This is a genomic window from Longispora fulva, assembly GCF_015751905.1.
Lineage (GTDB): Bacteria > Actinomycetota > Actinomycetes > Mycobacteriales > Micromonosporaceae > Longispora > Longispora fulva.
Genome location: NZ_JADOUF010000001.1, coordinates 3835475 through 3949180 on the forward strand (window position 1 = coordinate 3835475; position 113706 = coordinate 3949180).

Here is a 113706-nt window from a genome sequence, read left to right on the forward strand (position 1 = left end):
ATGGTGATCCCGACGCTGATCAGCGTGTAGACGATCACGACCGGGCGGACGGCGCGCCCCCACTCCGGCGCCATGCCGTACGCGGGCAGGTAACGGGGCACGATGTTGATCAGGCCGGCCATCGCCGAGGCGCCGGCGAACCACAGGATCAGGATGCTGCTGATGTCGTAGATCGTGCCGAAGGCATTGCCGAGCAGCTCGTGCGCCAGGTAGGCCAGGGCGCGACCGCTGGCCTTGCCGCCCTCCTTGAACTCGTCGGCCGGGATCAGGACCGTGGTGAGGAAGCTCGTCACGATCAGGTACACGCTCATGATCAGGGCGGCGACCGTCAGCAGCTTGCGGGTGTTGCGGATCCGCGACGCGCTCCGCTGCTCCGGGGTCTTCCCGTCGGCGGCGACCAGCGGCATCATGCTCACCCCGGTCTCGAAGCCCGACAGGCCCAGCACGAGCAGCGGGAACGCGATCACGGCCGGCCCGATCAGGCCACCGAACCCGCCCCGGCCGGCGGTGAGCGCGTCGGTCCACGCGGAGAACGTGTGCGGATGCCCGATCATCTCGACCACACCGGCGACGGCGACGGCGGCGTTGAGCAGCAGGTACACCCCGACGAGCGGGATGGCGACCGCGACGGCCTCGTTGAAGCCGAGCAGGAACACCCCGCCGAGGATCAGGAGCAACACGACCGTGATCAGCACGGCGTGCCCGTGCAGGAAGCCCGGCAGATAGGGATTTTCCAGCATGTGCACGGACGCGTCCGCCGAGGACAGCGTGATCGTGATGATCCACGAGGTCGCGACGAAGCCGAGCAGCACGAGGACGAACACCTTGCCCCGCCAGAACGGCAGCAGGTTCTCCAGCATCGCCACCGAACCCTGGCCGTGCGGGCTCTCCTGGGCCACCCTGCGGTACATCGGCAGCATGCCCAGCAGGGTCAGCGCCACGATCAGCAGCGTCGCGAGCGGGGACAGCGCGCCGGCGGCGAGCGCGGCGATGCCGGGCAGGTAGGACAGGGTCGAGAAGTAGTCCACCCCCGTCAGGCACATCACCTTCCACCACGCCTGGGGCGGGGTGTGCGCCTCGCCGGACTCCGGTCCGACCGGGTGCACCCGGTTGCGGAGCAGCCAGCGGACCAGACCGTTCGCCGGCTCGGCCGGTCGCACGGGACTGGGAACGCGCGCCGGGACGGCGTACTCGGTGCTCATGTGCCTCTTCCTCTTCGGGATCTGCGGGACGCAGTGAATCAGGATGCACGATCTGTCCCCGCGACGGGGCCCGGACCACAGTCTTCCGCGTCACACCGTTTCCGGCGGGCGGGTCTAGGCTGGACCCCATGATCATCAGGTCGGTGTCCCCCGAGGAGCGGCCGGCCGTGTCGCTGCCGCTCCAGCAGTACGCGTTCACGGCCAGCCCCGGTCCCGGGTTCCCCTTCGATCCGCGCTACCACCACGAGAACGCCGTGCTGGCCGCCTTCGACGGCGAACGGGCGCTGGCCTGCGCCACCCGGATCCCGATGACCCAGAACGTCCGGGGCCGGGTGCTGGCGATGGCCGGCGTCGCCGGGGTGGCCGCAGCGCCCGACGCCCGCCGGGGCGGCCATGTGCGCGCCCTGGTGGACCGGCACCTCGCCGACGCCGTGGCGGAGGGCTTCGCCGTCAGCGCGCTGTACCCGTTCCGCACCTCGTTCTACGAGCGGTTCGGCTACGTCAGCCTCCCCGAGCCGGCCCGGGTCACCATCGACCCGGCGAGCCTGACCCCGCTGCTGCGCGCCGACCTGCCGGGCGAGGTCACCTGGCACCCGGTCGCCGACGCGTACGACGACGTGCGCGACCTGCACACCCGGCTACAGCGGACCACCCACGGGGTGGCGATGCGGCCGGCCGGCAACGCGGCGTGGGTCCGCGAAGCCAACGAGTCGTGGGCGGCCGTCGCCCGGGTGGCCGGCGAGGTGGTCGGCGCGCTCGTCTACAAGATCACGGGGCATCACGGGGAACTGGCCGGCGGCCCACTGCTCGCCGTCGACCCGCACGCCCGGGCTCTCCTGCTCGGCTTCGCCGCCCGGCACGTCGACCAGATCGACACGGTGACCCTCACCCCGCACCCGGCCGACCGGCCCGAGCTGTGGTCGACCGACATCGCCGTGACCGCCGCCGTCCGGTCCACCCCGACCGACGTGTTCGCCCCGATGGCCCGGGTGCTGTCGGTTCCGGGGCTCGCCGGGATCGACGTGGGGACCGGCGAGGTCACGGTGGCCGTGGACGACCCCTTGACCGGGGGTACCTGGCGGCTGCGCTCCGACGGGGGCACCCTGGCCGTGGCGGCGTCCGACGCCGAACCCGAGGCGGTGCTGACCGGGCACGGGCTGTCCGCGCTGGTCTACGGCGTGCTCGACCCGGCGGAGCTGCCGGTGCGGCGCTTCGCGCCGACGCTGCCGGCCCCGGTCGCCGACCGGTTGCGGGCGCTGTTCCCGCCGGTGACGCCGTGGCTGGTGGAGCCGTTCTGAGCTGACGGGCGGGCGGCGGGTCGGCGTCGGCGTGGCAGTTCCGGCCCGGCGTGGGCCGGCGCGCCGGGTCGGCGGGTGGGGTGCTGGCGCGGACAGGGCACACTTGTTCCCGTGGACTGGAACCTGCGCTCCTGTGGCCGTAAGGGCCACGAGACCTATGCCCCCGACGAGCCCGAGCTGCGCGCCCGGCTGCACGTCGAGACGCCCGTCGGCGAGGCGTGGCGGTGCCTGCGGTGCGGTGACTTCGTGCCGGGCGGGCCGCGCCGCTCCGGGCCGGCCGAGGACGCCCCGATCGTGATGCGCGGCCGGGCGCTGCGCGACGCCGTGGTGCTGCGGCTGCTCGCCGTGGAGAGGTTCCTCAAGGGCCTCCTGGTCCTCGCGGGGGCGTACGGGGTGTGGCGGTTCCGGGCGGACCGGGACGCGCTGCAGCGGGCGTACCACGAGAATCTGCCCCTGCTCGAGCCACTCGCGGAGAAGTTCCACTGGGGGCTGAAGGACTCCTCGATCGTGCACACCATCGAGAAGGTGTTCGCGTTCGGCGGCACGACGCTGCTGTGGATCGCCGCCGGCCTGGTGCTCTACGGCTCCCTGCAGCTCATCGAGGGCGTGGGCCTGTGGCTCCTGAAGCGCTGGGGTGAGTATTTCGCGGTGGTCGCCACCTCCCTGTTCATCCCGATCGAGATCTACGAGCTCGCCGAGCGGGTCACCTGGGTGCGGATCGGCGCGCTGGTCGTCAACATCGCCGCGGTGCTGTACATCCTGCTCAGCAAGCGGTTGTTCGGGCTGCGCGGCGGCGCGGCGGCGCACGAGGCCGAGCGGCACGAGACGAGCCTGCTGGAGGTCGAGGACGCCAGCACCGCCCGAGACGTGGCGCACCCGGCGCGACCGGCGACCCACGGATAGCCCCATCGCCGGTCGGCGGTAAACCGGTACCGCCGCGCCCCGGCTCGTGGCTAGCCTGCGGTCACCGACCGTGGAGGAGCACCGTGGACCTGGCCCTGCGCCCGTACCGCCATCCCGAGGACCTAGCCGCCGTCGAGGCGGTGCGGGCCGCCGTCACCGCCGTCGAGGGCGACGTGTCGCTGCCGGGCCCCGGTGACGGGGACCCCACGGACAACCTGCCCCATTGTGTGCTGGCGGAGATCGACGGCCGGGTCGTCGGGTACACGTGGATGACCTGGTGGTCGGAGGCCGACGGCACCCGGCTCTACCTGGTGACGGGTGCGGTGGCCCCCGACAGCCGGGGCCGGGGCGTCGGCCGGCGGCTGCTCGCCTGGCAGGAGGCCCGGGCCGCGGAGGTCGCCGCCGTCGAGGGCGCGCGGCGGCCGGTGCTGGGCGGTAACGCCGACGAGTCCCAGCCGACGGTGCGGGCGCTGTTGCTCCGTGCCGGTTTCCGGCTCGCGTTCACGAAGGTGCACATGGAGGCCGCCACCGGTCGGCACGACGTCGCGCTGCCGGCCGGCCTCGCACTGCGTCCGGTCACCGCCGACCAGCATCCGGTGCTGCACGGGGCGATCGAGGAGTGCTTCGCGGACTCCTCCAACGGGCACGTGGCGCGCACGTTCGAGGAGTACCTCGACGAGGTGGCCGAGGAGCAGTCCGACCTGGGCCTGTGGCTGGCGGCCTGGGACGGGGACGAACTCGCCGGCGTCGTGGTCAACACGATCGGGGCCGACGGCACCGGCGAGACTCCGTGGGTGGCCGTCCTGCCGCGTTGGCGGCGGCGCGGCCTGGCCCGGGCGCTGATGCACCGCAGTCTGGACCTGCTCGCCGCGCGCGGGGTGACCAGCGCGGCCCTGTACACCGTGCTGGAGAACGAGAACGACAGCGTCGGCCTGTATGAGAGCGTCGGCTACCGGGTGGTGGCCCGCCGACCCCGCTACCGCAAGCCCTTGGGGGCCTGAAGCACCGCATACCTCAGGTGGGTGACCTGCGGGGACTCCAGGATCCGGGTGCGCTCCAGCTCGACGCGCACCCCGGCCAGCCCGTCGAACAGCCGGACCCCCGCCCCGAGCAGCACCGGCACGAGCTGGACGTGGATCTCGTCCACGAGCCCGGCGAGCAGGAACTGCCGGGACACGTCCCCGCCCATCAGGGTGACGTCCCGGTCCCCGGCCGCGGCCCGGGCCCGGCGCAGCGCCTCGTCGACGCCGCCGGTCACGAACGCGAACGCCGCGCTGCGCATCGGCAGGTCCGGGCGGGCCTCGTGGGTGAGGACGAAACTCGGCACCGGGTAAGGCGTGTCCTCCCAGGCCTCGACGCCCACGTCGAACGTGCGCCTGCCCAGCACGACCGCCCCGGTGTCGGCGAACACCTCGCCGACGACGGCGGCGTCGACCTCGTGTGCGGGGCGACGGAACATCCACTCGTGCAGCGGCATCCCGCCGACGCCCATCGGTTGCTCGGGGCTCACGCCCGGGCCGGCCATGAAACCGTCCAGCGACAGCGTGGCGTGCACGAGAACCTTGCCCATCGCGTCCCTCCCCAGTGGTCTGTCGCGCACCACTGTATTACCGGTGGGCGGTCGCACGCTGGTTCAGGGCCGGCGCATGTACCACTCGGTGAACTCCGCGCACCGGCCCTGGTCGTCGAGCCGGATCAACCACAGATTGTGGTACTCGCGCGGCGGCTCCCGGTACACCGTGCGGCCCGTGATCACCGACACCGGCCCGCCGACGGCCACCGGCTCCCAGCGGAAGGTGGCGTCGCCGGGCGCGTCGGCGTGCGCGAGCCACTGTCGGACGATCTCCTCGCGGCCCCGCCACGGTTCGGCGAACGGCTCCGTGTGGTAGCGGGCATCGTCGGTGAACAGCGCGCCGATGTCGTCGGGCCGGTTGGACTCCCAGGCCGCGACGTACCCCTCGATCCACGCGGCGAGCAGGTCTGCCATGACCTCCACCCTAGTCGCCGGGCTACCGGGTCCCGGCCGGTTCGACCGGTCGCCCTGTGCGCTCGGTCACCGCCCGACATCGTGTGGGGGCTTTCTTATCCTCCGTTCGGCCGATAGTGTGTACTCCACGCGACGGTGTTCCGCCGGGGTCTAGACCAGGCTCCGCGCGCTTTCCGTCCCTTCGACGGCTCTGCCGTTTCCGCGGTGCTCGAGCAACGGGCCCGCTGGCGCTCTCCCCATTCCGCGCCACGAGTGCGCGCATCTGCGGTGTCTTCCGCCGCTGGAGGTCTGGTCAACCATGTCCGTCATCACCCTGCCTGTCCGTACCGCCGTCCGGCCCGTGATCGGCACTCTCGCCGCCGTCGTGCCGCTGTTCGACGGGCGCGAGTCGCTCAACGACACCCTCCGGGTCCCGCTCGCCACACTGGCGACAATGCCCACTGGGCCGGCCAGGAACCGGCTGCGGGCCGATGTGATCGAGACGGCGCTGCCGCTCGCCGCCCGACTGGCCCGGCGGTTCGCCAACCGGGGCGAGCACCTCGACGACCTCGTCCAGGTCGCCCGGCTCGCCCTGGTCAAGGCCGTCGACGGCTTCGACGTGGACAACGGCAACGACTTCACCAGCTACGCGACCCCGACGATCCTCGGCGAGGTCAAGCGGCACTTCCGGGACAAGGGCTGGACGGTGCGGGTGCCGCGTTCCACCCAGGAGATCCACCTGCGGATCAAGCATGCCACCGGCGAGCTGACCCACACCCTCCGCCGGACGCCCACGGTCGCCGACCTCGCCGCGCACCTGAAGGTCGGGGAGGCCGAGATCCGCGACGGGCTGCGGTGCGCCGGAGCGTACACGCCGGCGTCGCTGGACGCGCCCGTGGACGCGGCGGGAACCGGCGGCGGGATCGCCGACCTGCTCGGCGACACCGATCCGGGGTACGACGTCGTGGAGGCCCGGGCCCTCCTCGCCCCGCTGTGGGAGACGCTGCCGGTGCGGGAGCGGCGGATGCTGGCGATGCGGTTCGCCGAGGAGCTGACCCAGTCACAGATCGCCGAACGGCTCGGGGTGTCCCAGATGCACGTGTCCCGACTGCTGACCCAGACCCTGGCCCGGCTCCGGGCCACGCTGCGGGCCGAGGAGCTGCGGACCATGGCGGCCTGACCATCCGGCTCCGCCCCGGTGCGCGCCGGGGCGGAGCCCCCAGATCAACCCCGTCATCCGGATACGGGACTCCCGCGTCGGCGGGCCGCGCCCTAGGCTCGGTCCATGATCGAACAGCGCAGCGCTCCCCGGGTCGTCCTGTTCGGCCTCGGCGGCACGATCGCCATGGCCCCGGTCGAGGGCGGCGGCATCGCCCCGGCCCTGTCCCCGGCGCAGCTCCTCGCCGCGGTGCCCGGCCTGGCCGAATCCGGGATCGCCGTGGATGTCGTGGACTTCCGCCGGCTGCCCGGCGCGTCGCTGGGCTTCGCCGACGTGCACGCCCTGTCCGTGGCGGTCGACGCGGCCCTCGCCGACGGGGCGGACGGCGTGGTGGTCGCCCAGGGCACCGACACGGTCGAGGAGACCGCGTACCTGCTCGACCTGTGGCACCGGGGGCCCCGGCCGGTCGTGGTCACCGGCGCGATGCGCAACCCGACCGTCGCCGGGCACGACGGGCCGGCCAACCTGCTCGCCGCGATCCGGGCCGCGGCGTCCCCGGAGGTGCGCGACCTGGGTGTCGTGGTCGTCCTCGCCGACGAGATCCACGCCGCCCGCCGGGTCCGCAAGACCCACTCCACCAGCGTGGGCGCGTTCACGTCCCCGAACGGCGGGCCGCTCGGCCACCTGGTCGCCGGCCGGCCGTGCGTGCTGAACCAGCCGCGCGGCCGGTTCGTCGTGCCCCGGCCGGCCGGGCCGCCCGGGGCCCGGGTCTGCGTGGTCACCGCGACCCTCGGGGACCGGGGCGAGCTGCTGCACGGCGTCGAGGACCGGCTCGACGGGCTCGTCGTCGCCGGCATGGGGGTCGGGCACGTGCCCGAGGCGCTGGTGGCACGGCTGCACGAGATCGGCGGCCGGATCCCGGTGGTCCTCGCGTCGCGGACCGGGGCCGGCCCGGTGCTCACGGACACCTACGCGTTCCCCGGCTCCGAACGCGACCTGCTCGCCCGGGGCCTGGTCCCGGCCGGGTTCGTCGACCCGGTGCGCGCCCGGCTGCTGCTGTGCGCGGCGCTCGCGGCGGGGGCGGACCGCGACACCCTCGCGGCGGCGTTCTCCTCGGCCGGCGGCTACACGGCACCGGGCACGTGGCCCTGGCCATAGACAGGGTTCCCGCCGGGGAGCTGCCGGCCGTCCGGCCACGAGTCGCCGGCGCGTGCCGGGTCGGGCTCCTCCGTACCCGGAAAAAGGGTTTTCAGGGGTTGAGGCGGACCGGGAGGGCCACCAGGCCGCGGACCCGGATCGTCGGGCGGCGGCGCAGGTCGCCGGCCGGCACGGTCAGGGCCACCTCGGGGAAGCGGGCGAACAGCGCCCCGAGGGCCACCTCGGCCTCCAGCCGGGCCAGCGGCGCGCCCAGGCAGTAGTGCACGCCGTGCCCGAACCCCAGGTGTCCCTGGTCCGGGCGGGCGGGGTCGAGGGCGTCCGGGGTCCGGTAGCGGGCCGGGTCGCGGTGGGCGGCGCCCAGGGCCAGCAGCACCGGGTCGCCGGCCGGGATCGTGGTGTCACCGACCGTCAGGTCCTCCGTGGGGAACCGGCGCACCGCCAGGCCGACCGGCCCGTCGTGCCGGAGGAGCTCCTCCACCAGGCCGGGCGCGCCGCGCAGCGCGGGCTCCCGGATCAGGGCGAGCGCCCCGGAGCCGATCAGCTGCACCGACGTCTCGTGCCCGGCGAACAGCAGCAGGAACGCCATCGACAGCAGCTCGTCCCCGCTGAGCCGGCCGCCGTCGCCGTCGCGGGCGGCGACCAGGTCCGAGAGCAGGTCGTCGGCCGGGTGCGCGCGTTTCGTGGCGATCAGCAGGGTCAGGAACGCCAGCAACTCGCCCAGCGCCGAGCGGGCGTCCACCCGCTCGCCGGCCTCGGCGGCGAGCATCGTGTCCGTCCAGCCCTTGAAGTCGGCCCGGTCGCCGGGGGCGACGCCCAGCAGGTCGCCGATGACGGCGACGGGCAGCGGCACGGCGTAGTCGGCGACCAGGTCGGCCGTGCCGCGCCCGACCATCGCGTCGAGCAGGGCCGCGGCCGTGGCCTCGATGCCGGGGCGCAGACCGGCCACCCGGCGCGGGGTGAACGCGCCGGTGACGAGGCGGCGCAGCCGGGCGTGGTCGGGGCCGTCGAGGTTGAGCAGGTTGGCGTCCAGGGCTGGCGGGAGCTGCAGGCCCTGCCAACCGCCGGGGTTCGCGTGCCGCTTGTCGACGGTCAGCCGCGGGTCGGCGAGGGCCGCGCGCACCTCGTGGTGGCCGACGACGAGCCAGACCCCGCGGCCGTCGGGCAGGACCGCCCGGTGCACCGGGCCGGTCGCGCGGAGCCGCTCGTAGATCGGGTACGGATCGCGGACGAACGCCGCGTCGAGGACTACGGGGACGGTCTGCACGCCGCCAGGGTACCCACCGCGACTCCCCGCCCGCGATCTCGCGACGGCCGCGCCGGCCTACACCCGGGGGTGGAGACGACGGTTCCACCCCCGCGTCGATGCGGGGACAGTGCCCGGATTCGTAGCGTCATACCCATGACGACCATCGCGTTCTGGACCGTATACGGCCTGCTCATCCTGGCTCTGATCACCTTCGTCATCCGCAGGCAGGTGAAGGAGGGCCCCTTCAAGGTCCGCCGGGCCGCGCTCCTCCCCGCGGCCATGCTCGCCGCCGGACTGTTCGCCGACCACGGCATGTGGCAGCGGCTGTCCACCCCGGCCGCGATCGGCATGCTGGCCGTCGGACTCCTGGTCGCCGCGGCCACCGGCGTGATCCGGGCCCGCACGATGACCGTGTGGCGGACCGCGTCGGGCGTGATCACCCGGGGTGACCGCCGTACCGTGGTCTGGTGGATCGCGTCCTTCGCGCTCCGGATCACGATCATGGTGGCCGCCGGCGCGCTCGGGGCCACGGAGGGCTTCGGGGAGGCCATGTTGTTCGCCGGTGTGACGTTCGGGGTGCAGGGCCTGGTGATCGCCCGCAGGGCCGGCATGCTCGGCGGGCGGCCGTTGCCGGTGCTCCCCGACCACGACCGGATCGCGGCGTGACGACCGACGCGGTGACGCGGCGACCGGGGCTGTCGACGATCCTGCGCGGCCTCGGTCTGCTCGCGTTCCCGCTGTTCTGCGTCACGATCACCTGGCCGGCGCCTCGGTGGCCGGTCGTCCTGGTGCTGTCGGTGCTGGTGCCGGGCGGACTGCTCTACGCCCGGTTCCGGGGCGGCGTCGCCATGTCCAAGATGGCCTGGCGGGACGTGGCCGGGATGGCCGACCCCGACCGGGAGTGGCACGCGATCGCCGGCCTGGCGGTCAGCGTGGCCGCCGGCGACCTGCTGCTGCTCGTGGACCGCGAGGCGCCGGGATTCGCGGCGACCATGGCGGTGCTGCCCTGGGCCCTGGCCCGGCTGAGCTGGCCGAAGGCCCCGATCTTCTGTGTACTGGCCGCCCTGCCCCTGGCCACGATCACCTGGTGGTACGCGGGCCCGTGGCCGGCGTTCGGCCTGTCCACCGGGATGGCCGGCTCGGCGATGATCGGCCTGCTGATGCGCGACGCCCGGCAGAAGGTCGCCGCGGCCCAGCAGCTGCTCGCCTCCGAACGCGACGCCCAGGCCGCCAACCGGCGCGCCGAGGCCCTCGCCGAACGCCAGCGGCTCGCCCGCGAGATCCACGACATCCTCGCGCACACCCTGACCGCGCAGGTCGTCCAGCTGGAGGGCGCGCGGATGCTGCTGAACCGGGGCTCGGACCCGGCCGAGGTGCTGCGCCGGGTCGAGCAGGCCCAGCGGCTCGCCCGCGACGGCCTCGACGAGACCCGCCGCGCCCTGGAGTCACTGCGCGGCGACGCGCGGCCGCTGCCGGACCTGCTGCGGGCCCTCGCCGGCCAGTCCGACGCGGTGTTCCTGGTGGACGGACCGGAGACCCCGCTGGCGCCCGAGGCCGCCCTGGCCCTCGAACGGGCCAGCCGCGAGGCGCTGACCAACGCCCGCAAACACGCGCCCGGGGCCCGTACCACGGTCACGTTGACCTATCGTGGGGACGCGGTCGAGGTGGAGATCCTCGACGACGGGACGGCGGCGCCGCACCCCGAGCTGGGCGAGACCGGCGGCGGCTACGGCCTGGCCGGCATGCGGGAGCGCGCGGAACTGCTCGGCGGCGCCCTGGAGGCCGGACCGCGCGCGGACGGAAAGGGATACCGGGTGTGGCTGCGGGTACCGAACTGAGGGTCGTCATCGCCGACGACCAGCGCGTCATCCGCGACGGCCTCGAACTGCTCCTCGGGCTGGTCGAGGGCGTGACGGTGGTCGCGACGGCCGCCGACGGCCTCGAAGCCGTGGCAGCGGTCGCCGAGCACGCCCCCGACGTCGTGCTGATGGACCTGCGGATGCCCCGGTGCGACGGGGTGCAGGCCACCCGGCGGGTGCGGGCGGAGTATCCGGGGACCCAGGTCGTGGTGCTGACCACGTACGCCGACGACGCCGACATCCTGGCCGCGCTGCGGGCCGGGGCGCGCGGCTACCTGACCAAGGACGCCGGGGTCGAGGAGATCACCCGGGCGCTGCGCCGGGTGGCCGACGGGCAGGCCGACCTCGACCCGGACGTGCAGCGCAAGTTGTTGGAGCTGATCCCGGGCGAGAACCTCCGCGCCCCGGCACACGACCTCACCGAGCGGGAGGTGGAGGTGCTGCGGCTCGTCGCGCAGGGGTTGTCCAACACGGACATCGCCGGCCGGCTGTTCATCTCCGAGGCCACGGTGAAGACGCACATCAACCACATCTTCGCGAAGGCCGAGGTGCGCGACCGGGCGCAGGCGGTGGCGTACGCGTACCGGCAGGGGCTTGTCTGAGCTGCGCATTCGCCAGGAACCGTCCGGCGACCGGCGCGAGCATACTGGAGTGGTGAAGGGCGACCGGGTAGAGGTAGTCATCGATGCCGGTAGTGGATCGCGGACCTATGAGGTCGTCGCGACCCGGGCGGGCCGGCGGGTCGAGGTCTCGGTGGGCCGCGGCGTGGTCGAGGTGTCCGAGGTGACCAGGGGCGGCACGACGGTGCGGACGGCCCGGTTCATGGCCAGCAGGATCCTGGCCCTGGTGGAGCATCCGGCCCAGCGGGCGGCCGAACCGGACGATGCATAGCTTTTCGGGCATTCCCCCTGGAGGCGACGAGGGCGGGGAAACGAAGGCCATCATTACATGAAGCTATTTCACGATCTTGGCTCCGACGGTACGGTGACCACAGTCACTTCACAAAGGAGCCGGCATGCGTACCCCTCCCCGCGCGGCGCTCGTGGCCCTGGCCCTGGTCGCCGCGCTGGCGGTGCCCTCCCCCGCCGCCGCCACGCCCACCGCCTCGACCTTCGCCGCCAACGACTACTGCCTCGGCCAGTGCGGGGACATCCTGCCGCCCGGTGAGAACGGCAACGCCACCCTCGCCGACATCCTGGCCAACCGGGCGTTCGGCACCCGGCCGAAGCACACCGACGACCAGCTCGGGAAGTACGCGGCGCTGGTCAACTCCTACACCGGGCTGAGCAACGCCGCGCTCGGCCAGTTCTTCAACGACGCCTCCTTCGGGGTGCCGGCCGACCAGGTGGAGAGCACGGTGTCGCCGCGCTCGGACGTCACGATCGTCCGGGACAAGGCGACCGGCGTCCCGCACGTCTACGGCACCACCCGCTCCGGCACCGAGTTCGGCGCCGGCTACGTGGCCGCCCAGGACCGGCTGTGGCTGATGGACCTGTTCCGGCACGTCGGCCGGGGCGCGCTGAGCGGCTTCGCCGGCGGGGCCGCGGCCAACCGGCAGCTGGAGCAGACGTTCTGGCAGGCCGCGCCGTACACGGAGGCCGAGCTCCGGGCGCAGCTCGACGCGGCCGTCGCGCGCGGCGGGGCCCGGGGCCAGCAGGCGCTGCGGGACGCCACCGACTACGTCGCCGGGATCAACCTCTACATCGACCAGTCCTACGGCGGGCGGTACTTCCCCGGCGAGTACGTGCTGACCGGGCACGTGGACGCGGTCACCAACGCCGGGAGCATCGACCACTTCCAGCTCACCGACCTGGTGGCCCTCGCTTCGGTGGTGGGCGCCCTGTTCGGGGCCGGTGGGGGTGGCGAGGTGCAGTCCGCGCTGGTCAAGCTCGCGGCGGACCAGAGGTACGGCCAGGTCGAGGGCGACCGGGTGTGGAACGCGTTCCGGGAGCAGAACGACCCGGAGGCGGTGCTGACCCTGCACGACGGGCAGACGTTCCCGTACGCCGGCAGCCCGGCGAACCCGCAGGGCGTCGCGCTCCCCGACCCGGGCAGCGTCACCCCGGCCCAGCTGATCTACGACCCGACCGGCTCGGCGAACACGGCGACCACCGCCGCGGCCGGCGTGCTGCCGGGCGACCTGCTGTCGGCGAAGCACGGCATGTCCAACGCGCTCGTCGTGTCCGGCGCGCACACCGACTCCGGGCACCCGGTGGCCGTGTTCGGCCCGCAGACCGGCTACTTCGCCCCGCAGCTGCTGATGCTGGAGGAGCTGCACGGCCCCGGGATCGACGCGCGCGGCGTGGCGTTCGCCGGCTCCAGCTTCTACGTGCAGCTCGGCCGGGGCGTCGACTACTCGTGGAGCGCGACGTCGGCTGGCCAGGACATCACCGACACGTACGCGGCGACGCTGTGCAACCTGGACGGCTCGGCCCCGACGAAGGACTCCGTGGCCTACGACTACCACGGCACGTGCACCGCGATGGACCGCCTGGAGCGGTTCGACTCCTGGAGCCCGACGACCGCGGACGGCACGCCGGCCGGCTCCTACAAGCTGGTGGTCTACCGGACGAGGTACGGCCTGGTCACCCACCGGGGCACGGTCGCCGGCCGGCCGGTGGCGTTCGCCAGCCTGCGGTCGACCTACATGCACGAGGTGGACTCGATCATCGGGTTCCAGCTGTTCAACGACCCGGCGGCGATCACATCGGCGGCGGACTTCCAGCAGGCCGCGTCCCAGATCGGCTACACGTTCAACTGGTTCTACGCCGACGCCCAGCACACCGCCTACTACAACTCGGGCGCGAACCCGGCCCGGCCGGCGAACGTCGACCCGAGCCTGCCGATCGCGGCGACGGCGGCCAACGAGTGGACCGGCTACACCCCGTTCGGCGAGCACCCGAACTCGATCGACCAGGACTACTACGTGTCCTGGAACAACAAGCAGGCCAGGCAGTACTGCTCGGCCGGGTTCGGCGAGGCCAGCGTGCACCGGGCCAACCTGCTCGACGACCGGGTGAAGGCCCTGGTCACCAGTGGTACGAAGGTCAGCCGGGCGTCGCTGACGTCGGCGATGGCGGATGCCGCCGTGACCGACCTGCGCGCCGAGGACGTGCTGCCGAAGCTGCTGCGGGTGCTGACCAGCCAGCCGGTCACCGACCCCGCGCTCAACGCGGCCGTCACCGAGCTGAAGGCCTGGCAGCAGCACGGCGGCAAGCGGGTCGAGACCGCCCCCGGCAGCCACGTGTACAAGGACGCGCACGCGATCGCCGTGTTCGACGCGTGGTGGCCGCTGCTCGTGCAGGCCGAGTTCAAGCCCGGCATGGGCGACGGGCTGTTCGGGGCACTGGCCGGCGCGTTGCAGCTCAACGAGTCGCCGTCCGGCGGCCAGAACGGGCCCTACGCCGGTTCGGGCGGGGCGGACGCCGCGGTCGGGCACCGGGGTTCGGCGTTCCAGCACGGCTGGTGGTCCTATGTCGACAAGGATCTGCGCGCCGTCCTCGGCGACCCGGTCTCCGGCGGTCTGACCCGCACCTGGTGCGGTGACCTGGCCGGCTGCCGGGCGGCACTGCTGGGCGCGCTGGGCGGGGCGCTGTCCCAGAGCACCGCACAGGTGTACCCGACGGACGCGCACTGTTCCGCCGGCGACCAGTGGTGCGCGGACGCGATCGTGCAGAACCCGCTCGGCGGCGTCACCGACCCGATGGTCAGCTGGCAGAACCGGCCGACGTACCAGCAGGTGGTGCAGTTCGCGGCGCACCGCGGCGACTCGGTGGCCAACCTGGCCGCCGGCCGGCCGGTGTCGGCGACGAGCTATCAGCACGGCTGGTTCGACCCGTACTGCCCGCCCGGGTACGCCGTCGACGGCGACCCCGGCAGCCGGTGGGCCAGCGACTGGTCGGACAACCAGTCGATCACGGTGGACCTGGGGTCCGCCCGCACGGTGAGCCGCGCGGTCCTGCGCTGGGAGTCGGCGTACGCGGCGAGCTACCGGCTCCAGGTGTCCACGGACGGCGCCACCTGGCGCGACGCGCTCGCGGTGACCGCCGGGGCGGGCGGCCTGGAGAACGACGCGTTCGCCCCTGTCACGGCGCGCTACGTCCGGATGCAGGGCGTCCGCCGCGGCACCGGCTACGGCTACTCTCTGTACGAGTTCGAGGTCTACGAGCACTGACGCGCGCCGGGTCGGGTCCCACCGTAACCATGAAAGGGTTGTGGGTGGGACCCGCCGCCGGCGGTGTTTCCGCACCCGACGCGGCGTGAGAGGAATCTCCATGGACCACGAGGAACTCCGGCGACGGTTCGCCACCCTGACCACGGCCCACATCGCGGACGCGTGCCTGCGCGCCGGCGTCCCGGTGCGGTGCGCCCCCACCGGGGTGCGGGCCATGACCCCCGGCACCCGGGTCGCCGGCCGGGTCGCCCCCGCCCGGCACGTCGGCAGCGTCGACCTGTTCCTGGAGGCCTTCGAGGACGCCGCGCCCGGCGACGTGCTCGTCGTCGACAACGGCGGCCGGGTCGACGAGAGCTGCGTCGGCGACCTGGTGGCCCTGGAGGCGCAGGCCGCCGGGCTGGCCGGGATCGTGATCTGGGGCCTGCACCGCGACACGGCCGACCTGCGGGTGATCGGGCTGCCGCTGTTCAGCGCCGGCACGCTGTCCACCGGCCCGCTCCGGCTCGACGAGCGGCCCAAGGACGCCCTGGAGGCCGCCATGGTCGGCGACTGGACCGTGGGGCGGGCCGACCTGGTGCTCGGCGACGCCGACGGGGTGCTGTTCGTGCCGGCGGACCGGGCCGGGGAGCTGTTCACCCTCGCCGAGGGGATCCGGGACACCGAGCGCCGGCAGGCGGAGCGGATCCGGGCCGGAGAGTCGCTGCGCGCGCAGGTCCGGTTCGACGTCTATCTCGCCCGGCGGCGCGAGGAGCCGACATGGACGTTCCGCGAGCACCTGCGGGCCGTGGGCGGAGCGATCGAGGAATAGGAAAGGGGCCGCACCGTTGTCGGTGCGGCCCCCTTTCTTCGGGTACTACGGCTGCGGGGTCGCCAGCCGGATCACCTGCGGGTCGTGGTCGGACGCCTGGTCCGCGAACTCGCTGTTGATGTGCACGATGTCGTAGTCCTCGCCGGCCAGGTACAGCGGCTTGGACAGCAGGATGTGGTCGAGCACCTGCGAGTTGCCGTCGTAGACGTAGGTGTAGCTCTGCCGCGCGGTGACCTTCTGCGGCAGGTCCACGAGGAACCCGTCGCCGACCAGGATGTTCGCCGTGTCGGAGAACTGGAAGTCGTTGAGGTCACCGAGGACGACGACGTTCGCCTTGGCGTCGAGCGCGCGCACGCTGTCGACGAACGACCGCACGGCCGTGGCCTGGCCGTGCCGCTTGGTCTCCGAGGAGCGGGTCGGCGGCTGGAACCGGCCCATCATCGGGTCGTCGCCACCCTTGGAGTTGAAGTGATTGGCCACCACGAAGTACGTCCGGCCCCGGTAGGCGAACTCGCCGGCCAGGGGCTTGCGGGAGTCCTCCCACACGGCGTTCGCCGGGTCGATCCGGCCCGGGGACAGGGTCAGCGCCGCCCCGCCCGTGGCACCGGCGGTCACGCCGACCGGGGTGGTCGCGTCGCCGCCCGGCCGGTCCACGAAGGACAGGCCCTTGTCGGTGCGGAACAGGAAGCCGGTGCGGATGTTGCCGCCCGGCTGGCCGCCGTCGGAGTCGTTCACCGGGTCGATCGACCGGTAGCTGTAGTGCGCGCCGCCGGCCGCGACGATCGCGTCGATCAGCTTCTGCCAGGTGACGGTCGCCGACACCGTGCCGTCGTTGGCCGAGCCGGAGTTGTCCTGGATCTCCTCGATGGCCAGGATGTCCGGGCCGGCGAGGTTGTCGACGATGCCGTGCGCCAGGCGGTCGTACTTCGCCTGCGGGTCCGACGGGGCCAGGTTCTCCACGTTGTACGTGGCGATCGCCAGCTCGTCGGAGGTGGCCGCGCGGGTCACCTCGCGCTGCAGGGTACCGGCCAGCACCTCGGGGGTGGCGGTCGCCAGCAGCTTGTAGTTGCCGAACGAGTAGTCCAGGACGCCGTCGATGTTGCCCTTGAGCGTGTCGCACACGTTCACGGCCGGCATCGGGGCGAGCAGGTCGTCGAGGATGACCCGGTCGGTGTTCGAGACAGCGTACGAGTCGTACCGCACGCCGTTGCGCTCGGTACGCGGGTCGTCGGCGCCGACGGCCTCGACCGCGATCTCGCCGTTGGACGTCGTCGGACCGACGGCCTTCGGGCTGACCAGCCGCAGCCGCATGCCCTCGAGGGCCTCGTAGAAGTCCAGCGCGTTGGTGGTCGGGTCGAACGTGGCCGAGGCCTCGACGTCGCCCGGCAGGTCCGCGCGGACCGGGGTGGGCGCGAGGATGCCGCCCCGGCCGATCAGCACCGGCTCGGGCAGGGCCACGCCCTGCGCCGTGACCGTGATCTTCGGGCTGGTCAGCTCGGTGGTGCTCAGGTTCGTGGCTACGTTGCCGGGCCGGAACTCCGACACCTTGCCGGTGATGTCCACACAGTCGCCCACGACGACCGTGGGCACGCCGCCGGTGAAGACGAAGACGCCCTCGCTGGTGGCCGGGTCCGCGTCCGGGGCGGTGTCCTGGATCCAGAACCCGTTCTTCGCCACGGCCGTCACGACGCCGGAGGTGATGACGGACTTGCCGACCAGCGGCGACCGGTGGCCCCGGCCCTGGATCTCGTGCACGCGCGCGGCCGTGGGCGGCGGCACGGGCGGGATGCCGCCGCTGCCCGGGGTGGGCGCGCCGGCGACGAAGTCCACGCCGTTGTTGTCGGTGTCCACGCCCTGGCGGAGCGCGGCGGTCGTGCTGGACAGGGCCGGCGTGGCGGCCGAGCCCTCGAAGTCGTTCGCGGTGCCGTACCCGACGAAGTCGCGCACGCCGACAGCCGCGTGGCAGACCGCGCCGCACGTCAGCGCCGTGCCGTTCGTGACGAGGGCGACCTTGCCGGCCGTGGCGCTCAACGCGATGGTGCCGGTCACGTTCGGATTGGGCAGCGGGGTGGTGCCGCCGGCGCCCTGGGCCTCGGCGACCAGGAAGCTCGCGCCCGGGGCGATGCTGCCGGTGAGCAGGGTGCGCGCCCAGGTCGTGCCGGCGGCCGAGGCGTACTGCACGCTCCAGCCGTCCACGCTCACCGCGGCGGTGCCCCGGTTGGTCAGCTCGATGTAGTCGTTCGTGTACGTGGCGCCGGAGTTGCCGCCGCCGCCGTACACCTGGCTGATCACGACGTCCGGCGACGCGGCGAGGGCCGGGTCGGCGGTCAGGGCCGTGGCGACGACGGCGGTGGCCGCCACGCCGGCCAGAATGCGGCCATAGGAAATAGTCACCGGCACTGTCTACCAAACAACAAGACCTGCGTCACCTCGCAGTAGGTGACGCAGAAACGACTGTGCGGTGGACACTCAGGAATTTCCCATGAACTTTGTCCACTTTGCATATACATATCCGCGCCGGACGGGGGCTTGACGGACTCGCCGGTAACCGCGGGATCTTCCATTGCATGCATTGCATACAATCGCTAGGATGGGGCCATGCAGGCCGACGCCGCGCACCGCAGACTCCGCGAACTCATCCTCGCCGGCGACTACGCCCCAGGGCAGCGCCTCACCGAGATGGAGGTCTCCGCGACCCTCGCGATGAGCAGGACCCCGGTCCGCGAGGCGTTCCGCGCACTGGTCAGCGACGGGCTGGTCGCGCCGGACGGGCGGGGGGTCGCGGTGGTGGCGCTGGGGGCGGGGGCGCTGCGGGACGCGTACCAGGTGCGGGCCGCGCTGGAGGCGATGACCGCCGACCTGGCCGCGCGGCGGCAGGCCGCCGGGGAGATCGCGCCGGCGGCCCTCGCGGCCCTGCGCCGGGAGGCGGACGCGGCCGACGAGGCGACCCGGGCGGCGCACGGAGCCACCGACGCCGCCGCCCGGGCCGGACATCTGGCGCGCGGCGTCGCGCACAACCGACGCTTCCACCAGCGGATCGCCGCCCTGGCCGGCAACCCGGTGGCCACGGGGATCCTCGACCGGCTCTGGGACCAGATCGTCGTCTCCACCCGCGACTCGCTGGCCTCCCCCGCCCGGCCGGCGCATGTCGCCCACCAGCACGACACGCTGCTCGCCGCCATCACCGAGGGCAGGGCGGCGGACGCCTGGGCTGCGGCGCACGCGCACGTGCTCGACACCCACACGGCCGGCACCCACGACCCGGAGGAGCAGTCATGACCGCCACCCACACATACGACGTCACCGTCACCTGGACCGGCGACCGGGGCACCGGCACCAGCGGCTACCGGGCCTACGACCGGGCGCACGACGTCGACGCGCCCGGCCGGCCGACGATCCCGGGCAGCTCCGACCCGACGTTCCGGGGCGACCCGGCCCGGTGGAACCCGGAACAGCTGCTCGTCGCGTCGCTGTCGCAGTGCCACCTGCTGTGGTACCTGCACGTGTGCGCCGCGGCCGGCGTCGTCGTGACGTCCTACGCCGACGACGCGGTCGGCACGATGGCCGAGACGGCCGACGGCGGCGGACACTTCACGGCGGTGCTGCTGCGGCCCCGGGTGACGGTCGCCGAGCCCGGGATGGTGGAGGCGGCGGTGGCGCTGCACGCTGCGGCACACGAGAAGTGCTTCATCGCGAACTCGGTGAACTTCCCGGTCCACCACGCGCCGACGGTGGTCCCGGCCTGAGCCGCTGCCCCCGCGTCCGCACGCCCCGGGGCCTCCCGGGCCTCCGGAGTGGACCCCTGCTGATGCCTTTCCGGGCACCCCGGGAAAGCTACAGTAAAACGACACAAGGGGCGTGGAGGACGGTATGGGTGAGATTCTTGTCGTCGGGGCCGGGCCCACCGGGCTGACCATGGCCGCCGAGCTCGCCCGGCACGGCGCCGCCGTCCGGATCGTCGACCGCGCGACCGCCCCCGCCACCACGTCCCGGGCCCTCGTCGTGCAGCCCCGCACCCTCGAACTCTTCGACGACCTCGGCGTCGTCGACGCCGCGCTGGCCGCCGGCACCCGGGCGGACAGCGTCAACCTCGTCTTCGACCGGGAGCGCCGCGCCCGGATCGACGTGTCGGGGCTGCTGACGGAGCCGGAGACGCACACGGAGTACCCGTGGCTGTTCAGCCTGTCGCAGCACGAGACCGAGCGGGTGCTCACCGACCACCTGGCCTCGCTGGGGGTCGGCGTCGAGCGCGGCGTGACATTGACCGGGCTGACCCAGGACCCCGACGGCGTCACGGCGCTCCTCGACGGCCGCGCCGTCCGGTTCGACTGGGTCGTCGGCTGCGACGGGGCCCGCAGCGCGGTGCGGACCGCGATCGGCATGCCGTTCGAGGGGGCGACGTACGCGGAGGAGTTCATCATGGCCGACGCGCGGCTCGACTGGGAACTGCCCGACGGCGACCTGTACGTGTTCCCGTCCCGCTCCGGCTTCCTCGCCGCGTTCGCGATGCCCGGCGCGGGCCGGTTCCGGATCTTCGGCAACGTCGGCGCGCACGGCTCCCCCGACTACTCGGAGCCCACCCACGAGGAGTTCCAGACCATGCTGGACGAGCGGCTGCCGTTGCCGGCGCGGGTGGTCGAGGAATACTGGGTCAGCAGGTACCGGCTGCACCGGCGCGGCGTGCCCCGGTACCGCGACGGGCGGGTCTTCCTGGTCGGGGACGCGGCGCACGTGCACAGCCCCGCCGGAGCCCAGGGCATGAACACCGGTATCCAGGACGCGTACAACCTGGCGTGGAAGCTGGCCCGCGCGTGCCGTGGGCCCGCTTCGGATTCGCTGCTGGACAGTTACCACGCCGAGCGGCACCCGGTCGGCCAGCGGCTGCTGCGCACCACCGACCGGATGTTCTCCGTCATCTCCGGGCAGGGCGCGGTGGCCCGGTTCGCGCGCGGCCACGTCGGGCCGGTGCTCGCCAGGCGGGTGCTCGGCCGGGAGTCGGTGCGCCGGTGGCTGATCGGCACCTTCGCGCAGCTACGGATCTCCTACCCGGACAGTCCGCTGAACGCGCGCGACGGCGGATGGCGGGACGGGCCGGCGCCGGGTGACCGGGCCCGGGAGGCCTCGTTGGGGACTGGGCGGGTGTACGACGTGTTGCGCGGTACCCATCACACGGTGTTGTTGTTCGGAGAGTGGACGGGGCTGGCGGCCCGGATCGAGGAGACCTATCGGGGGCGGGTGGTGGCCCGGGTGGTCGGGGCGGACGAGACCGCCGCGCGGGTGGCCTACGGGGTGAGCGGGTCGGGCGGGTTCGTGATCCGGCCGGACAAGTACATCGCCTACCGTGCGGACCCGTTGGACCCCGAACACCTCCTGGCGGACCTGGCGGCGCGGTTGTAGCTTCATGCCCCCGGCGGCCGGGGCTACCGAGGGGACGTGGCGTCAGCGTGCCTGGAATGACGCCGTGGCCAGCAGTTCCCGCACCGTGCGGCCCAGGGCGGCCACCTCCACCGGTCCCCCGGTGTCCACCCGGACTACCGGCGTCAGCGCGAGAGGAGCGGCCTCGGCCGCCCAGCGGGGCCAGTCCGTGGCGAGGCGGTGGCCGTCGCCGTGCACCGGATGCCGCGCGCGCCCGGCGACCCGGGCACGGACCACCTCGACCGGGGCCTCGCACCACACCTCGACGGCCGCGCGGGCCCCGGTGCGGGCGATGCCCTCGCGGGCGTGGTCGAGGTCGCGGGGCCGGAACCACCAGGAGTCGACGACGACTGTGCCCGAATGGCTCGCCGCCAGGGACCAGACAGCGGCCATCGCGACCCCGCCCAGGGCCCCGGCCAGCGCGGGGTCCACGGCGTCCGCCAGGGCCTCCTTGATCTGGTCCTTGGACAGCGCGAGGGCGTCGAGTTCGACGGCCAGCGCCGGTGCGAGGGTGGACTTGCCGGCGCCGGGGAGGCCGTTGACGAGGACCAGTGCGCGTGCCATGCCCGGCACGGTGCCACACGATTCCGCCTACTGTCGCGTCTCCCGCTCGATGCGCTCGAAGATATCCGCGTCCGTCTCCTGCTGCCACGTCGGCAGCTCGTCCCAATCGGCGACGTAGGCGGGCTTCGGGTCCGGGAAGTGTTTGAAGATGTGCCCGATCCAGCACAGTGCCACGAATCGACTCTTCTGGTCCCGGGTGAGCTTGGCCGCCTTCCCGTCCGTCGCCTCGATGAAGGCGCTCACCTGGTCGTAGACGGCCGATGCGCTCTCGCGCTCCCACTCCGGGGTTTCCTCCCACGGCGTGACATAGCCCGACTTGGGCTCGCCGGGATAGTACTTCCTCACACCGGCGATCCACGCTTCGCGGAAGACTCGTCCTCGTTCGACCGGCAACGTCATGCTCCTCGTACTCGTCAGGCGGATGTTCCTGTAACAGTGGTGAGCTCGTGGTCAAGCTGACGGAAATGGCGGCTGGCAAGCAGCGGCGTGAGTTGCGTCTGGAGTCCTCGAAGCTTGCGGCCGATCACGCCCGAGCTGGTCTGCTGCGCGAGGTCGATGGCGGCTCTGGCGTGACCGACAACCTGGTCGACGTCGCCGCGCTGGAGACCCAGCGTTGCCAGGTCGGTGAGCACGCTGGCGCGCCGCCGTGCCGACAGGTCCATGCCGAGAGCTTCGGTCAGCGACCGCTCCGCCAGGTCGGGACGCCGGAGCGCCACGTAACAGGTTCCACGCTCTTCTGGCAGGCGAGATCCGTCGAAGCGAAGCCAACCGCCCGTGTGGACGTGTCCGGTGAGCTGATGGACCTGTTCGGCGTCGTCCAGAGCTCGCTGGCATGCCTTCAGGTCACCCAGACCCGCAAAGGTCTGCGCCCGCACGACGCTCACCCAATGGCGCGTCGAGAGAGCCTGGTCGCCCAGCCTCGCCAGGCCAGCAGCGAGTTCGAGCATCGGTCCGGCCTTGGCGAACTGCTCCTCGTACACGCCGATGAACGCGTGGCGGGTCAGCGCGCACACCCACAGATCGAACACACCGCCTTCTCTACTCGCCGTAGCAGCCAGGCTGTAGCAGTGGGCCGCATCGGTGTAGCGGTTGCCGTCGAACATGATCTCGCCCGCGAGCTGGAAGAGGTCGGCCACGAGCGCGCAAAGACCGCGGTGTACCGCCTCGCTGTGCGAGCGTTGGAGGGCGCCGACGAGGACACCGAGCTGTTCGCGGACGAGCGGGTAGGTGTGCTGCTTCGACGTGGACAAGACGAACACGCGCCACAGGTGACTGTTGAGCGTGGCGTACTCATCAAGGACAGCGGGGTCGAGTCGGTGCGGGCCCTCCGCGAAGTGGTTGAGCCGCTCCCAGTCCAGGTCGTCAATTCCGGACACTGCGACCAGCGTGCCGGCCATGCTCAACAGTCGGAGCAGTTCGCGGCGGTCCATGTCGTCAGTCTCCGGGGTCTCCTGGCCTGGCGACGTGCCCTCCCCCCGGCTGGTGGGCGCTGCGGCACCAGACCTCCATGATACGGAAGCCACAGGTCGAGATGACACCTCCAGCAGCTCGCTGAGCTGCTCCAGCGATACCCGCAACACCTCTGCCAGGCGGAGCCTCACCCACGGCTGAGGACTCGTCACGCCACGCTCCCAGCGCACGACGGTTGATCGATCCACGGCGACCGCCTCGGCCAACGCCTCTTGACTCAGGCCAACCGCCTTGCGTCGCCCGGCCAGCCGACGCCTTCCACCGCTCATGACCGACTTCCTTCCGGTCGACATCACCCATTAATACAGGCCAAGGCATGTAACGCAACGTGGATGCGCCTTTACTGCGCCATTCCCGCAATGTTGATCAAAACCCGTCTCCGGTTGAGTGGACGTATGGCCCGGGGCGGGTGCTGGGCAACGAGCTGGTCAGTCCCTTCCCTACTGATCTGACCGACCCCGCCCGTCCCAGGTCCCTCACGTCGATCACAGGAGGTAGCCGAGATGAGCGCTCAGCCCGTGAACGGTCCCGTGAGCGGGTCTCCTGTGTACATGGCTGAACCCGCGAACTGGAGGCTCGCCGCCCCGCCAGCCTGGGGCGAGCGGCCCACCGTGGTGGTCGTGCAACGCAGCCTCGCCCAGCAGCACCACGTCTTCATGGTGGACCTTGAGAGGCGTTACCTGCTCATGAGCGAGACCGAAGGTTGGGCGTTGTGGGCGGTGCTGACCGAGGCGATGTACTCGATCGGAGACCCGCCGGCCTGGGAGCTGGAGACCGTACCCGGCAACCAGGTTGTTAGCGGACTCGTCCCGTCGATACCGTGACGACGGGCGTTCTTTCCCTACTTGATCAGGAAAGGATAGTTTTGCCAACCCCCAGGAGAACCGTCGCACTGCGCTGGGTGGCCGCGACACTCACTGTCGTGGTTCCAGCGCTGCTGATCTCCAACCAGCATGCCTCCGCCGCCGAGCCGGTCCCCTATGGCATGACGGCAAGCACCTATGCCGCAATGCTCGCTCAGCGCGCCGACGCCCCGGTCGCCGACACGCTGCAAGCCGCGATCGACTCCGGCGACGCCACCGGGTTCACCTCTCTCGCCTACGGGCCCAGAGGCGGGCTCGCCCTGTACTGGAAAGGCGACCTGCCGCCGGCCGTCGCCACTGCCGTGACCGTCGCCCGCACACGCTCCAAGGTCGACGTGCTGCCCGCCGCGTGGTCCAGGCGGGAACAGAAGGCCGCCGCGCTCACCGTGTACCAGCACCTCAAACCCACGACCTCGAGCCCGACCCAGGTCCTGTGGAGCGGAGAGGGCAAGGGACTCACTATCCGGAGCGCCGACCCGGCCGCCCACGCGCTGACCTCTGCGGCCCTCGGCGGCGTGCCCGTGGTCTGGGAAGCGCCCCGGGGCATCGTGCCCACCAGAAACCGGCAGTACGACAACTCGCCCTGGTGGGGCGGTAGCCGGATGATGGTTCACAACGTCAAAGGGCAGTACACGTGCACCACCGGATTCGCCGTGTGGCGCAACGGGTCCCCCTACATGCTGACCGCCGGGCACTGCGCCACCGCTCCCGACAGCGTGTTCGACGGCCTGGGTGACTACATGGGGTGGACGCCCGGCCCCGAGAACTGGCCGCACGACGTGATCCTCCTGTCGCTCGACGGCGGCAACTACGGCGGACGCGTCTACGACGGTGGCGCCTACTCCGACTGGGGCAAGTCCGTCTCCGGTTGGGACTACGCCCGCCCCGGGCAATGGGTGTGTGACTCTGGCGCCCAGTCCGGCGTGCACTGCTCGATTCAGCTCACCAACCAGTTCTCAGCGAGCCTCTACGTTCCGCAGGATCACCCTGACTCCGACGGTGACGGAAACTACTGGATCACCGATCTGATCGTCGCCAACAAGACCGACGGTGGAGCGGCGGCGATCAGTGGCGACTCAGGCGGACCGATCTTCTGGCTCGACGGCAACCGCGTCCGTGTCATCGGAACCATCTCCGGCGGTAATGGCGACAGCGGCGGATCCACGCTGGTGTTCCAAGACTTCTACACCGCCGCCAACGACCTCGGCCTGTCCGGCGTCGTCACCGCCCCGTAACGACCCACCCGCAAGGAGGCACACCATGGTTCGGCTCCGCTGGATCGTCGCCGCCGCTGGCGCACTCGTTCTCGTCGCCGGCGCGATCGCCGTGGCCAGCGGAGCCCGACCGTGGCGTTCACATGCCCCGCACGTGTCCTACCCCGCCGAACAGGCCGACACCCCGCCCCCGGCCGGGTCGTTCGACGTGGCCACGCTGACCCGTCCGGCATGCCCCGTCGCGCACCCCGACCGTCGGGACGGCCATGACGAGGACGGGACCGACAAGCTCGTCGAGTGGGGAGCGGTGCGCCTGATCGTCTGCACATACCGGACCGGTGAACCACTCACCACCATGACCGAGACGACCCGGCCAGCCGCGGTCACCTCCGCGACGGGCCTCATGCGCCGAATGATCAGCCCCCGGCAGTCCCGCGAGTACTTCGGCACCGGCGACGACAGCGGCCTCACCATCGCGGGCGGGGTCCCCTCGGCCCGGTTCCTGTTCCAGTTTCCCGACGGCCACGTCACCGAGGTCACCCACAACGGTGCCTACTACCGGGGCGAGGTCGTCCGCCTTCCGTTCAGCAGGCGCGGCGCGGACCTCAACGGGCTGTACCCAACGGTTGAGCACACCTGCCTCGGCCAGCTCGTCACGGTCGACCAGTCCACGCCCCGATGTGTGGTCACCGGCAGCACGGCCGCGATTCCGTAGCCGTCCGACCGGCTCCAGTGGGGTGCCCTGGCCAGGGCTGGGACGGCGGGCGGCCGGTGGAGACCGGGTCGGGCCCCACCGTAATAAATGATGGTCTTTAGAGGGTTGTGACCTTGCCGGACTCGACCTGGATGCGGCGGTTGACCTCGACGGCCTCCAGCATCCGCCGGTCGTGCGTGACCAGCAGCAACGTCCCCGGGTAGTTCGCCAGCGCCGACTCCAGCTGCTCGATCGCCGGCAGGTCCAGGTGGTTCGTCGGCTCGTCGAGGACGAGGAGGTTGACCCCCGAGGCCTGGAGCAGGGCCAGGGCGGCGCGGGTGCGTTCCCCTGGCGAGAGGGTCGCCGCCGGGCGGGTGACGTGCGCGGCCTTCAGGCCGAACTTCGCCAGGAGGGTACGGATGTCCGCCGGCGCCAGGTCCGGCACCACGGCCCCGAAGGCGTCGATCAGTGGCTCGTCGCCGAGGAACAGCCCGCGCGCCTGGTCGACCTCGCCGACCACGACGCCGGGGCCGAGCGCGGCCGAGCCGGCGTCGAGGGACAGGCGGCCGAGGAGGGCCGCGAGGAGGGTGGACTTGCCGGAGCCGTTCGCGCCGGTGATCGCGACCCGGTCGGCCCAGTCGATCTGCAGGTCCACCGGGCCGAGGGTGAAGTCGCCCCGGTGCGCGACCGCGCCGCGCAGGGTGGCCACGACCGCGCCCGAGCGGGGGGCGGCGGCGATCTCCATCCGCAGTTCCCATTCCTTGCGGGGCTCCTCGACGACGTCGAGGCGTTCGATGGCGCGTTGGGTCTGGCGGGCCTTGGCGGCCTGCTTCTCGGAGGACTCGGCGCGCAGCTTCCGGCCGATCTTGTCGTTGTCGTTGGACTTGCGGCGGGCGTTGCGGACGCCCTGGTCCATCCAGTTGCGCTGCATCTGGGCCCGGCCCTGCAGACCTTCGAGCTTGTCGGCGTACTCCTCGAACTCCTCGCGGGCGTGCCGGCGGGCCACCTCGCGCTCCTCGAGGTACGCGGCGTAGCCACCGCCGTACTGGCGGATCTCCTGCTGGGCCAGGTCGAGTTCGAGGACCCGGGTCACGGTGCGGGAGAGGAACTCGCGGTCGTGGCTGACGAGGACGGTGCCGGCCCGCAGGCCGGTGACGAAGCGTTCGAGGCGGTCGAGGCCGTCGAGGTCCAGGTCGTTGGTGGGCTCGTCGAGGAGGAAGACGTCGTACCGGCTGAGCAGCAGCGACGCCAGCCCCGCCCGGGCTGCCTGCCCGCCGGACAGGCTGGTCATCGCCTGGTCGAGGTCGACGGCCAGCCCCAGGTCGGCGGCCACCTCGTCGGCGCGCTCGTCGAGGTCGGCACCGCCGAGGGCGAGCCAGCGCTCCAGGGCGTCGGCGTACTCGTCGTCCGCGCCCGGGGCGCCGTCGCCCAGCGCCTCGGCCGCGGTGTCCATCGCCTCCTGGGCCGCCGAGACGCCGGTCCGCCGGGCCAGGAACGCCCGGACGCTCTCGCCCTCGCGGCGCTCCGGCTCCTGCGGCAGGTGGCCGACGAGCGCGCTGGCCGGGCTGAGCCGGATCGTGCCGCCCTCCGGGGTGTCCAGGCCGGCGAGGAGGCGGAGCAGGGTGGACTTGCCTGCGCCGTTCACGCCGACGAGGCCCACGACGTCACCGGGGGCGACGACGAGTTCCAGGCCGGAGAACAGCAGGCGGTCGCCGTGGCCGGCGGACAGGTCCTGGGCGATCAGAGTGGCGCTCACGGTCACCGACCCTACCGGGCGGCCTTTTCGGCGATCAGCTCGAACGACCGGGCCCGGTCCTCCAGGTCGTAGACCATGGTCGTCAGCATCAGCTCGTCGGCCCCCGTCCGGGCGACCAGGTCGGTGAGCTGCCGCTCGACGGTCTCCGGCGAGCCCAGCCCCTGTCCGACCCGCCGGTCGGCGACGAACTGCCGCTCCTCGGTCGTGTACGGGTACGCCGCAGCCTCCTCCGGGGACACCAGCGGCTCGGGCCGGCCCTGGCGCAGCTTGAGGAACGCCAGGGACGCGGGCCCGGCCAGCCACTCGGCGCGCTCGTCGGTGTCGGCGCAGATCGCGCTGACGGCCACCATCGCGTACGGCCGCTCCAGCCACCGCGAGGGCTGGAAGTGTCTGCGGTACAGCTCCATGGCCGGCTCGGTGTTGCGCGCGCTGAAGTGGTGCGCGAACGAGAACGGCAGGCCGAGCATGCCGGCGAGCCGCGCGCTGAAGCCGCTGGAGCCGAGCAGCCAGATCGCCGGCATGTCCCCGCGGCCGGGGGTGGCGACGATGCGCTCCTCGCCGGTGAAGTACCCGATCAGGGAGGCGAGTTCCTCCGGGAACGCCTCCGCCGACAGGCCCTCGACGGTCCGGCGCAGGGCGAGGGCCGTGCCCTGGTCGGTGCCGGGGGCGCGGCCGATGCCGAGGTCGACCCGGCCCGGGTGCAGGGCCTCGAGGGTGCCGAACTGTTCGGCGACGACGAGCGGCGCGTGGTTGGGCAGCATGACGCCGCCGGAGCCGATCCGGATGGTGGTGGTGTGCGCGGCGAGGTGCGCGAGGAGCACCGCCGGGGAGGAGCTGGCGATGGCCGGCATGTTGTGGTGCTCGGCGACCCAGAAGCGCTGGTAGCCGAGAGCCTCGGTGCGGCGGGCGAGCTCGGTGGTGGCGCGCAGGGCGTCGCCGACGGTGGTGCCGGCGGCGACGGGGGCGAGGTCGAGAACAGCCAGGGGTACGTCGATCACATCTTCCGGCAACTCCCCCGACGCCCGCTTTGTTCCGGTCGAGTGGGCCACGCCACACCCGGGGATCCGACAGCTCACCGTGGTGCGGTTCCGCGGAACCCCGGGCACACTGGGGCGATGCTGCGCGTCGCACTCGCCGGCCTGCGCGCGCACACCGCGCGGCTGCTGCTCACCGCCTGCGCGATCATGGTCGGCGTCAGTTTCCTGGCCGGCTCGCTGGTCTACGGCGACACCGCCCGCGCGGCGTTCTACGACGACCTGGCCCGCTCGGCCCGCAACGTCGACCTGGTCATCCGGCCCACGACCGGGCTGCTCGACCCTTCGGTCACGGAGCGGGTGCGCGCCGTGCCGGGGGTCCGGGCGGTCGATCCGCGGGTCGTCGGGGCGCTCGGCGTGCTGGACGCCGGCGGCCGGCTGCTGACCCGCGACGGGCACGTCGGCTACGGCCTGTCGTTGCCGGGCGCGCCGGCCCTGAGCAGGTTCGACGTGGCCCGGGGCAGACTGCCGGCCGCCCCGGGCGAGGTGGCGCTGGACCGTAAGACGGTCGAAGACCAGAAGTTCGGGATCAACACCCCTCTGCGGGTACTGGACCGCCAGGGCGCCCCGCACGACCTCACCCTCGTCGGGGTCCTCGACCTCGGGGTGAACCGCCAGTTCAACGGCTCGGCCGTGGCTGCACTGACCACGGGAGACCTGACGGCGCTGACCGGCACGTCGCGGTACACGGAGATCGCGGTCTCGGTGGCCCCGGGGACCGATCCGGAGCGGGTGCGCGCGGCGGTGCCCGACGCCCGGGTGCTCCCCGCCGCGCAGGTGCGCGCCGAGCTGGCCTGGCGGGCCGGGAAGTACGTGGACGGGTTCCTCCGGGTGCTGATCGCCTTCGGGCTGGTCGCGCTGACCGTGTCGGGGTTCGTCATCTACAACACGTTCGCGATGCTGGCGGCCCAGCGCGGCCGGGAACTGGCGCTGCTGCGGTGCGTGGGCGCGTCCCGGCTGCAGGTGTTCGGCGCGGTGCTCACCGAGGCGGCCGGGCTGGGCGTCGTGGCGTCGCTCGGCGGGCTGGCCCTGAGCCTGCTGGTCGGCTGGGGACTGCTGGTGTCCCGGGAGTTCGTCGGCGCGCGGATCCCGGCCCACGCGCTGGTCGTGGGCGGGCCGACCGTGGCCGTGGCCGTCGGGTTCGGCACGCTGCTGGCCCTGGCCGGGGCCGTGGTGCCGGCGTTCGGGGCGAGCCGGGTGCCACCCCTGACGGCCCTGCGGCACGCGGCCGCCCTGGAGGCGCGCGGCCGGCCCCGGGCGGTCCGGCTCGGGGTCGCCGGCACCCTGGCCGCGGTCGGGGCCGGGTGCGGGGCGGTGGGGACGGCGGGCGGCTTCGGCGGGCTGCCCCTGGTCCTCGGCGGCGCGATGCTGGTCTTCCTCGGGTTCGCCGCCGCGGCCCCGCTCGTCGTCGGTCGGCTCGTCGCCCTGGTCGGCTGGGTCCCCGGCCGGCTGCTGGGCGCCCCGGTGCGGCTGGCGGCCGTCAACGCCCGGCGCAACCCGCGCCGCACGGCGGCGACCACGACGGCGCTGATGATCGGCGTGACCCTGATGTCGCTGTTCAGCGTGCTGCTGGCCACGGCCAGGACCCAGTCCGGGGTGGAGCTGCGGGAGAACTTCCGGGTGGACTTCCGGGTGGCCCCGGCGGCCCCGGTCGGCGCGGTGTCGGAGCGGACCAGGGTCCGGGCCGTGGTGCCCCGGGAGGTGATGACGGCCCTGCGCACACACCCGGAGTTCGACGTCGTCGCCCCGGTGCGCACGGCGGCGCTGGGCGGTGGCCGGACGGTGTGGTCGGTGGCCCCGGAGGGGTTGCGCGGCCCGATCCGCCCCGAGGTGACCGCCGGCGACCTCGGGGCGCTGGGCCCGGGCACCGTGGCCCTGCACCGCGACCCCGGCCGGCGCCTCGGCGACCAGGTCGCCCTGGGCCCGCTGGGCACCCTGACCGTCGTCGCGCTGTACGACGACGCCCCGGTCGACGGCGGGGTGCTGGTGTCCTGGGACCAGTTCGACCGGACCTACGGCGCCGGTGACGCGCACCTGGTGCTTGTGACGGCCACCGGCACGCCGGTCGAGGCGCGGCAGGTCCTCGACGAGGTGGTCAGGGCGTACCCGCTGCTCCAGGTCACCGGGGAGGCCGACCAGGCCGAAGCGCTCGCCGGATCGTTGGACCAGTTGCTGGGCATCTTCGCCGCGCTGCTGGGCATGTCGGTGCTGATCGCGGTGTTCGGGATCGGCAACACCCTGGCGCTGTCGGTGCTGGAGCGCACGGCGGAGTCGGCGACCCTGCGCGCCCTGGGCCTGTCCCGCCGCCAACTGCGGGGCATGCTGCTGGCAGAGGCGGGGCTGATGGGCGCGGTGGGGGCCGGGTCGGGGGCGGTGTTCGGCGGGGCGGTCGGCTGGGCGGCGGCGCTGGGCCTGATCAACGCGTACGGTCACGGGTCACCGACCGTGCCGTGGGGTCAGTTGGCGCTGTTCGCGACGGTCGCCACGGTCGCGGCGATGACGGCGGCGGTGCTGCCGGCGCGGCACGCGGCCCGGGCGTCGATCGTGACGGCGGTGTCCCAACCGTGACCTGACGGCCGATGGCAATCGGGGACCCGTGACTTAGGGTAACCTAAGATATCGCAGACTCAGGGGGCGCACACGCATGGCAGAACGCACAAGACCACAGCCCAGGCGCGCGACCGTGCTGCGCACCGAGCGGATCACCCCGCACATGATCCGGGTGACGCTCGGCGGCGAGGGCCTCGCGGACTTCGGGGCCGGGGCGTACACGGACCACTACGTGAAGATCCTCTTCGCGGCGGACGGCGGAGCGCTGCCGGAACCGTTCGACCTGGAGGCGATCCGGCGCGACCAGCCGCGCGAGGAGTGGCCGCGCACCCGGACGTACACGGTGCGTAGTTGGAATCCGACGGCGCTGGAGCTCGTGATCGACTTCGTGCACCACGGCGACGAGGGCCTGGCCGGCCCGTGGGCGGCCCGCGCGGTGCCCGGGGACGTGCTGTACTTCTCCGGTCCCGGCGGCGGCTACACCCCGGACCCGACGGCGGACTGGCACCTGCTGGTCGGCGACGAGAGCGCCCTGCCGGCCATCGCCGCCGGCGTGGAGCGGCTGCCCGCCGGCGCCCCGGCGCACGTGTTCGTCGAGGTCGCCGACGCCGAGGAGGAGCAGAAGCTCGACACCTACGGCGCGGCGGAGATCCGCTGGGTGCACCGGGGCGACCGGGCCATCGGCGAGGCGCTGGTCGAGGCCGTGCGGGCATGTGAGTTCCCCGCCGGGCGGGTGCACGCGTTCGTGCACGGCGAGGCGACGTTCGTGAAGGACATGCGCCGCGAGCTGTTCATCGAGCGCGGCGTGCCCCGCGCGGGCCAGTCCATCTCCGGGTACTGGCGGCGGGGCGCCGACGAGGACGGCTGGCAGTCGTCGAAGTCGGAGTGGAACAAGCAGGTCGAAGAGGAGGAGGCCCGCGCGGCGACCTCCTAGACGACTCCCGGCCGGCCCCTCGCGGGCCGGCCCGCGCTGACCATCCCCGCCCCGGGCCGTGACCACTCCGGCACCGGGGCTTTCGCGTCCGCCCGGCGCCGTGGGCCCGGCTCCGGCCCCGAACGCCGGCCTGCGACGCGACCCCCCACCCGCGCGACGAACACCAGGTACCCCCGAATAGGGCTTGACGTTCTGACACCTGTCAGCAATAGTTGACACATGACAGACGGGGATGCGCCTGTGGGTCAGGGCGACCGGCTGCTGGCGACCCTGGCGGCGCTGGCCAATCCGCACCGGCTGCGCATCATCGGGGCACTGGCCACCGGTGGACGCAGCTACGTCAGCGAGCTCGCCAGGGAGCTCGGCATCGGCCGCCCGCTCCTGCACCTGCACCTGAAGAAGCTGCGCGACGCGGGGCTGGTCGTCAGCGAGCTGGAGCTGACCGCCGACGGCAAGGCCCGCAACTACTTCGAGGTCAGCGCGTTCGCCCTGCATCTCGACCCCGCCGTCATCGCCGAGGCGGCCAGCACCATCACGACCGAGAAGTGAGGGACCACCATGTCAGCACCCGTGTACTTCGCGACCATCGGCCTGTTCCTCGGCACGATCCTGGCGATCTTCGCGATGCGGTACCGCGCGGTCACCAGTAGCGCGAGAGCCGCCCAGGCCGCCAGCCTCGACGTCGCCGCCGTGCAGGCGAGCCTCGACGACATCGCCGCCCGCCTGGGCACCATCGAGAAGACCCTCAAGGAGATCGAGTAATGACGACCGCGACGACCACCCCCGTCCGCCCGGCCCCGCCGGCGCCCACGCTGTCGGTGCTGCGGCTCAACATCATGCGGATCGGGTACCTGCTGATGAGCGTCGGGCTCGCGATCGTGAAGTGGCCCGCGCTGCTGCACGCCGAGCGCTGGACCCTGTTCGGGGGCGTGGTCAACTGCATCCTGGTGGCGATGTCGATCCTGGCGTTCTTCGGGCTGCGGTACCCGCGACAGCTGCTGCCCCTGCTGCTGTTCGAGTCGATCTGGAAGGTGCTCTGGCTCGGCCTGGTCGCCATTCCGCTGTGGACCGACGGACGGCTGGCAGGGGACACCGCCGACGTGGCCAGCGACTGCCTGTATGTCGTCATCATCCTGGCGGTGATCCCCTGGGACCACGTGTACAGGCAGTACCTCGCCCAGCCCGGTGACCCGTGGTGGCGCCGCCGCGCGTCCTAGCCGTCGCGTTGCACCAGCCCGGGATGGCCGGCGAGGAAGGCCTCCAGCCCGTCCTCCCGGACCGCCTGGAACATCGCCCCCGACACCGGGTCCAGCGCCTCGCCGAGGTACTGGCCCCGGGCGTCGTTCACCGACCTCCCCGACGTGCGCACCAGCGTGATCCGCTCGGCCGGGATCCGGCCCAGGGTGAACAGCATCTCCGGCAGCCCCACCGGACCGGTGGTCACGGTCAACGAGTTGCCGGCGGCGCGCACCACCCGGTCGAGCTTCACCGGGTCGCGGACCAGGTCCTGGCGGCGCGCCTCGGTGACCAGCGCCTTGACGAACTGCTGCTGGTGGCGCTGGCGGGCGTAGTCCCCGGTGGCGATGGTCTTGCGCTGCCGGACGTAGTCGAGGGCCGAGGGGGCGTCCATCCGGCCGCAGCCCTTGCGGTACACGACGCCGGTGGCGATGGAGGTGGTGTCGACGTCCACGCACAGGTCGACGCCGCCCATCACCCTGACGACCTCCATGAAGCCGTAGAAGTCGACGAGGGCCGCGCCGTCGAAGCCGGCCACCCCGGTGAGGTCGCGGACCGTCTCGGCGAGCAGCCGGCCGCCCCGCGCGCGGTCCTGCTCGGCGCCCGCGCCGTAGGCGAACGCCGCGTTGAGCCGGTCGCGCCCGCCGGGGAAACCCGGGGTGGCCGGGATGTCCACGAGCGTGTCGCGGGGCAGGGAGACGACGTACGCGCGGTCCATCGTGGCCGGCACGTGCAGGACCATGACCGTGTCGGCCCGGATCAGCCCGCCCTGACCCTTGCGCCAGTCGACCCCCACCAACAGGATGTTCAACGGCCCGCGCAGTTCCCACGTCCCGGCGGGCGCCCCGTGCCAGGTGGCGGTGGCCCCGAGGAGGTCGGCGTGCCCGATCGCGTCCTCGTACCGCTGAGCCAGCACCTGGCCGGCGATCAGGCCCGACCCGCTGACCCCCATCAGCACGACCCCACCCCACACGCACAGCCGGGCCCACAGCGGTCCCTTGCGCCGGTCGCGCCGGGCCCGCTGCGCGATCATCTGGGTACGCACCGTGGTCAACGCCGCCGCGTGCCCGGCCCGGGCCGGCTGGTGCCAGCGCAGGGTCGCCCCGACGAGCGCCGTGATCGCCGACTGGATGACGACGAGGTAGATGAGCTGGCGGTACACGACCTGTTGCAGGAGCAGGGTCCACAGTGGGCCGGCGTCCTCGCGGTCGAGCCGGAACGCGTACGCCGCGACGGCGAACTGGGCGGCGTGCAGGGTGGCCCACAGCACCACCGTCCAGGTGACCGGCTGGAACAGCAGGGTGTAGAGCAGGTACACGTCGACCAGGGGCGCGAGGATCGGCTGCGCGATCTGGAACAGCAGCAGGTAGCTCAGGCCCCGGCGGCCCAGCTTGCCGGCAGCCCCGGACTCGCGGAACGCCGCCCGGTGCTTCCACATCGCCTGCATCGTGCCGTAGCACCAGCGGTACCGTTGCCGCCACAGGCTCTGCCAGCTGCTCGGGGCCTCGGTCCAGGCGCAGGCCGCGTCCTCGTAGACGACCTTCCACCCGGCCCGGCACACGGCCATCGTCAGATCGGTGTCCTCGGCCAGGGTCGCGACGCTGAGCCCACCGGCGGCGGTCAGGGCCGTCCGGCGGAACGCGCCCAGGGCGCCGGGAACCGTGGGCATGCATGAGGCGACCTCGAACACCCGGCGGTCCAGGTTGAACGCGATCACGTACTCCAGGTGCTGCCACCGACCGAGCAGCCCGCCCCGGTTGGCGACCTTCGCGTTGCCGGCCACCGCGCCGACCATGGTGTCCCGGAACGGCCGGACCATCAGGTGCAGGGTCTCCGGTTCGAGGATGGTGTCCCCGTCGACGAGGACGACCAGGTCGTGCCGGGCGGCGTCGATGCCGGCCTGCAACGCCGACGCCTTGCCGGCGTTGGCCTGCCGGATCACCCGCACGCCCGGCAGCCCGAGCCGCTCGACGATGTCGGCGGTGTCGTCCGTGGAGCCGTCGTCGACGACGATGACCTCCAGGTCCGGGTACGCCGTCGCGACCAGGGACTCGATCACCGCGGCGATGTTGGCGGCCTCGTTGTGCGCTGGCACGATCACCGACACGGCCGGGGTGTGGCCGACGTCCTCGATCGCCTTGCGCCGCCGGCGGGAGTGCTGCCAGGCGCACGCCGCCTGGATCGCCATCCGGGTCAGCGCCAGGACGGTGGCCGTGACGAGCAGGACGAAGAGCAGGTCCGCCACCAGGGTCGAGCCGGACTGGACCACGGCCAGCGCCGCTCCCCTGGCCCGCGCCCCGCTCCCCGCCTCGCGCACGGGGATCGGCTCGCCCAGCCCCTCGGAGACGGTCACCACCCGCAGCTCGCGCCGGTGCAGCGTGGGCAGCAGGGTGTCCAGCGCCCTGAGGGTCTGACTCCGGTCCCCGCCGCCGTCGTGCAGGCCGACGATGGCGCCGTTGTCGCCCAGGGGCGCGCCGGCCACGGCGATCGCCGGCACGCCCGGCTGCTGCCAGTCGCGGGTGTCGAGGTCGCTGAGCACGGTGCGGTAGCCCCACCGGCCCGCGGCGGCGATCAGGGCCATGGTCCGAGCGTCGACCTGCGCCGGGGTGGACGAGTAGGCGGGCCGGAACAGCCGGATGTCGCGGCCGGTGGCCCGGGCCACCGCGTCGCGGGTCAGGTCCAGTTCGCGGCGGACCTGCCACTCGGGCAGCGCCGTGAGGTCACGGTGGGTGAACCCGTGCAGGCCCAGTTCGTGGCCCTCGGCGAGGATCCGGCGGACGAGCTCCGGGTGCTCGTCGACCCGCGCGCCGACCACGAAGAACGTGGCGTGCGCGTGGTGGCGGGCCAGCGCGTCGAGGATCCGGGGCGTCCACTCCGGGTCCGGTCCGTCCTCGAAGGTCAGCGCGACCGTCCGGTCCGGCAGGCCCCGGCCGGGGCCCGCGCCGTCGAGCACCGGCCCGCGCACGACCTGGCCCTGCCCGCCGATCCCGAACTGCCCGGGCCGCTGCGTGCCCACCCCGATCGACCCGGTCAACCCGGCCACGACCAGCGCGGACATCACCACCGCCCCGCCGAGCAGGAGGAGGATCCAGTGGGCCCGGGGTTGCTCGCGGCTAGACAACGGCGAGGCCGGCGCCCACGAGGGCCAGCCAACCGAGGAACACCAACGTCACCAGCACCCCGGCACCCGTGACCAGCCGGCGGCGGACGCCCCGGCGGTCGACGAAGACGGCTTCCTCCGGCCCGCGCTTGTCGCGCATCGCCTTCACTCTTGCCCCCGAAATGTCCCCAGAAAACTGGGGAATCCTAACCGTCCCCGGTGGACGGTGACTATGGGTTACCGGTGAGACGGGCGTCACCCAAGGACCGGTAGGTCGCGGCGAGGGTGGCGCGTCGGGCAGGATGGGCGAGTACGTCCACATTGTCGACCCACTGGCCGATCGCGCCGAGCCCGGTGGGCAGGACCGACAGCACCGGGTCGGTGAGCCCGGCGAGGAGGTCGGCGGTCACGGCCGGGTCGATCATCCGGTACGGCCGGTCCCAGAACGTCGACACGCCCACCTCCGGGGTGGGCAGTCCGCGGGCCCGCTGCTTGTCGAGGAGCAGCTCGACGGCGGCGACCAGGCCGTCCTCCCTGCCGTGCCAGTCTCCGGCGTCGAGGGCCCGGTCCAGCGGGCCGGCGAGCTCGTCCGCCCAGGGTAGGGCGCGTTGCGTCCACTTCTCATACGGCGCCCACCGCCGGGCCAGCAGGAACGCCAACTGGGTGAGGTCGGCGACCAGCTCCGCGGCCAGCAGCCGGGACTGCCGCTCCTGGCCGGTCTGCGCCGTCCGGCCGACGAACGGCAGCCGCTGGCCGAGCCGGCCCCAACCGGCGGCGACGACGTACCGGTCGACCTCCGGCGGATACCAGGCGAGCGCGGAGCGCACCGGCCCCAACTCCGTCGTCGTGTCGGCGAACACCGCCCCGCCGGTGACCTCCAGGACGCCCTGGCCGGTGACGAGCAGCCAGTCGGTCGTGCTCAGGCCCGGCACCGGGTCGACCCCGAGCCGGCTGGTCGCGAAGTCCCCGACCGTGGCGACCTCGACCTCGTGCGTCGGCTCCGGCGACCACGTGGTCGGAAACCTGACAGGCCGGCCCTGGTACGTCTCGGGCAGCTCCCTGGTGAGCATCGCGTGCACGGGGCCCACCGCCGCCCGGTCAGCCCCGTCCACGAGGACGGTCAGCCGGCAGCCCCAGTCGTGGTCGCGGCTGCGCGCGTCGTCGAATCCGAGCACGTCGGAGCCGGAACCGAGCCGGCCGGCGGCGTACCGCAGGCCCGGGTGGGCGGTCGCGATCAGGGGGCCCACGATGTCGCGATGGAAGGCGTCGGCGAGATCAACTCCGGTGGTCACCGGTCGATTGTGCTGCGGGGCGTCGACTGGACAAAGCGAGTTACCGTGGAGCGCGTGGCCGGGGCCAGCGCGATCGCCCCACCGGCGTCCGAGCGGGCGCCCGTTGAGCTCCCACGCACCGCGGCACGGCTGAGGGGACGGGCCGTGGTGCGTGGGTCGACGGACCACGGCCCGCCAGCTGAGGAGGCGGCGGGCCGTGGCGCGTGGAACGGGTCCTTCGGTGGGAGGCCAGGAACCCGTTCCTGTCCAGCGGGGCCGCACGGCGGCCCGGGGTGATACAGCCAGGCGGGCCTGGGTCCTACAGCCCGGCGAGGCCCGGGGTCCTACTGCCGGGCGGTCCCGGGGTTGCTACAGCCCGGCGGCCAGGGCCGTCAGGAGCGGCGTGAGCTGGTCGGCGCCTGGGAGGGGCAGACCGTTCGGCACCGTGTTCGGCAGGCCCTCGACGACCGGGACACCACGGAGCTTCGCGCTCGCCGAGAACGCCACCCCGTCCGCCCGGACGAGGCGCACGACGCCCCCCGCCTCGGTGGGCACGGTGTTCACGTCCGGCGCGCCCGGGGAAGCCACCACGGTGACGGTCGCCTCGGCGGAGCCGGCCTTGGCGAGCACCCCGGTCACGGTGAGCTTGTCGGCGTCGCAGGCGGCCGTGACCTGGGCGCCGGGGAACCGGTCCTTGAGCGCCGCTGTGGCCTTCTCCGCCGCGGCCCCGCAGTTCCAGGTCTTCGGCAGGCCGGTCGGCAGCGGCGGGACACCGGTCGGGACGGCCGTGGGCAGCACCGTCGGCAGGGCGGTGGGGAGGGCGGTGGGGAGGGGCAGGTCCGGGGTGCTCGGCAGCGCGGTGGGGACCGGGACCTTGGCGGAGGTGGGCACGATGTCCATGGCGTGCGCGGTCACGGCGACCCCACCGGCCAGCGCCACAGCCACGGCTCCCATGAGGACCCCGCGCGTCAGCCAGCCCCGACCTGCGACCTTGTCGTTGTTCACAGCGTTCCCTTCGTCTACGTGTCGACCCTTTCACCACATAGGTGCGAGGTGACCGCGTCAGGGGTTGCCCGGCGTCGCGATATTTCCAGACTTTTTTGGATACCGGCCGCAACTTCCTCACAACATCGTCGTTACCAGCACTTTCCGGGCGGCCCGGGCTCCGGCTCCGGCTCCGGCTCCGGGGATCAGACCTTGCCCGCCAGGGCCAGCGCGACGCCCCGCAACTGCTCCGGGGACGACATCGGCACCGGCCCGCTCCACAACCCCTCGACCTGGGTGGACACGGAGATGATCGTGCCGTCCGCCCGGCCCAGCCGTACCTCGGACATCGCCACGCCCCACACCCCGAGCGGGCCGAGCGGGGTGTCCTCGCAGCGCACTGACTGGCCGGGCGCGCACACCGAGCCCGCCGCGCCCCGGCTCACCTCGACCGTCGTCGTCACCTTCGTCGGTCCGCTGCGCCCCGTCGTGACCAGCACCTTCAGGGTTCCGCCGGCACACGTGACCACGGCGTCCGCACCGCCCTGCTGGGCGAGGAACGCCGTCACCGCCGTTCCGGCCGCGGCACAGTCCCAGGCGCGCGCGCTGGGCGACCGCGACGGGGCCGGCTTCGAGGCCGTGGGGCCGGTCGGGCGGGCGGTGGGCGGCGCGCTGGTCCGCGGCACGCTGGACCACGGGGCGGCGATCGCCGGGCTGGGCGGCGGCGGGTCGGGGGCGAACCCGCCGCTCAGGGCGTACGCCGTGGCGCCGGCCCCGCCGACGGCCACCGTGGCGGCGAGCCCGGCAAGCAGGGCACGCAGGCCGAGGCGTCGGCGGGCGTGTCGCCGGCCGGCGGCGTACAGCGCTGCGGCGTCCAGCCGGGACGGCGGCGCGGGGGTCGAGCCGACCTCGTTGAGCAGCCTCTCCACGTCCATCAGATCGCCTCCCACGTCGGTCGGGTGTCCACCAGGTCACGGACGCCGCCGAGGGCGACCCGCAGCGCGGCGAGCCCCTTGGCGGTCTGCGACTTCACCGTGCCCTGCGAGACCCGGAGCACCTCGGCCGTCTCGGCGACGTCGAGGCCCTCGTAGTACCGGCAGACCAGGACGGCGCGCTGCCTTCTGGGCACGCTGCGTAATGCTTCCACCACGGCCACCCGGGTGGCCACGGCGTCCCCGCCGTCGTCCACCGGCGGGGGCTCGGGCGGCGCGGCGGCCGTCAGTTCCCGCCTTCGCCAGGCCCGACCGGTGTCCGCGATGTACGCCCGCACCAGGCAGGTGCGCACGAACGCGTCCAGCGCCTGCCGGTCGCGCACCGTGTGCCAGCCGGCCGCCAGCCGCACGAACGCCGCCTGGGCCAGGTCGTCCGCCCGGTGCCAGTCGCCGCACAGCACGTAGGCCGTGCGGCGCACGACGTCGCGGCGCGCCGTGAAGTACGCGGTGAAGCCTTCCAGTCCGTCGCTGTCCGCCAGCGCCCTCACCTCCCCCACCGGTGTAGGTGCCGGACGGTTACCCGATCGGTTGCCCGGGTGTCGGATATTTTTCACCCCGCCCTAGGCGGGTCGATCTGGTCCGGAAGGATAGCCTTTGGGCGCAACCGAGACCCGAGGAGACGCCCTACATGATCATGGTCGAGCTCGTCGACGAGGCCGGCACCCCCACGGGCGAGGCGGAGAAGCTCGCCGCGCACGTCGCCCCGGGGCGGCTGCACCGCGCGTTCTCCGTCTTCCTGTTCGACGCCGAGGGGCGGATGCTGCTGCAACGCCGCGCGGACGGCAAGTACCACTCTCCGGGGGTGCTCTCCAACGCGTGCTGCGGGCACCCGCTCGTCGGCGAGGACCCCGCGGTGTCCGCCGCCCGGCGCACGGTCGAGGAGCTGGGGGTCGAGCCGCCGGAGCTGACCCCGGCCGGCACGGTGACCTACCACCTGGAGCTGGCCGACGCGATGACCGAGCGGGAGTACAACCACCTGTTCGTCGGGCGGCTGACCGGCGCGTGCCGACCGGACCCGGCGGAGGTGTCGGAGGTGCGGTTCGTGACCCGCCCGGAGCTGGAGGCGCTCGGCGCGGACGCGCTGTCGCGGTGGTTCCCGGTGGTGTGGGCTGCGGCGAGCGCCGCGCTGCCGGCGGACCTGGCTACCTGGCGCCCGGCCCCCTGAGCCCACGCCCGACCTCTCCCGCGACGACCCGGGTCTTCCCGCGCCCGGGCGGCCACCGCTGCCCGGGCGCAGGCAGATCACGCGCGATCAGCGGCACCGGCCGCGCCGGCTAGAACGCGATCAGCTCGAACGGGCACGCCGGCACGCCGCCGAACCGCTCCGCCGTCCGCGCCGCCATCCCGCGCAGGAATCCGTCGGCGTCCCCCAACGGCGAGTCCCCGAGCCCGCGCAGGTACGCGTCGTGCGCCCGCAGCGACGCCACCGACACGTCCAGGGTCGCGCCGATGTCCACGGCGTGCCCGGCCTCCGGCGAGCCGCTGACCAGGACCATCCGCACCCCGCCCCACGCGGGGCCGGCCTCCGGGAAGATCCACTCGTTGCCGGCGTCGCCGACGGCGTCCAGCACGGCCTCGCCGACGTTGCGGTGGTCGGGCGTGTTGCGGTTCCCGAACGGCCAGGTCGTGCGGTGGTTCAACGTGATCAGCACGTCCGGCCGGTGCCGGCGGATCGCCGCCGTGATGTCGCGGCGCAGCGGCACCCCGTACTCGATGACGCCGTCGGGGTGGTCCAGGAACTCGACGGTGTCCACGCCGACGAGGCGCGCGGAGGCGACCTGCTCGGTGGTGCGCAGCGGCGCGCACTCCGCCGGGGGCAGCCCGGCGATCCCGGCCTCGCCCCGGCTGGCCATGACGTAGCCGACCCACTTGCCCTGGGCGGTCCAGCGGGCGACGGCCCCGGACGCGCCGTACTCCAGGTCATCGGGGTGCGCCACGACGGCGAGCGCCCGGCCCCAGTCCTCGGGAACGATCTCGTAGTCGGCCACTGGTACTCCCCCGCTCGCTCGACGACTCCCCAGGAAGCATAGGCGCCGGCTTCGGGGAGGACGGGGCACTTTCCCGGGTCTGGCGCCGTCGGGCCCGGCGTACCCGTCGGGCCCTTGATCCGGAGAGCTACCCTTTCGGCCAGCTACGGGGAAAGGGACCGTCCATGTCCGACAGTGTCGTCACGCGCGCGGACCGGGTGCGCGGGTTCGTCCGGCTCGCCCGACTCAAGTTCCTGCTCTACAACGTGCTCCCGGTCGGCCTGGGCGCCGCGGTCGCCGTGGGCGCCGGCCACCGCCTGGACCTGCGGTGGTACGCGGTCGCCCAGGTCTTCGCCTGGCTGGTGCACCTGATGACGCACTACTGCAACGAGTACTTCGACCTGGAGGCCGACCGGGCCAACGTCTACTTCACACCGTGGACGGGCGGCAGCCGGGCCCTGGTCGACGGCCTGGTGGACCCGGTGACCTCGTTGGGCGCGTCGTTCCTGCTGTGCGCGGCGGCCGCCGGGCTCGTGGTGGCGATGCCGACCTGGCAGGCCCGGGTCCTTGGCGCGACCACTGTGGCGCTGGCCTGGTTCTACACCGCCCCGCCGCTGCGGTTCAACTACCGGGCCCTGGGCGAGGCGACGGTCGCGGTGATCCTCAACGGACTGTGGCCATCGGTGGCCGCTGTCCTGATCGCCGGCGCCGTGCCGTGGACCCTGCTGGCGATCCTCGCCCCGACGGCCCTGCTGCAGGCGGTGCGGATGATGGTGATGAACCTGGGCGACCGGGTGTCCGACGCCGCGGTGGGCAAGCGGACGATCCCCGTCATCATCGGGCACGACCGGTCGGTGGCCGTGATCTGCGGGGCGCAGGTCGTGGCGTACGCCGGGCTGACGGCCCTGGCCATGGCCGGTCGGGTGCCGTGGCTGGTCTGGCTCGCGATGGTCGGCACCGCGCCGCTGTCCGTGCTGCTGGTCCGCCGGCTGCTGCGGGGCGACATGCGCGAGGTCGTGGCGGCCCGGATGACGCCGGTGGTGTTCCTGGCCTCCAACCACGTGTCGCTGGTGGTGGGAGCCGCGCTGGCCGGCGTCCTCGTCGACATCGCGGTCCGCGACGGCTTCGGCCGCGACGTCGCGGTCCTCACCGGTGTCCTCGCCGCCTACGCGGCCCTGTTCGCCCACCGCCTGTGGCTGGCCGCCCGGGCCAGGTCCGCACAATCAAGATCCGCATAGGGTTACGGAGGGGCCCGACCCTGTCCTGTCGGCAGTCCGGGGCCCCGGGCGACGCTGGCCCCACGTTCCGGGGGCGGTTCCCGGTGGGTGGCGGAGCAGGACGCCGGACCGATCAGGATTCGAGAAGCGCCGGTCACCTGGGTCACCTAGAGTGACTGCTGAGATCGACACATCCCGCCGGGTCGAGGTGACCCACGATGTGAGGAGTGACCATGACCGGTTCTTCCACCCAGGGAATCAGGACCGTGCTGCACCCGGTGACCGACCTGGCGGCGGCCAAGGCGGTGTACACCGCCCTGCTCGGCGTCGAGCCCCAGGCCGACGGGCCCTACTACGTCGGCTACGACGTCGAGGGCCAGCACATCGGGCTCGTGCCGGCCGGCGGGCCGCAGGGCATGACCTCGCCGGTCGCCTACTGGCACGTACCGGACATCGAGGCGAAACTCGCCGAGGTGACCGCCGCTGGCGCCACGGTGAAGGAGGCCGCCCGCGACGTCGGCGGCGGCCGCCTCGTGGCCACCTTCACGGATCCGGACGGCAACGTCCTCGGCCTCCTCCAGGACCCCTGAATCCCCCCACAGATGGAGACAGAATGAGCAAGGCCGCGAAGGCGGGTTCACAGTCACCGGCGCAGCACCATGCCGACAGCCACGATCTGATCCGCGTGCAGGGCGCGCGGGTGAACAACCTCAAGGACGTCAGCGTCGAGCTGCCCAAGCGCCGGCTGACGGTGTTCACCGGCGTCTCCGGCTCCGGCAAGAGTTCGCTGGTGTTCAGCACGATCGCCGCGGAGTCCCAGCGGATGATCAACGAGACCTACAGCGCCTTCGTGCAGGGCTTCATGCCGACGCTGGCCCGCCCGGAGGTCGACGTCCTCGAGGGACTGACGACCGCGATCATCGTCGACCAGCAGCGGATGGGCGTCGACCCCCGCTCCACGGTCGGCACCGCCACCGACGCCAACGCGATGCTGCGGATCCTGTTCAGCCGGCTCGGGCAGCCGCACATCGGCTCGGCCCAGGCGTTCTCCTTCAACGTCGCCTCGGTCAGCGGGGCCGGCGCCATCACGCTCGAACGCGGCGGGCAGACCGTGAAGGAGCGGCGCAGCTTCACCGTCACCGGCGGCATGTGTCCGCGCTGCGAGGGCCGGGGCACGGTCACCGACTTCGACCTGACAGCGCTGTACGACGACAGCCTGTCGCTCAACGAGGGCGCGCTCACGATCCCCGGCTACAGCGTCGACGGCTGGTACGGCCGCATCTTCAGCGGCTGCGGCTTCTTCGACCCGGACAAGCCGATCCGCGGGTTCACGAAGAAGGAGCTGCACGACCTCCTCCACAAGGAGCCGACCAAGATCAAGGTCGACAACATCAACCTGACGTACGAGGGCCTGATCCCGAAGATCCAGAAGTCGATGCTCTCCAAGGACAGGGAGGCGTTGCAGCCGCACATCCGGGCGTTCGTGGACCGGGCGATGACGTTCTCCGCGTGTCCCGACTGCGGCGGCACCCGGCTCAGCGAGGCCGCCCGGTCGTCGAAGATCGGCGGGATCAGCATCGCCGACGCCTGCGCGATGCAGATCAGCGACCTGGCGGAGTGGGTACGCGGCCTGGACGAGCCGTCCGTCGCCCCGCTGCTGGCGACGTTGGGGGCGACCCTCGACTCGTTCGTGGAGATCGGGCTGGGCTACCTCTCGCTCGACCGCCCGTCGGGCACGTTGTCGGGCGGCGAGTCCCAGCGCACCAAGATGATCCGGCACCTCGGGTCAGCGCTCACCGACGTCACCTACGTCTTCGACGAGCCGACGATCGGGCTGCACCCGCACGACATCCAGCGGATGAACACCCTGCTGCTGCGGCTGCGCGACAAGGGCAACACCGTGCTCGTCGTGGAGCACAAGCCGGAGACCATCGCGATCGCCGACCACGTCGTCGACCTCGGCCCCGGTGCCGGCGTGGCCGGCGGCGAGGTGGTGTTCGAGGGCGGTGTCGCCGGACTGCGGGCCAGCGGCACCCTCACCGGTCGCCACCTCGACGACCGGGCCGCCCTCAGACCGACGGTCCGCACGCCCACCGGCACGTGGGAGATCCGGGGCGCGACGGCGAACAACCTGCACGACGTCGACGTCGACATTCCGCTCGGCGTGCTCGTGGTCGTGACCGGCGTGGCGGGGTCGGGGAAGAGCTCGCTGATCCACGGCTCGGTGTCCGGCCGGGACGGGGTGGTGTCGGTCGACCAGGCCCCGATCAGGGGCTCGCGGCGCAGCAACCCGGCGACGTACACCGGGCTGCTCGACCCGATCCGCAAGGCGTTCGCGAAGGCCAACGACGTGAAGCCGGCACTGTTCAGCGCCAACTCCGAGGGCGCCTGCCCCACCTGCAACGGGGCCGGCGTCATCTTCACCGACCTGGCGATGATGGCCGGGGTCGCGACCACCTGCGAGGAGTGCGAGGGCAAGCGGTTCCAGGCCGACGTCCTGGAGTACACGTTCGGCGGCCGCGACATCAGCGAGGTGCTCGCGATGTCCGTCACCGAGGCGGAGGCGTTCTTCGGGGCCGGCGAGGCGAAGACCCCGGCGGCGCACCGGATCCTCGACCGGCTCGCCGACGTCGGCCTCGGCTACCTCACCCTCGGCCAGCCGCTCACCACCCTGTCCGGCGGCGAACGCCAGCGGGTCAAACTGGCCACCCACATGACGGAGAAGGGCGGCGTCTACGTCCTCGACGAGCCGACCGCCGGCCTGCACCTCGCCGACGTCGAGCAACTCCTCGGCCTGCTCGACCGGCTCGTCGACTCCGGCAAGTCGGTCATCGTCATCGAGCACCACCAGGCGGTCATGGCGCACGCGGACTGGATCGTCGACCTCGGCCCGGGCGCCGGTCACGACGGGGGCCGGGTCGTCTTCGAGGGCCCGCCCGCCGACCTGGTCGCGGCGCGTTCCACTCTCACGGGCGAGCACCTCGCGGCGTACGTCGGCGGCTGACCGCCTCCGTCGTCGCCCGCCCCGTTCCGGCTCACCGGGGCGGGGCGGGTCCGCCCTCGCACGGCCGGCCGCCGACTACCATCCGGGAGGTGGCGGCAGTGGCAGCGGGAACGTTTCGTCGGACACCGATCGAGCGATCGGACCAGCTGGTCTCCTGGGAGCGGGCGGACCAGGCCTTCTTCGCGTCCGGAGCGTGTCACATCCTCGCCTGGGTCTGCCGGGACCTCCACACCGACCAGCCGATCGAGGTGGCGTCGATGCGCTTCGCCGGCGAACGGCCGCTCCTGCACACGTACGCGGTCTGGGGCGACTGGGCCTTCGACCACTCGGGCTGGAATCCCGAGCGGCGACTACTGGCGGCCAACGCCGACTTCGAGGGCCGCCCGCTCGAACGGGTCCTCATCACGGTCGGACTCGACGAGTTCTGCGCGCGGCACCACCACCGGCTGCCGGACCAGTACTGGAGCGACCCGCGCCCGCGCGCCCTGGAGTACGCGGGTCGCCATGTCCCACCCTGGCGGACGGGCGTCAGCCCCAGAAGTGGCGAGGGGCCGTGGTCTGGGTGACCGTCCAGGCCGTGGTCGTGACCAGGTAGAGGCTCGCGGCCAGGGGCAGGAAGAGCGCGGTGACCACTGACGCGTACGGCATCACCCGGGACAGGGCGCCGACCACGCCGGTCGGCCGGGGCCCCGCCGGGCGCAGCAGGCGCGACGACGCGAACCCGACGGCGACCAGCAGGGCGATCAGCGCCGCGAACACGAGGACGTGGGGGCCGGTGGCCGTGGTGAGGTGCGTGCCGAGCGGTACCCCGAAAAGGGTCTTCTCCAGCAGGGTGTTGGGGTGCCCGCCGACCCTCGGGGACACGAACAGCTGGTAGAGGCCCATGAACACCGGGATCTGGACGAGCATCGGCAGGCAGCCGCGCAGTAGGCCGCCGCCCTCGGCGCGGGCCAGTTCCCCGACGGCGGCGCGGTCCTCGCGCACCTCGGCGAGCTTGGCGAACACGCTGATCCGCCGCAGGTCCGCACGGTGCTGGGCGAACGCGACCGGCAGGAGACACAGCCGGACGGCGAGCGTGCCGAGGACGATCGCCGCGGCGGTGGCCGCGGTGCCGAACGGGGTGGCCGCCCAGGTGGCGAGGGTGCTGATCAGGTCGAACGCGATGCTGGACGGGGACATGACGGTACCTCCGGAGTCGATGGGGGACCCGCCGGGCGCGGGGCCGGCGGGGACAGGTGTGGCGGGCGTGGGTGGGCTCAGCGTGCCGCCATCCGGCAGCCGACCCCGCGCGGGCACGCGGACGGGCAGGCTTCCGTGCGCGGAAGGCCACGCATGGCGGGCCGCAGGCGGGAACCGGGAACGGGCGAGGTTGTGGGCGGCGTCAGGCCGCTGACGGGGCCCTGGGCCTGGGCCGACCGGCCGTGCCGGGATCGCCCTGCCGGACGAACTCCACCGGCCGGGCCCGGTGTCGCCCCGCCCCGGCCAGCGCGGACGCGGCGACGGGGGCGACGGCGAACCGGCTCGCGAGGAGCGCCACGCACAGGGCCGCCACGGTCAGCGCGACCGTGGCGGCGAGTCCGACATGTCCGCCGACCAGCGCCTCGGCCAGCAGCACGAGGCCGAGCGACGGGATCACGGAACGCGGCACGCCGACAAGTGTACCCATCGCCACCACCTTGACATTTGCCCGTTTCGTCACCCTCCACTGTCGGGGGTCGGTCACCGGAGGGCTGGCGGAGTGGGGGTACCGTGGCACCGGCTGACACCGGGGAGGGTGACATGACGCAGGATCGGGCCGCGCGGATCGTGGACGTGATGACCGCGGAGTTCGGCGAGCTGATGGCCGCCGACCCGGCGGCGTTCCGGCGCAAGTTCCGCAAGATGGCGGCGTCCCCGTTCGCGTTCTACCGGGGCACCGCCTGCCTGCTGTACGCGGACCTGGCCGACGACGACCCCTCCGCGAAGTTCCTCGACCCGCGCACCAGTCGGGTGTGGATCCACGGCGACCTGCACGCGGAGAACTTCGGCTCGTACATGAACGCGCACGGCGTGCTCGTGTTCAACGTCAACGACTTCGACGAGGCGTATGTCGGCCCGTTCTCCTGGGACGTGCTGCGGTTCTCGGCGAGCGTGGCCCTGATCGGGTACGCCAAGGCACTCTCCGACGACGTGATCAGCCGCCTCGTGACGGCGTACGCGCGCAGTTACCTCACCGAGCTGCGCGCCCTGGCCGCCGGCGGGGACGACGCGATCGGCTCGCTCACCCTGGACAACACCGAGGGCCCGCTGCGCGACGTGCTGCAGAAGGCCCGGCTGAACACCCGGGTGGCGCTCCTCGACGAGCAGACCGCCATCGTCGACTACGAGCGCCGCTTCGCGATGCGCGACGGGGTGTACGAGGTGGACGCCGCCACGCGCGCCCGGGTCGAGGAGGCCTTCGGTGCGTACCTGGCGACGCTGCCGCCCGGGCGGTTGGAGCGGCCGGCGGAGTACCGCATCAAGGACATCGTGCTGCGCAAGGGCGTGGGGATCGGGTCGGCCGGGCTGCCGTCGTACAACCTGTTGTTGGAGGGGCACACCCAGGCCCTCGAGAACGACGTCGTCATCTACATGAAGCAGGGCCAGGTGCCCGCCGTCAGCCGGGTGATCGAGGACCCGCGGGTCCGGGCGTACTTCACGGATCAGGGCCACCGCACCGCCGAGTCGCAGCGGGCACTGCAGGCGCACGCCGACCAGTGGCTCGGGCACACCCAGCTCGGCGGCGTCGGCCAGCTGGTCGCCGAGGTGTCGCCGTACGCGGCGGATCTCGACTGGGCCGAGATCAGCGAGCCGGAGGACCTGGCGCAGGTGATCACGTACCTGGGGCGGGCCACCGCGCGGATGCACTCCGTCGCCGACGACGAGTCGAGCCACGACCTGGTGGACTTCTCGACGGAGGAGGCGATCGTGGCGCAGGTGGACAACGATCCGGAGGGGTTCGTGGCGATGTTGGTGGACTTCGCGCACTCCTACGGGGCCCGGGTCCGCGCCGATCACCAGATCTTCGTCGACCTGTTCCGCAACGGCCGCCTCCCGGGGATCTAGCCGCCCCTCGGGGCCCTGCCGGCGCCCCGCAGGGGTCTGCCGCCGGGCCCTCGTCGAGGTCGCGCGGATCCGACGTCCCGCCGCGTCTGGGCCCTACTCGCCGCGGTCGCGGCGGCTCTTCTTGATGTCCGCTCGCGCCTTCTTGTTCCGCAGCCGGGCCTGGATCGCCCCCCGGGGGATCTTCGTCGGCCGACGGGGAGCCGCCGGCGGGGCCAGCGCGTCGGCCAGGAGGTTGACGAGCCGCGCCTCGGCCGCGCGCCGGTTCTGCAGTTGGCTGCGCTGCTCGGAGGCGACGATGACCAGCGAGCCCTCGATCAGCCGGTCGCCGAGGCGGTCGAGGGCCCGGGCCTTGAGGTAGTCCGGGATGGCTGTGGAGTTGACCAGGTCGAAGCGCAGTTCGGCCTTGGAGTCGGCGGTGTTCACCGACTGGCCGCCCGGGCCGCCGGACCGGCTGAACTTCCATTGGAGTTCGGCCCGGGGCAGCGCCACCGTGCCCGTCACCCGCAGTCGATCTTCCACGCGAGCATGATGTCAGGTCCGGCGGCCCTGGCCCAGGGCGGGCCGGAAGCCGGGCCCCGACACCGTCGAGGACCACGGTCGCGTGCCGGGGCAGAGTGGCCCCGGCCCGGGTCGCACACCGGGCGCCGACGCCGCGAGGGCCAGCCTCGCGTTCCCGGGGCAGGGCCGCGACCCGTGGCCGCGGCCCCTGAGCTGGCTAGGCCGACCCGGACCTGCGGCGGCCGAGGGCGAGGCCGCCGCCGAGGACGACGAGGACGGCCAGGCCGACCAGCACCCAGACCCAGGCAGGGGTGCCCTCGTCCTTCTTGTCCGAGCCGGTCGGGGCCGCCTGGGTGGCGGGGGGCGCGACCGAGGCCTGCGGGTCCTTCACCGGGGACGTGGTCGCCGGAGCGGCGGTCGGCTTGTTGCCGGCGGTCGCGGTGAACGTGAAGCTGTCGGTGACCGGGTCACCGTCGTCGCTGACCAGCTTGTACGTCACCGTGTACTTGCCCGGCGCGCCCGGCCGGACCTTGACGACCACGGACATGCCGTCGATGGAGGACGGGTCACTGGCAGGGGCGCCGTCGGGGCCGGTCACGGTGACCGTGGTGGTCGCCGGGTCCAGCTTCTCCTCGAAGGTCAGCGTCACGGAATCCGGCGGGGTCGGCAGCGTGGCGTTGGCCGCCGGGGTGCTGGACTTGAGCGTGTTGTGCGCTGAGGCGGGGCCGGCGAGGGCTCCGACACCGACCAGCGCCGCGATGGTGATCACGGCGGCACGACGAAGCCACACGGGCGTTCTCCTCTGGTACCAAGGGAAGGGTTTCCGGGGTTATAGTCGCCCGCGGACCCGCCCTGGTTCCCGGCGGGGGCTACTTGACGTAGCTCACGAGGTCCGCGACAGAGTCGACGACCTTGGATGGCCGGTACGGGAAGCGCTCGATCTCGTCGGGCTGGGTGACCCCGGTGAGCACCAGGAACGTGCGCAGGCCTGCCTCGATGCCGCACAGCACGTCGGTGTCCATCCGGTCACCGATCATGGCCGTGGTCTCCGAGTGCGCCTCGATCTTGTTCAGCGCCTCGCGCATCATCAGCGGGTTCGGCTTGCCGACGAAGTACGGGTCGACGCCGGTCGCCTTCGTGATCAGGGCCGCGACGGAGCCGCAGGCCGGCAGCGCGCCCTCGGGGGCCGGGCCGGTGACGTCCGGGTTGGTGGCGATGAACCGGGAACCGTCGTTGATCAGGCGGATCGCCCGGGTGATGGCCTCGAACGAGTAGTTGCGGGTCTCGCCGAGCACCACGTAATCGGGTTCGGTCTCGGTGAGGACGTAGCCGGCCTCGTGCAGGGCGGTGGTCAGGCCGGCCTCGCCGATCACGTACGCCGACCCGTTGGGCCGCTGGGCGTCGAGGAACTGGGCCGTGGCCAGCGCGGACGTCCAGATCGACTCCTCGGGCAGGTCGATGCCCGTGGACAGCAGCTTGGCCCGCAGGTCGCGCGGGGTGTAGATGCTGTTGTTGGTCAGGACCAGGAACCGGCGGCCGGACTCGCGCAGCGCGGCGATGAACAGGTCCGCCCCGGGGACCATGTTGCCCTCGCGGATCAGGACGCCGTCCATGTCCGTCATCCAGGTCTCGATCGGCTTGCGCTCCGTCATGACGATCATGCTAGCGGTAGGTGACCCCTCGGGCGCGGATCGCTCCCGGCTGGTGGGATCGCGGCGACGCAGGTCACGGCGGGGTCAGCCCCTGGGCATGATGTCCACGCCCCGGTGCTCGGCGTGCACGACGATCGCCCGGTACAGGTCGGCGAAGACCAGGGGGTGGCACTGCTCGGGCACCCCTTCGATCAGCTCGGGGGCGTGTCGACGGGCGTCGGTGAGCACCATGAGTTCCAGCACGCTGGCGACCGTCCCGCCGGGACAGCAGCCGGCCGCGCAGTGGTACACCCGGGTCAGGGTGCCGGGGCGGACGTCGGCGTCCATCGCCGCGGAGCACGCGCCACAGAAGACCAGGCCGCGCAGGGTCCACAGGTCGGTGCGGGCCGCGGCCGCCGTGGTCACGACATCCCTCCCGCCACCCGGAGGGACGCGGCCGGCGCGCTGGGGGGAGCCGCCGGCCGCATCCCACCCCGGGCCCGATGGGCGGTCACGGGAGGCGGGGACGACAGCTTCTCCTCGGGGGTACGCCTGTCCGCCCGACTGCAGATGATCACGGAGATCCTCCTGGCTGCATGTCCCACTGGATGCTTCTGCGTTTTGGAACTGTTCCCCAGACTGCAACGTGGGAGTCCAAGGTCACAAGTAGCGCCGCCGGGAACACGCTCAGCGATCATCGAAGTTGGCACACAGGGCCGGCACCCCGAGGGGTACCGGCCCTGTGGACGGTCGGGAATCAGACCGGGAACGCGCCACTCTGGACGCGTCCCACGAAGGTGGCCCACTCGTCGACCGTGAACTCCAGGAGCGGACCGGTCCGGTCCTTGGTATCCCGGACCCCGACCGCGCCGTCGTGGCCGAACGCCACCTCCACGCAGTCCGGGGTCGCGCTACCGCTCTTCGTCGACTTCCGCCAGTTGTCGTACCTGTCCATCACGCCCACGCGCCTTCCTGCTCCGGCGGCTCACGCGCCGGCCTTCGCGAGACTGGCGATGTGCGCCGCGCTTCTCGATGGGGACAGTGCCCCCTCGGTGAGCCGCTCGAACAGTTGGGCATAGGGGGCCACCTCGTCAGCATCCCCTGACACGACGTCCGCCGTCAGGTTATCCGCTAACAGGACAACTGGGTCATTCGGGTCGGAAAAGGAGAACAGATTGTAGGGGCCGCGGGGCACGTACACGGAGATCACATCGATCTCGATCGGCAGCACCCTGATCGTGACCTGCGGGTGTTCGCACATCCGGGCCAGGTGTCCCAACTGCTCGCCCATCGTGGCCGGCGGGACGGCCAGGCGGCGCAGCGACTGCTCCTCCAGGATCACGTCCAGGGTCGGGCCGCCCGGCCGGAACACCTCCTGCTGCCGGCGGAGCCGCCCGTTGGCCGTGGCCACCGGGTCGAACGCGTGCCCGTCGGTGGCGGCCATCGTCTCGTTGCGGGCCCGGATGAAGCCCTCGGTCTGCAGGACGCCGGGGACGGCCGCCGGCTCGTACATCCGGATCGACGTCGCCCCGGCCTCCAGATCCGCCCACAGTGCCTGGCGGGGGCCCATTCCCGTGAACGCCGGCCGCTCCCACCAGCCCCGCTCCGCGCCGTCCCTGGCGACCTTGACGAGATCCATCCACCGGTCGGAGCCGGCCTCGACGCCCAGCGCCTCCAGCACCTTCATCACGTCGCCGATGTCGGGTTTGCGGGCACTGGTCTCCAGCCGGGAGATCTTCAGCCGCGAACCGCCCACGATGAGCCGGGCGAGAGCCTCGGACGTGAGGCCGGCGGCTTTGCGCAGCTCGCGGATCTCGGTGGCCAGCCGCAACCTGCGGACGTAGGGACTGGGCACGTTTCCGGCTCCGTTCTCAGGTTCGGAACTGTTCCGAAGTGGAACTCGACACGCTCCGCGAGCATACGCCGCCGGGCGTGTCGCGTCGACAACCGCGCACCATGCGAGACTCGCGAGGTGAACCCGCCGCCCTCCCCCGGGCCGGCCTCGGCCCCGTCGCCGGGCCGGAATCCCGAGCCGACATCCGCCTCCGGGCCGGAACCGGTCCCCGCGACGGCGGCGGAGGTGGTGGCCGCCCTGGCCGGTGCCGGCCGGCACAACGCGTACTTCCTGGTGGAGACCGCCGACGACGGCGCGGACGACTGGCTGCCGGTGACCGGCCTGTTCGGCGACGGCCTCGACGCCCTGCTGGCCGCCGTCGCCGACCGGCTCGGGCACGACGATCCCCGGGTCGCGGCCTCGATCGCGTTCCAGGGCTACGCCGCGAAGATCTGGTCCCCGGTCCTGGCCTCGGTCACCGAGTCCGGGGTGCTGCCGGACCTGGCCCCGGAGTCGCTGCGCTGGCGCTACCGGACCGGCGAGCCCGTGAGCCTGCTGCTGGCCCCGGCCGCGGGATGGAAGACCACAGACCCATCCGACGTGTACGAGCTGGCGGTCGACCGCCACCTCGGCCCCCTGCTGGCGGCCTTCCGGGCCCGGGTCCCCATCTCCGAACGGCTGCTGTGGGGCAACGCGGCCGCCGCGCTGGCCGGGGCGTCCCGGGTGCTCGGGCCGGCCTCGGCACCGCTGCGGTCGGCGCTGCTCGGGTCGGGTCGGCTCGCCGGGACCGTGGACGAGGGCACCGGTCTGCGGCGCACCTGTTGCCTGTTCTACCGGATCCCGGGCGGCGGCACGTGCGGGGACTGCGTGCTGCGCGGCCGGAGCCGGGCGGCGTCCACCGGGCGGTGACCGGGCTGGCCGGCCGGGTCGCGTCGCCGGAAGGCGTCCGCTGGCGGGTGGGAGATGGCGGCGCCTCCGGGCGGTGAAAAATGCGGGGGCCTGTCCCCCATGCCCGCGTCCGCGCCCTGGTGGCAGGATCTGGACCGTGACTCCCGACTGGTGGGCCCGCGGCCTGACGCTGGCCGAGCGGCTCGACCTGCCCGACGCCCCGGGCGTCGCCGGCCCGGACCGTCGACGGTTCGACCTGTGGCTGCGCGACCACCCGACGGCCGGGGAGTTCGCGGCCCGGCTCTCCGCCCTGGGCCTCGACCAGGACGGGCTGGCCGCGCTCCTGGACGAGGACCCGGTCCGGCTGGCCGGACGCTCCGAGCGTCCACAGTGGGCCGCCCTGGTCGAGGAGATCCTGGCCGGGGTCCCCGACAGTCCGCTCCTTCCGGCCGCCGGGACCGCTGCCGAGGAGGACCAGGAGTTGACCTGGGCCGAGGGGTTCGGGGCCGTGGTCGCGCCGTTCACCCGGTGGGCGTCCGCGCGGGTGGCCGCCGATCCCGCGCTGCTGGCCGCGTTCGAGGTCCGGCTGGGGCGGACCCTGATCAAGCTCGCCGCCCGGTGTCTGGTGCTCGAACTCAACGTCGCGCGGGTGTCCGGCCGGCTCACCGCCGACACCCCGGCGCGGCGGTTCGCGGAGTTCATCCGGATCGCCGCGGGACGCGAGGGGCTGGCGACGCTGCTGGCGGAGTATCCGGTGCTGGCCCGGTTGCTCGTGCGGGTGGCGGGGAACGCCGCGGACGCGTACACGGAAATTCTGCGACGGTGGGCCGGCGACCGGGAGCGGATCGTCGCCGAACTCCTCGCCGGCGTCGACCCCGGGGCCCTCGTGGCCGTCGAGGTGAGCGCCGGGGACGGCCACGAGGGCGGGCGCAGTGTCGCGATCCTGCGGTGCGAGAGCGGCGCCCGGGTCGTCTACAAGCCCCGGCCGATGGCGGTGCACCGGCATTTCACCGAGGTCGTGCACTGGCTCAACGCGCTGCTGCCCGAGCCGGGGCTGCGCCCGGTGGCCGCGGTGGAGGGCCGGGGGTACGGCTGGTCGGAGTTCGTCCCCGCCGAGCCGTGCGCGGCCCCCGACGACCTGGACCTGTTCTACCGCCGCCAGGGCGTCCTCCTCGCGCTGCTCTACGCCCTCGACGGCACGGACATCCACTACGAGAACCTGATCGCGCACGGCGCGCACCCGGTGCTGATCGACGTGGAGACCCTGTTCCATCCGGTGCTCAAGCAGGACTCCGACAGCGACCACGACCCGGCGGCCCAGGCGCTGTACTCGTCCGTGCACCGCGTCGCGCTCCTCCCCCGGATCTACGTCACCGACGCCGGGGTCCTCGACATCTCGGGGCTCGGCGGCGACCGGGGTGCGGTGTCGCCGTTCGACTCGGTGGACTGGGACGCTGCCGGCACCGACGAGATGCGGCTGACCCGCCGGCCACGGGTCTTCCGCGGCTCGCACAACCGGCCCACCCTGCACGGCCTGGACGCGGTGCCCGAGGAGTTCACCGGGGCGCTGCTGGCCGGTTTCCGCGCCGGGTACGACACGATCGTCGCGCACCGCGAGGACCTGCTGGCCCGCAACGGGCTGCTCCGCCGGTTCGCCGGGGCCGAGGTGCGGGTACTGGCCCGCACCACCCGGTGGTACGTCCGGATCCTCGACGAGAGCACCCACCCCGACGTGATGCGCGACGCCCTGGACCGCGACCGGCTCTTCGACCAGCTGTGGCTCACCGGCTCCCCCGACGCCGTCCGCCGCGCGCTGCTCCCGCACGAGACGGCCGACCTGTGGGCGGGCGACGTGCCCCTGTTCAGCGCCCGGCCGGCCGCCACCGAGCTGTGGCACGGGCCCGGCCGCCCCGTCGCGTGCCTGCCCGAGACCAGCCTCGACCGGGTGATCCGCAAGCTGCGTTCCCTGGACAGGATGGACCGCTACGACCAGGAATGGATCATCGAGGCGGCGATGCTGACCCGGGGCGCGCGCCCCGAGCACTTCGTCGGCCCGGCGACCCTCGACCAGGCTCCGTCGGCCACCCCGGACCCCGACCGGCTGCTCGCGGCCGCCCGCCGGGTCGCCGACCAGCTCGTCGGCACCGCCTACCAGGGCGACGGCCGGACCAACTGGCTCGGCCTGGAGCCGCTCGACGGGCTGCACTGGGAGATCCAGCCCCTCGGCGCCGGCCTCGCCAGCGGGTACTGCGGCCCAGCCCTCTTCCTCGCCGAACTCGCCACCCTGACCCACACCGAGCGGTACGCCGAGCTGGCCCGCCAGGCCGTCCGCCCCCTGCCGGCGATCCTCGGCGCGCTCGCCGAACACCCCCGGCACGCGGCGCTGATCGGACCGGGCGGGTTCGCGGGCTTCGGCGGCATGGCGTACGCGCTGAGCCGGCTGGCGACCCTGCTCGACGACCCGGAGCTGCTCGGCTGGGCGGAACAGGCCGTGCACCTGACGGCGAGCGCCGTCACCGACGGGATCGACCCCGGGGTGTACACCGGGGTGGCCGGCGGGCTGGCCGCGATGGTCGCGGTGCACCGGATCACCGGGTTCGACGCGGCGTGGAAGACGGCGGGGGCGTGCGCCGACTGGCTCCTGGCCCGGCGCGCGCGGGCCGGTGTCGGCTTCGCGGCCGGGTTCCCCGGCGGGGGCGGGTTCGCCGACGGGTCGACCGGGATCGGCTGGGCCCTGATCCGGTACGCGGCGGCCGGCGGCGGCGTCGGCTACGAGGAGGCCGGACTGGCCGCGCTGCGGGCCGGCGTGGCCACGGACCCCGACCCGGGCGGGCCGTCGCACTGCCACGGACTCACCGGGGCCGGCATCGCCGCGGCGGAGGCCCTCGGAAGCGTCGAGGATCCGACACTTCGGGCCCTGGTGCGCCGGGCGGTGGCGGCCGTCGCGGATTACGGGCCACTGCCCAACCACAGCCTGTGCCACGGTGAGCTGGGCGTTCTCGAACTGTTGACGGCGGCGGCGGACCTGGGTCATCCCTGGGCGTCGGCGCTGCGGGTACGGCGGGCGGGGGCGTTGTTGGCCTCTCTGGACCGTTCCGGGCCCCGTTGCGGTACCCCGGAGGGTATTGCCACGCCCGGGCTACTGGCGGGACTGGCCGGGATCGGGCATGGTGTACTTCGCCTCGGCTTCGCGGACAAGGTCCCGTCCGCGTCGTTACTGCGGTCGAGGTGAACGGGGTCCCAGAAAGGCACTGCCATGCTCAACGCCGAGCTGATCCGCTCCTGGAAAGACCCTTTGTCCCGGTTGGGCGACGTGGGCCATCCGGCGGGAACGATCATTCTCGAAGAGGCCCCGCTCGCCGGCGCACGCGCTCGGATGCTGGCCGGAAAAGCGCTCAATGGCCTGAGTCATGAGAACACGTGGACCGTGTCGTTCTGCTGCCGGGACCTCGCTGATTCCGGCGATGACGACTGGTGGTCCTGGTAACGAAGAAAACGGACAATCGCCGGAAGGCTCGCCGATCGTCCGTCGCGATTGTCCATGACCTGAACGAATCGGCTCTCTCCGGTCCACGTTGCGGGTGTTTCGTGGGTAGCCTGCCCAGATGCAGATAAGTTCGCCGGTGGTCGTCGGGCGTGAGCAAGAACTGGCACTCCTGACGGCCAGAATCCGGGGAGCGGGACAGGGCGCCGGGCGCGCGGTGTTCCTGGTGGCGGACGCGGGACTGGGCAAATCCCGTCTCGCCAATGAGGCCGCCTACCGGGCATTCGGCATGGGAATGCCGGTGTTGCGTGGCCGGGCGAGCTCCACGGGAACGATGATGCCGCTCCGGCCTCTCACGGAGGCCGTGGCCTCCCTGCTCCGCGCGAGCGGCCCACCGAACAGCCCCGAGCTTGAGCCATACCGGTCCGCCCTCTCGACATTCATTCCTGAATGGCGCACAGGGGCGACCCATTCCCCGAGCCTTGTGGAGCTCGCTGAGGCTCTGCTCCGACTCCTGGGCATCATCGGGCGCGCCACCGGTTGCCTTCTCATCCTCGAGGACCTGCACGACGCGGACGCGGAGAGCCTGTCGGTTATCGAATATCTGGTCGATAATGTCCGAGACCTTTCTGTTCTCCTACTCGCTACGTCGCGGCCCCAGGCGTGCCCCGCACTGGACCTGGCCCGATCCGCCGCCCAGCGCCGCGCCGCCGAGCTCCTCGAACCCGCCGCGCTGACCCCCGCTGAGGTCAGATCCCTGACGGCCGCCTGCCTTGACACGAGCCCGGCCACCGTTCCCGGCCAGGTGATCGACCGACTCACGCACGACGCCGACGGCAATCCGTTCGTCGTCGAGGAGTTGCTCGCTGCGATGATCAGTTCCGGCGCGCTTCGTCGCGTCCAAGGATCGTGGCAGCTCGCGGGGGTGCTGGACGCCAACATCCCAAACACGGTGGTCCGCAGCGTGTCGGACCGCGTGGACCGCCTCGGCGGCCAGACCCGGCAGCTGCTGCACATCGCCGCGGTTCTCGGCCAGCGCTTCCCACTGCCCGTGTTGCAGGCGGTATCCGGCCTGGACGACCGCAGCCTCCTCGGGCACCTGCGAGCAGCCACGGACGCCCAGCTCATCGTCCCGGATACGGCACTGGCCGACTGGTACACGTTTCGACACGCTCTGACGGCGGACGCTCTTCTTGTCGAGATGATGCCTACCGAGCGCTCGCGGATCGCCCAGCGCACCGCCGACACCATGGAAGCCCTTCATCAGGTACTGCCCGAGGGCTGGCCACAGCTCGTCGCCGAACTACGGATCACCTCCGGCCAGCACCCGGCCGCGGCGGTGCTACTGGCCGACGCGGGCCGCCGGACTCTGGCGGCGGGCTCGAGCCGGTCGGCCCTGGCGCTGTTGGACCGAGCGCACCAGCTGGACCCCACTCCGGAGATCCTCGCCTCCCTGATCCACGCGCTCGCCGAGGGCGGCCAACTGGACCGCGCCCTTGAACTCGTCAACCACCTGACGCCCACTGCCGTCCGTCAGGACGAGGCCAACGAACGCGCGAGCCTGCACAGCCGGCTCGCTTACGCGGCCATCATGGCCCGACAGTTCGATGACGCCGTATCGCAGGTCGAGTCCGCCCGCCGGATTCTCGGTCCGGACGCGGGACCGGAGCAGATGGCCACCCTGGATGTCGTCGAAGCCCGGCTGATCTTCAACCTGCCCGGCGACCGGGACGAGCGGCTGGCGACAGCCAACCGGCTCGCGCGGCGCGCTGCGGAGATCGCCGAGCGGGAGGCGCTGCCCGAGGTCGCGTGCCAGGCGTGGCAGCTCCTGTCCAGCCTGGCGCGGTCCGAGGGCTACGAGGTCGCCGACGCGTGGTTGGAGCGCATCCTGTCCGCAGCGGAGGAGCACAATCTCCCGGCTTGGCGCATCGACGCCCTGATGCGGCTCGGCGTCAACGAGTTCCTGCGCACGGGGACCGTCTCCCGGCTTCACCAGGGGCGACGGGCCGCCCAGCAGTTGGGCTCCATCGTGTTGGGCCTGTCTACCGAGGTCAGCCTCGGGTTGCCCTATGTGATGTGCGGTGATTTCGTCGCAGCCGCTGATGTTCTGGAACGCTGCGAGAGCCCCACATTCCGGATGCAGAACCTGGGAGAGCTCCAGACGGTTCAGGTGTCTCAGGCCATGCTGGCGGCACACCAGGGGCAACGTCGCAACATGGACGACGCCCTGAAGCGGCTCCGCGACAGCGAGGGCAAGCTCTCGCCCAACAAGACTCTCGTCCTCGGGATGTGCCGGGCTGTGTGCGCGCTGCTGGAGGAGGATCCCGGGTTGGCGGCCCAGGAGCTCGATGAGGCACTCGCGTGGGAGTTGGCCAATCCGACCGTGTACTACCTTACCGGGCGGTACGGGCTGCGGTTGTTGGTGGAGGTCGTCGCCGGGCGGGCCGGGTGGGGGGCGCACGACGAGGTGGTCGAGGCGCCCACGTCGACGTTGCGGTGGAACCAGCAGTTCGTGTTGTTCGCGCGGGCCATCCTGCACGGCAGGTCCGGGCGGCCGGTCGAGGCCGCCGAGGCGTTCGAGGCGGCGGTGGAGGCGGCGGCGGTGTTCCCGATGGCCGCGCACCTCGGGCGGCGGCTCGTGGCGGAGGCCGCCATCGTGGACGGCTGGGGGGAGCCGGCGGTCTGGCTGCGGGCCGCTGAGGAGTACTTCCACACCGCCGAGGTGCCGGCGGTGGCCAGCGCGTGCCGGGCGTTGTTGCGCCGGGCCGGGGCGAGTGCGGTGCAGCGGCGGGCCGGGCGGGACCAGATTCCGGCGGAGTTGCGGGCGTGCGGGGTGACGGTGCGCGAGTTCGAGGTGTTCGAGCTGCTCGCCGATCATCCGGGCAACCAGGGCATCGCGAAGCGGTTGTACATCTCGCCGCGGACCGTGGAGAAGCATGTCGCGAGTCTGCTGGCCAAGACGGGGCACCCGGACCGGGCGGCGCTCAGCGGCTTCGCCCGCCAGCTGCTGGCGTGACGAAGGGCCCCGCGGTGGCGGGGCCCCGTGTCGCATCCGTGGTCAGGCCGCGGCGGCCGTCATGTCGACCACCTTGGCCTCGGCCGCGTTGTTCTTGACGGACTCGACGCCCTTCAACGCGCTGGCCTTGGTCTCGTACGCCTCACCGACCGCGATGATCTCGCCGTTGCCGGCCTTGAGCCGGAACCGGTACTTGCCCGCCTTGTCCTCGTACACCTCGAACTTGCCAGCCACGAACCCACCCCCGACAAAACGGAATAGTGCTATTAAAACCACATTTTACCGGATTACGGCGAGCAGCACGGCGAAACTGGCGACGAGGTAGCAGGTGGCGGCCACCGTCACGATCCGGTGCCGGACGGACTCGCGCCAGCGGGTGCCCGACAGCAGCCAGACCAGGGCCGGCAGCACGAGGATCGCGTGCAGGGTGATCGCGTGCGCCGGCTTGAGGGCACCGGCCGTGGTGTAGGCGAGGTGCGGGTTCCCCGCGTACACCGCCGTCACGCCGCGCACGATCATCGCCGCGCCGATGCCGAGGGCCGCCATCAGGAGCACGAGGCCGACCCGGACGGCGAGCCGGGTGGAGCGCGACACGGCCGGGTTGGCGCGGAAAGAGACCGCTGTGAGCGTGCCGTAGATCGTGACCAGGGCGAACCCGCCCGCGGCCAGGGTCTGCGAGATCACGGTGTTGAGCGGGGTCTCCATGTTGAAGTGCGACGGCACGTGCCGCCAGGCCTGCAGCGACACCAGGGCCACCTCGACCACGCAGGCGACGGTCAGCGCGCCGAGCAGCCGGCGACGGGTCCGCTCGGCGAGGGGCAGGGTCGTGGCCACCCAGGCGGTGCTGATCAGGGTGAGGCCGAAGGACAGGCCGAAGGTGGTCGGTTTGCGCCAGGACAGCGGGCCGGCCCAGGGGCGGTCGTCGAGGAGGAACACGACGGCGTGCGCGGCGCCCCAGAGCATCAGGACGGCGCCGACCAGGTACGCGGTCCGCTCGATCGGGCGGCCCGCTGTCCAGTACCGGCGCAGGGGGCGAGTCATGTCGCTCATGTAATCGTTTAGATCATGTAACGATTTCGCGATGGTAACCTTTTCGGGTGACGAACGCATTCCTGCTGGCCCAGCTCGGCGCGTACGCGACCGGGCGGTTCGCCGAGCGCATCGGCGAGCTGGGCCTGACCCCGCCCCTGACCGGCATGCTCCGGGCCATCGCCGCCACCCCGGCGATGAGTCAGCAGGAGCTGGCCGGACACCTGGGGATGCCGCCGAGCCGGCTCGTCGCGTTCCTCGACGACCTAGAGGGCCGGGGGCTGATCGAGCGCCGGCAGAATCCAGCCGACCGGCGACAGTCGGCGCTGTACGCGACCGCGCACGGCACGGACACCCTGCGGGCCGTCGGCGACGTGAGCCGGGCGCACGACGAGGACATCACGGCGCCGCTGAGTCCGGCCGAGCGCGAGCGGCTCGCGGCGCTGCTCGGCCGGATCGCCGCGCACCACGGTCTCACGGAGGGCGTGCACCCGGGGTACCGGACGGTCAGACACTGAGGTCCCGTCAGCGGCCCAGGCGGCGCAGGCTCGCCGCGTACACCTCGGCGGCCCAGCGGGGCAGGCGGTCGGCGTACTCGGCGAGGGGGCCGTGCCGGTTCCACGCGACCAGGTGCCGCATCCGCAGCGGCTCCCCCGTCAACGGCCGGACCACCACGCCGCCGCCCGGCTCGAACGTCGCCTGGCACGGCGACAGCGCCAGTCCCCTCGCCAGCAGCTCCGGCAGGGGACGCAGCGCGCCCACCTCGTGCGGGACCCGGGGCGTGAAGCCGAACTCGTGGCACACGCCGTGGAAGTACTCCGGCCAGCCGGCTCCGTCCGGCGGGGGCAGCACCCACGGCTCGGCGGCCAGGTCGGCCAGGGACAGCGCGGCGCACCGGGCCAGCCGGTGGTCGGCACCGAGGGCCACGTGCACCGACTCGTCGGCGACGATCCGCCAGTCGACGCCCGGGGTGGGCCGCAGTTCGTACCCCGGGTAGTCGACGACGGCGGCCAGGTCGAGCCGGCCCATGCCGACGAGGTCGACGAGCAGCCGGGGCGAGTGCTCGGCGTGCAGCTCGATCTCCACTCCGGACAGTGCCGTGCCCAGCCGGTCGGCGAGCCCGACGAGGATCGGGCCGGACACACCGCCGAGCCGGACGGCGCGCCGGCCGAACCCCGCCGGGCCGTGCCGCAGCCGGTCGGTGTCCGCGAGGATCGCCCTGGCCCTGACCAGCACGTACTCCCCGTACGCCGTCGGGACGCAGCCGGTGCGGTCCCGGGTGAACACCGCGCCGCCGAGGAGCTTCTCGATCCGTTGCAGCTGGGCCGACAGCGCCGGCTGGGTGGTGCCCAGCGTGGCCGCGGCCCGGGTCAGGCTGCCGGCCGCGCTGATCGTGCACAGTGCCCGGAGGTGGCGCAACTCGAGATCCATACTGTGAAGGTTATGGATATCTGGGATGGGCGCCCAGCGTGACAGCGGGCCATAGTGGGTCAACCTTCACCCCTCAAGGAGGCCCCTCACATGAGACGCGTCGCGGCTCTGCTCCTCAGTACCACCCTGATCGCGCTCGTCGTCGGCAGTCAGCCGGCGCTCGCGGCGCCCACCGGCACCCGGGTCGAGACCCGCGAGGTCTTCAGCCCGGACGGCACGATCACCCGGGCCACGGTCCGGCTGCCCAAGGACGAACCGGCCGCGCCGTCACTGGCGGTCGCGGCGGCCACCGTGGTGCCGATCGAGGTCAACGGACCCAGCGAGAGCCGGTTCGACCTCGTGTTCGTCGGTGACGGCTACACCAGTTCCGAGATGGACCTCTACACGTCGCACGTGAAGTCCAAGTGGGCGGAGATCGCGGCGTTCGAGCCGTTCAAGAGCCACCGCACACAGTTCAACGTGTGGCAGGTCAACGTCGTGTCGGCCCAGTCGGGCGTGGACAACGACCCCACCAACGGGGTCCGGAAGAACACGGCACTGGACATGGGCTTCTGGTGCGGCGGGACCGAGCGCCTGCTGTGCGTGAACCAGACGAAGGCCAACCAGTACGCGCACGCGGCCCGCGACGTCGACCAGGTCCTCGCGCTGGGCAACAGCACCAAGTACGGCGGGGCCGGCGGCGGGGTGGCCACGGCGTCGGGCGGCAACGCGCAGGCCGGCCAGATCGCCATCCACGAGCTCGGGCACTCCGTGGGCGGGCTCGCGGACGAGTACACCTACGGCAGCGGCGACTGCTACCCGTACTCCGAGCCGTCGGAGTCCAACGTGTCGATCCTGTCGGCGGCGCAGATGCAGTCCCAGCAGAAGAAGTGGTGGCGCTGGATCGGGCAGGCCTCCCCGGACGGCGGCACGGTCGGCGCGTACGTGGGCGGGCGGTACTACACCCGGTGCATCAACCGGCCCACGGACAACTCGATCATGCGGTCGCTGGGGCGGCAGTACAACCTGCCCGGGCGGGAGGCCATGGTCGCGGCGTTCTACCGGGAGACCGGGGTGGTCCAGGCGCGGTCGGCGGCCGGGCCGGACCTGTGGGTCACGCCGGTCGGCAACGCCCGGGTCGTGGGCTGGACCGTGGACGGGCGTTCCCTCGCCGGTGGCAACACCCTGAGTGTGCGGAGCCTCGTGCCCGGGAGCCACACCGTCACCGCGACGGTCACCGACCTGACCGACGAGGTGCGGGACCCTGAGCTGCGGAAATACCTGACCTCGACCGTCACCTGGCAGGTCACGGCCTGACCCTGGAGTGCACCTTCGCCGCCGCCGCACCCGCGGCGGCGGCGAGGTGCCGGCGCACCTCCGTGCGGTCCGCGACCGCCGAGCGCACCGTGACCTCCACCGACAGGTACACGTCCCCGTCGGCGACCAGCACGATCTCGTGGATCCGGGGCGCGTCGTCCCCGCAACGCACCGCGTACGGGAACCCGGCCACCGGGGTCGCCGGCTCCACGCACGCCGACCCGGCCTGCTCGTCCACCGCGTCGCGGGCCCGCTGCTCGGCGGTCAGGCCCACGATCCCGGCCGACCGGCCGTAGGTGACCCGCAGCGTTCCCGACGGGTTGCCGGCCACGGCCAGGGTGCCGCGCATCGTGCAGTCGGCGAACGGCGCGCCGTCGGCGACCGGGGCCGCGGTCGGGTTCGTCTTGGCCCGGACGAACACGTCACCGACGGCGTCCAGGGTCCGGTCGCAGGGCGGGACCGGGGCGACGGCCGGGGCCGCGTGGCTCGGGGAGGCGGTCGGGGCGGCGAACTGGGGGGAATCGGTCGCCGGGGCCGGCCAGGGCGGGTAGACGAAGGCGGCGACCAGGGCCGCGCCGATCAGGGCCAGGACGGTGCTGGCGCCGGCGGACAACTTTCGGGTACCGGTCCTGGTGGCCAGGTCGTCGGGGTCGGTGGCTTCGCCGTCCTCGGGGGGCGGGGCGGCCTGGGCCGGCGCGGTGGCTTCGTTCGGCTCGCTGGCGGTGTGGTCCGGCTCGGGTGCCGCCGGTCGATCCGGTCCGACATTCCGCACTTCCTCGTCCACCGCCACGCACCTCCACGTCCTCGACCGGCCCGGTCGGGCCCCGACCAATCCAACCTGTCCGAAGTGGACTGCGGGGGTGAGGTGTCGGAAATCCAGCAGTATTCCCGGCGATGCCCGGCGGGGCATTTCGGCTATTTCCGGCAAACAGCCTATAAGCGAATACACTTCGCAGGTGAGCCTGGACCCGGTCGAGGTCACGTCTCCCGGGGTGCACGGACACGGTAGGTATAGTGATGCATCTTCCCGGGGCTCGACGACCTGTCACGCTGCCGGTCGACTTCTTCAGGGGGCATCGGGCGCCATGGCTGACACGACCGCTGAGCAGATCACGGCCCCCAGCCCCACCGGACCCACCGGCCCCGGTAGTGCACCCGGCCTGCTCAGCGCGCTGCGTCGGCGGGCGACCTGGATCCTGCTCGGTTCCGGGTGGTTGTTGACGGTCGGCGCGTACCTCGCCCACGTCGCCGTGGTGCTGCCCCTGGTCCTCCTGGTCGCGGTCGCCAGCCTGCTGCGCGGCGGCCGGACCCTGCTCGACCGGCTGATGCTGGCCCTCGCGCTGCTGCTCGGCGCGACGTGCGCGGCGGGCCTGCTGTTCTCCGTCTGGCCGTGGGGCCTGCATCCGGTTCCGATCGCCGGGATCGCGTTCAGCGCCGTGGTCCTCGTCGGCGCGGTGCGCGGCCGGCGACCCTCGCTGCCGAAGCCGGCGCTGTCGGACCTCGTGCCGTTGGGTGCGGCCGGCGCCCTGGGCGCGTTCATGTCCATCCCGCTGTTCCGGTCGGCGAACGTCCAGCTCTCGGTCATGGGCGAGGACCTGTTCCGGCACATGCAGCTGTACGAGGCCGTCCGGCACGTCGGCGGATACGCGTTCCTCCACCACGACCAGGCCCGGGAGTTCATCTTCGAGGGCCTGGTGATGTACCCGCAGGGCTCGCACCTGACCAGCGCGCTGCTCGACGGCTTCTTCCGGTCGGACGCGGGAGACTTCGGCGGCGGTTTCAGCATGCTGGCGCACTACCAGGCGTACACCACGCTCACGTTCGTCATGTTCTTCCTGAGCATGGCGTGGGCGGTGCGCTGGCTCGCGGGGCCGGCGATGACGCTGGGCCGGTACATCGCCATGACCGGGGTCCTGCTCGTCCTCGCCCCGCTCACCGGGCTGATGGGCCTCCCCCTGCTGACCGGCTACCCGAGCCAGATCTACGGGCTGATGATCGTCGCGCTGCTCGTCGCAGTCGTCTGCCGGCCGCTGCCCCGGGTCAACCACCAGGTCCTGGTCCTGGCCAGCCTGCTCGTCGCCGTCGGATTCTCGTACTACCTGTACCTGCCGCCGGCCGCCCTGGCCGTGGCCTGCTGGCTGGTCCGGCACCGCACGAAACTGTGGCGCCACCACCGGCTCGTCACCCTGACCGTCCTGCTCCCCGCCGGCGCGCTGTCCGTCGTGCCGACGGCGATGGGGCTGCTCCTGGCGGACCAGTCCCAGGCGCTGACCGTCAGCGGCGGGCCGCGCCCGAGCGACTCCGTACTCGTCACCCTCGGCTGTGTCGTGCTGATCGGCCTGCTCGGCGCCCGGGCCCGCCGGGCGGCGACCTGGCGCGGGTACCTGTGGACGGCCCTGTCCTTCGTCGCGTTCTCCGCGACCATGTGGCTGGCCACCCACGACGTGACCGGGGGACTGAGCTACTACACCGGCAAGTCCCTGCACGCCATCCTCGTCGTCCTGGCGATCGGCGTCGGGGCGTTGGCGCTCCGGATGCCCACGCCTCTCCCGGCCCGGCGCGGCCCGCTCCCGGTGCTCACCTCCGCGACGGCCGGGGTACTGGCCCTGGTCGCGCTCGGGGCCGCCGTCGGCCTCGGCCCGAACGACGTGGTCTACGACGTCCGGGCCTCGTCGAGCGTCGCGCCCTACCGCGCCGCCCGCCACAACCACGTGAACCCGGACGACCAGGCCATCTTCCGGGAGTACCAGCGCACGCCCGCCACCCGGCCGGTGATCACGGTCGTGCTCGGTGCGAACCTGTTCCAGTCCTACCGGCGGACACTCGGGGTCAACGCGCTGCGCAAGACCGCCGCGCCCGGAATGTACAACCCGCCCGGGGCGATCTTCGACAAGGACCAGATCGACCTGTCGCTCAACCAGTTCCAGGGCCCGGTCCGGCTCGTGGTGTCCACCCCGGAACAGTGGACCTGGGCCCAGCAGGTCAAGGCCCGGCACCGGGAACGGACCGTCGACGTGGTCAAGGACTACTGACCCCGGGCGCCCCGGTCTCGTCGTACCAGTCGCTGGTGCCGCCGTCGCGGACCGCCGCCTGGAAGCCGGGGCAGTGCAGGATGTTCTCGTGCCCGCACCGCAGCGCGTGGTGGAGGAGTTCGCGGGCGTGGTCCAGCTCGGTGATGCGGCGCTGGACGTCTTCCAGTTTGTCGGTGACGAGTCGGCGCCACTCGAACGGTTCGTCGTGCCGCTCGCGTTTCATCCGGCCGATCTCGGTGAGGGTGAACCCCGCCGCCTGGCACAGCCGCAGGACCGCGACCCGCTGGACGTCCGCCGGGCTGTACCGGCGCTGCCCGCCCTGCCGGGTCGTCGGCACGATCAGGTCGCGGCGTTCCCAGAACCGGATCGTGGAGTCGGGCACCCCGGTGGCGGCCGACAGTTCCCCGATCGTCATCAACTCCGGCATCGCTCCTCCATTGACTTGAACCATGGTTCAAGGCCCAGCCTGGTGCACATGAGCACAGTCGACAACCTCGATCTGTCGGTACTGGCCGACCCGGCCGTGCGCCGCGACCCCTACCCCCTGTTCGCGGCCCTGCGCGAGACCACCCCGTTTTCGGCCATGGACGGCACGCTCGTCGTGGTGGCCGGGCACGCCGACTGCCACCGGCTGCTGCGCGACCCGGCGCTGAGCAGCGACCGGACCCGGGCCCGGCAGGTCGCCGACGACACGACCGGGTTGCCGACGTCGTTCCTGTTCCGGGATCCGCCGGACCACACCCGGCTGCGCGGCCTGGTGTCCAAGGCGTTCACGCCCCGGGTGGTGGCCCGGCTGCGGCCCCGGATCACGGAACTGACGGAGTCGCTGGTCGCGGCCGCCGACCCGGCCGGCTTCGACGTGGTGGCGGGCCTTTCCCACCCTCTTCCGGTACGCGTGATCAGCGAGCTGCTCGGCGTCCCCGCGTCCGACCACGACCTGTTCGCCGGCTGGTCGGACCGGCTCGCCCGGGGCCTGGACGCCGAGTTCGGCTCGGTGGCGCCGGAGGTGTTCTCCGACGCCCTGGCGGCCCGGCACGAGTTCGCGGCGTACTTCGCGGAGCTGATCGGGGCCCGGCGCGGCCAGGACGGCACGGACCTGCTGTCGCACCTGATCCGGGTGGAGGAGGACGGCGAGCGGTTGAGCACCCCCGAACTGATCGTCACCACGACCCTGCTGCTCGTCGCCGGGCACGAGACGACCACGAACCTGATCGCCAACGGGATCCTGGCCCTGCTCCGTCATCCCGCGCAGCTCGACGCGCTGCGGGCCGACCCGGCGCTCGTCGAAGGCGCGGTCGAGGAGTCGCTGCGCTACGACCCGGCCGTGCAGTTCACCAGCCGCCAGGTGCGCGGCTCGTACCGGATCGCCGACATCGACGCCCCCGACGGCGCGACGATCGCGCTGCTGATCGCCGCCGCGAACCGGGACCCGGCCGTGTTCGCCGACCCGGACGCCTTCGACATCCGCCGCGCGAACGCCGCCCAGCACCTGTCGTTCGCTGCGGGCGCGCACTTCTGCCTCGGGGCCGGGTTGGCGCGGCTGGAGGCGGCGATCGCGCTGGGGGCGTTCGCACGGCTGCGCGGGCCCGAGCTGGTGGAGCTGGACTACAAGCCCAACATCAACCTGCGGGGGCCGCAGCGGCTGGTGGTGCGGTTCGGCCGCTGACCGGCCACGCCGGGGCCGGTACCCGGATCAGCTCGCGCGGGCGACCGGCGTCGTCGCCGGCGGCCGCGGCAGGACCCGGGGCACGATCGACGCCAGCACCTCGAACCCGGCCCGGGTCTCCTCGTCCAGCGGCAGGTGCACGGTCATCCGCAGGCCGCGCTGCTCCGACAGCCACAGGTGACTCGCCTCGCACCGCAGCCGCCCGGCCTGCGGATGCCGGTACTCCTTCACCGTGGCGTCCATCGGGGCCACCTCGTTGCGCTCCCACAGCTCGCGGAAGTCCGCCGAGTGCGCGCGCAGGTCGCCCAGCAGCCGGGCCCAGGCCGGGTCGCCGATCTGGGCGGCGCTGTCGGCGCGGGCCTTGGCCACGATGAGGCGCGCCCGCCCCGACCAGTCCTGGAGCAGGGTGCGCCACTCCGGGTCGGTGAACACCATCCAGAGCGAGTTGCGGTACTCCGCCGGCAGTGCCATGTAGTCGCCGAACAGCCCGAGGTGCGCCCGGTTGCCGGCGAGCAGCTCCCACCGGGGCCCGACGACCACGGCGGGGAACGGGTCGAACTGGTCGAGCATCATCCGCACCGCCGGGGAGACCTTCGGGGCCTCCTCCTCGACCGCGTCGGGGTCGGGCAGCTCGGCGAGGGTGAACACGTGGGCCCGCTCGGTCGGGTCCATGCCCAGCACCCGGGCCACCGACCGGAGCACCTGGGCGGACACGTTGATCGGCCGGCCCTGCTCCAGCCACGTGTACCAGGTGATGCCGACGCCGGCCAGCAGCGCCATCTCCTCGCGGCGCAGCCCCGGGGTCCGGCGGCGCAGGCCGGGGGGCATGCCGACCATCTCCGGGGTGGTCCGCTCGCGCCGGGACCGGATGAACTCGCCCAGGTAGCGGCGTCGCTGCGCCGTCTGCTCCACACTCACCCGGCCATCCTGCCCCGCGCGGCGGCGGGTTGCCAGGTTCGGCCAGTACCAGCATCAGCACGCACTTGGTACCAGGTAGCCGGCGGCACCAGAGTCGTGATCATGGCGATCACGAGTGTCCTACCGGGTCCGGCCGCGACCCGTCCCGCCCCGTGGCGGGCCCTCCCCGTCCTCCTGACCGGCGCGTTCCTGCCGGTGCTGGACGCCTTCATCGTCAACGTCGCCCTGCCCAGCATCGGCCGGGACCTGCACGCCGGCCCGGCGGAGCTGGAGCTCACGGTGTCCGGCTACGGCGTCGCGTACGCGTGCACGCTCGTCGCGGGCGGCCGGCTCGGCGACCGGTTCGGCCGGCGGCGGCTGTTCATGGTCGGCATGCTGGCCTTCACCCTGATGTCCACCGGCTGCGGCCTCGCGCCCGGCACGGCGGCGCTGATCGGGTTCCGGGTGGCCCAGGGGCTGGCGGCTGCGTTGATGTTCCCGCAGGTCCTCGCCGCGATCCAGGCCGGCTTCACCGGCGGGGACCGGCAGCGCGCGCTCGGCGTGTTCGGGGCCGTGATCGGCGCGGCCGGAGCCGTCGGCCAGGTGCTCGGAGGCTGGTTGTTGTCCGCCGACATGGCCGGGTTGTCCTGGCGGCCGTTGTTCCTGGTCAACGTGCCCGTCGGGGTCGTAGCCCTGCTGGTCTGCCTGCGGCTGGTGCCCGAGACCCGCACGCCCACCGCGCCGAGGGTCGACGTCGTGGGCTCGGTGTTCCTGGCCGCGGCCATCGCGCTCGTCCTGCTGCCGCTCACCCTCGGCCGCGCCAGCGGCTGGCCACTGTGGACGTGGCTGTGCCTGGCCGCCGCCGTTCCCGTCGGGATCGGGTTCCTCGTCTCCCAGGGCAGATCCGAACGCTCGGGGGGCACCCCGCTGCTGCCCCCGTCCCTGCTCCGCCTGCCGGCCGCCCGCCGGGCCCTGGTCGCGATCACCCTGTTCGCGATGTGTATCGGCGGCTTCCTGTTCACCACGGCCATCACGTTGCAGGTCGGCCACGGGTTCACGCCCGTGGAGGCCGGGTTCACCATGGCGCCGTGCACGCTCGCGTTCCTCGGGGTCGCGGTGTTCAACGGCCGGCTCGTCGCCCGGTACGGCACCCGGATGCTCGTCGCCGGCGGCGTGGCCTTCGCGGTCGGACTGGCCGGCTTCGGGGCCACCGTGGCGCTGTCCCCGCAGGTCACCGTGGTCGGGGCGGCGTTGCCGTTGACCGTGGCCGGGTTGGGGTGGGCGGCGCTGCTGGTACCCCTCATCGGGTTGGTTCTGGCCGGGTTGCCGGCCGAGCGTGCGGGGCTGGCCGGCGGGGTGTTGTCCACGGCGATGCAGGTGGGCCTGGCGTTGGGCGCGTCGGTGCTCGGGTCGGTGCTGTTCGCGATCGTCGACGGCACCGCGGATCCGGGCCGGTGGCGGGTGGCGACGCTGACCGGGGTGGCCGTCGAGTGCGTGCTGGCGTCGACGGTCGCGGCGGTGGTCGGCAGGCTCCGGGCCCGCTGACCGGGCACGAATTCGGGGCCCGCCGAGCCGGCGGGGGTCGGATCGGGCGGCCGGCCCGCCGCCCGGGTCCGATCAGGCGGCCAGGTCCGCCGGCCGGGTGTAGCCGCCGGCCACGAAAACCAACGGCTCGCCCCCCTCGGCCGCGTCGAACGCCAGCACCTCGCCGGTCACCACGTCGTGGTCCCCCACCCGGCGCACCTCGCGCACGACGCAGTCGAAATACCCCACCGCCCCGTCCAGCACCGGGCTGCCCGTCGCCGGGGCCGGCGTCCACGGCACGCCCTCGAACGCAGCGGCCCCGACCGGCCGACGCGGGTCAGCGAACCACGCCGACAACCGGTGCTGGTGGGATCCGAGCACCGTGACCGCGAACGCGCCCCGTTCCGTCAGCTGCGGCCCCAGCCGGCAACCCCGGCGCAGGCAGACCAGCACCAGCCTCGGCGCCAGGGACACCGTGGTGAAGGAGTTCACCGTCATGGCCTGCGGGCCGGCGTCGGTGGCCACCGCGACCACTGTCACCCCGGTGGGCAGCCGGCCGGCCACTCGGCGGAACTCCCGGTCGGTACGGCCGGGCACCATGGTCAGCCCCGCGCTCATCCCCGCGCTCCCGCGAGCGTGGCGCTGGCCAGTTCCCGGTTCTCCCGGACCTCGGGGTCGTCCTCCAGTTCCAGGGCCCGGTCGAAGTACCGGACGGCCTCGGCCGGTTCGCCCCGCTCGAAGCACAGGATGCCGAGGTTGACCCAGGCCCCGGTGAGGGCCGGCTCGGTCGCCACCGCCGCCAGCAGGTCAGCGAGGGCGGCGTCGACCCGGCCGTCGTCGCTGGCCAGCAGTGCCCGCTGGCAGAGGAGCTGCGGCTGGTCCGGGGCCAGCGCCAGTCCGGCGTCGACGTCGGCCGCCGCGCCGCGCGGGTCACCGGTCTCGTAGCGCAGCGCGGCCCGGTTGACGTACGCGTCGACGAACTCCGGGTCCAGGTCGAGCACCCGGTCGAAGTCGGCGAGCGCCCCGGCCAGGTCGCCCAGCTCGGCGCGCAGGTCGCCCCGGTTGTAGTGCGATTCGGGGTAGGGCAGCGCCAGGGCGATCAGGGTGTCGTAGTCGGCGAGCGCCTCCGCTGCGCGGCCGAGCCGACGCAGCAGGGCCGCCCGTTCGAAGTAGTAGTCGGAGTGGTTGGGGTCGGCGGCGATCACGTCGGTGTAGTCGGCCACCGCCTGCTCGTGCCGTCCCATCCGCGAGATCAGCTGCGCCCGGTTGTACTGGAGCACCGACGGGTGCTGCCCCCGCTCCGCCGGACTCAGCTCGGCGGCCAGCCGGTCCAACCCGGCCTCGACCAGGCGCAGCGCCTCGGCCGGGTCGCCGAGGTGCATGGCGATCAGGGCGAGCCCGTTCTCGTTGAACGTCAGGTTGTACGCCCGGCGCCTGTGGTCCGGCGCGCCGGACGCGATGGTGATCGCGTTGTTGATCCAGGCGCGGGCGAGGGTCAGGTCGCGCCGCCCGGGTTCGAAGTACCGGGTGTACAGCATCGCCCGGCCGTACGCCGCCTGCATCTGCACGCTCGGGGCCGCCGACGCCGCGCACGCCGCGTCGTAGAGCGCGAGGGCCTCGTCGGCGCGGGCCATCACGGACAGGGCTGTGGCCATCTTGGTGGTGGCCAGCCAGCGCCGGTCGTGGTGGTGTTCCCAGTCGGCGAGCCCGCACAGCAGCGCGCCCTGTTCGAGGAGGGCGTCGTAGAAGCCGCGCATCGCGAGATGTTCCAGGGCGAAGTCCAGCGCGTCGAGGCCGGCCTCCGGGTCGGTGCCGTGCAGCCGGTGGTGGATCAGCGCGCCGAGCCGCAGGGACACCTCGTCGCGGGCGTCCAGTTCGGCGGCGCGGGCGTCGTGCAGCCGGGCCCGCTCGACCTCGGGCAGCGCCCGGTACGCGGCCAGGGTCAGCGGGTCGTCGTCGACGCAGTCGCCGGAGACGTACCGGTCGGCGAGGTCGCGGACCGCGTCCGGGTCCGCCGGGAGCTGGACCTCGACCTCGGGCCCCGGGGCGTCGGTGAGGCGCACGGCGTGGGCCGCCACCGCCGCCGCGAGCGGCTCGGGCAGCTCGCCCCGGCAGCTCAGCACGATCCGCAGCCGCTCGGGGGCGATCCGGCGGAGCATGATGCCCAGCCAGTCCAGGTCGGTGCGGTCGGCGTGCTCGACGTGCTCGATCACCAGGGTCAGCCCCGGGGTGCCGGCCGTCGCGTCCCGGAGCAGGTCGGTCAGGCCGTGGGCGATCCGGGTGGTGTGCGCGTGCGGGTAGTACCGGGTGCGCGACTTCGGGTCGGCCGTGGAGGTCAGGGTCTCGCGGTGCGAGTCGACGACGGCGGCCAGCTCGGGCGCGGCGGCCAGGATCTCCAGGTCGTGCGCCCGGACGAGGTCGGGCCGTCCGGCGAGCAGCCCGGGGACGAGCAGCCGGACGACGGCGCCCGCGGCGGTGTACGGGCCGCGCAGCCTTCGGTGCGCGGACACCGTGGCCAGCCGGGGGCCGAGGTCGACGGGGGCCGGGTCGCGGAGCCAGCCGTGGTGGGCGGGGTGGGTCATGACGCCTCCTTGCGTAGCCGGTCGCGCAGCGCGAGGAATCCGGCGAGGCCGAGTTGGAAGAGGGTGAGCGCGAGCAGCAGGGCGGCGTCCCAGAACCGGCCGGGCGGGGTGCCCGCGTCGAGGACGGTGCGCGTGGCGGCGCTGAAGAACCGCCAGGCGACGGGAACCGTGATCAGCACCATCGTGGCGATCATCACGGTGTAGCCGAGCAGGTAGGCAGGGGCGTACCAGCGGGCGACCGCCACGTCGCGCGGGTGCCAGCCGGCCGGGTCGACCAGCTTCTCCGGCCGGCCGAGCACCGTCCACAGCCGGTTGCGGACCAGCTGCCTGGCGGTGGTGTGCAGGTCGTGGCAGCCGAGCACGGTGACGATCAGGTGGTACACGTCGGTGCGCAGGAAGAAGTAGAACTGCCAGCTGATCCGGGGAATGGTGGTGAACGCGACCGCCAGGCAGAGCCGGGCGGCCAGCGGCGGGTCGCCGCCCGGGTCGGTGAGCAGCCAGGCCACCACGGTGAGCAGGCACAGCAGCAGGCCGTCGGCGAGCATGCCGGCGAGCATGGGCAGGTACCGGCGGCGGCGGGGCACCACGACGAGACCGTCGAGGACGGTCTCGAAGCCGACGAAGTACAGCCGGCGGCTGATCCTGATCGTGGCGTGCAGGCCGAGCCGGCGTCCCGCGAGCAGGTGAAACAGCTCGTGCACCATCATCAGCGCCGGCTGGATCACGAACAGGGTCAGTTCCACCACCAGCAGGTAGTGGGTGAAGAACACGTGCCCGCGGACCGGTACGAACCTCGGGTCGGTCACGCACACCGCGACGGTCGCGGCGACCAGGGCCAGGTAGCAGGCCCAGGCGGGGCGGGAGAACAGCGCCCGGCCGAGGCGCTGCCAGCGGGGCGGCGCGTGCACGGCGGCGTCGGCGGCGACGATGAAGTCCAGGTCGCGCAGCACGTCGAGGAACTCCGCCATGTCCACCGGCTCGCCGAACCGGTCCTCGTACCAGGCCTCCGCCTCGTCGACCGGGCGGCCGGACTCCAGTTCGCGCAGCAGTGCCGCCCCGTCGGCCGGGAACACGCCGTAGGAGTCGGTGTCGGTCCGGCCGACGACCACCTCCTCGCCGTCGGGCAGGTAGGTCAGCGGGTGCAGGCGCAGCATGGCGTTCCCTTCCACGGCGGCGGGCCGCCCGCCGGTGAGAGCGGGCGGCCCTGGGGCCACTAGACGCAGCAGCAGTTGTTGTAGCCGTACTGGTTGCACATCGCGGTCAGCCGCACCGAACCCGGCTTGCGCACGACGATCTTCTTCATGGCCTTGACAGTCTTGATCTCGCTCATCGAGATCCACCTCCTTCGTGGTTGACTTCAGCCTGCCGGCTGGGACGTCGCGGCGAATCAGGGTGCGTGCCGAACGTTTTCCGGGCCGGCCCGTAGGGAATACGGGCCACCGCGCGCCCCCATATCGGTCGAGTGTGGACGGTGGCAGGATCACTGGTCGTGACCAGTCAGTGGTGGGCCGCGGGCCTTCTCCCGCGGGAACGTCCGGCCGGCGACGCCCCGGTCTGGGCCCGGTTCGTGGCGGAGGTGCTCGCCGGGCTACCGGTGGCCGTGGCCCCGCCGGCCGACGACCTGACCGGGGTCGAGGGGCTGGGCCGCGTGCTGCGCCCCCTGGTCCGGCACGCGGTCGACGGGCTCGGCGCGGCCCCGGAGGGGGTGGCCCGGGGACTGGCCGTCCGGCTGGAGCGCGGCCTGCTGCGGATCGCGGCCCGGTGCCTGGTCACCGAGCTGCACGCGTGCGGCGCGCGCGGCGACCTGACCGGGGACACCCCGCGGCGGCGGTTCGGGTCCTTCGTCGCGCTGCTGTCCGGCCGGGCGGGACTCGCCGGCCTGTTCGAGGGGTACCCGGTGCTGGGTCGCCTGCTGGCCCAGCACTGCGCGCAGGGCGTCGAGGTGACGGCGGAGCTGCTCGACCGGTACGCCGCCGACCGGCCCCTGATCGTCGAACGCCTGCTCGGCGGGGTCGACCCCGGGCCGCTGGTCGAGGTGGACGCCGGCGCGGGGGACGGGCACCGGGGCGGCCGGTCGGTGGCGGTGCTGCGGTTCGCCGGCGGGGCCCGGGTGGTGTACAAACCGCGCCCGTTGGCCGTGCACGGGCTGTTCAACGAGGTGCTCGACCGGCTGGGCCTGGGTCTGCGGCCGGTGCGCCTGGTCGAGCGCGACGAGTACGGCTGGACCGAGTTCATCCCGGTGGAGCCGTGCGCCGCACCGGCCGAGGTGCGCGCCTTCTACCGCAGGCAGGGCGCCCTGCTCGCCCTGCTCTACGCGCTGGACTGCACGGACGTGCACTACGAGAACCTGATCGCGCACCGCGACCAGCCGGTGCTGATCGACCTGGAGACGCTGTTCCACCCGGAGCTGCCGATGCCGACGGAGACCGGCGTCGACCCGGCCGCCGACGCGCTGGGCTCCTCGGTGTACCGGGTCGCCCTGCTGCCCCGGGTCGTGGTCGGCGACCAGACGGCGCTGGACGTCTCCGGCCTGGGCGGCGACGCGGGCGTGCTGTCCCCGTTCGAGGGCCTGGACTGGGAGGACCCGGGCACCGACCGGATGCGGGTCACCCGTCGGCGGCGGCCGTTCGCGGGCTCGGACAACCGTCCCCGGCTGGGCGACGACCTGCCGGCCCCGGAGCTGTACACAGAGGACCTCGTCGCCGGGTTCCGCACCGGCTACGACGCGATCCTCGCGGGACGAGCCGCCCTGGCCGCCCTGCTCCCGGGTTTCGCCGACGCGGACGTCCGGGTGGTGCCGAGGGCGACCCGCTGGTACGGCCGGCTCCTGGACGAGACCACGCACCCCGACGTGCTGCGCGACGCGGCCGACCGGCACCGGGTCCTCGCCGAACAGCTCGCCGCCGCCTCCCACGACCCGGTCCGCGCCGCCCTGATCGACCAGGAGCTCGCCGAGCTGTGGCGGGGCGACGTGCCCCTGTTCACCGGCCGCCCCGGCTCCACCGACCTGCTGGGCGCGGATGGCCCGGTGTCGCCGGCCGGCGGGGCCTCCCCCATGCCGATGACCGGACTCGACCGGGTGGAGCGCAAGATCGCCGCGTTGAGCCGCACCGACCGCTACGACCAGGAATGGATCATCCGTGCCGCGATGGCGACCCGGCACCGCACCCCGCTGCACGTCCCCGCCCCGCCCGGCCCCCCGGCCGGCTGGGTGGCCCCGGACCACGACCGACTGCTGGCCGCCGCGCGCGGCATCGCCGACCGGCTGGTGGCCACGGCCTACGAGAGCGACGGCCGCGTCAACTGGCTGGGTCTGGAGCCCTTGGAGGACGGGTACTGGACGGTCGCGGCGCTCGGCGCGGCCCTGGGCTCCGGCTACTGCGGCCCGGCCCTGTTCCTCGACCAGTTGGCGACGATCACCGGCACCGACCGGTACGCCGACCTGGCCCGCCGGGCCCTCGTCCCGCTGCCGGCCCTGCTCGACGGGCTGGCCCGGATCCCGGAGCTGGCCGCGATCGTGGGGCCGGGCGCGTTCACCGGGTTCGGGGGGATCGCGTACACCCTGAGTTGTCTCGGCCCGTCGCTCGACGACCCCGGACTGGTCGAGCAGGCCGTGACCCTCACCGGCCGCGCGGCGCGGGAGTGCACGGACCCCGGGGTGGCCTCCGGGCTGGCCGGCGGGTTGGCCGCGATGCTCGCGGTCCACGCGGCCACGGGTCTGTCCGCGGCGCTGGACACGGCCGTGGACTGCGCCGACCGCCTGTTGGCATCCCCCGGAACGGGCTTCGTCGACGGCTCGATCTGGGACGGCTTCGCTGGCGGCTCGGCCGGGGGCGGCTTCGCCGACGGGGCGGCCGGAGTGGGCTGGGCGCTGGGCCGACTGGCCGACGAACTGGACGCCGCCGAGCATCGGGCCGACGCCGGGGAGCCGGGCCGCGGCGGGGAGCGCTACCGGACCGCCGGCCTGGCCACCCTCCGTTCGATCGAACCATCCACTATGGTCGATCTGTCCTGGTGTCGCGGCCTGTCGGGTTGGGGACTGGCCGCCGCCGACCCGGCCGCCGCGGACCTGCGCTCGACAGCCGTCTCCGCCGTCCTGCAGGCGCCCGCCAGCGCCGACCTGGGCCTGTGCCACGGCGAACTGGCCGCCCTGGAACTGCTGGCCACGAGCCCGCAGGCTGCCCAGGCCCGACTCCGCCGGCTCGGGACGCTGCTCGCGGTGGTGGAACAGTCCGGTCCGACATGTGGGACGCCGACCGGCGTGCAGAGCCCGGGCCTGCTGCACGGCCTGTCCGGCATCGGTCACGGAATCCTGCTCGCCGGCTTCGGAGAGCGACTATCTTCGGCACTGCTTCTGCAACCGCCGAAGCGGTGACCCACCATCCACAGGAGACCCGACATGTCCACCCACCCCGCCGGCGAGATGCGATTCCGTGACGCCCCCACCGCCGGGGCCCGGCTCCGCCTGCTGGCCGGCAAGGCCGTCTCGTCGCTCAACGTCGACGGCACGTTCGAGACCTCGATGTCGTACCGGACGTGCATCGGGGCGCCCGACACCCTCGACGAGGACCTCTGGTACTGACACGACCCACCTGACCGGGCGGGATACCGTGCCACCATGGTGAGCACCTCCTCCGTCGTCGTGGGCCGCGAGACCGAACTGTCCCTGTTGGACGAACGGCTCCGGGCCGCCGGCCGGCGGGACTGCGACCCGGTGGTCCTCCTCGGCGAGGCCGGGATCGGCAAGTCCCGGCTGGTCGCCGAGTGCGCCGCCCTGGCGTTCGTCGCGGGGATGCCCGTGCTGCGCGGCCGCGGCGGCAGCAGGGGCGCGGCGATGCCGTTCCGCCCGCTGACCGAGGCGATGGCCTCCCTGTTCCGGATCACGGGCCCGCCCCGGGCGCCCGAGCTCGCGCCGTACCGGCCGGCGCTGGCCCGGCTGATCCCCGAGTGGCGCGACAGCGCGCGCCCCGCCGGCCCGGTGAACCTCGTCGACCTGTCCGAGGCCGTGCTCCGGCTGCTGGGGGTCGTCGGCGGGGACACCGGCTGCCTGATGGTCCTGGAGGACGTGCACGACGCGGACGCCGAGTCCCTCGCGGTGATCGAGTACCTGATGGACAACATCGCCGGGATGCCCGTTCTGCTGCTGCTGAGCCAGCGGCCGCTGCCGGGTCCGCCGCTCGCCCTGGTCCGCGAGGCCGCCCGCCGCAGGACGGCCACCCTGCTCGAGTTGGCTCCCCTCACCGGGGACCAGACCCGGGCGCTGGCGGCGCACTGCCTGGAGGCCGGGCCCGGGCAGGTGCCCGAGCAGGTGCTCGACCGGCTGGTCCGGCACGCCGACGGCAACCCGTTCGTCATCGAGGAACTTCTCGGCGCGATGACCGACTCGGGCGCGCTGCGCCGGGTGCGCACCGCCGACGGCCGGCCCGGCTGGCGTCTCGACGGCGACCTCGGCCCGCAGATCCCCGACACCGTGGTGCGCGGCATCGCCGAGCGGGTGGACCGGCTCGGACCCGCCGGGCGGGAGCTGCTCGAGGCCGCCGCAGTCCTCGGCCACCGGTTCTCGCTGTCGACGTTGCAGGCCACCACCGGCCTGGAGGACCGCCAGCTCCTCAGTCACATCCGCGCGGCCGCCGACCTGCGGCTGATCGCCCCGGACACGGCCCCCGGCGACTGGTACGCCTTCCGGCACGCCCTCACCGCCGAGGCGCTGCTCAGCACCCTCATGCCGGTCGAGCGGAGCGCACTGTCCCGCCGGGCCGCCGAGGCCGTGGAGCGGGCCGGCGTCGACGAGGACGCCCCGTTCGCGGCGGAACTGTGGCTGGCGGCCGGCGAGTCCGGCGCGGCGGCCCGACTGCTGGGCGCGGCCGGCCGGCGCACCCTGGCCATCGGGGCCAGCACCTCCGCGGTGGCCCTCCTGCGCCGGGCCCACGCCCTGAGCCCCGCCGACGGGTACGCCACGCCCCTGGTCGAGGCCCTCGCGGACGCCGGCCTGTCCGACGAGGCGTTCGCCCTGGCGGCGACCCTGCCCCCGGCCGGGCGGAGCACCCCGGAACGCGAGCACCGCGCGGCCCTGCACACCACGCTGGCCTGGGCGGCGGTGACCTCCGGCCGGTACGACGAGGCGGAGCGGCAGGCCGGGGCCGCGCGGACCATCCTCGGTCCCGACCCCCGGCCGGTCAGCCTGGCCGCGATCGACGTGGTGGCGGCGCGGCTGCTGATGGAGGTGCCGGGGCCGGGGCCCGACCAGCACGTCCGGGCCGAGGCCCTGGCGCGGGGCGCCGCCGACGTGGCGGAGGCGGCGGCCCTGCCCGAGGTGGCCTGCCGCGCCTGGCAACTGCTCGCCGGCCTGGCCCGCCGGGACGGTTACGAGGAGGGCGACCGCTGCCTGGAGCGGATGTTGGACATCGCCGAACGGCACGCCCTGCCGGCCTGGCGGATGCAGGCGCTCCTGCGGCTCGGGGTGAACGAGTTCCTCCGCACCGGCGAGTCCGCCCGCCTCGAACAGGCCCGGCTCGCGGCCGGGGAGCTCGGCGCGATCGTGCTCGGCACCTCCCTCGACGTGAACCTGGGCCTGCAGCACGTGCTCCGCGGCGACTATCCGGCGGCGACCGCCGCGGCCGACCGGTGCGAGCGGGCCACGCTGCGGATGGGCAATCCCGGCGAGCACCGGTCGGTGCTGCTCACCCGCGCCGCCCTGGCCGCGCACCAGGGGCAGCGTCGGCTGATGGAGTACGAGCTGGCCCGGTTCGAGCAGCACGGCGGGGACCGGTCGCCGCACCGGGCGCTGCTGTTCGGCCTCGTCCGGGCGGTGTGCGCGCTGCTGGAGGAGAACCACGCGCTGGCCGCCGACGAGCTCGACCGCGCCCTGGAGTGGGAGCTGCGCCATCCGACGGTCTACTACCTGGCCGGCCGGTACGGGCTGCGGGTGCTGGTCGAGGTGCTCGCCGGCCGGGCCGGTCAGGCCGAGCACGACGAGATCGCGGCGGCGCCGGCGGCCCGGCTGCGGTGGAACCGGCAGTTCCTGTTGTTCGCAGGGGCGGTGCTGGCCGGCCGGGCCGGGCGCGCCGCGGAGGCGACCGCCCTGTTCGAGGCGGCGTGCGAGGCCGCAGCCCCGTTCCCGATGGCCGGACACCTGGGCCGCCGGCTGGTGGCGGAGGCCGCGGTCACGGACGGCTGGGAGGCACCGGTGTCCGCCCTGCGCGCCGCGGAGGAGTACTTCCACGCGGCCGGGGTGCCGGCGGTGACCAACGCGTGCCGGGGCCTGCTGCGCCGACTGGGCGCCGGGGCCGCCCAACGCCGGACCGGCCGGGACCGCATTCCGCCGACCCTGCTCCTGCAGGGTGTCACCGTGCGCGAGTTCGAGGTGCTGGAGCTGCTCGGCGAGCACCCGGGGAACCAGAGTCTGGCCCAGGTGCTGTTCATCTCCCCCCGTACCGTCGAGAAGCACGTCGGGAACCTGCTGACCAAGACCGGCCTCCCCGACCGCGCCGCCCTCACGGCCTACGCCAGGTCCCTCGACTAGGGGCGCAGCACCTGGGTGGACGCGGCCTCCCTGCGGATGGTGGCCTCGTTCCAGCGCATCGGCAGGTCCTGGCCCTTCTGCCACAGCGGGAACTGGTCGTCGTAGTGCTCGTCGAACGCGTGCCCAGAGTTCCCGGTCAGCTGCACCCACCGCGACGCGTCCAGGTCGGACATGTCCACGATCATGCGCATCGACGGCACGGCGGTGACCTCGTACCCGTCGGGGGCGTCCCAGCCCGTCGCGTTCGGGATCCCGCCGCCACCGGCCACCGGGAACGGCCCCCGGTTGAACAGCCACTCGATCGGCCCGATCCCGGACTTGCCGAACGTCTGGTTGGTCAGGGTCAGGGTGTGCAGGTCACCCCACCGCCACGCCTTCGGATCCTTGCCGAACCGCTCGGTCAGCTCGCGCTCGGCGTCGGCCATCGCGGCGGCGAGGATGTCCTGCTGCGACTCCACGGCCGGGGTCCGCTTGTCGTCCCACCACGGCGACGCCGGGTCCGCGAGGAGACTGCGCATGACCTCGAAGTACCGTTCCCCGCCGTTGGGGGCGTGTTCGGTGCCGAGTTCGTCGAAGGTGTGCGCCATCAGCGCCCGCCACGTCGCGTTGTAGAACGCCGCCGGTGCGGAGTCGGCCGGCTGCTGGAAGTCCCAGCCCTTCAGGAGATCCCGAGCCGGCGAGGACCCGGGCACCGCGAGCAGCTTGGGAACGACGGCTTCGGCCCCGCCGTTGCGGTTGTCGAACTGGATCCGGCCGATCGCCGCGGCGTCCAGCTTGTCCGAGGCGAGCAGCAGGTCGGTGATCCGCTGCGACCGGTACCCGAAGGCCCAGTCGTGGGTGAGCATCCGGGGATAGCCGGCCCCGATCACCTCCTGGTTGGCGGTCACCACATAACCCCGCGCCGGGTTGTACTCGTTCGGCAGCTCCGCGAACGGGATGAACGACTTCCAGTCGTAGTCGGACTCCCAGCCCGGGGCCGGGTAGCGCCCGTCGCCCTTGCCCCGTACCGGCACCCGCCCCGGGGCCTGGTAGCCGATGTTGCCGTCCACGTCGGCGTACACGATGTTCTGGGAGGGCACCTCGAACTTCGACGCCGCCGTGCGGAACGATTCCCAGTCCGACGCCCGGTCGATCGCGAACAACGCGTCGATGGTGTGCCCGGGGTCCAGCGCCGTCCACCGCAACGCCATGCCGTACACGCCGGCGGCCGTGGCCATCTCCTTCGACGTGTCCGACATCAACGGCCCGTGCTTGGTGCTGCGCACCGTGATGGTCACCGGATCGCCACCGGCGACCTTGAGCACCTCGGTGCGCTTGTCCAGGTCCAGCCACTGGCCGTCGACCTGGTACCGGTCGCCGTCGAGCTTCTCGAGGTAGAGGTCCGTGACATCCGGGTCGAGGTTCGTGAAGCCCCAGGCGATCCGCCCGTTGTGGCCGATCACGACCCCGGGGACGCCGGAGAAGGTGAATCCGGCGACGTCGAAACCGCAGGAGGGACAGTGCAGTCCCATCTGGTACCAGATGCCCGGCATCGACGGGGACAGGTGCGGGTCGTTGGCCAGCATCGGCTTGCCCGACTTCGTCCGGCTCCCGGCCACCACCCACGAGTTGGAGCCGATCCCGTCGGCGTCGAGCCCGGTGGCCCTGGTCGCGGCGGCCACCTTCTCGATCCCCTCGGACAGGTCCCGGATCAGCGACCGGGGAGCCGGGGGCGGCGGCTCCGCCGTGTACCGCCCGTCGGCCACCGTGCCGGCGGTCGGCACGATCGGGGCGTGCCGCGCCTCCGGGTACGCCGGATACAGCTCCTCGACCCGCGCCCGGTCCATCCCGCCGGCCGTCAACTGCGCCCGGGTCAGCTCGTCGTCCATGTTGCCCCGCAGGTCCCACGCCATCGCCTTGAGCCAGGCGAGGCTGTCCACCGGGCTCCACTTCTCGATGACGTAGTCGCCGTTCTGCAACCCCAGGACGGAGTACTCCAGGCTCGCGGTGCCGGCGTCGTGGTCGGCGAGCCAGGTGTTGACCCCGGCGGCGTACGCGTCGAGGAAGCCCCTGGTCTCCGGCGTCGCCGCCGCGTACTCCGCCTCGGCGACCCGCCGCCACCCCATCGTCCGCAGGTACTTGTCCGTGTCGACCTGCCCGGCCCCGAACAGCTCCGCCAGCCGGCCGGCCGTGACGTGCCGGCGGAAGTCCATCTCCCAGAACCGCTCCGTGGCGTGCAGGTAGCCCTGGGCGCGGAACAGGTCGCCGGAGGTGGTCGCGTAGACCTGGGGAATGCCGTGCGCATCCCACCGGACCGTGACCGGCGCGCTCAGCCCTGCCAGTCTCAGGTCGCCGGACCGTTCCGCCAGGGGCCGGCGCACGGTCCAGAACACGTAGCCGGCACCGGCCAGCACGAGCACCAGCACCGCGACCAGCGACCACAGCAGGACTCTGCGAAGCTTCCTCATGTCGCCGGATCGTACGCGCCCCGGTGCCCCGCCGGGAGACTCCGCGAACCCGCTTCCCGCGCCCGGCCGCGGTCGCGAGGCCCGCCGGCCGCAGCCCCGGACCCGGAGCCGTGACCGGTTGGCCGCCGTGCCCCGGCCCGGGAGACGTGAACGTGTCGGACCCAGCCTCTAGGGTGGGAGCCATGGCCGCACCGCTACTCGCCCTGGACGCCCCGAGCCTGTACTACCGGGCGTATTTCGGCGTTCCCGAGTCCATCACCGCCCCGGACGGCACCCCGGTCAACGCCGTGCGCGGGTTCCTCGACGCGCTGAGCACCCTGATCCGGGGCCGCGCGCCGGACAGGGTCGTGTGCGCGTTGGACTTCGACTGGCGGCCGGCGTGGCGGGTGGCGCTGCTGCCGTCGTACAAGGCGCACCGGGTGGTCGATGAGGAGCTCAACGCCGAGGCGACCCCCGACACCCTGTCCCCGCAGGTCCCGATCCTGCTGGACATCCTGGCGGCGCTGGGCGTCCCGGCCATCGGCTCGGCCGGCTTCGAGGCCGACGACGTGCTCGGCACCCTGGCAGCCCGGGGCCCGGCCCCGGTCGAGGTCGTCACGGGCGACCGCGACCTGTTCCAGCTGATCGACGACGGCGTCTCCGTGTTGTACGTGGGCCGGGGCGTCGCCAACCTCGAGGTCCTCGACGACGCGGCGGTCCGCGCCAGGTACGGCGTGCCGGCGGCGGCCTACGCCGACTTCGCGGTGCTGCGCGGCGACCCGAGCGACGGGCTGCCCGGGGTGGCCGGGGTGGGCGAGAAGACCGCCGCCAAGCTGATCACGGCCTACGGCGACCTGGACGGCCTCCTCGCCCACGTGCATGAGCAGCCGAAGGGGCTGCAGGCCAAGCTGCTGGCCGCAACCGACTACCTCAAGGTCGCGCCGGCCGTGGTGCGGGTGGCCACCGACGTGGAGTTGCCGGAGTTCGACGCGACGTTGCCGAAGGAGCCGGTGGACCCGGAGGGCCTGGCCGCGCTCGCCGAGACGTGGGGCGTGACCGGGGCGGTCGGCCGGCTGACGACGGCGATGGCCCGCAACTAGTCACCAGGCCGCGCCGGACGGCGGACATGTCAGGGCCGCGTGCGGGCCGGCCCTGGGCGCGTGGACGGCTGGTGCGCGGGCACGCTGAGCCTGGACCCGCACGGAACTGAGCCGCCGGGGAGGGTCGCCGGCGGCTCAGTCGGATGGTGCGGTCTAGAAGACGGACACCCCGTAGACGCTGAGCGGCTCGGTGACCGGCTGGAAGAAGGTCGTGCCGCCCGACGAGCAGTTGCCGCTGCCGCCCGAGGTCAGGCCGAGCGCGGTGCCGCCGGAGTACAGCGACCCGCCACTGTCGCCGCCCTCGGCGCACACCGTCGTCTTGATCATCTGGTACACGGTGCCCTCGGCGTAGTTCACCGTCGCGTTGAGGCCGGTGACGGTGCCGCTGTGCACGCCGGTGGTGCTGCCCCGGCGGGACACCGACTGGCCCACGACCGCGTTGCCGGCGGCCGTGATGTCCACCGAGCCGACGGTGCCGGACTTGGTGACCGTCGTGTTGGTGTACTTCACGATCGCGTAGTCGTTGGTCGGGAAGCTGGTGCCCGTGCGGGTGCCCAGCGTCGTGGTGTGGCTGGAGTTGCTGTACCAGGTCGCGCCGAGGTTGCCGCAGTGCCCGGCGGTGAGGAAGTAGTACGTGCTGCCGCTGCGGACGTTGAAACCGAGCGAGCACCGGTAGCTGCTGGTGTAGATGGCGTCGCCGCCGGAGATCCGGGTGCTCAGCACGCCGGGGGCCGACTCCATCCGGGCAGCGTCGCCGAGCTTGGCGACCGCCGCCTTGAGCTGGGCGAGCTTGGCCCCGGTGACCGTACTGTCGGCGGACACCACGACCTGGTTGGTCATCGGGTCGGTCGCCCACGAGGTGCCGGGGATCCGGGCCTCCTGGTTGAGGAGGTTGGTCGCGGCGGCCAGTTGCGCGCCGCTGCGGCTGACGATCTGCGGCAGGGCCCCGGCCTCGTACACGGCTGCCGCCGCGTCGGCGTCGGTGACCGTGACGACCATCCGCCCGTTGCCGTCGACGTACGTGCCGGCCGACCGGTCGCCGAGGCTGGCGGCCAGGGAGTCGGTGGCCTGGGCGCCGAGCCCGGCGCGGATGCCGTAGTCGTCGGCGTGGGCGCCGGGGCCGGCCTGGGCGGTCATGCCCGGGACTAGGGCGGTCGCGACGAGCGCGCCGACAAAGAGGATTTTCGTGAGTCTCACAAGAGCCTCCCAGAGGGGTGAGGGCACACCGGACTCGCGCGGCACAAGGGACAAATACCGAATCCGATGCTGAACCGTGATGGGGATGTTGCCATGCCGCAACACCCCCAACAAGGCGCACTCCCACCTCAGGGCAACACTGTGGACACCTGACCCCACAAGCTGGCCCAGGACATGATGAGTGTGAATGTTCGGGCTTCCATCGACGCTCGACGATCACGCCGGGACCGGCCGCGGGCCGACCCGACCGGCCGACCCGCGACGTCGCTACGCCAGCGACGAGTACGCCAGCACACCCCGCCGCATGTCGTCCATCGCCTGCCGCGCGGTGTCCCGCAGCGGCGTGTCCCCCGACGCCTCCGCCAACTGTCCCAACAGGTCGATCACCTGTCGGCACCAGCGCACGAAGTCCCCGGCCGGCATCTCCGTATCGAGGCCGTGCACGCTGGAGAGCACCTTCGGCAGGGCCTCGCCGCGCGCCCACCGGTACACGGGCCAGACGAAGCCCAGGTCCGGCTCGCGGGTGAGCTGCAGGCCGCGCGCCGCCTCGTCGGACTCGACCTCGCCCCACAGCCGCAGGGTCTCCTCCACGGCGTCGCCGACCGGGCCCCGGGGCACGGAGGCACGGTCGTCGGTGTCGCGGCGGGCCTCGTACACCAGAATGGACGCGGCGGCGGCGAGCTCCGACGGCGACAGCCCGTCCCACACTCCGCGCCGCAGGCACTCGGCGACGAGCAGGTCGGTCTCGGCCCAGATCCGCGACAGGGTGCGGCCGGCCTTGGTGACCTGCCCGTCGGGGCTGAGGTAGCCCCGGTCGGTGAGCAGCCCGCAGACCCGGTCGAAGGTCCGGGTCAGCGAGCCGGTCCGGTTCTCCACCTTGTCGCGCAGGGTCTGGGTCTCCTTGTGCAGCCGCTCGCGGCGCTCCGCCCAGCGGGCGTGGTCCTCGCGTTCCGGGCACTCGTGGCACGGGTGCCGGCGCATCGCGCGGCGCAGCTCGTCGAGCTGGCGGTCGTCGGCGGCACCGGACCGGGCCCGGCGCGCCCCCCGGCGCGCCGACGGCGAGATCTCGACGTTGCGCAGGCTCGAGACCAGGTCGCGACGGTCCTGTGGGGACCGGGGGTTGAAGTGCTTCGGCACCCTGATGTGGCCCAGCGGCTCGACGGGCGACGTGAAGTCGGTGGCCGGGATCCGGCCGGCCCAGCGGTCCTCGGTGACGATCAGCGGCTTGGGGTCGCCGAACGCGCCCACCCCCGGGTCGATGACGATGGCCAGCCCGGCGCGCCGGCCGGTCGGCACCTTGATGATGTCGCCGGCCTTGAGGCGGGCCACGGAGGCGGCGGCGTTGGCCCGGCGGGTACTGGCCGACTCGCGGGCCAGCCCGCGCTCCCGGTCGGCGATGGCGACCCGGAGCGCGAAGTACTCGTGGAAGTCGCCGAGGTGGCACTCCATGTCGGCGTCCATCGCCGCCAGGCCCTCCTCGTTGCGCACGACCTGGCGGGACGCGCCCACCACGGACCGGTCGGCCTGGAACTGCGCGAAGGAGGAGGCCAGCAGCTCGCGGGCCCGCTCGGGGCCGACGCTGGCGACGAGGTTGACGGCCATGTTGTAGGAGGGCCGGAAACTGGACTTCAGCGGGTACGTGCGCGTCGACGCCAGGCCGGCCACGTGCCGGGGGTCGGTCTCCGGGGACCACAGCACGACGGCGTGGCCCTCCACGTCGATCCCGCGCCGCCCGGCCCGCCCGGTGAGCTGCGTGTACTCCCCCGGGGTCAGGTCGACATGGGCCTCGCCGTTGAACTTGACCAGCTTCTCCAGCACCACGGACCGGGCCGGCATGTTGATGCCCAGCGCCAGGGTCTCGGTGGCGAACACTGCCTTGACCAGGCCCCGGACGAACAGCTCCTCCACGACCTCCTTGAAGACGGGGAGCATGCCGGCGTGGTGGGCGGCGAGGCCGCGCTCGAGGCCCTCGAGCCACTCGTAGTACCCGAGGACGTTGAGGTCCTCGTGCGGCAGCTGCGCGGTGCGGCTCTCCACGATCCGGCGGATCTCGCGGCGGTCGTCGGGGTCGGTCAGCCGCAGCCCGGACCGCAGGCACTGCTGCACGGCGGCGTCGCATCCGGCCCGGCTGAAGATGAACACGATCGCCGGCAGCAGGCCCTCGCGGTCGAGGCGCTCGATGACGTCGACCCGCCCGGCGATCAGGTCCCGGCCGGACCGGCCGCGCCGGCCGCGCTCGTCCCAGCCGATCTGGCGGAGCAGGTCCCGGGTGCGCCGGAGCAGCTCCGGGTGCACCTCGTGCTTGCTGGCCGCCTCCTGGTCGTGGAACAGGTCGAACATCCGCTTGCCGACGAGCATGTGCTGCCACAGCGGCACCGGCCGGTGCTCACTGACCACGATCTTGGTCTCGCCGCGCACCGTGACCAGCCAGTCGGCGAACTCCTCCGCGTTGGAGACGGTGGCCGACAGCGAGATCAGCGACACCGACGGTGGCAGGTGGATGATCACCTCCTCCCAGACCGCGCCCCGGAACCGGTCGGCGAGGTAGTGCACCTCGTCCATGACCACATACGACAGCGTGTCGAGGGTCTGCGACTGCGCGTAGAGCATGTTGCGCAGCACCTCGGTGGTCATCACGACCACCGGCGCGTCGCCGTTGATGGCGTTGTCCCCGGTGAGCAGGCCGACCTTGTCGACCCCGTGCACCGCGACCAGATCGTTGTACTTCTGGTTGGACAGAGCCTTGATCGGCGTCGTGTAGAAGCACTTGCGGCCCTCGCGCAGCGCCTGGAACACCGCGAACTCGCCCACCACGGTCTTGCCGGCCCCGGTGGGCGCGCACACCAGCACGCCGGTGCCCCGCTCCACGGCCTCGCACGCCTCGATCTGGAAATCGTCCAGTTCGAAGTCGAGGCCGCCGAGGAAGTCGTTCAGGGCGGGGTAGGCGGCCCGCCTGCGGAAGTCACCGTACCGTTCGGCGGGGCTTGTCATCCTCCTAGGCTAAGCCATGGTCAACTCTGTTTCATCGCGGCGCGAAGCCGGATTCGTTTCCTGACGGACGTCTCCCCCGGCGCTGGCGGCTCCCCGACCTCGCGCTTCGTCCGCTCTCCGGTCGCCGCCCGGGACCGGTGATCGCGAAACCGCACAGGGGACCCCATGCCTGCGCGGTCTCGCTGCCGGCAGTCGGTATGGTGCAGAGCGTGACGCAGACAGAGCACCCCCCGAGTCCGCGCCGCCCGGTGGAGGCGGTTCTCGTCGACTTCCACGGCACGCTCGCCCAGGTGGAGGACGCCACGACCTGGCTCGCCGCCGCCGCGCAGGCCTGCGGCACCACCCTCGAGGGCCCCCGGGCCACGATCCTGCTCGACCGGCTGCTCACCGCCGGCCGGGCCGGTGGCCCCATGCCGGCCCGGATCCCCCCGCAGCTCGCCGAGGTGTGGGCCGAACGCGACCTGTACCCGCACGCGCACCGCGCCGCCTACGCCGGCCTGGCCGCCACGGTGCAGTCCCCGATCGAGGGCCTGGCCGACGCGCTCTACGACCGGGTCCTGCTGGCCGACGGCTGGGTCCCCTACGCCGACACCGTCACCGTGCTCAGCGCCCTCAAGGACGCCGGCATCCCGACGGCGCTGGTGTCCAACATCGGCTTCGACCTCCGGCCGATCTGCGAGGCGCTCGGCTTCGGCCACCTGATCACCGAGTGGGTGCTGTCCTACGAACTCGGCCGGTGCAAGCCGGAGAAGGCCGTGTTCACCCACGCGTGCACGTTGCTCGGCGTGCCCGAGGACCGCGCGCTGATGGTGGGCGACAGCCCGGCCGACGGCGCGGCCGTGGCGGCGGGCCTGCAGACGCTGCTGCTCCCCGCCTCGCCGCCCGGCGCGGTGCACGGCCTGTCGGCGATCCTGGACCTCGTGTCCTGACGGTCCAACCCCTGAGACGGTTACGGAGGAGCCCGACCCGGCACGCGTCGGCCGGAGCCCAGGGGCTTGATCGTCGGTCTCCCGGAGGCCGTGGCGGCGGTGTCAGTGCAGCAGGGTCAGCGCGCCCGGCACGCACGTGACGGTCACCGGCAGCGGGCCGATCCGCTCCCCGTCGGCGTAGCAGTGCAGGTCCGGGCCGGCGATCTCCAGGGTCGTGGCCCGCAGGGTCCTGACCCCCGGGTGGTCGACGTGCGCCCCGGTCCGCACCTTCGGCTTCAACGTGGCCAACGCGAGCCGGCCGGCCACCCCGAGGGTCACGTCCAGCAACCCGTCGGTCGGGTCAGCGCCGGGACAGATCCGCATCCCGCCCCCGTACGCCACCGTGTTGCCCACGGCCAGCAGCACGGAGTCCAACTCCTCGGGCACCCCGTCGACCACGAGCCGGTACCGCAGCGGCCGCAACCGGGCCATCTCCGCGAAAATGGCGAGGTCGTACCGCCGGGGACCCCTCGGCCAGCGCATCCGGTTCGCCCGCTCGTTGACCAGCGCGTCGAACCCGGCGGCCAGGACGCTCCCGAACCAGGACGTGCCGTGCGCCCCGTCCACCCGGGCCAGGTCCACCGCCCGGGTCCGACCGGCCAGGATCGCGGCCACGGCGGCCCGGGGGTCACCGGGCAGCCCCAGGCCGGCCGACAGGTCGTTGCCGGTGCCCAGCGGGACGATGCCGAGCGGGACGCCCGTGCCGGCCACCGCCTGCAACGCGGCGTGGACCGTGCCGTCCCCGCCCATCGCCACGACGGCGTCGGCTCCCCCGGCGACGGCGGCCCGGAGCGCGTCGGCTCCCGGCGGCAGCAGTTCGTGCGGGCCGAGCTGGTCGAGGAGGGCCGGCAGCAGGGCGGCATGGCGGCCCTTACCGGCGGTGGGGTTGGCGACGACGGCGATCACGGAGGAAACGTAGCGGGTCTCCCGGTCCACCGGAAGACCCGCCGGTAACTTACGCGTCGAACCCACGACCCGGACCGCTCCGGGCGACCCCGCCCGTCGATCTGGGCCGGGTCAGATGCTGTCGTCGAACCTGCTGCGCCGGTCGATCCGCTCGGGCTCCGGCACCGGCTCCGGCTCGGCCACCGGCTCCGGCCGGTAGTCCAGCGGCGCGGCCTCGTCGTCGTCGAGGTTGCTGTAGTCGGACTCGCCGGTGCGGCGCTTGCGGCGGCGGTCGTTGAGCCACGCGATGCCGATCGCGATGAAATACATCGCGCTGAGGCAGATCGCCAGACCCGACATCACGAACGGGTCGGGCGTGGGGGTGGCGATCGCCGAGAAACAGAAGAACAGGAAGACGACGGTCCGCCACCAGCTCAGCATCTTCTTCGCGCTGACCAGGCCGGCGAAGTTGAGCATCACCGCCAGCAGCGGGAACTCGAACGCCACCCCGAAGATCAGCATGAAGTTGGTGACCCAGCTGACGTACCGGGTGAGTTCGAGGGAGTTGGTCAGGTGCTCCTCGTGGGCCGGCAGCAGGAACGCCAGCCCCTTGCCGACCACCATGTACGCCAGGAAGGCGCCGGCCAGGAACAGCGGCGTCGCGGCGGCCACGAACAGGTACGCCCAGCGGCGTTCCTTCTTGTGCAGGCCGGGGGCCACGAAGGCCCAGATCTGGTACAGCCAGACCGGCGCAGAGATCACCAGACCCGCCCACATGGCGACCTTGAGCTTGAGCAGGAACACGTCGCCCACGCCCAGCTGCAGCATGTCGGGACCGTTGCCGCCGGGGAACAGGTCGTTGTAGGGCCTCTGGAGCTGGTGGAGGATCCAGGCGTGCAGGTTCAGCGCGTAGATCGCGATGAAGCCGGCGACGATCCCCAGGAACGCCTTGAACAGGCGGTTGCGCAGCTCGCGGAGGTGCTCCATGAGCGGCATGGAGCCGTCGGCGGCCGGCCTGGGCCGCGCCGCCGACCGTTTACGCAGGACGGGGCTCACGAGCGGGGTGCGTTAGATGCTGGTGTCGCGCGGCGGGGCCGCGGGCGGCTGCGCGGCCGGAGGAGCCGGCTGCACGTACGGCGCGGCGGCGGGCGGGGCGGCCGGCGGCTGCTGAGCCTGCGCGGCGTTGCCGTCCTCGGCGAGACCCTTGGTCTCCGCCTTGATGATCCGCATCGACTTGCCCAGAGAGCGGGCGGCGTCGGGGAGCCGCTTGGACCCGAAGAGCAAGACCACCGCAATGATGATCACAGCCCAGTGCCACGGCTGCAAACTACCCATCAGGAACCTCCAAGGCTTGTCAACGCAGTTCCATGGTACGCGTCCACCGCTCTCATGAACGGGGAGCGGATACGTCGTCCCGCCGGCAAGTGTTGCCAACTGACGAGAAAACGTCAACCTCGAGCAGGTATACGCACGGTAACCGCAGCAAGTTGTTACGTTGCGAGCGGCACTATGGGCATCTTTAAGAAGGTTTACGGTGGGCTGAGGCCGCCTCGACCTTGGCGGTGACCGCCTCGACCGTGCTCTGCAACTGCTCGATCCTGCCCTGCAACGCCAGCGCGTCGCCCTGCCGCGCCTGCAACCGCTCCGCAGCGAGCCGCAGGGGCCGCAGCCGGCGGACCAGCGGCAGGCTGACGAGCACGAGCAGCACGACGCCGGCCGCGAGCCCGGCTCCCAGAATCCACCACACCACGCCCAGACCCTACCCTTCCCGCCGCCGGCGTCCCGCCCCGCCACGAACATCCTCCGGGTACGCCGAAACCAGTCCTCCTCACCGGGGGGTGCCGGCCGGTGAGCTGGGCCTTCACCGGATGTTGAGCGGGGGCGGGGACGCTGACGCCATGACCGCTCCCGTGCGCCATGACCGCGCCCGATTCCTCGTGGCCGGCGGCTGGCTCGTGCTGTACCTGTCCGCCTGTGCCACGCCGGCTCTCGAGTTCGCCTACCGGGACGGCGGCCCCGCCCACAGCGACCTCGGCGTGAACGTGCTGATCGGCGGCGCGTTCGGGCTGTTCGTCGGCCAGTTCGGGTGGTACGCCAACCTGATCGTCCCGTTCGCGCTCGCGTTGCTCCTGGCCCGGCAGTACCTGGCGGCGGCGATCTGCGCCGCCGTGGCGGTCCTGATCGCCCTGGACACGCTGCTGCTGTTCGGGCACCCGATCCCGCTGGACGAGGGCGGCTCCCCCGACTACGTCCTGCACCGGCTGGGGATCGGGTTCTTCCTGTGGATCGCGAGCATGCTCGCGATCCTGGTGCCCTCGATCGGGTGGCAGGTGACCGTGGGGCGCGCCGGCAGGCGCGCACCGACGTTGTAGGGGACCACGACGACCGCCGCGCGCCGGCCCAGGTGTCGCCGTAACCGTTGAAGGAAGGTTCTAGAGGTAGGCCGACAGGGCCGTGCGCGCCTCGTCGCCGATCGAGGCCACCAGCTCCGGCGGGGCCACCGCGCTCGCCCGGCCGCCCAGGCCCAGGATCAGGCGGTGCGCCCAGCCCAGGTCGGCCGCGCGCAGGGTCACGATCCAGTCCCCGTCGGGCTGGGGGGTGACGGACTCGCACGGGTAGTACTCGGTCACCCAGCGGGCCTCGCGGGCGATCCGCAGGGTCACCAGGGGCAGCTCGGGGGTCGGCCGGAACACGCCGTGCGCGACGTCGGTGGGGACCGCCCACTCCGGCGGCGCGCTGGGCTCCTCCAGCTCCGTCAGGGCGTCGATCCGGTCGGCCCGGAACAGCCGCACGGCGCAGGCCGACCGGCACCACGCCTCCAGGTACGTCCGGCCGTCGGCGAGCAGCAGCCGCATCGGGTCCACGACCCGCTCCGTGGAGGCGTCCCGGCGGGCCGTGTAGTAGGTGATCCGCAGCGCGCGGCCCCGGTCCATCGCCCGGCGCAGGTCCTCGACCCGCTCCGGCTGGTCCGGCATCCGGACGGCGAACCCCTCGGCGGCGGCCACCTTCTCGATCTTCGCGAGGGTGCGGTGCACGACGTCGCGGTCCATCGCGCCCGGCGACTCGGCGAGCAGCCGCAGCGCGACGTGCAGGGCGAGGGCCTCGTCCGGGGTGAGCCGCAGCGGCCGGTCGATGCCGGCGTCGTAGGTGATGGTGACGCTGTCCTCGTCGACGGCCATGTCGATCAGGTCGCCGGGGCCGTACCCGGGCAGGCCGCACATCCACAGCAGTTCGAGGTCCTCGCGGAGCTGGCGTTCGGTGACGCCCAGGTCGTACGCGGCGTCGGCGATCAGGATGCCGGGGCGGGCCAGGAGGTAGGGCACCAGGTTGAGGAGTCGGCCGAGCCGGTCGGCGGAGGGGGTCACGCGGTCACCTCCGGTGGGCCGCTGGGGGAGCCGGTCACGCCGCCACCTCCGCCGGGGAGTGCAGCCCGGCGAGGACCCGCAGCTGGTGGATCACCGCGTCGCGCACCTCGGGCGGGTCGAGGACCAGCACGTCGGAGCCGTACCCGACGAGGAACTCGGCGAGCCGGTCGGCGTCGGCGTAGGCGAGGGTGGCCACGTCGCCCTCCAGCCGGTCGGCGCGCCGGCGGATCCCGTGCGCCCGCCCGGTGGCCAGCCGCACCGTCGCCCGACCGGTCCGCTCGGGGGCCGGGCCGCCGGAGAACCGGGCCACCTGGCCGATCAGATCCACCCCGTCGGGCGTCGTGTACGCCCCGGACTCCCCCGTCGCGCGCACCTGCCCGACGATCCTGGACAGCCGGAAGCACCGGGTGGCGTCGCGGTCGAGGTCGTGGCCCACCACATACCACCGGCCGCGCCAGCACACCGCGCCCCACGGCTGGAGCCGGCGGCGGCGCGGGGCGTCCTCGGTCGGGATCTGGTAGTCGAAGGTGATCACCCGGCGGTCGCGGACGGCGGCGGTGACCGGCTCGAACGCCGGCTCGACGCCCAGGGTCGGCTCCACGCCGAGGGTGGCGTGCGGGTCGACGTCGATGCCGGCCGCGCGCAGCTTCGTCAGGCCCGAGGACGCGGCGGCGGCCAGGCCGTGGTCGCGCCACAGCTTGGCGGCGATGCCGACGGCGGCGGCCTCGTCCGGTTCGAGCTGGACCTCGGGGAGGGCGTAGTCACGCTGGGCGATCCGGTAGCCGGCCTCGGCGTCGAAGACACTGGACGTGCCGGTCTCCAGCGGGACGCCCAGCTCGCGGAGCTCGGCCTTGTCCCGCTCGAACTTGCGCTGGAACGCCTCGTGGTCCTTCGTCACCGACGGGTCGTGCTCATAACCCGGGACAGTCTGCGCGATCTGGGCGGCGGTGAGGAACCGGCGGGTCGACAGCAGACAGATCACCAGGTTGACGAGGCGCTCTGTGCGGGTGCGGGACACCTGTCGACGTTAGCAGGGTAGTTTGGGGCGTGCTGCGCTGGCGATCCGGAACCGTTGTCACCGTCCGTCGATCCTGGAAGGGCGCCGTCGAGCTGGACGTCACCGTTGACCGGAGAAACCCGGAAGATCCAGATTTGGTACGCGCGCTGGCGTACCCGGCCATGGTCGGTGACCCCGTCGCCGGTGACCGGGTGCTGCTCAACACCAACGCGCTGAGCCTGGGCCTGGGCACCGGGGGGTACGCCCTCGTCGTCGCCCTCCCTGACCGGCTGCCACCCGACTCGGACGCGCCGGGGCACGTGATGAAGGCCCGCTACACCCCCCAGCAGGTCACCGTCCTGGCCGCCGACGAGGAGGCGTCACCTTTTCGTTCGGTTCTCGCCGAGGCCGACGACATCGCGGGGCTCCCGGTGGTCGTCGCCGACCTGCACTCCGCCCTGCCGGCCCTGCTCGCCGGGATCCTCACGGACTCCCCCGGGGCGCGGGTCGCGTACGTCATGACCGACGGGGGCGCGCTGCCCGCCTGGTTCTCCCGCAACCTCGACGCGCTCGCCGGGCTGCTCGCCGGGGTCGTCACCGTCGGCCAGTCCTTCGGCGGGGACCTGGAGGCCACCAACACCCACACCGGCCTGCTCGCCGCCCGGCACGCGCTGCGCGCGGACGTCGCGATCGTGACGCAGGGGCCGGGGAACCTGGGCACCGGCACCCCGTGGGGCTTCTCCGGGGTGTCCACCGGGGAGGCCGTCAACGCCGCGGCGACCCTCGGCGGGCGGCCCGTCGGCTCCGTGCGGCTGTCCACTGCCGACGAACGGCCCCGGCACCGGGGCGTGTCGCACCACAGCCTGACCGCGTACGGCCGGGTCGCCCTCGCGCCCGCCGATCTCGTGCTGCCACGCGGGTGCGACCCCGGGTACGTCGAGCAGCTCGCGCCCCTGGCCGGGCGGCACCGGATCGTGCAGGTGGATCCGGCGGGGCTCGACGAGGCACTGCGGGCGCTGCCGGTGACGTTGTCGACCATGGGCCGCGGCCTCGACGCCGAACACGACTACTTCCTGGCCGCCGCCTGCGCGGGCCGACACGCGGCGACCCTCCTGCCCTGACCCGCCCCCTTCCGGTGATGAGGGGAGGATTCACCCAGCGGCCACACGCCGGCGGGAATCGGTTCACCGGTTCGGGTCACCATCGGCGCGTGACGCTGATCCGGGGCATTCTGCTGGACCTCGAAGACACCCTGTACCCCCGCGCCCAGTTCCTCGACCAGGCCTGGCAGCGGGTCTGCGCCGTGGGCTCCACGGCCGGGCTCGACCCGGCGCGGTTACGCCCGGCCCTCGACCGGGCGGCGGCGGGCGGCAGCGACCGGCCCGGCCTGATCGACGAGGCGATCCGCTCGATCGGCGCGGACCTGGCCCTGGTCCCCCGGCTGGTGTACGCGTTCCGGGAGTACTGGCCGACGACCCTCGTGCCCTATCCAGGCGTCGACGAGCGGCTGGACGAGCTGTCGGCCCGGCTGCCACTGGTGCTCGTCACCGACGGGAACCCCGCCCAGCAGCGGGCCAAGATCGAGGCGACCGGGCTGGCCCGGCACTTCCGGGCCGTGGTGTGCACCGACGAGGGCGGCGGCCGGGACTTCCGCAAGCCGCACGGCTCCGGGTTCCGCCGGGGGTTGTCCGCGCTGGCCTGCGCCGCCGACGCGACGATCATGATCGGGGACCGGCCGGACAAGGACGTGGCGGGCGCCAGCTCGATGGGGATCCGCTCGGTACGGGTCCGGTGCGGCGAGCACGCGGGCATGCCCGACCACCCGGCGACGTGGCGCACCGTGGACAGCACGGTCGACGCCCTCGACGTGGTCCTGGGGCTGACCGTCGCACAGGTGTGACGCGACGCCGAGGGCCGGCGCGCGCAGGGGACGCCCCACCGTAACCGTTATGATCTGGATTTTCGGGGTGAAAGGCCCCGGAAGGCGTTACGGCAGGAAGATGAGGGCCAGCCAGCCGACGAGCACGAGCACGAGGATCGTCGCGAGCACCCAGGTGGGGATCTTGTGTCCGCCCTCGCGGTTGCGCGCGAGCTCCTGTGCGATCTTGGCACGGCGGCGCTGCATCCGGCTCGAGATGAAGTCGGGGCGGTCGCGCTTCTGCTGGTCACTCATAACGGCTCCGAGCCTACCGGCAGCCTCGGCACGGCATCAAGGCACGCCTGGGTAACGCCGGCCGCCACCCCGCCCAGGGAATCGGCCGCCGCCACGGTGTGGTCACGGCCGTGGCGACGCACCCTCCGGTGGCACCGGCGAGCAGCCGCGCGCCCTGGGGCACGGAACCCGCACGCGGTGGTGAGGCGCCCCGGACGGACGCCCCACCGCCGTGCTCACATGCTCGCGATCAGCTTGTCGACCCGCTCGTCGTGCGCCCGGAACGGGTCCTTGCACAGCACGGTGCGCTGCGCCTGGTCGTTGAGCTTGAGGTGCACCCAGTCGACCGTGAAGTCCCGGCGCTTCTCCTGGGCCTGGCGGATGAACTCGCCGCGCAGCCGGGCCCGGGTGGTCTGCGGCGGGGTCTCCTTGGCCTCGAAGACCTGGAGCTCGTTGACCACCCGGTCGACGGAGCCCCGCTTCTCGAGCAGGGAGTGCAGGCCCCGGCCGCGCCGCAGGTCGTGGTAGGCCAGGTCGAGCTGGGCGACCCGGGGGCTGGACAGGGCGAGGTCGTGCTTGTTCTGGTACCGCTCGATGAGCCTGAGCTTGGCCACCCAGTCGATCTCGCGCTCGATGGCCGCGAGGTTGCCGGACTCCACCGAGTCCAGCACCCGGCCCCACAGCTCCAGCACCCGGGTCAGGTTAGCGTCGTCGGTGCGCTTGGCGAGGAACTCGACGGCCTTCGCGTAGTACTCCCGCTGGATCTCCAGCGCGCTCGCGTCCTTGCCGTTGGCGAGCTTGATCGGGCGGCGGCCCGTGACGTCGTGCGACACCTCGCGGATGGCCCGGATCGGGTTCTCCAGGGTCAGGTCGCGCAGCACCACGCCGGCCTCGATCATGCGGAGCACGATGTCAGCGGTGCCGACCTTCAGGAGGGTCGTCACCTCGTTCATGTTGGAGTCGCCCACGATGACGTGCAGCCGCCGGTACCGCTCGGCGTCGGCGTGCGGCTCGTCGCGGGTGTTGATGATCGGCCGGGACCGGGTCGTCGCGCTGGAGACGCCCTCCCAGATGTGCTCGGCGCGCTGCGACAGGCAGTAGACGGCGCCACGCGGGGTCTGCAGCACCTTGCCGGCGCCGCAGATCAGCTGTCGGGTGACCAGGAACGGGATCAGGACGTCGGCGAGTCGGCCGAACTCGCCGTGCCGGCTGACGAGGTAGTTCTCGTGGCAGCCGTAGGAGTTACCGGCCGAGTCGGTGTTGTTCTTGAAGAGGTAGATGTCGCCGGCGATGCCCTCGTCGTGCAACCGCTTCTCCGCGTCGACGAGCAGACCCTCCAGGATCCGCTCACCGGCCCGGTCGTGAGCCACCAACTCCGACACCGAGTCGCACTCGGGTGTCGCGTACTCGGGGTGGGATCCGACGTCGAGGTAGAGCCGTGCGCCGTTGCGGAGGAAAACGTTACTCGAACGCCCCCACGACACCACACGGCGGAACAGGTAGCGCGCCACCTCGTCCGGGGACAGCCTGCGCTGTCCGTGGAACGTGCAGGTGACCCCGTACTCCGTCTCAATTCCGAAGATGCGCCGATCCATGAACGAACCTTACCGGTACCCACCGACAAAGTAACCGCTCAGACACCTTCCGTTTTGAGTTCGGAGTACCAGCGCACGCACGAAGCGTAGTCCGGGAGTGCTCCGGCCGCCGCCAGTTCGGCCAGCGTGGGGGCCGCCGCGTCCTTATCGGACAGGATCAGCTCGCCCCGGCCGAACGGCAGATCGAGCTGCAGGTCCGGGTCCAGCGGGGAGAGCACGCGCTCGGCGGCGGGGTCGTAGCGCTCGGACACCAGGTAGAGCAACGTGGTGTGGTCCTCCAGGGCGCAGATGGCGTGCCCGAGGCCCTCGGCGAGGTACACGCCCCGGCGGTCGACGTCGTCGAGCCGGACGATCCGGTGCTGGCCGAAGGTGGGCGAGCCGACCCGCACGTCGATCACGAAGTCGAGCACCGCGCCGCGCTGGCAGGTGACGTACTTGGCCTGGCCCGGCGGCGTGTCGGCGAAGTGCACCCCGCGCACCGTGCCGCGCGCCGACACCGACGTGTTGGCCTGCCGCAGGCGCACCGGGTGGCCGGCGACCCGGGTGAAGAGGTCGTCGCGGTACCACTCGAGGAACGCGCCCCGGCTGTCGGGATGCTGGACGGGCGTGATCGTGTACGCCCCGTCGATCCCCAGCGGCTCGATCCTCACAGCTCCTCCTGCCGTCGCGGGCACCCGGGGAAGCGTAGGACAACCGGGCGCCCCGGGACTGACCGCAACCGGACACTTCGGGACGCTTCAACGTGGCCTAGGATCGGCCCGCCGTGGTGCCGTCGCCTCTTCCGAGGGGTACGGTGCGACCGTGGCGTCGTCTGAATTGTTGACCCGCTGGCTGGTCACCGGTGCCGGCGGCATGCTCGGCCGGGACCTGCTCGCCGCCCTCGACAGCGAGTCCGTCACCGCCGCCGCCCGGGCCGACCTGGACGTGACCGACCCGGCGGCCGTCCTCGACGCCGTGGCCGGGCACGCCGTCGTGGTCAACCTCGCCGCCTGGACCGACGTGGACGGCGCGGAGTCCGCAGAGGCCGCGGCCACCGCTGTCAACGGCGACGGTCCGGCGCACCTGGCCGTGGCGTGCGCCCGGCACGGGGCCCGGCTGATCCAGCTGTCCACCGACTACGTGCTGTCGGGCGGCACGGCGCCGTATCCGGAGGACGCCCCGGCCGCGCCGGTCAACGCGTACGGCCGGGGCAAGCTCGCCGGGGAGCGCGCCGTGCTCGCCGGCCTGCCCGACGCCGGGTACGTGCTGCGCACCTCGTGGCTCTACGGCGCCGGCGGCCCCAACTTCGTCGCCACCATGCTCCGCAGGGCCGCCGAGCCGGGCGCGCTGGTCGACGTGGTGGACGACCAGCGGGGCCAGCCCACCTGGAGCGGCGCCCTGGCCGACATGATCGCCGACCTCGGCCGGGCGGCGCTCGACGACCGGGTCCGGCCCGGGGTCTACCACGGCACGGCGGCCGGCGAGACGACCTGGTACGGGCTGGCCCGCGCCGTGTTCGCCGAGGCCGGCCACGACCCGGACCGGGTCCGGCCGATCGGCAGCGTCCGGCTGGCCCGGCCGGCGGTCCGACCGGCGTACAGCGTCCTGGGCCACGACCGGTGGGCCGGAACCCCGGTGCGCCCGCTCGGCCCGTGGCGGGAGATGTTGACGAGGGCCCTTCGCACCTTCTAGATCCACACCCCTGCCGCGCCGGCCCGCCCGGCCCTAGGATCATGCCGTGGTTCAACGGCACAGACGCCCAGCCCGGTACCCGCGACTGCGGCTCGCCCTGCTGGCCATGGCGTTGCTGGTGCCGTCTGCGGTGGTCGCGGCGTCCGCGCCCCTGTCCGAGTCCGCACCGCGGGCCACCCGGGCGTCGGCTCCCTCCAGCCCCGCCGCCACCGCGCGGCTCGCCGAGCACGCCGTCGGCGCGCTGTTCACGGCCGACGGGGCCCGGGGCTGCACGGCCAGCGTGGTGCACAGCCCGGCGCGCAACCTGGTGCTGACCGCCGCGCACTGCGTGAACGACCAAGACGTGTTCTTCGTGCCCGCCTACCACGACGGCCAGCGGCCGGAGGGCACCTGGAAGGTCGTCGACCAGGTGCTCGACGAGCGGTGGGACGACGGGGACGATCCGGACTTCGACCTCGCATTCCTCGTGGTGCGCGACACCGACGGCGACCGGCAGGTGGAGGACGTGGCCGGGGCGCTGGAGCTGGGCACCGGGGGCCCGTACGAGCAGCCGGTCCGGATGACGGCCTACCCGGCGGACCTGGACCACCCGATCAGTTGCGACGGCCGCAGCGAGCGCTGGTCGGCCACCCAGCTGACGATCACCTGCCCGGGGTTCACGGAGGGCACGAGCGGCGGCCCGTGGGTGACGGCGGCGGGCACGGTCGTCGGCCTGATCGGCGGGTACGAGCGCGGAGGGTACTCCGACGACGTGTCCTACAGTCCGTACCTCGGTCCGGACGTGGCGGCGTTGTACCAGCGGGCCACCACCCGCTGAGGCCCGGCCGCGACCGGCCACCGGGCCGGCACGTTACCGGCTCGCGCCCACCGCTGCCGCCGCCGCGCGCGGCCGGGGCACCTCCGCGCCCAGACCCGGCTCCGCCAGATCCGCCACGGCCGCGGCCCGCGCCGGCCCCCGCCAGGTCAACCAGCCGATCACCGCGAGCCCGACCACCATGGCGACCAGCGGCAGCACCGACCCGAGCGGCGGCGTCCAGGCCCCGCCGAACGGGTTCAGGTCGGCGATGCCCGGCCGGTTCACCTTGATGCCGCGTTGCCATCGGATCATCGTGTACCAGAGGAAGACCAGATGGATCGGCAGCAGCACGACGACGATCATCCGGGTCAGCCGGCGGGCCATCTCGGCGCTGGCCGTCCGGCGCTCGATCACGAACGCGCCGAGCAGCGGCACGCCGACGAGCAGCGGCATCATGTACCGGGCCTGGGTGATGAACCCGTAGGTGTTCACGTTGATCACCTGGATCGCGGACAGCAGCCCGCCGCCCCCGGCGACCAGGGCGAGGATCCGCCACCGGTCCGCGCGGGCGCCGAACGCGAACCCGACCAGCACCAGCCCGCCGGCGACGCAGGTCCACACGGCGTAGAACGGTCCGGGCACCCGGGTGTCCAGCCAGCCTGTCACGCCGACGAGCTGCTGGAGGTACTGCTCCCACCGGCTGAGCTCCGCCCACATCGCCTGGGTGGGCCGCAGCGGGGTGGCGAACCTCAGCGGCACCAGCACCGAGGACTTCTCGACCAGGATCCAGGCCCCCGACAGCCCGACGGCGACGGCGATCCCGAGGCCCCACCAGCGGATCAGCGGGGTCCGCCACAGGGTGGTGACCTTCCGCCAGCCGAGCGGCAGGAGCAGGACGCCCAGCCCGATCGCGGCGAGCATCGGGCCCATCGAACGGACGGTCACGAGCAGCACCGCGCTGATCCCGACCAGCCAGACGAGCGGGCGCACGGGGCCGCGCGCCGGGCCGAGGAACAGCGGGATACCGGCTGCGAACAGGGCGATGCCGGCGCAGATCTCCGCGCCGCTCGGGTTGATCGCCCCGGACATGTGCCCGACGATCGGGCTGGTCACGGCGAGCAGCCCGCCGAGCATCAGGCCGTACCGCGACCAGCGGGCCAGGACCGTGAACGCGCTGGCCAGCAGGGCCGCGGACAGGGCGGCGCTGAGCAGCCGGGCGAGGATCAGGCCGGGCCAGCCGGGCCACAGCCGCAGTGGGCCGCCGACGATCGCGTAGTACAGCGGGTTGTACCGGCCGGCGCTGGTCGGCTTGGACACCAGCTCCCGGTCGGCGGACGGCGCGGCGGCGCACGCGGCGGAGTGGTCGGGCTGGCCGTGGTACCAGCAGCCGGTCTCCAGCGTGCCCTTTATCCCCTTCGGCACGACCTGGAACGCCCCGGTGCCCGCGAACGCGTCGGCCGGCTCGGGCATCACGTCGCCCCCGGCCACCCCGGCGGCGCGGACGGAGTGCGCCGGCTCGTCGGGCGGCCCGTCGTACGGCGCGGCGACCGCCCAGGCGCCGATGACGAGGAAGAAGCCGACGAACGCCAGCAGCCACAGCCGGCGGCCGCCCGGGCGCGCGGTCGGATCGGATGAGTTCACGGTGACGCCTTCACTCGGATGCGGTCGGGGTCCCGGGTGGGGCTGGTGTAGATCCACTTCCGGGAGACTCCGTAGTTCAGCACGAACAGGCTCGCGGTGCACGCGGCCTTGGCCAGCGGGTACGTCAGGCCCAGTCGGGTGATCCACGGGACGAGGACGACGGTGAGCCCGAGGTTGACCAGGACGAGGCACACGTACCGGGCGAAGTGTCGGACCGCTCCGCCGGTCGCCGCGAAGACCCAGATCCGGTTGAGCAGGAAGTTGGCCAGGACGGCCGCGCCGTAGGCCAGGGCCACCGCGACGGACAGCCTCACGCCCAGGACGCCGTACAGGAGGATCAGCAGAGCCTCGTCGAGCAGGAAGCAGGCACCGCCCACGAGAACGAACCGGACTCCCGACGTGCGGGCGAGATTCCCGATCCGGTCAGGAATATCCACCACGGACGAGTCCTTCCGGTCAACCCACGGATGGGCCCCGGAAAGTGTAAACGGTGTTTCCCGCCACATCACACAGGGGTGCCGGACATCTCACTCATATATGGATCAGGTCTGTATGTCTAGTTTAGCCAGAAGTAACCCTCAAAGAGGGGATCAAGGATATCCTTTGTAGGTATTTGTCCTAATCAAGGGGGCAGGGATGCGGATCGTGATCATCACCACGCGGGATCTGCGCAACCCTCTGGCGGGATCCGGTGAGCGCTACACCCACGAGGTCGCCCGGCGGTGGGCCGCCGCGGGTCACGAGGTGCGGATGTTCGCCCAGGAGGTGCCGGGCCTGCCGCCGGAGGAGGACCACGACGGGGTACGCGTCGAGCGCGCCGGCACCCGGCGCACCGCCCACCGCGAGGCCCGCCGCTGGTACGCGGAGACCCGCCCCGCTCCCGACCTCGTCCTCGACGCACTCGACCCCCGCCCGTCCGGCTGCCCCGCCTGGGTGACCGACGCGCCCGTCGTCGCCCTCGCCCTGCGGATCCGCCGGCCCGGCGGGCCGGTCGGCCGGTGGCGGCTGCGCGGCTACCGGACGGTCCCCACCCTGGCGGTCTCCGCCTCGGCCGGCGCGGCACTGCTGGCGCACGGGCTGACCGACGTGACCGTCGTCCCCGCCGGCACCGGGTCCGACCTGCTCCCCGCCGCCCGCCGCGCACCGGTCCCGACCGTCGCCTACGCCGGCCCGCACCCCCGCGAGGCGGTCCGCGCCCACCAGCTCCTGCGGGCCCGGATCCGCGACGCCCAGCTCTGGGTGTTCGACCCCGGACGGCACGCCGACCGGCTGGCCGGCCCCGGGGTCCGGGTGTTCGCGGAGTCCGACCGCGCCGAGGGGATCGCGCGGGCGCACGCCCAGGTGCTCACGGCCGCGACCGGGGACTGGCCGCTGGCCGTGGACGAGGCGGCGGCGTGCGGCACCCCCACCATCGGGTACGACCGCCCCGGCCTGCGCGACGCCATCCCCGCCGCCCGGGGCGTCCTCACCGCCCCCAGCGCTGCGGCGCTCGCCGACGGACTGCTGCACCACCTGCCGCGCTGGGCGGCGCACCCCGCGGCCGGGGGCTGGGCCGGCGGCGCGTTGGGCTGGGACGCCGTCGCCGAGGCGGTGCTGGCTGCGGCGACCACCGGGCGCTGAATCGACGTACATTGACACTCTCCCGGGGCGGGACCCAGCGCTATGCTGCCGGAACCCACCGTCTACATGGGAGAGTCACCATGAAGCGCATTCTCACGATCGCGGCCGTCAGCGCCGCGGCGATCCTTGGCACCGCAGCCCCCGCCCTGGCCCACGAGCCGCCCGGCGACTACACCTACTACAGCTCGTACGCCACCCGGGCGGAATGCTGGGCCGCCGAGGAGCAGGGCCGGCTCGCGGGCGACTTCACCACCGGCCAGTGCCTCTACCCGCGGTTCGGCGGGCCCGGGAGCTGGGTCGACCTCTGGGTCTACGCCCCGTAGCGGTTCCCGGGCGGGCCGTCGCCACCCGGCGCCGGCCCGCTCGCGCACCACGCCGTCAGCCGGCGAGGAGCGGCCCGGCGTCGTGCACCGTGAGGGTCCCGAGCGGCCCGAGGACCGTCAGCGCCGCCGCGTAGCCCGGCCCCGGGTCCAGGTCCGTCATCGTGGCGTCCAGCGCCAGACCCCCCGGATAGGTCAGCAGCCGCGGCGGCTCCCCGGGCGCGGAGACGTGCAGCTCGTCCATCGGCGCGTTCAACCCGTCGCCGGTCGCCTTGACCACGGACTCCTTCCGCGTCCAGTACGTGTAGAAGGCCGCCTCGCGCTGCGGCTCCGGCAGCGCGCGCCACCCGGCCAGCTCGGCCGGGGTGAGCACGGCGTCGGCGACCCCGTCGCGGTCGCGGCCCTCGGCGCGCTCGACGTCAAGGCCCAGCTCCACCCCGGTGGCGAACGCCACCCCGATCCGGTCGCCGGAGTGCGACACGGAGAACCGCAGGTCACTGCCCACCAGGCGCGGCTTGCCATGCGGGCCGGCGCACCGGGTGCACTCGCGGTCGAGCTCCAGCTTCTCCGGCGCGATACCGGTCATATCGGCCAGCACGAGCCGGACGATCGCGCAGCCGACCGTGAACTGGTCGCGCGCGGAGGCGACCCGGAACCGGGCGTGCCGGTCGCGCTCGATCTCGTTGAACAGCTCCACGTGCGCCGCCGACGCCTGGTCGGCCCGTCCCCACCACACCTGCACATCCGTCACGCGCCCACCCTACCGCCGCGGACGGGGCCGATCGTCGCGCTCCGGACCCTCGCTTCGACATCGACATCTCCCTATGATTCCGGAACGGGGTCGTCAGTCCACTGAGGAGGCATCACGTGAGAAAGCTTCTACTCGTCGCGGCGGTGGGCGTCGCGGCACTCGGGATCGCCGCCACCCCGGCGGCGGCGAACTCCGCCCCGCCCGGCTTCGTCTACCTGCAGACGCTGAGCAGCCACGACCACTGCGTCCGGGCCGGGCGGCTGGGCCAGTCCCCGCCGGTCCCGGACTGGACGACGTTCGCGTGCGTCGACGTCGACGGCGGCTCCGAGCTGTGGGTGCCGCCCTCGGAGTGACCGATGTCGGAGGGCCGGGTCGCCCCGGCCCTCCCGCGGTCAGTGGTACCGGATGTGCAGGTGGTCGTCGTGGTTCGGGTACTGGGTCGTCAGCCCCTCGGCGATCAGCGTCGGGTCGTTGAAGAACACCAGGGTCACGTGCCCCGGCGCGGCCGCCCGCACCGCCTGGAGCAGTTGGCGGGTCGCGGCCCGGTCGTAGGTGGCCGACTGCCAGGTGATCCGCCCGGCCGTGCACTGCGCCGAGTCGGTTCGGATCGGCCACACGTCGATGTCCATGCCGATGTCGTGGCTCGCGTGGCCGGGAATGTCCCCGCCGTGCTCGAGCGAGGCGTCGCCGAGCGGCACCCTGCCCTGGCCGGTGCCGGCGAAGGACCGGGCCGCCGCCTCCAGTTGGCCGATGGCCCCGCCGGTGGCCCAGTTGGCCGTGCCGTTGCCGTCCGGATCCTGGTCGCACATGTCGGCGAAGCTCGGGTACGCGTAGTGCCAGAGCAGGTTCTTCCAGGTCGTGGGCCCGACGACCCCGTCGGCGGTCAGCCCCATGTGCGACTGAAAGGTGCGCACCGCGCTGTCGGTGCCGCCGCCGAAGGCCCCGTCGACGGCGAGGGCGAGCCGGCGCTTCTTGTTCAGCTGGGCCTGCAGCGCCTTCACCGCCGCGCCCGACGAGCCGGAGCGCACCGTGACGACCAGGGCGCCCCAGGTGGCCGCCCCGACCACGCCGTCGGCGGCGAGACCGTGGCTGGCCTGGAAGGACTTCACCGCCGATGTGGTACCGGCCCCGAAGTCCCCGTCCGCAGCCACGCTCACGCCGTGCTGTTGCAACAGGTACTGCACCGCCAGGGTGTCCACCCCCTTGTTGCCCCCGCTCTGCAGCGGGTACGCGGCGCTCGGGTGCGCGTCCGCCGGCGCGGCCAGCCCGGTGAGGACCAGCACGAACGCCGCGATCAGCACGGTCAGCCGGCGCATGTCACACCCCGCAGTTCGGCGCGGACCACGACCGGCTCGACCGCACGTCGACGTGCACGTGGTCGTCGTGGTCGGGGTAGCCGGGCCCGAAGATGCCGTTGAACCCGGCCGAGCGGGCCTGCTGGGCGATCCGACACAGGGTCACGCCGCTGCCGACCAGGTCCAGTGCGGTGCCGTAGGTGTGCTGGCCGCCGCCGGTCCCGCCGACCGAGGCGTCGCACGCCGTGCTCCGGAACCCGGACGTGACCGTCAGCGGGTGGTCGCCGAGCTGGTGCCGCAGCGCCTCCGCCTTCCACATGGCCCGCATCAGGTTCGCCTGCACGGTCGCCGCCGGCACGCTGCCGCCGGAGTATCCGCCGGCCCCGCAGCCGCCGTCGACCTCGGTCCAGGCGAAGTGCACCGGGGTGCAGTCGTTGTCCTGCAGCTCGTAGATCTTGGCGAACGTGGCGGGCCCGGCCACGCCGTCGGCCGCCAGCCCGTACGCGGCCTGGAAGCGTTTGACGGCCCCGGCGGTGGCCGGCCCGTACGCGCCGTCGACCCCGATCACCTCGCCGTACGCGCCCCAGCCACCGACCCGGATCTGCAGGGTGGTCACGTCCGCGCCGGACATGCCCTGCGACAGGGCGCGGTTCCAGGTGTAGCAGGTGTCGGCGTGCGCCGGCGCGGCCGTGCCGATGCTGACGGCGACGACGGCCGCGAGCCCCAGGGCGAGTGTGACGAACGACCGGAATACCTTGTGGAGAGACATGGCGCTCCTTGTCCTAGTCGGTCCCCCGATGCCGGACATGGTGGCCGCGATGATCCACCCAAGTCAATGCCATTGATCAACTTGTCAGGCACTGTTTCCCCCGCGAGGGGGATCCGTATCCCTTCCGGAGGTGATCTCCGGCCGGCCGACGCCCGGCAGGCTGGACGCATGAGAGCAGCGAGACTGGCACTGGTGTGGGCGGCCGGCTACGGCGGATGGCAGACGTGGTGGGCGCTGGGGCACCGGCCGTCGTTCGGGCGGTTCGGGACGGACCTGACGGTGGGGTCCGCGTGGGCGGCCGTGGGGATGTGCGTCGTGGTGGCGGTGGTGGTGGCGGCGGGCCTGGGGCTCGGCTCCAGGCCCCGGCCCGGGGCGGGCGCCGGGGCGGTGGCGGTCGCCGGGGTCGGGGCGGGCGTCCGGGCCGGATCGGGCCGGGGTTGGGAGGTGGCCGGGTGGATCGTCGCCGTCGGCGTGTTCGCCAACTGCCCGATGCTGCTGCTCGACGTCGTCGGCGGACTGCTCCCCGGGCTGGGGATCCCGTTCGATCCGGCCGGGTTCGCCAGCCGGGCCGCGTGCGCGGCCGGCGGCGTGCTCCTCGCCCGGGCCCTGGTGACGCACCGCCGGCACCGGGTCGGGAACTGCGCCGCCTGCGCCCGCACCGACGACGACACCCCCTCGACGGGTACGCCGCGCTGGGCCTGGTGGGCGGCCTACGGCGCGATCGCGTCCTGCCTGGTCCGGATCGGCGCGCAGGTGGCCGTCGGGTTCGGCGACATCCCGTTCGAGACCGGCGTCTCGATGCTGGTGTTCGAGGCGGGGTTCCTGCTCGCCGGCTCACTGCTGCCGCTGGCCACGGTGCACTCCTGGGGCAGGGTGTTCCCGCGCTGGACCCCGCCTCTCGCGGGTCGCCGGGTGCCGCGCTGGCTCGTGCTCGGCCCGGCCCTGGGCCTGGGCGGCGGCCTCGTCGTCTACTTCGGCGTCGGCCTCGCCCAGCTGGCCGTCGAGTCCTGGAACGGCACCTACGACAGCGGCATGTTCCCGCAGTGGTTCATGTGGGCGGCGATGACCGGCTACCTGCTGTGGGGCCTCGAGATGGGTGCCTCGGCGCTGGCCTACCTGCGGGCGACCCGGCCGAGGTGCGCGCGCTGCGGCCGCGCCTGACGCCCGCACCTGGAAGCCCCCGGACAGGCGTGACGCCCCGCCTCCGTGCGAGGTGGGGCGTCCGGGGCTGGCGGGCCCGATGGCGGGTTGCGGCCGGTACCGCCTCCGAGCCCCGGACAACCGTAGATCCTCCCCGCGATAACTCCAAACGGTAGAGCGATCGTGTACAGATAGTGACAGAAATGCGGGGCGAAAGGGACAGGTCCACAGTGGTTTCAGGCCCAGCTCTCCCCCGGATAGGGCTCCCGGGTGAACCGGAACGTGCCGAGGTCCAGCTGGTCCGGCGTGCCGTCCGACGCCCGGAGCACGGTGAGTGTCTCGCCGGCGAAGTAGCCTTCCAGGCCGGTCCAGCCGCCCGCGCCGTCCGGCCGCAGCCGGGTGCCCCGGCCCGCCACGCCCACCGGGGCCAGCTCGAACGTCCCGCCGGCCGCCAGTCGCAGGGTGTGCGGGGTGGGCCCCCAGTACCAGGTGCCGGTCAGGGCGAGTAGCTCCGGCGGGACGGCCGGGTCCGGGGACCAGGTGGGCAGGGCCGGCTCGTGCTCGGCGAGGATGGCCCGCAGGTCGGAGTCCAGACCGGTCAGCGCGCCGTTGGTCGCGTTCGCCGCCAGGACGACCCCGGTGGCCGCCGCCCGGTCCGCCCACACGGTGGCGACGAAGCCGGGCATCGAGCCGGTGTGCCCGGCCAGCTGGCGGCCCTCGCGCCGGGCGAGCTGCGGGCCGAGGCCGTGCCCGATCCGCCACTCCGGACCGTCGTCCACCCCGGCCGGCTCGCACATCTCGGCGAGGGTGTCCGCCGACAGGACTCCCCCGGTGTCGCCGGCGAAGAACGCCGCCCAGCGGGCCAGGTCGGGCACCGTGGACCACAGCTGACCGGCCGGGGCCAGCGCGCCGCTGTCGTGCGCCGGCTCGGGCAGCAGCACGTCCGCCCACGGGTGCACGGCCCAGCCCCGGGCGTGGCCGGGCCGGGGCAGGTAGCTGGTACCCGTCATGCCCAGGGGGTCGAGGATCTCCGCCGTCACGGCCTCGTGCCAGCCGACCCCGCCCAGCCGGCCGACGAGGTGGCCGAGGAGGGCGTACCCGAGGTTGGAGTAGTGAAAGCGGCGGCCGGGGCGGAACGCCGCCCTCTCCGGACCGAGCATGGCCAGCAGCGCGGCCACGTCGACACCGGGGGCGCGTTCCCACCAGTCGCCGTCGGGCTCGGCGCGCAGCCCGGCGGTGTGCGACAGGAGCTGGCCGATCGTGACGTGCCCCACGGCCGTGCCGGGGACGTGCCGCTCCAGGGGGTCGTTGAGGTCCAGGCGGCCCTCGTCGCGCGACCGCATGACGAGTACGGCCACGAAGGTCTTCGTGATCGACCCGATCCGGTACTGGGTCCCCTCCGTCGGCGCGGCCCCGTCCACCAGCCCGCGCGCCCCGGTCCACACGGTCGCCCCGTCGCGGACGACCGCAGCCGCCAGCGACGGCAGCCGCCCCTCGGACTGGGCGGTGGCGAGCCGGGCGAGCAGGGCCCGGGCGGTCCCCGGCAGAACGGTCTCAGGCGTCATCCCCGGAACGTACCCGGCCGAGGGGGACGCCACGACGACGTTTCGCGCCCGGCGGACTGGGGTTCCGGGTCCACCGGGCGTCGCCCGGCAGGATGGTTCGGTCAGGCCGCGACGAGGGCCTCGAGTGCCTCCCGCTCGCGGTGCGGGCCGGCGATCTGGCCGGTGGCGTCGAGCACCCGGACGTTGTGGATGCCGAGGAAGCCCAGGTAGTGCCGCACGAACCCGGTGAGGAAGTCCACCGGGGAGTCCAGCGGCACGCCGTTGCTGCTCACCGCGACGAACGCCTCGCGGATGTTGTCGACGAGGCCCTTCGGCCCGGCCTCGGAGTAGCTGAAGGTCACGCCGGCCTGGGCGATCTGGTCGAAGTACGCCTTGAGCGACGCCGGGACCGAGAAGTTGTACATCGGCGCGCCGATCACCAGGTAGTCGGCGGACTTCAGCTCACTGATCAGGTGCTGCGAGCTGGAGAGCAGCTGGCGCTGGGCCGGGGTCCGCTCGCCGGTCGGGGTGTAGACCGCCTCGATGTGGCCCTCGCTGACGAACGGCACGCCCTGGGCGACGTCCCGGTCGATCACCTCCGCGTCGGGGTGCCGCAGGAGCAGGTCGGCGACGACGGCCTCGGTGAGCCGGCGGGTGCTCGCGTCGGCGTACCGGGCGCTGGAGTTGATCTTGAGAATGCGAACGGACACTGGAGCCTCCGGGCTCAGGGGTTAAGCTACTTACGAAAGATAAGCACTTATCAAAGGTAAGTGCAAGGGGGAGATAGAATTCTGCACGTGACTCACGCGACAGGACCGGGCTCCTACACGGGCTACTGCCCGCAGGTCCAGTTCGCGGCCGAGCTGATCGGCCGCCGATGGACCGCGGCGATCATCGGCGTGCTCACCGACCTCGGCCACGCGCGGTTCAAGGACATCCGCTGCCGGGTGCCCGGCCTGTCCGACCGGCTGCTCGCCGACCGGCTCGAGGAGCTCGAAGGCATCGGCGTCGTCGCGCAGTGCCCCGACGCGATCGGCTACTCGATCACGGAGAAGGGCCGCGAGCTCGGCCCGATCCTGTGCCAGCTCGCCGCCTGGTCGGACCGATGGAGCACGGAGCTGGGCGACCGCCCCGGCCGTCGAGCCAGCTAGAGCTGTGCCAGCTAGCTCTGTGCCAGCTCATGCCGTGCCAGCCGGAGCGGTGCCAACTCATGCCGCGCCGCCTGGAGCCGTGCCTGCCCGTGCCGCGCCCGCCGGAGCCGGGGCGGATCAGCCAGAGCCGAACCACCTGACGCCGTGACGACGCACGACCTGCGCGGGCCCGGAGAGCCCACGACCCTGCGCTATCCGGCCGGCGCCGTGCTCGTCGTCGCAGGCATCCCCGGCGCGGGCAAGACCACCCTGCTCCGCCGGCTGTTCGACCTCACCGGCCGCGAGACGGGCCCGGTGCCACTCCCGGGCGGCGGCTGGCTGCTGGACTCCGAGCAGGCCCGCAACCGGTGGCGTCGCAGGCTCGGCGGCCGGGTGCCGTACGCGGCCTACCGACCGGTGGTGCACCTCACCCACTACCTCGCGGTGTACCGGGCGGTCCGCGCCGGCCGGGGCGTCGTCCTGCATGACTGCGGCACCCGGCGCGTCCTGCTGCGGTTCCTCACCGGGAGGCCGACCCACCTGATCGCCCTCGACGTGCCGGCGGCCGTGGCGCGCGCCGGGCAGCACGCGCGGGGCCGGCGGGTCCGCGGCCGGGCGTTCCGCCGGCACGACCGGGCCTGGCGGTTCCCCGCCGACGGCGGCCCGCCCCCGGTCGCCCGGGGCTACCGCAGCCTGGTGCTGCTCGACCGGGAGGCCACCGACCGGATCGCGGCCATCGTCCTGGGCGGTGCGATCAGGTCTGCGACAGGGACTGTCGTGCTGTGACGTCGAACCCCCACAATGGGGTGCACAGCAACCAGCACGGGGGGACCTCGATGGCGGACGACACACTCGTGGTCGCGTTCCTGCTCTCCGGAGCGGCCCTGCTCGCCGTCTCCGTCGTCGTGCGCGGGCGGCTGTTCGCCGGCGGCGGCGGACACCACCTGCCGATCGACCCGATCGATGTCGCGTACCTCAAGGGCGGCCCCGGGCTCGCCGAGTACGCGGCGCTCGCGGCACTGCGCGCGGCCGGCGCCGTGGCCCCCGACGGCACGCCCGGGACTCTGCCCGTCGGGATGCCCAGGCTCGCGCGGGTCGCCCACGAGGGCATCGTCGCCGGGTCGGGCCCGTGGCAGTCATTGCGCACCCCGGCCGGCCGGGAGGCCCAGGACCAGATCCGGACGAAGCTGGAGCGTCAGGGGCTGCTGACCAGCCGGTCGCAGCGCGCGGGGGCCCGGGTCGGCCCGATCGTGCTGCTCGGCGCGGCGGCCGGTGGCGTCGCGTTGGCGGCGCGGTCCGTCGAGCCCCGGCACACCGTGCTGTTCGTGCTGGGCACCGCCCTCCTCGCGATCGTCGGGGTACTGACGCTGCGGGCCCCGTACCGCACCGTGGCCGGGAAGGTGGTCCTGCGCGACCAGACCCGGCGCAACGGTCACCTGCACCCGCGCAACCGGCCGGCGTGGGAGACGTACGGGCCGGCGGGAGCCGCGCTCAGCGTCGGGCTGTTCGGGACCGCCGCGTGGTGGGCCTCCGACCCGGACTACGCCCGCGCCCTGGGCATGAGCCGGGTGTACGTGGGCGGCAGTGGCCCGCACCCGTACTCGTCGTGCAGTGCCAGCAACGCGCCGTCGTCGAGCTGTTCGTCGGCCGACACGGGTTCGGGATCGTCCTGCAACGCGTCCAGCTGCAACTCCTCGAGCTGCGGCTCGTCGTCGGGGTGCGGTTCGAGTTCGTCCAGTTGCAGTTCGTCGAGCTGCGGTTCCGGGTCGAGCTGCGGCGGGGGCGGGAATTGACCGACGGATCCGCGGCCGGTGGCGGGCCTGGCGCGCGGGTGTCCGGGGTGGGGATCGGGTGGCGGCCCGAGATCGCCGGGTTCGTCGCCGACCTCGCCGGGCTGCGGT

Annotated in this window: 108 protein-coding genes (2 of these 108 only partly in view); 55 read left to right on the forward strand and 53 right to left on the reverse strand. The window is 73.1% G+C overall.

Annotated elements, in window-relative coordinates:
- Positions 1-1202: the 5' portion of an APC family permease gene (locus IW245_RS16930; protein ID WP_197004137.1), read on the reverse strand. The gene continues 775 nt to the left of window position 1, outside the view; 1202 of the gene's 1977 nt are visible here — the first part of the coding sequence; the start codon lies at positions 1200-1202; its stop codon lies off the left edge, out of view.
- Positions 1203-1330: 128 nt separating this feature from the next.
- On the opposite strand from IW245_RS16930, the gene IW245_RS16935 reads away from it, so the two are divergent.
- The 3 genes from IW245_RS16935 (at position 1331) to IW245_RS16945 (ending at position 4404) form a co-directional block, all read left to right on the forward strand.
- The gene (locus IW245_RS16935) at positions 1331-2500 is read left to right on the forward strand and encodes a GNAT family N-acetyltransferase (protein ID WP_197004138.1); all 1170 of its coding nucleotides are present in this window, start codon (positions 1331-1333) and stop codon (positions 2498-2500) included.
- 111 nt (positions 2501-2611) lie between these two features.
- Positions 2612-3403, forward strand: a complete 792-nt coding sequence (locus IW245_RS16940; RefSeq protein WP_197004139.1) for a DUF2127 domain-containing protein — start codon at positions 2612-2614, stop codon at positions 3401-3403.
- A gap of 83 nt (positions 3404-3486) precedes the next feature.
- Positions 3487-4404, forward strand: a complete 918-nt coding sequence (locus IW245_RS16945) for a GNAT family N-acetyltransferase (protein ID WP_197004140.1) — start codon at positions 3487-3489, stop codon at positions 4402-4404.
- Here the strand turns inward: IW245_RS16945 and IW245_RS16950 are convergent.
- Positions 4380-4973: a dihydrofolate reductase family protein gene (locus tag IW245_RS16950; protein ID WP_197004141.1), complete on the reverse strand. Its 594-nt coding sequence runs from the start codon at positions 4971-4973 to the stop codon at positions 4380-4382. The genes IW245_RS16945 and IW245_RS16950 overlap by 25 nt on opposite strands.
- A gap of 63 nt (positions 4974-5036) precedes the next feature.
- A complete protein-coding gene (locus tag IW245_RS16955; RefSeq protein WP_197004142.1) occupies positions 5037-5390 on the reverse strand; it encodes a nuclear transport factor 2 family protein in 354 nt (117 codons plus the stop codon).
- Positions 5391-5688: 298 nt separating this feature from the next.
- On the opposite strand from IW245_RS16955, the gene IW245_RS16960 reads away from it, so the two are divergent.
- Complete coding sequence (locus tag IW245_RS16960) at positions 5689-6549, forward strand: SigB/SigF/SigG family RNA polymerase sigma factor (RefSeq protein WP_197004143.1); 861 nt, start codon at positions 5689-5691, stop codon at positions 6547-6549.
- Between the two features lie 105 nt (positions 6550-6654).
- Positions 6655-7686: an asparaginase gene (locus IW245_RS16965; protein WP_197004144.1), complete on the forward strand. Its 1032-nt coding sequence runs from the start codon at positions 6655-6657 to the stop codon at positions 7684-7686.
- A gap of 91 nt (positions 7687-7777) precedes the next feature.
- On the opposite strand, the gene IW245_RS42240 is transcribed toward IW245_RS16965, so the two are convergent.
- Positions 7778-8950, reverse strand: coding sequence for a cytochrome P450 family protein (locus IW245_RS42240; protein ID WP_197004145.1), 1173 nt, complete (start codon positions 8948-8950; stop codon positions 7778-7780).
- Positions 8951-9085: 135 nt separating this feature from the next.
- On the opposite strand from IW245_RS42240, the gene IW245_RS16975 reads away from it, so the two are divergent.
- From IW245_RS16975 to IW245_RS17000, 6 genes are all read left to right on the forward strand, one after another.
- The gene (locus IW245_RS16975) at positions 9086-9598 is read left to right on the forward strand and encodes a hypothetical protein (RefSeq protein ID WP_197004146.1); all 513 of its coding nucleotides are present in this window, start codon (positions 9086-9088) and stop codon (positions 9596-9598) included.
- Positions 9595-10770 (forward strand): sensor histidine kinase, encoded by a 1176-nt coding sequence (locus tag IW245_RS42245; RefSeq protein ID WP_197004147.1) that lies wholly within the window; start codon positions 9595-9597, stop codon positions 10768-10770. Before IW245_RS16975 ends, IW245_RS42245 begins: the two co-directional genes overlap by 4 nt.
- Positions 10749-11393, forward strand: coding sequence for a response regulator (locus IW245_RS16985; protein WP_233473094.1), 645 nt, complete (start codon positions 10749-10751; stop codon positions 11391-11393). The genes IW245_RS42245 and IW245_RS16985 overlap by 22 nt, the downstream gene beginning before the upstream one ends.
- 52 nt (positions 11394-11445) lie before the next feature.
- Positions 11446-11682: a DUF8836 family protein gene (locus tag IW245_RS16990; RefSeq protein WP_197004148.1), complete on the forward strand. Its 237-nt coding sequence runs from the start codon at positions 11446-11448 to the stop codon at positions 11680-11682.
- Positions 11683-11806: 124 nt separating this feature from the next.
- Complete coding sequence (locus tag IW245_RS16995) at positions 11807-14965, forward strand: penicillin acylase family protein (protein WP_197004149.1); 3159 nt, start codon at positions 11807-11809, stop codon at positions 14963-14965.
- Between the two features lie 100 nt (positions 14966-15065).
- Entirely contained in the window at positions 15066-15773 is a 708-nt protein-coding gene (locus IW245_RS17000) for an RraA family protein (protein WP_197004150.1), read from the forward strand.
- Between the two features lie 45 nt (positions 15774-15818).
- Here the strand turns inward: IW245_RS17000 and IW245_RS17005 are convergent, their stop codons facing one another.
- Positions 15819-18167, reverse strand: coding sequence for a DUF8508 domain-containing protein (locus IW245_RS17005; RefSeq protein ID WP_197004151.1), 2349 nt, complete (start codon positions 18165-18167; stop codon positions 15819-15821).
- Positions 18168-18371: 204 nt separating this feature from the next.
- Between IW245_RS17005 and IW245_RS17010 the strand changes: the two genes are divergently transcribed.
- The 3 genes from IW245_RS17010 to IW245_RS17020 all read left to right on the forward strand — a co-directional run bounded on the left by IW245_RS17010 (position 18372) and on the right by IW245_RS17020 (position 21170).
- Positions 18372-19052 carry a GntR family transcriptional regulator gene (locus IW245_RS17010; RefSeq protein ID WP_197004152.1) on the forward strand — a complete coding sequence of 227 codons (681 nt, stop codon included), beginning with the start codon at positions 18372-18374 and terminating at the stop codon, positions 19050-19052.
- Positions 19049-19519, forward strand: a complete 471-nt coding sequence (locus tag IW245_RS17015; protein WP_197004153.1) for an OsmC family protein — start codon at positions 19049-19051, stop codon at positions 19517-19519. Before IW245_RS17010 ends, IW245_RS17015 begins: the two co-directional genes overlap by 4 nt.
- A gap of 124 nt (positions 19520-19643) precedes the next feature.
- On the forward strand, positions 19644-21170 hold the full coding sequence (locus IW245_RS17020) for an FAD-dependent monooxygenase (RefSeq protein WP_197004154.1): 1527 nt from the start codon (positions 19644-19646) through the stop codon (positions 21168-21170).
- Between the two features lie 42 nt (positions 21171-21212).
- Here IW245_RS17020 and IW245_RS17025 read toward each other — a convergent pair whose 3' ends face one another.
- The 3 genes from IW245_RS17025 to IW245_RS17035 are packed head-to-tail and all read right to left on the reverse strand — an operon-like array spanning position 21213 to position 23515.
- Positions 21213-21752, reverse strand: a complete 540-nt coding sequence (locus IW245_RS17025) for a P-loop nucleotide/nucleoside kinase family protein (RefSeq protein ID WP_197004155.1) — start codon at positions 21750-21752, stop codon at positions 21213-21215.
- A 27-nt stretch (positions 21753-21779) separates the two neighbouring features.
- Positions 21780-22151 (reverse strand): hypothetical protein, encoded by a 372-nt coding sequence (locus IW245_RS17030; RefSeq protein ID WP_197004156.1) that lies wholly within the window; start codon positions 22149-22151, stop codon positions 21780-21782.
- Positions 22152-22165: 14 nt separating this feature from the next.
- Complete coding sequence (locus IW245_RS17035) at positions 22166-23515, reverse strand: helix-turn-helix transcriptional regulator (RefSeq protein WP_504739609.1); 1350 nt, start codon at positions 23513-23515, stop codon at positions 22166-22168.
- A 258-nt stretch (positions 23516-23773) separates the two neighbouring features.
- Between IW245_RS17035 and IW245_RS17040 the strand changes: the two genes are divergently transcribed.
- Genes IW245_RS17040 through IW245_RS17050 form a run of 3 tightly spaced genes read left to right on the forward strand, consistent with a single transcriptional unit; the run spans position 23774 to position 26014 of the window.
- Positions 23774-24046 (forward strand): hypothetical protein, encoded by a 273-nt coding sequence (locus IW245_RS17040; protein WP_197004158.1) that lies wholly within the window; start codon positions 23774-23776, stop codon positions 24044-24046.
- On the forward strand, positions 24043-25320 hold the full coding sequence (locus IW245_RS41680) for a trypsin-like serine protease (RefSeq protein ID WP_197004159.1): 1278 nt from the start codon (positions 24043-24045) through the stop codon (positions 25318-25320). Before IW245_RS17040 ends, IW245_RS41680 begins: the two co-directional genes overlap by 4 nt.
- A gap of 25 nt (positions 25321-25345) precedes the next feature.
- A complete protein-coding gene (locus IW245_RS17050) occupies positions 25346-26014 on the forward strand; it encodes a hypothetical protein (RefSeq protein ID WP_197004160.1) in 669 nt (222 codons plus the stop codon).
- Positions 26015-26111: 97 nt separating this feature from the next.
- On the opposite strand, the gene IW245_RS17055 is transcribed toward IW245_RS17050, so the two are convergent.
- Both IW245_RS17055 and IW245_RS17060 read right to left on the reverse strand, forming a co-directional pair.
- A complete protein-coding gene (locus IW245_RS17055) occupies positions 26112-27749 on the reverse strand; it encodes an ABC-F family ATP-binding cassette domain-containing protein (RefSeq protein ID WP_197004161.1) in 1638 nt (545 codons plus the stop codon).
- Positions 27750-27760: 11 nt separating this feature from the next.
- On the reverse strand, positions 27761-28747 hold the full coding sequence (locus IW245_RS17060; RefSeq protein WP_197004162.1) for an LLM class flavin-dependent oxidoreductase: 987 nt from the start codon (positions 28745-28747) through the stop codon (positions 27761-27763).
- A gap of 117 nt (positions 28748-28864) precedes the next feature.
- Here IW245_RS17060 and IW245_RS17065 point away from each other — a divergent pair, with 117 nt between their 5' ends.
- The 5 genes from IW245_RS17065 (at position 28865) to IW245_RS17085 (ending at position 33484) form a co-directional block, all read left to right on the forward strand.
- The gene (locus IW245_RS17065) at positions 28865-31351 is read left to right on the forward strand and encodes an ABC transporter permease (RefSeq protein WP_197004163.1); all 2487 of its coding nucleotides are present in this window, start codon (positions 28865-28867) and stop codon (positions 31349-31351) included.
- Between the two features lie 76 nt (positions 31352-31427).
- A complete protein-coding gene (locus IW245_RS17070) occupies positions 31428-32267 on the forward strand; it encodes a siderophore-interacting protein (RefSeq protein ID WP_197004164.1) in 840 nt (279 codons plus the stop codon).
- A 219-nt stretch (positions 32268-32486) separates the two neighbouring features.
- A complete protein-coding gene (locus IW245_RS17075; protein ID WP_197004165.1) occupies positions 32487-32816 on the forward strand; it encodes an ArsR/SmtB family transcription factor in 330 nt (109 codons plus the stop codon).
- Between the two features lie 9 nt (positions 32817-32825).
- Complete coding sequence (locus tag IW245_RS17080; RefSeq protein WP_197004166.1) at positions 32826-33029, forward strand: hypothetical protein; 204 nt, start codon at positions 32826-32828, stop codon at positions 33027-33029.
- Complete coding sequence (locus IW245_RS17085; RefSeq protein WP_197004167.1) at positions 33029-33484, forward strand: hypothetical protein; 456 nt, start codon at positions 33029-33031, stop codon at positions 33482-33484. Before IW245_RS17080 ends, IW245_RS17085 begins: the two co-directional genes overlap by 1 nt.
- Here the strand turns inward: IW245_RS17085 and IW245_RS17090 are convergent.
- From IW245_RS17090 to IW245_RS17115, 6 genes are all read right to left on the reverse strand, one after another.
- A complete protein-coding gene (locus IW245_RS17090; RefSeq protein ID WP_197004168.1) occupies positions 33481-36624 on the reverse strand; it encodes a glycosyltransferase in 3144 nt (1047 codons plus the stop codon). The genes IW245_RS17085 and IW245_RS17090 overlap by 4 nt on opposite strands.
- On the reverse strand, positions 36617-36763 hold the full coding sequence (locus IW245_RS17095) for a hypothetical protein (protein ID WP_197004169.1): 147 nt from the start codon (positions 36761-36763) through the stop codon (positions 36617-36619). The genes IW245_RS17090 and IW245_RS17095 overlap by 8 nt, the downstream gene beginning before the upstream one ends.
- A 70-nt stretch (positions 36764-36833) precedes the next feature.
- On the reverse strand, positions 36834-37895 hold the full coding sequence (locus tag IW245_RS17100; protein WP_197004170.1) for a DUF4037 domain-containing protein: 1062 nt from the start codon (positions 37893-37895) through the stop codon (positions 36834-36836).
- A 348-nt stretch (positions 37896-38243) separates the two neighbouring features.
- Entirely contained in the window at positions 38244-38879 is a 636-nt protein-coding gene (locus tag IW245_RS17105; protein ID WP_197004171.1) for a hypothetical protein, read from the reverse strand.
- A gap of 185 nt (positions 38880-39064) precedes the next feature.
- The gene (locus IW245_RS17110) at positions 39065-39793 is read right to left on the reverse strand and encodes a hypothetical protein (protein WP_197004172.1); all 729 of its coding nucleotides are present in this window, start codon (positions 39791-39793) and stop codon (positions 39065-39067) included.
- Positions 39793-40338: a SigE family RNA polymerase sigma factor gene (locus IW245_RS17115; RefSeq protein ID WP_197004173.1), complete on the reverse strand. Its 546-nt coding sequence runs from the start codon at positions 40336-40338 to the stop codon at positions 39793-39795. Before IW245_RS17115 ends, IW245_RS17110 begins: the two co-directional genes overlap by 1 nt.
- Before the next feature lie 140 nt (positions 40339-40478).
- Between IW245_RS17115 and idi the strand changes: the two genes are divergently transcribed.
- Positions 40479-41015, forward strand: coding sequence for an isopentenyl-diphosphate Delta-isomerase (gene idi / locus IW245_RS17120; protein WP_197004174.1), 537 nt, complete (start codon positions 40479-40481; stop codon positions 41013-41015).
- Positions 41016-41124: 109 nt separating this feature from the next.
- On the opposite strand, the gene IW245_RS17125 is transcribed toward idi, so the two are convergent.
- Positions 41125-41838, reverse strand: a complete 714-nt coding sequence (locus IW245_RS17125) for a PIG-L deacetylase family protein (RefSeq protein ID WP_197004175.1) — start codon at positions 41836-41838, stop codon at positions 41125-41127.
- 164 nt (positions 41839-42002) lie between these two features.
- Between IW245_RS17125 and IW245_RS17130 the strand changes: the two genes are divergently transcribed.
- The 4 genes from IW245_RS17130 to IW245_RS17145 all read left to right on the forward strand — a co-directional run bounded on the left by IW245_RS17130 (position 42003) and on the right by IW245_RS17145 (position 46604).
- On the forward strand, positions 42003-43055 hold the full coding sequence (locus IW245_RS17130; RefSeq protein WP_197004176.1) for a prenyltransferase: 1053 nt from the start codon (positions 42003-42005) through the stop codon (positions 43053-43055).
- Between the two features lie 212 nt (positions 43056-43267).
- Positions 43268-43624, forward strand: a complete 357-nt coding sequence (locus tag IW245_RS17135) for a VOC family protein (protein WP_197004177.1) — start codon at positions 43268-43270, stop codon at positions 43622-43624.
- Between the two features lie 23 nt (positions 43625-43647).
- The gene (locus tag IW245_RS17140) at positions 43648-46038 is read left to right on the forward strand and encodes an ATP-binding cassette domain-containing protein (RefSeq protein ID WP_197004178.1); all 2391 of its coding nucleotides are present in this window, start codon (positions 43648-43650) and stop codon (positions 46036-46038) included.
- 89 nt (positions 46039-46127) lie between these two features.
- Positions 46128-46604 carry a hypothetical protein gene (locus IW245_RS17145; RefSeq protein WP_197004179.1) on the forward strand — a complete coding sequence of 159 codons (477 nt, stop codon included), beginning with the start codon at positions 46128-46130 and terminating at the stop codon, positions 46602-46604.
- Here IW245_RS17145 and IW245_RS17150 read toward each other — a convergent pair.
- Positions 46567-47217 (reverse strand): YidC/Oxa1 family membrane protein insertase, encoded by a 651-nt coding sequence (locus tag IW245_RS17150; RefSeq protein WP_197004180.1) that lies wholly within the window; start codon positions 47215-47217, stop codon positions 46567-46569. The genes IW245_RS17145 and IW245_RS17150 overlap by 38 nt on opposite strands.
- Before the next feature lie 202 nt (positions 47218-47419).
- Positions 47420-47704, reverse strand: a complete 285-nt coding sequence (locus IW245_RS17155; protein WP_197004181.1) for a DUF6412 domain-containing protein — start codon at positions 47702-47704, stop codon at positions 47420-47422.
- A gap of 113 nt (positions 47705-47817) precedes the next feature.
- Between IW245_RS17155 and IW245_RS17160 the strand changes: the two genes are divergently transcribed.
- A complete protein-coding gene (locus IW245_RS17160; RefSeq protein WP_197004182.1) occupies positions 47818-49122 on the forward strand; it encodes a DUF2252 domain-containing protein in 1305 nt (434 codons plus the stop codon).
- A 93-nt stretch (positions 49123-49215) separates the two neighbouring features.
- Here IW245_RS17160 and arfB read toward each other — a convergent pair whose 3' ends face one another.
- The 6 genes from arfB to IW245_RS17190 all read right to left on the reverse strand — a co-directional run bounded on the left by arfB (position 49216) and on the right by IW245_RS17190 (position 53106).
- A complete protein-coding gene (gene arfB / locus IW245_RS17165) occupies positions 49216-49641 on the reverse strand; it encodes an alternative ribosome rescue aminoacyl-tRNA hydrolase ArfB (RefSeq protein ID WP_197004183.1) in 426 nt (141 codons plus the stop codon).
- Positions 49642-49837: 196 nt separating this feature from the next.
- On the reverse strand, positions 49838-50410 hold the full coding sequence (locus IW245_RS17170) for a copper resistance CopC family protein (protein WP_197004184.1): 573 nt from the start codon (positions 50408-50410) through the stop codon (positions 49838-49840).
- A gap of 79 nt (positions 50411-50489) precedes the next feature.
- A complete protein-coding gene (locus tag IW245_RS17175; RefSeq protein ID WP_197004185.1) occupies positions 50490-51272 on the reverse strand; it encodes an HAD-IIA family hydrolase in 783 nt (260 codons plus the stop codon).
- Positions 51273-51356: 84 nt separating this feature from the next.
- Positions 51357-51677: a hypothetical protein gene (locus IW245_RS17180; protein ID WP_197004186.1), complete on the reverse strand. Its 321-nt coding sequence runs from the start codon at positions 51675-51677 to the stop codon at positions 51357-51359.
- Between the two features lie 331 nt (positions 51678-52008).
- Positions 52009-52209 (reverse strand): DUF397 domain-containing protein, encoded by a 201-nt coding sequence (locus tag IW245_RS17185; protein ID WP_197004187.1) that lies wholly within the window; start codon positions 52207-52209, stop codon positions 52009-52011.
- A 27-nt stretch (positions 52210-52236) separates the two neighbouring features.
- On the reverse strand, positions 52237-53106 hold the full coding sequence (locus tag IW245_RS17190; RefSeq protein ID WP_197004188.1) for a helix-turn-helix domain-containing protein: 870 nt from the start codon (positions 53104-53106) through the stop codon (positions 52237-52239).
- A gap of 117 nt (positions 53107-53223) precedes the next feature.
- Here IW245_RS17190 and IW245_RS40760 point away from each other — a divergent pair, with 117 nt between their 5' ends.
- The 4 genes from IW245_RS40760 (at position 53224) to IW245_RS17210 (ending at position 60473) form a co-directional block, all read left to right on the forward strand.
- Complete coding sequence (locus IW245_RS40760) at positions 53224-53994, forward strand: (2Fe-2S)-binding protein (protein WP_197004189.1); 771 nt, start codon at positions 53224-53226, stop codon at positions 53992-53994.
- Positions 53995-54130: 136 nt separating this feature from the next.
- Entirely contained in the window at positions 54131-57205 is a 3075-nt protein-coding gene (gene lanM, locus IW245_RS17200) for a type 2 lanthipeptide synthetase LanM family protein (RefSeq protein WP_197004190.1), read from the forward strand.
- A gap of 24 nt (positions 57206-57229) precedes the next feature.
- A complete protein-coding gene (locus tag IW245_RS17205) occupies positions 57230-57460 on the forward strand; it encodes a hypothetical protein (RefSeq protein ID WP_197004191.1) in 231 nt (76 codons plus the stop codon).
- A 118-nt stretch (positions 57461-57578) separates the two neighbouring features.
- Positions 57579-60473 (forward strand): helix-turn-helix transcriptional regulator, encoded by a 2895-nt coding sequence (locus IW245_RS17210; protein ID WP_197004192.1) that lies wholly within the window; start codon positions 57579-57581, stop codon positions 60471-60473.
- A 42-nt stretch (positions 60474-60515) separates the two neighbouring features.
- Here IW245_RS17210 and IW245_RS40765 read toward each other — a convergent pair whose 3' ends face one another.
- Together IW245_RS40765 and IW245_RS17220 are read right to left on the reverse strand one after the other, a co-directional pair.
- Positions 60516-60707 (reverse strand): YegP family protein, encoded by a 192-nt coding sequence (locus IW245_RS40765; RefSeq protein WP_197004193.1) that lies wholly within the window; start codon positions 60705-60707, stop codon positions 60516-60518.
- A gap of 45 nt (positions 60708-60752) precedes the next feature.
- Complete coding sequence (locus IW245_RS17220) at positions 60753-61514, reverse strand: hypothetical protein (protein ID WP_197004194.1); 762 nt, start codon at positions 61512-61514, stop codon at positions 60753-60755.
- Between the two features lie 56 nt (positions 61515-61570).
- On the opposite strand from IW245_RS17220, the gene IW245_RS17225 reads away from it, so the two are divergent.
- Entirely contained in the window at positions 61571-62020 is a 450-nt protein-coding gene (locus IW245_RS17225; RefSeq protein WP_197004195.1) for a MarR family winged helix-turn-helix transcriptional regulator, read from the forward strand.
- A gap of 7 nt (positions 62021-62027) precedes the next feature.
- On the opposite strand, the gene IW245_RS17230 is transcribed toward IW245_RS17225, so the two are convergent.
- Positions 62028-62933: a LysR family transcriptional regulator gene (locus IW245_RS17230; protein ID WP_197004196.1), complete on the reverse strand. Its 906-nt coding sequence runs from the start codon at positions 62931-62933 to the stop codon at positions 62028-62030.
- Positions 62934-63023: 90 nt separating this feature from the next.
- Between IW245_RS17230 and IW245_RS17235 the strand changes: the two genes are divergently transcribed.
- Complete coding sequence (locus IW245_RS17235; protein WP_197004197.1) at positions 63024-64229, forward strand: M64 family metallopeptidase; 1206 nt, start codon at positions 63024-63026, stop codon at positions 64227-64229.
- Here the strand turns inward: IW245_RS17235 and IW245_RS17240 are convergent.
- Positions 64219-65013, reverse strand: coding sequence for a hypothetical protein (locus IW245_RS17240; protein ID WP_197004198.1), 795 nt, complete (start codon positions 65011-65013; stop codon positions 64219-64221). The genes IW245_RS17235 and IW245_RS17240 overlap by 11 nt on opposite strands.
- Positions 65014-65314: 301 nt before the next feature.
- On the opposite strand from IW245_RS17240, the gene IW245_RS17245 reads away from it, so the two are divergent.
- Positions 65315-67261, forward strand: a complete 1947-nt coding sequence (locus IW245_RS17245; protein ID WP_197004199.1) for a hypothetical protein — start codon at positions 65315-65317, stop codon at positions 67259-67261.
- Here the strand turns inward: IW245_RS17245 and IW245_RS17250 are convergent.
- Complete coding sequence (locus IW245_RS17250) at positions 67248-67688, reverse strand: MerR family transcriptional regulator (protein WP_197004200.1); 441 nt, start codon at positions 67686-67688, stop codon at positions 67248-67250. The genes IW245_RS17245 and IW245_RS17250 overlap by 14 nt on opposite strands.
- Before the next feature lie 48 nt (positions 67689-67736).
- Between IW245_RS17250 and IW245_RS17255 the strand changes: the two genes are divergently transcribed.
- The gene (locus tag IW245_RS17255) at positions 67737-68927 is read left to right on the forward strand and encodes a cytochrome P450 (protein ID WP_197004201.1); all 1191 of its coding nucleotides are present in this window, start codon (positions 67737-67739) and stop codon (positions 68925-68927) included.
- Between the two features lie 27 nt (positions 68928-68954).
- Here IW245_RS17255 and IW245_RS17260 read toward each other — a convergent pair whose 3' ends face one another.
- Positions 68955-69845 carry a helix-turn-helix transcriptional regulator gene (locus tag IW245_RS17260; protein WP_197004202.1) on the reverse strand — a complete coding sequence of 297 codons (891 nt, stop codon included), beginning with the start codon at positions 69843-69845 and terminating at the stop codon, positions 68955-68957.
- Positions 69846-69947: 102 nt separating this feature from the next.
- Between IW245_RS17260 and IW245_RS17265 the strand changes: the two genes are divergently transcribed.
- Entirely contained in the window at positions 69948-71369 is a 1422-nt protein-coding gene (locus IW245_RS17265; protein WP_197004203.1) for an MFS transporter, read from the forward strand.
- A gap of 72 nt (positions 71370-71441) precedes the next feature.
- On the opposite strand, the gene IW245_RS17270 is transcribed toward IW245_RS17265, so the two are convergent.
- The 3 genes from IW245_RS17270 to IW245_RS17280 are packed head-to-tail and all read right to left on the reverse strand — an operon-like array spanning position 71442 to position 75084.
- Positions 71442-71966 (reverse strand): flavin reductase family protein, encoded by a 525-nt coding sequence (locus IW245_RS17270; protein WP_197004204.1) that lies wholly within the window; start codon positions 71964-71966, stop codon positions 71442-71444.
- On the reverse strand, positions 71963-73930 hold the full coding sequence (locus tag IW245_RS17275) for a tetratricopeptide repeat protein (protein WP_197004205.1): 1968 nt from the start codon (positions 73928-73930) through the stop codon (positions 71963-71965). Before IW245_RS17275 ends, IW245_RS17270 begins: the two co-directional genes overlap by 4 nt.
- Positions 73927-75084, reverse strand: a complete 1158-nt coding sequence (locus IW245_RS17280) for a hypothetical protein (protein WP_197004206.1) — start codon at positions 75082-75084, stop codon at positions 73927-73929. The genes IW245_RS17275 and IW245_RS17280 overlap by 4 nt, the downstream gene beginning before the upstream one ends.
- 335 nt (positions 75085-75419) lie before the next feature.
- Here IW245_RS17280 and IW245_RS17285 point away from each other — a divergent pair, with 335 nt between their 5' ends.
- Genes IW245_RS17285 through IW245_RS17295 form a run of 3 tightly spaced genes read left to right on the forward strand, consistent with a single transcriptional unit; the run spans position 75420 to position 81452 of the window.
- Positions 75420-78305, forward strand: a complete 2886-nt coding sequence (locus IW245_RS17285) for a type 2 lanthipeptide synthetase LanM family protein (protein WP_197004207.1) — start codon at positions 75420-75422, stop codon at positions 78303-78305.
- 24 nt (positions 78306-78329) lie between these two features.
- On the forward strand, positions 78330-78512 hold the full coding sequence (locus IW245_RS17290; RefSeq protein WP_197004208.1) for a hypothetical protein: 183 nt from the start codon (positions 78330-78332) through the stop codon (positions 78510-78512).
- A gap of 36 nt (positions 78513-78548) precedes the next feature.
- Positions 78549-81452, forward strand: a complete 2904-nt coding sequence (locus IW245_RS17295) for a helix-turn-helix transcriptional regulator (protein WP_197004209.1) — start codon at positions 78549-78551, stop codon at positions 81450-81452.
- Here the strand turns inward: IW245_RS17295 and IW245_RS17300 are convergent.
- Positions 81449-83899: a penicillin acylase family protein gene (locus IW245_RS17300; RefSeq protein WP_197004210.1), complete on the reverse strand. Its 2451-nt coding sequence runs from the start codon at positions 83897-83899 to the stop codon at positions 81449-81451. The genes IW245_RS17295 and IW245_RS17300 overlap by 4 nt on opposite strands.
- A gap of 182 nt (positions 83900-84081) precedes the next feature.
- Here IW245_RS17300 and IW245_RS17305 point away from each other — a divergent pair, with 182 nt between their 5' ends.
- Positions 84082-84978, forward strand: coding sequence for a 5'-3' exonuclease (locus tag IW245_RS17305; RefSeq protein ID WP_197004211.1), 897 nt, complete (start codon positions 84082-84084; stop codon positions 84976-84978).
- A gap of 153 nt (positions 84979-85131) precedes the next feature.
- Here IW245_RS17305 and IW245_RS17310 read toward each other — a convergent pair whose 3' ends face one another.
- Both IW245_RS17310 and IW245_RS17315 read right to left on the reverse strand, forming a co-directional pair.
- Complete coding sequence (locus IW245_RS17310) at positions 85132-86175, reverse strand: S1 family peptidase (protein WP_233473093.1); 1044 nt, start codon at positions 86173-86175, stop codon at positions 85132-85134.
- 267 nt (positions 86176-86442) lie between these two features.
- On the reverse strand, positions 86443-89166 hold the full coding sequence (locus IW245_RS17315; RefSeq protein ID WP_197004212.1) for a DEAD/DEAH box helicase: 2724 nt from the start codon (positions 89164-89166) through the stop codon (positions 86443-86445).
- A 197-nt stretch (positions 89167-89363) separates the two neighbouring features.
- Here IW245_RS17315 and IW245_RS17320 point away from each other — a divergent pair, with 197 nt between their 5' ends.
- Positions 89364-90095, forward strand: coding sequence for an HAD family hydrolase (locus IW245_RS17320; RefSeq protein WP_197004213.1), 732 nt, complete (start codon positions 89364-89366; stop codon positions 90093-90095).
- 102 nt (positions 90096-90197) lie between these two features.
- Here IW245_RS17320 and IW245_RS17325 read toward each other — a convergent pair whose 3' ends face one another.
- The 4 genes from IW245_RS17325 to IW245_RS17340 all read right to left on the reverse strand — a co-directional run bounded on the left by IW245_RS17325 (position 90198) and on the right by IW245_RS17340 (position 92769).
- Positions 90198-91040, reverse strand: coding sequence for a diacylglycerol kinase family protein (locus IW245_RS17325; RefSeq protein ID WP_197004214.1), 843 nt, complete (start codon positions 91038-91040; stop codon positions 90198-90200).
- 111 nt (positions 91041-91151) lie between these two features.
- The gene (tatC, locus tag IW245_RS17330; protein WP_231399806.1) at positions 91152-92015 is read right to left on the reverse strand and encodes a twin-arginine translocase subunit TatC; all 864 of its coding nucleotides are present in this window, start codon (positions 92013-92015) and stop codon (positions 91152-91154) included.
- Positions 92016-92087: 72 nt separating this feature from the next.
- Positions 92088-92354 (reverse strand): Sec-independent protein translocase subunit TatA, encoded by a 267-nt coding sequence (tatA, locus tag IW245_RS17335; protein WP_197004216.1) that lies wholly within the window; start codon positions 92352-92354, stop codon positions 92088-92090.
- A 184-nt stretch (positions 92355-92538) separates the two neighbouring features.
- On the reverse strand, positions 92539-92769 hold the full coding sequence (locus IW245_RS17340; RefSeq protein WP_197004217.1) for a hypothetical protein: 231 nt from the start codon (positions 92767-92769) through the stop codon (positions 92539-92541).
- 148 nt (positions 92770-92917) lie between these two features.
- Here IW245_RS17340 and IW245_RS17345 point away from each other — a divergent pair, with 148 nt between their 5' ends.
- Entirely contained in the window at positions 92918-93391 is a 474-nt protein-coding gene (locus IW245_RS17345) for a hypothetical protein (protein ID WP_197004218.1), read from the forward strand.
- Between the two features lie 60 nt (positions 93392-93451).
- On the opposite strand, the gene IW245_RS17350 is transcribed toward IW245_RS17345, so the two are convergent.
- The gene (locus IW245_RS17350; protein ID WP_197004219.1) at positions 93452-94384 is read right to left on the reverse strand and encodes a helix-turn-helix transcriptional regulator; all 933 of its coding nucleotides are present in this window, start codon (positions 94382-94384) and stop codon (positions 93452-93454) included.
- 34 nt (positions 94385-94418) lie between these two features.
- Positions 94419-95402, reverse strand: coding sequence for a helix-turn-helix transcriptional regulator (locus IW245_RS17355; protein ID WP_197004220.1), 984 nt, complete (start codon positions 95400-95402; stop codon positions 94419-94421).
- Positions 95403-95431: 29 nt separating this feature from the next.
- Here IW245_RS17355 and IW245_RS17360 point away from each other — a divergent pair, with 29 nt between their 5' ends.
- Both IW245_RS17360 and IW245_RS17365 read left to right on the forward strand, forming a co-directional pair.
- Positions 95432-96502, forward strand: coding sequence for a DUF3866 family protein (locus IW245_RS17360; RefSeq protein ID WP_197004221.1), 1071 nt, complete (start codon positions 95432-95434; stop codon positions 96500-96502).
- An 89-nt stretch (positions 96503-96591) separates the two neighbouring features.
- Complete coding sequence (locus tag IW245_RS17365; protein ID WP_197004222.1) at positions 96592-97281, forward strand: HAD family hydrolase; 690 nt, start codon at positions 96592-96594, stop codon at positions 97279-97281.
- Positions 97282-97368: 87 nt separating this feature from the next.
- Here IW245_RS17365 and IW245_RS17370 read toward each other — a convergent pair whose 3' ends face one another.
- The 3 genes from IW245_RS17370 to IW245_RS17380 all read right to left on the reverse strand — a co-directional run bounded on the left by IW245_RS17370 (position 97369) and on the right by IW245_RS17380 (position 99778).
- Positions 97369-97554 carry a hypothetical protein gene (locus IW245_RS17370; RefSeq protein ID WP_197004223.1) on the reverse strand — a complete coding sequence of 62 codons (186 nt, stop codon included), beginning with the start codon at positions 97552-97554 and terminating at the stop codon, positions 97369-97371.
- A 215-nt stretch (positions 97555-97769) separates the two neighbouring features.
- The gene (gene pafA / locus IW245_RS17375) at positions 97770-99128 is read right to left on the reverse strand and encodes a Pup--protein ligase (protein ID WP_197004224.1); all 1359 of its coding nucleotides are present in this window, start codon (positions 99126-99128) and stop codon (positions 97770-97772) included.
- A gap of 38 nt (positions 99129-99166) precedes the next feature.
- Positions 99167-99778 carry a dTDP-4-dehydrorhamnose 3,5-epimerase family protein gene (locus IW245_RS17380; protein ID WP_197004225.1) on the reverse strand — a complete coding sequence of 204 codons (612 nt, stop codon included), beginning with the start codon at positions 99776-99778 and terminating at the stop codon, positions 99167-99169.
- A gap of 169 nt (positions 99779-99947) precedes the next feature.
- Here IW245_RS17380 and rfbD point away from each other — a divergent pair, with 169 nt between their 5' ends.
- Together rfbD and IW245_RS17390 are read left to right on the forward strand one after the other, a co-directional pair.
- On the forward strand, positions 99948-100799 hold the full coding sequence (gene rfbD, locus IW245_RS17385; RefSeq protein ID WP_197008552.1) for a dTDP-4-dehydrorhamnose reductase: 852 nt from the start codon (positions 99948-99950) through the stop codon (positions 100797-100799).
- A gap of 46 nt (positions 100800-100845) precedes the next feature.
- Positions 100846-101616: a trypsin-like serine peptidase gene (locus IW245_RS17390; RefSeq protein ID WP_197004226.1), complete on the forward strand. Its 771-nt coding sequence runs from the start codon at positions 100846-100848 to the stop codon at positions 101614-101616.
- A 33-nt stretch (positions 101617-101649) separates the two neighbouring features.
- Here IW245_RS17390 and IW245_RS17395 read toward each other — a convergent pair whose 3' ends face one another.
- Together IW245_RS17395 and IW245_RS17400 are read right to left on the reverse strand one after the other, a co-directional pair.
- Complete coding sequence (locus IW245_RS17395; protein ID WP_197004227.1) at positions 101650-103236, reverse strand: DUF2142 domain-containing protein; 1587 nt, start codon at positions 103234-103236, stop codon at positions 101650-101652.
- The gene (locus IW245_RS17400) at positions 103233-103676 is read right to left on the reverse strand and encodes a GtrA family protein (protein ID WP_197004228.1); all 444 of its coding nucleotides are present in this window, start codon (positions 103674-103676) and stop codon (positions 103233-103235) included. Before IW245_RS17400 ends, IW245_RS17395 begins: the two co-directional genes overlap by 4 nt.
- A gap of 196 nt (positions 103677-103872) precedes the next feature.
- Here IW245_RS17400 and IW245_RS17405 point away from each other — a divergent pair, with 196 nt between their 5' ends.
- Together IW245_RS17405 and IW245_RS17410 are read left to right on the forward strand one after the other, a co-directional pair.
- On the forward strand, positions 103873-104856 hold the full coding sequence (locus IW245_RS17405) for a glycosyltransferase (RefSeq protein ID WP_197004229.1): 984 nt from the start codon (positions 103873-103875) through the stop codon (positions 104854-104856).
- Positions 104857-104936: 80 nt separating this feature from the next.
- On the forward strand, positions 104937-105179 hold the full coding sequence (locus tag IW245_RS17410; protein WP_197004230.1) for a hypothetical protein: 243 nt from the start codon (positions 104937-104939) through the stop codon (positions 105177-105179).
- Between the two features lie 55 nt (positions 105180-105234).
- Here IW245_RS17410 and IW245_RS17415 read toward each other — a convergent pair whose 3' ends face one another.
- Complete coding sequence (locus IW245_RS17415) at positions 105235-105927, reverse strand: 4'-phosphopantetheinyl transferase family protein (protein WP_197004231.1); 693 nt, start codon at positions 105925-105927, stop codon at positions 105235-105237.
- Positions 105928-106043: 116 nt separating this feature from the next.
- Here IW245_RS17415 and IW245_RS17420 point away from each other — a divergent pair, with 116 nt between their 5' ends.
- Positions 106044-106280, forward strand: a complete 237-nt coding sequence (locus IW245_RS17420; protein WP_197004232.1) for a hypothetical protein — start codon at positions 106044-106046, stop codon at positions 106278-106280.
- Positions 106281-106319: 39 nt separating this feature from the next.
- Here the strand turns inward: IW245_RS17420 and IW245_RS17425 are convergent, their stop codons facing one another.
- The gene (locus IW245_RS17425; protein ID WP_197004233.1) at positions 106320-107243 is read right to left on the reverse strand and encodes a penicillin-insensitive murein endopeptidase; all 924 of its coding nucleotides are present in this window, start codon (positions 107241-107243) and stop codon (positions 106320-106322) included.
- A 1-nt stretch (position 107244) separates the two neighbouring features.
- Positions 107245-107991: a M15 family metallopeptidase gene (locus IW245_RS41685; protein WP_197004234.1), complete on the reverse strand. Its 747-nt coding sequence runs from the start codon at positions 107989-107991 to the stop codon at positions 107245-107247.
- A gap of 168 nt (positions 107992-108159) precedes the next feature.
- Between IW245_RS41685 and IW245_RS17435 the strand changes: the two genes are divergently transcribed.
- Positions 108160-109152 (forward strand): hypothetical protein, encoded by a 993-nt coding sequence (locus IW245_RS17435; protein ID WP_197004235.1) that lies wholly within the window; start codon positions 108160-108162, stop codon positions 109150-109152.
- A 215-nt stretch (positions 109153-109367) separates the two neighbouring features.
- Here IW245_RS17435 and IW245_RS17440 read toward each other — a convergent pair whose 3' ends face one another.
- Positions 109368-110696, reverse strand: a complete 1329-nt coding sequence (locus IW245_RS17440; protein WP_197004236.1) for a serine hydrolase domain-containing protein — start codon at positions 110694-110696, stop codon at positions 109368-109370.
- A 101-nt stretch (positions 110697-110797) separates the two neighbouring features.
- Positions 110798-111385: an FMN-dependent NADH-azoreductase gene (locus IW245_RS17445; RefSeq protein ID WP_197004237.1), complete on the reverse strand. Its 588-nt coding sequence runs from the start codon at positions 111383-111385 to the stop codon at positions 110798-110800.
- Between the two features lie 87 nt (positions 111386-111472).
- On the opposite strand from IW245_RS17445, the gene IW245_RS17450 reads away from it, so the two are divergent.
- The 4 genes from IW245_RS17450 to IW245_RS17465 all read left to right on the forward strand — a co-directional run.
- Complete coding sequence (locus tag IW245_RS17450; protein WP_197004238.1) at positions 111473-111826, forward strand: winged helix-turn-helix transcriptional regulator; 354 nt, start codon at positions 111473-111475, stop codon at positions 111824-111826.
- A gap of 144 nt (positions 111827-111970) precedes the next feature.
- Positions 111971-112591: a P-loop NTPase family protein gene (locus tag IW245_RS17455; RefSeq protein WP_197004239.1), complete on the forward strand. Its 621-nt coding sequence runs from the start codon at positions 111971-111973 to the stop codon at positions 112589-112591.
- 50 nt (positions 112592-112641) lie between these two features.
- Positions 112642-113598 (forward strand): TIGR04222 domain-containing membrane protein, encoded by a 957-nt coding sequence (locus tag IW245_RS17460; protein WP_197004240.1) that lies wholly within the window; start codon positions 112642-112644, stop codon positions 113596-113598.
- Between the two features lie 38 nt (positions 113599-113636).
- Positions 113637-113706, forward strand: the start of a protein-coding gene (locus tag IW245_RS17465; protein ID WP_197008553.1) for an MbnB/TglH/ChrH family RiPP precursor modification enzyme. The gene runs 731 nt beyond the window's last position; only the first 70 of its 801 coding nucleotides appear in the window; its start codon is at positions 113637-113639; its stop codon lies beyond the right edge, outside the window.

Bases quoted from the DNA above. Each gene is read 5' to 3' on its own strand.
- IW245_RS17320 (WP_197004213.1), top strand. From the start codon at position 89,364: ATGGTGCAGAGCGTGACGCAGACAGAGCACCCCCCGAGTCCGCGCCGC.
- IW245_RS17265 (WP_197004203.1), top strand. From the start codon at position 69,948: ATGGCGATCACGAGTGTCCTACCGGGTCCGGCCGCGACCCGTCCCGCC.
- IW245_RS17275 (WP_197004205.1), bottom strand. From the start codon at position 73,930: ATGACCCACCCCGCCCACCACGGCTGGCTCCGCGACCCGGCCCCCGTC.
- IW245_RS17300 (WP_197004210.1), bottom strand. From the start codon at position 83,899: ATGAGGAAGCTTCGCAGAGTCCTGCTGTGGTCGCTGGTCGCGGTGCTG.
- IW245_RS41685 (WP_197004234.1), bottom strand. From the start codon at position 107,991: ATGTCTCTCCACAAGGTATTCCGGTCGTTCGTCACACTCGCCCTGGGG.
- IW245_RS16995 (WP_197004149.1), top strand. From the start codon at position 11,807: ATGCGTACCCCTCCCCGCGCGGCGCTCGTGGCCCTGGCCCTGGTCGCC.
- IW245_RS16935 (WP_197004138.1), top strand. From the start codon at position 1,331: ATGATCATCAGGTCGGTGTCCCCCGAGGAGCGGCCGGCCGTGTCGCTG.
- IW245_RS17040 (WP_197004158.1), top strand. From the start codon at position 23,774: ATGGCTGAACCCGCGAACTGGAGGCTCGCCGCCCCGCCAGCCTGGGGC.
- IW245_RS17230 (WP_197004196.1), bottom strand. From the start codon at position 62,933: ATGGATCTCGAGTTGCGCCACCTCCGGGCACTGTGCACGATCAGCGCG.
- IW245_RS17070 (WP_197004164.1), top strand. From the start codon at position 31,428: ATGGCAGAACGCACAAGACCACAGCCCAGGCGCGCGACCGTGCTGCGC.
- IW245_RS16975 (WP_197004146.1), top strand. From the start codon at position 9,086: ATGACGACCATCGCGTTCTGGACCGTATACGGCCTGCTCATCCTGGCT.
- IW245_RS17220 (WP_197004194.1), bottom strand. From the start codon at position 61,514: ATGACTCGCCCCCTGCGCCGGTACTGGACAGCGGGCCGCCCGATCGAG.
- IW245_RS17015 (WP_197004153.1), top strand. From the start codon at position 19,049: ATGACCGCCACCCACACATACGACGTCACCGTCACCTGGACCGGCGAC.
- IW245_RS17155 (WP_197004181.1), bottom strand. From the start codon at position 47,704: ATGGGTACACTTGTCGGCGTGCCGCGTTCCGTGATCCCGTCGCTCGGC.
- idi (WP_197004174.1), top strand. From the start codon at position 40,479: ATGATCATGGTCGAGCTCGTCGACGAGGCCGGCACCCCCACGGGCGAG.
- IW245_RS17270 (WP_197004204.1), bottom strand. From the start codon at position 71,966: ATGAGCGCGGGGCTGACCATGGTGCCCGGCCGTACCGACCGGGAGTTC.
- IW245_RS17080 (WP_197004166.1), top strand. From the start codon at position 32,826: ATGTCAGCACCCGTGTACTTCGCGACCATCGGCCTGTTCCTCGGCACG.
- IW245_RS17150 (WP_197004180.1), bottom strand. From the start codon at position 47,217: ATGTCCCCGTCCAGCATCGCGTTCGACCTGATCAGCACCCTCGCCACC.
- pafA (WP_197004224.1), bottom strand. From the start codon at position 99,128: ATGGATCGGCGCATCTTCGGAATTGAGACGGAGTACGGGGTCACCTGC.
- IW245_RS17315 (WP_197004212.1), bottom strand. From the start codon at position 89,166: ATGACAAGCCCCGCCGAACGGTACGGTGACTTCCGCAGGCGGGCCGCC.
- IW245_RS17020 (WP_197004154.1), top strand. From the start codon at position 19,644: ATGGGTGAGATTCTTGTCGTCGGGGCCGGGCCCACCGGGCTGACCATG.
- IW245_RS17110 (WP_197004172.1), bottom strand. From the start codon at position 39,793: ATGGACGTGGAGAGGCTGCTCAACGAGGTCGGCTCGACCCCCGCGCCG.
- IW245_RS17135 (WP_197004177.1), top strand. From the start codon at position 43,268: ATGACCGGTTCTTCCACCCAGGGAATCAGGACCGTGCTGCACCCGGTG.
- IW245_RS16965 (WP_197004144.1), top strand. From the start codon at position 6,655: ATGATCGAACAGCGCAGCGCTCCCCGGGTCGTCCTGTTCGGCCTCGGC.
- IW245_RS17410 (WP_197004230.1), top strand. From the start codon at position 104,937: ATGAAGCGCATTCTCACGATCGCGGCCGTCAGCGCCGCGGCGATCCTT.
- IW245_RS17250 (WP_197004200.1), bottom strand. From the start codon at position 67,688: ATGCCGGAGTTGATGACGATCGGGGAACTGTCGGCCGCCACCGGGGTG.
- IW245_RS17205 (WP_197004191.1), top strand. From the start codon at position 57,230: ATGCTCAACGCCGAGCTGATCCGCTCCTGGAAAGACCCTTTGTCCCGG.
- IW245_RS17050 (WP_197004160.1), top strand. From the start codon at position 25,346: ATGGTTCGGCTCCGCTGGATCGTCGCCGCCGCTGGCGCACTCGTTCTC.
- IW245_RS17460 (WP_197004240.1), top strand. From the start codon at position 112,642: ATGGCGGACGACACACTCGTGGTCGCGTTCCTGCTCTCCGGAGCGGCC.
- tatA (WP_197004216.1), bottom strand. From the start codon at position 92,354: ATGGGTAGTTTGCAGCCGTGGCACTGGGCTGTGATCATCATTGCGGTG.
- IW245_RS17210 (WP_197004192.1), top strand. From the start codon at position 57,579: ATGCAGATAAGTTCGCCGGTGGTCGTCGGGCGTGAGCAAGAACTGGCA.
- IW245_RS17370 (WP_197004223.1), bottom strand. From the start codon at position 97,554: ATGAGTGACCAGCAGAAGCGCGACCGCCCCGACTTCATCTCGAGCCGG.
- IW245_RS17075 (WP_197004165.1), top strand. From the start codon at position 32,487: ATGACAGACGGGGATGCGCCTGTGGGTCAGGGCGACCGGCTGCTGGCG.
- IW245_RS16955 (WP_197004142.1), bottom strand. From the start codon at position 5,390: ATGGCAGACCTGCTCGCCGCGTGGATCGAGGGGTACGTCGCGGCCTGG.
- IW245_RS16960 (WP_197004143.1), top strand. From the start codon at position 5,689: ATGTCCGTCATCACCCTGCCTGTCCGTACCGCCGTCCGGCCCGTGATC.
- IW245_RS17030 (WP_197004156.1), bottom strand. From the start codon at position 22,151: ATGACGTTGCCGGTCGAACGAGGACGAGTCTTCCGCGAAGCGTGGATC.
- IW245_RS17095 (WP_197004169.1), bottom strand. From the start codon at position 36,763: ATGCGCGACAAGCGCGGGCCGGAGGAAGCCGTCTTCGTCGACCGCCGG.
- IW245_RS17130 (WP_197004176.1), top strand. From the start codon at position 42,003: ATGTCCGACAGTGTCGTCACGCGCGCGGACCGGGTGCGCGGGTTCGTC.
- IW245_RS17025 (WP_197004155.1), bottom strand. From the start codon at position 21,752: ATGGCACGCGCACTGGTCCTCGTCAACGGCCTCCCCGGCGCCGGCAAG.
- tatC (WP_231399806.1), bottom strand. From the start codon at position 92,015: ATGCCGCTCATGGAGCACCTCCGCGAGCTGCGCAACCGCCTGTTCAAG.
- IW245_RS17425 (WP_197004233.1), bottom strand. From the start codon at position 107,243: ATGCGCCGGCTGACCGTGCTGATCGCGGCGTTCGTGCTGGTCCTCACC.
- IW245_RS17345 (WP_197004218.1), top strand. From the start codon at position 92,918: ATGACCGCTCCCGTGCGCCATGACCGCGCCCGATTCCTCGTGGCCGGC.
- IW245_RS17255 (WP_197004201.1), top strand. From the start codon at position 67,737: ATGAGCACAGTCGACAACCTCGATCTGTCGGTACTGGCCGACCCGGCC.
- IW245_RS17280 (WP_197004206.1), bottom strand. From the start codon at position 75,084: ATGCTGCGCCTGCACCCGCTGACCTACCTGCCCGACGGCGAGGAGGTG.
- IW245_RS17160 (WP_197004182.1), top strand. From the start codon at position 47,818: ATGACGCAGGATCGGGCCGCGCGGATCGTGGACGTGATGACCGCGGAG.
- IW245_RS17435 (WP_197004235.1), top strand. From the start codon at position 108,160: ATGAGAGCAGCGAGACTGGCACTGGTGTGGGCGGCCGGCTACGGCGGA.
- IW245_RS16950 (WP_197004141.1), bottom strand. From the start codon at position 4,973: ATGGGCAAGGTTCTCGTGCACGCCACGCTGTCGCTGGACGGTTTCATG.
- IW245_RS17065 (WP_197004163.1), top strand. From the start codon at position 28,865: ATGCTGCGCGTCGCACTCGCCGGCCTGCGCGCGCACACCGCGCGGCTG.
- IW245_RS17290 (WP_197004208.1), top strand. From the start codon at position 78,330: ATGTCCACCCACCCCGCCGGCGAGATGCGATTCCGTGACGCCCCCACC.
- IW245_RS17140 (WP_197004178.1), top strand. From the start codon at position 43,648: ATGAGCAAGGCCGCGAAGGCGGGTTCACAGTCACCGGCGCAGCACCAT.
- IW245_RS17295 (WP_197004209.1), top strand. From the start codon at position 78,549: ATGGTGAGCACCTCCTCCGTCGTCGTGGGCCGCGAGACCGAACTGTCC.
- IW245_RS17440 (WP_197004236.1), bottom strand. From the start codon at position 110,696: ATGACGCCTGAGACCGTTCTGCCGGGGACCGCCCGGGCCCTGCTCGCC.
- IW245_RS17305 (WP_197004211.1), top strand. From the start codon at position 84,082: ATGGCCGCACCGCTACTCGCCCTGGACGCCCCGAGCCTGTACTACCGG.
- IW245_RS17035 (WP_504739609.1), bottom strand. From the start codon at position 23,515: ATGTCGACCGGAAGGAAGTCGGTCATGAGCGGTGGAAGGCGTCGGCTG.
- IW245_RS17010 (WP_197004152.1), top strand. From the start codon at position 18,372: ATGCAGGCCGACGCCGCGCACCGCAGACTCCGCGAACTCATCCTCGCC.
- IW245_RS17235 (WP_197004197.1), top strand. From the start codon at position 63,024: ATGAGACGCGTCGCGGCTCTGCTCCTCAGTACCACCCTGATCGCGCTC.
- IW245_RS17175 (WP_197004185.1), bottom strand. From the start codon at position 51,272: ATGACGGAGCGCAAGCCGATCGAGACCTGGATGACGGACATGGACGGC.
- IW245_RS17245 (WP_197004199.1), top strand. From the start codon at position 65,315: ATGGCTGACACGACCGCTGAGCAGATCACGGCCCCCAGCCCCACCGGA.
- IW245_RS17405 (WP_197004229.1), top strand. From the start codon at position 103,873: ATGCGGATCGTGATCATCACCACGCGGGATCTGCGCAACCCTCTGGCG.
- IW245_RS17085 (WP_197004167.1), top strand. From the start codon at position 33,029: ATGACGACCGCGACGACCACCCCCGTCCGCCCGGCCCCGCCGGCGCCC.
- IW245_RS17000 (WP_197004150.1), top strand. From the start codon at position 15,066: ATGGACCACGAGGAACTCCGGCGACGGTTCGCCACCCTGACCACGGCC.